This window comes from Burkholderia sp. BCC0097 (genome assembly GCF_902832985.1).
GTDB lineage: Bacteria > Pseudomonadota > Gammaproteobacteria > Burkholderiales > Burkholderiaceae > Burkholderia > Burkholderia orbicola.
The window spans coordinates 340,935-452,573 of the sequence record NZ_CADFDM010000006.1; the positions used below are offsets into that span (position 1 = coordinate 340,935).

Annotated in this window: 107 protein-coding genes (2 of these 107 running past the window's edge); 44 read left to right on the forward strand and 63 right to left on the reverse strand. The window is 68.1% G+C overall.

Annotation, left to right across the window (positions count from 1 at the left end; genetic code table 11):
• Window positions 1-210, forward strand: the 3' portion of a protein-coding gene (locus HWX07_RS22025) for an FAD-dependent oxidoreductase (protein WP_175877671.1). 1,095 nt of this gene lie to the left of the window's left edge; only the last 210 of its 1,305 coding nucleotides appear in the window; its start codon lies off the left edge, out of view; the stop codon is at window positions 208-210.
• A 25-nt stretch (window positions 211-235) separates the two neighbouring features.
• On the forward strand, window positions 236-1,537 hold the full coding sequence (locus HWX07_RS22030; protein WP_175877672.1) for an FAD-binding oxidoreductase: 1,302 nt from the start codon (window positions 236-238) through the stop codon (window positions 1,535-1,537).
• Window positions 1,538-1,663: 126 nt separating this feature from the next.
• On the opposite strand, the gene HWX07_RS22035 is transcribed toward HWX07_RS22030, so the two are convergent.
• The 9 genes from HWX07_RS22035 to HWX07_RS22075 all read right to left on the reverse strand — a co-directional run bounded on the left by HWX07_RS22035 (window position 1,664) and on the right by HWX07_RS22075 (window position 9,719).
• Complete coding sequence (locus HWX07_RS22035) at window positions 1,664-2,329, reverse strand: DUF799 domain-containing protein (protein ID WP_054928135.1); 666 nt, start codon at window positions 2,327-2,329, stop codon at window positions 1,664-1,666.
• A gap of 14 nt (window positions 2,330-2,343) precedes the next feature.
• The gene (locus tag HWX07_RS22040; protein ID WP_175877673.1) at window positions 2,344-2,787 is read right to left on the reverse strand and encodes a DUF4810 domain-containing protein; all 444 of its coding nucleotides are present in this window, start codon (window positions 2,785-2,787) and stop codon (window positions 2,344-2,346) included.
• A gap of 94 nt (window positions 2,788-2,881) precedes the next feature.
• Window positions 2,882-3,553 carry a CsgG/HfaB family protein gene (locus HWX07_RS22045; protein WP_204101142.1) on the reverse strand — a complete coding sequence of 224 codons (672 nt, stop codon included), beginning with the start codon at window positions 3,551-3,553 and terminating at the stop codon, window positions 2,882-2,884.
• Window positions 3,554-4,016: 463 nt separating this feature from the next.
• Window positions 4,017-5,372, reverse strand: coding sequence for a glutathione-disulfide reductase (gene gor, locus HWX07_RS22050; RefSeq protein ID WP_175877674.1), 1,356 nt, complete (start codon window positions 5,370-5,372; stop codon window positions 4,017-4,019).
• 240 nt (window positions 5,373-5,612) lie between these two features.
• A complete protein-coding gene (locus HWX07_RS22055; RefSeq protein WP_011546403.1) occupies window positions 5,613-5,837 on the reverse strand; it encodes a hypothetical protein in 225 nt (74 codons plus the stop codon).
• Between the two features lie 374 nt (window positions 5,838-6,211).
• Window positions 6,212-7,333: a porin gene (locus HWX07_RS22060; protein ID WP_011546404.1), complete on the reverse strand. Its 1,122-nt coding sequence runs from the start codon at window positions 7,331-7,333 to the stop codon at window positions 6,212-6,214.
• A gap of 376 nt (window positions 7,334-7,709) precedes the next feature.
• Window positions 7,710-8,456 (reverse strand): YoaK family protein, encoded by a 747-nt coding sequence (locus HWX07_RS22065; RefSeq protein WP_175877675.1) that lies wholly within the window; start codon window positions 8,454-8,456, stop codon window positions 7,710-7,712.
• Window positions 8,457-8,514: 58 nt separating this feature from the next.
• Window positions 8,515-9,042 carry a chromate transporter gene (locus HWX07_RS22070; RefSeq protein ID WP_175877676.1) on the reverse strand — a complete coding sequence of 176 codons (528 nt, stop codon included), beginning with the start codon at window positions 9,040-9,042 and terminating at the stop codon, window positions 8,515-8,517.
• Window positions 9,039-9,719 carry a chromate transporter gene (locus tag HWX07_RS22075; RefSeq protein ID WP_175877677.1) on the reverse strand — a complete coding sequence of 227 codons (681 nt, stop codon included), beginning with the start codon at window positions 9,717-9,719 and terminating at the stop codon, window positions 9,039-9,041. Before HWX07_RS22075 ends, HWX07_RS22070 begins: the two co-directional genes overlap by 4 nt.
• Window positions 9,720-9,815: 96 nt before the next feature.
• On the opposite strand from HWX07_RS22075, the gene HWX07_RS22080 reads away from it, so the two are divergent.
• Window positions 9,816-10,700: a transcriptional regulator GcvA gene (locus HWX07_RS22080; protein ID WP_175877678.1), complete on the forward strand. Its 885-nt coding sequence runs from the start codon at window positions 9,816-9,818 to the stop codon at window positions 10,698-10,700.
• 40 nt (window positions 10,701-10,740) lie between these two features.
• Here the strand turns inward: HWX07_RS22080 and HWX07_RS22085 are convergent, their stop codons facing one another.
• The 13 genes from HWX07_RS22085 to flgB form a co-directional block, all read right to left on the reverse strand.
• Window positions 10,741-12,048 (reverse strand): solute carrier family 23 protein, encoded by a 1,308-nt coding sequence (locus HWX07_RS22085; RefSeq protein ID WP_006477569.1) that lies wholly within the window; start codon window positions 12,046-12,048, stop codon window positions 10,741-10,743.
• A 267-nt stretch (window positions 12,049-12,315) separates the two neighbouring features.
• On the reverse strand, window positions 12,316-13,551 hold the full coding sequence (gene flgL / locus HWX07_RS22090; RefSeq protein ID WP_175766907.1) for a flagellar hook-associated protein FlgL: 1,236 nt from the start codon (window positions 13,549-13,551) through the stop codon (window positions 12,316-12,318).
• 14 nt (window positions 13,552-13,565) lie between these two features.
• On the reverse strand, window positions 13,566-15,497 hold the full coding sequence (gene flgK / locus HWX07_RS22095) for a flagellar hook-associated protein FlgK (RefSeq protein ID WP_053524193.1): 1,932 nt from the start codon (window positions 15,495-15,497) through the stop codon (window positions 13,566-13,568).
• Window positions 15,498-15,689: 192 nt separating this feature from the next.
• On the reverse strand, window positions 15,690-16,445 hold the full coding sequence (locus tag HWX07_RS22100) for a flagellar brake protein (RefSeq protein ID WP_175877679.1): 756 nt from the start codon (window positions 16,443-16,445) through the stop codon (window positions 15,690-15,692).
• Between the two features lie 220 nt (window positions 16,446-16,665).
• Window positions 16,666-17,649, reverse strand: a complete 984-nt coding sequence (flgJ, locus tag HWX07_RS22105; protein ID WP_069233266.1) for a flagellar assembly peptidoglycan hydrolase FlgJ — start codon at window positions 17,647-17,649, stop codon at window positions 16,666-16,668.
• Window positions 17,650-18,825, reverse strand: a complete 1,176-nt coding sequence (locus tag HWX07_RS22110; protein ID WP_175877680.1) for a flagellar basal body P-ring protein FlgI — start codon at window positions 18,823-18,825, stop codon at window positions 17,650-17,652.
• Window positions 18,826-18,830: 5 nt separating this feature from the next.
• A complete protein-coding gene (flgH, locus tag HWX07_RS22115) occupies window positions 18,831-19,520 on the reverse strand; it encodes a flagellar basal body L-ring protein FlgH (protein ID WP_011546413.1) in 690 nt (229 codons plus the stop codon).
• Window positions 19,521-19,541: 21 nt separating this feature from the next.
• Window positions 19,542-20,330 (reverse strand): flagellar basal-body rod protein FlgG, encoded by a 789-nt coding sequence (flgG, locus tag HWX07_RS22120; protein ID WP_006477564.1) that lies wholly within the window; start codon window positions 20,328-20,330, stop codon window positions 19,542-19,544.
• Between the two features lie 34 nt (window positions 20,331-20,364).
• Entirely contained in the window at window positions 20,365-21,123 is a 759-nt protein-coding gene (gene flgF, locus HWX07_RS22125) for a flagellar basal-body rod protein FlgF (protein WP_175877681.1), read from the reverse strand.
• A gap of 19 nt (window positions 21,124-21,142) precedes the next feature.
• Window positions 21,143-22,384, reverse strand: coding sequence for a flagellar hook protein FlgE (gene flgE, locus HWX07_RS22130; protein ID WP_175877682.1), 1,242 nt, complete (start codon window positions 22,382-22,384; stop codon window positions 21,143-21,145).
• A gap of 27 nt (window positions 22,385-22,411) precedes the next feature.
• Complete coding sequence (flgD, locus tag HWX07_RS22135) at window positions 22,412-23,158, reverse strand: flagellar hook assembly protein FlgD (RefSeq protein ID WP_175877683.1); 747 nt, start codon at window positions 23,156-23,158, stop codon at window positions 22,412-22,414.
• 59 nt (window positions 23,159-23,217) lie between these two features.
• On the reverse strand, window positions 23,218-23,643 hold the full coding sequence (gene flgC, locus HWX07_RS22140; RefSeq protein WP_006485701.1) for a flagellar basal body rod protein FlgC: 426 nt from the start codon (window positions 23,641-23,643) through the stop codon (window positions 23,218-23,220).
• Window positions 23,644-23,694: 51 nt separating this feature from the next.
• A complete protein-coding gene (flgB, locus tag HWX07_RS22145) occupies window positions 23,695-24,183 on the reverse strand; it encodes a flagellar basal body rod protein FlgB (protein WP_175877684.1) in 489 nt (162 codons plus the stop codon).
• A gap of 204 nt (window positions 24,184-24,387) precedes the next feature.
• Here flgB and flgA point away from each other — a divergent pair, with 204 nt between their 5' ends.
• The 3 genes from flgA to HWX07_RS22160 all read left to right on the forward strand — a co-directional run bounded on the left by flgA (window position 24,388) and on the right by HWX07_RS22160 (window position 26,598).
• Window positions 24,388-25,638, forward strand: a complete 1,251-nt coding sequence (flgA, locus tag HWX07_RS22150; protein WP_175877685.1) for a flagellar basal body P-ring formation chaperone FlgA — start codon at window positions 24,388-24,390, stop codon at window positions 25,636-25,638.
• 117 nt (window positions 25,639-25,755) lie between these two features.
• Window positions 25,756-26,082 carry a flagellar biosynthesis anti-sigma factor FlgM gene (gene flgM / locus HWX07_RS22155; RefSeq protein ID WP_006477558.1) on the forward strand — a complete coding sequence of 109 codons (327 nt, stop codon included), beginning with the start codon at window positions 25,756-25,758 and terminating at the stop codon, window positions 26,080-26,082.
• Window positions 26,083-26,157: 75 nt separating this feature from the next.
• Entirely contained in the window at window positions 26,158-26,598 is a 441-nt protein-coding gene (locus HWX07_RS22160; protein WP_006477557.1) for a flagellar protein FlgN, read from the forward strand.
• Between the two features lie 57 nt (window positions 26,599-26,655).
• Here HWX07_RS22160 and HWX07_RS22165 read toward each other — a convergent pair whose 3' ends face one another.
• Window positions 26,656-28,506, reverse strand: a complete 1,851-nt coding sequence (locus HWX07_RS22165) for a M24 family metallopeptidase (protein WP_175877686.1) — start codon at window positions 28,504-28,506, stop codon at window positions 26,656-26,658.
• Window positions 28,507-28,883: 377 nt separating this feature from the next.
• Between HWX07_RS22165 and HWX07_RS22170 the strand changes: the two genes are divergently transcribed.
• Window positions 28,884-29,663 (forward strand): XRE family transcriptional regulator, encoded by a 780-nt coding sequence (locus tag HWX07_RS22170; RefSeq protein ID WP_175877687.1) that lies wholly within the window; start codon window positions 28,884-28,886, stop codon window positions 29,661-29,663.
• 115 nt (window positions 29,664-29,778) lie between these two features.
• Here HWX07_RS22170 and HWX07_RS22175 read toward each other — a convergent pair whose 3' ends face one another.
• The 4 genes from HWX07_RS22175 to HWX07_RS22190 form a co-directional block, all read right to left on the reverse strand.
• Window positions 29,779-31,020, reverse strand: a complete 1,242-nt coding sequence (locus HWX07_RS22175; RefSeq protein WP_175877688.1) for a multifunctional CCA addition/repair protein — start codon at window positions 31,018-31,020, stop codon at window positions 29,779-29,781.
• A complete protein-coding gene (locus HWX07_RS22180) occupies window positions 31,017-31,664 on the reverse strand; it encodes a glutathione S-transferase family protein (RefSeq protein ID WP_175877689.1) in 648 nt (215 codons plus the stop codon). The genes HWX07_RS22175 and HWX07_RS22180 overlap by 4 nt, the downstream gene beginning before the upstream one ends.
• Before the next feature lie 64 nt (window positions 31,665-31,728).
• Window positions 31,729-32,688 (reverse strand): complex I NDUFA9 subunit family protein, encoded by a 960-nt coding sequence (locus tag HWX07_RS22185; protein ID WP_175877690.1) that lies wholly within the window; start codon window positions 32,686-32,688, stop codon window positions 31,729-31,731.
• Window positions 32,689-32,740: 52 nt separating this feature from the next.
• The gene (locus tag HWX07_RS22190) at window positions 32,741-34,693 is read right to left on the reverse strand and encodes a lytic transglycosylase domain-containing protein (RefSeq protein ID WP_175877691.1); all 1,953 of its coding nucleotides are present in this window, start codon (window positions 34,691-34,693) and stop codon (window positions 32,741-32,743) included.
• An 8-nt stretch (window positions 34,694-34,701) separates the two neighbouring features.
• On the opposite strand from HWX07_RS22190, the gene HWX07_RS22195 reads away from it, so the two are divergent.
• Window positions 34,702-35,310, forward strand: a complete 609-nt coding sequence (locus HWX07_RS22195; protein WP_175877692.1) for a 5-formyltetrahydrofolate cyclo-ligase — start codon at window positions 34,702-34,704, stop codon at window positions 35,308-35,310.
• 75 nt (window positions 35,311-35,385) lie between these two features.
• Here HWX07_RS22195 and HWX07_RS22200 read toward each other — a convergent pair whose 3' ends face one another.
• Window positions 35,386-35,898, reverse strand: a complete 513-nt coding sequence (locus HWX07_RS22200; protein ID WP_027788908.1) for a winged helix DNA-binding protein — start codon at window positions 35,896-35,898, stop codon at window positions 35,386-35,388.
• A 149-nt stretch (window positions 35,899-36,047) separates the two neighbouring features.
• On the opposite strand from HWX07_RS22200, the gene pxpB reads away from it, so the two are divergent.
• From pxpB to pxpA, 3 genes are read left to right on the forward strand one after another with little or no spacing between them, the layout of a single operon-like run.
• The gene (gene pxpB / locus HWX07_RS22205; RefSeq protein ID WP_006477548.1) at window positions 36,048-36,704 is read left to right on the forward strand and encodes a 5-oxoprolinase subunit PxpB; all 657 of its coding nucleotides are present in this window, start codon (window positions 36,048-36,050) and stop codon (window positions 36,702-36,704) included.
• Window positions 36,701-37,768 (forward strand): biotin-dependent carboxyltransferase family protein, encoded by a 1,068-nt coding sequence (locus tag HWX07_RS22210; RefSeq protein ID WP_175877694.1) that lies wholly within the window; start codon window positions 36,701-36,703, stop codon window positions 37,766-37,768. Before pxpB ends, HWX07_RS22210 begins: the two co-directional genes overlap by 4 nt.
• A gap of 55 nt (window positions 37,769-37,823) precedes the next feature.
• On the forward strand, window positions 37,824-38,588 hold the full coding sequence (gene pxpA / locus HWX07_RS22215; RefSeq protein WP_006483671.1) for a 5-oxoprolinase subunit PxpA: 765 nt from the start codon (window positions 37,824-37,826) through the stop codon (window positions 38,586-38,588).
• Between the two features lie 558 nt (window positions 38,589-39,146).
• On the opposite strand, the gene HWX07_RS22220 is transcribed toward pxpA, so the two are convergent.
• The 10 genes from HWX07_RS22220 to HWX07_RS22265 form a co-directional block, all read right to left on the reverse strand.
• Window positions 39,147-40,292, reverse strand: coding sequence for a TraB/GumN family protein (locus HWX07_RS22220; RefSeq protein ID WP_175877695.1), 1,146 nt, complete (start codon window positions 40,290-40,292; stop codon window positions 39,147-39,149).
• Complete coding sequence (locus tag HWX07_RS22225) at window positions 40,285-41,301, reverse strand: peptide ABC transporter ATP-binding protein (protein WP_175877696.1); 1,017 nt, start codon at window positions 41,299-41,301, stop codon at window positions 40,285-40,287. The genes HWX07_RS22220 and HWX07_RS22225 overlap by 8 nt, the downstream gene beginning before the upstream one ends.
• Window positions 41,298-42,296 carry an ABC transporter ATP-binding protein gene (locus HWX07_RS22230; RefSeq protein WP_006477543.1) on the reverse strand — a complete coding sequence of 333 codons (999 nt, stop codon included), beginning with the start codon at window positions 42,294-42,296 and terminating at the stop codon, window positions 41,298-41,300. The genes HWX07_RS22225 and HWX07_RS22230 overlap by 4 nt, the downstream gene beginning before the upstream one ends.
• A 1-nt stretch (window position 42,297) precedes the next feature.
• Window positions 42,298-43,215, reverse strand: a complete 918-nt coding sequence (locus tag HWX07_RS22235; RefSeq protein ID WP_175877697.1) for an ABC transporter permease subunit — start codon at window positions 43,213-43,215, stop codon at window positions 42,298-42,300.
• Between the two features lie 4 nt (window positions 43,216-43,219).
• Window positions 43,220-44,230, reverse strand: a complete 1,011-nt coding sequence (locus HWX07_RS22240) for an ABC transporter permease subunit (protein ID WP_124700591.1) — start codon at window positions 44,228-44,230, stop codon at window positions 43,220-43,222.
• A 118-nt stretch (window positions 44,231-44,348) separates the two neighbouring features.
• The gene (locus HWX07_RS22245; RefSeq protein WP_175877698.1) at window positions 44,349-45,977 is read right to left on the reverse strand and encodes an ABC transporter substrate-binding protein; all 1,629 of its coding nucleotides are present in this window, start codon (window positions 45,975-45,977) and stop codon (window positions 44,349-44,351) included.
• 320 nt (window positions 45,978-46,297) lie between these two features.
• Window positions 46,298-47,605 carry an MFS transporter gene (locus HWX07_RS22250; protein WP_011546431.1) on the reverse strand — a complete coding sequence of 436 codons (1,308 nt, stop codon included), beginning with the start codon at window positions 47,603-47,605 and terminating at the stop codon, window positions 46,298-46,300.
• 190 nt (window positions 47,606-47,795) lie between these two features.
• Complete coding sequence (locus HWX07_RS22255) at window positions 47,796-48,107, reverse strand: high-potential iron-sulfur protein (RefSeq protein ID WP_021163765.1); 312 nt, start codon at window positions 48,105-48,107, stop codon at window positions 47,796-47,798.
• Window positions 48,108-48,546: 439 nt separating this feature from the next.
• On the reverse strand, window positions 48,547-49,656 hold the full coding sequence (locus HWX07_RS22260) for an NAD(P)/FAD-dependent oxidoreductase (protein ID WP_175877699.1): 1,110 nt from the start codon (window positions 49,654-49,656) through the stop codon (window positions 48,547-48,549).
• Between the two features lie 180 nt (window positions 49,657-49,836).
• Entirely contained in the window at window positions 49,837-50,817 is a 981-nt protein-coding gene (locus HWX07_RS22265) for an AAA family ATPase (protein ID WP_012329401.1), read from the reverse strand.
• A 250-nt stretch (window positions 50,818-51,067) separates the two neighbouring features.
• Between HWX07_RS22265 and HWX07_RS22270 the strand changes: the two genes are divergently transcribed.
• The 8 genes from HWX07_RS22270 to HWX07_RS22305 all read left to right on the forward strand — a co-directional run bounded on the left by HWX07_RS22270 (window position 51,068) and on the right by HWX07_RS22305 (window position 59,137).
• On the forward strand, window positions 51,068-51,796 hold the full coding sequence (locus HWX07_RS22270) for a nitroreductase (protein ID WP_034174348.1): 729 nt from the start codon (window positions 51,068-51,070) through the stop codon (window positions 51,794-51,796).
• A 146-nt stretch (window positions 51,797-51,942) separates the two neighbouring features.
• On the forward strand, window positions 51,943-52,431 hold the full coding sequence (locus HWX07_RS22275) for a hypothetical protein (protein ID WP_175877700.1): 489 nt from the start codon (window positions 51,943-51,945) through the stop codon (window positions 52,429-52,431).
• A 5-nt stretch (window positions 52,432-52,436) separates the two neighbouring features.
• On the forward strand, window positions 52,437-53,252 hold the full coding sequence (locus HWX07_RS22280) for an endonuclease/exonuclease/phosphatase family protein (RefSeq protein ID WP_006477533.1): 816 nt from the start codon (window positions 52,437-52,439) through the stop codon (window positions 53,250-53,252).
• Between the two features lie 309 nt (window positions 53,253-53,561).
• Entirely contained in the window at window positions 53,562-54,332 is a 771-nt protein-coding gene (locus tag HWX07_RS22285; protein WP_006477532.1) for a ferredoxin--NADP reductase, read from the forward strand.
• Window positions 54,333-54,747: 415 nt separating this feature from the next.
• Window positions 54,748-55,563, forward strand: a complete 816-nt coding sequence (rqpS, locus tag HWX07_RS22290; protein WP_175877701.1) for a quorum system sensor histidine kinase RqpS — start codon at window positions 54,748-54,750, stop codon at window positions 55,561-55,563.
• A 7-nt stretch (window positions 55,564-55,570) separates the two neighbouring features.
• Window positions 55,571-56,227 (forward strand): response regulator transcription factor RqpR, encoded by a 657-nt coding sequence (gene rqpR, locus HWX07_RS22295; RefSeq protein ID WP_006477530.1) that lies wholly within the window; start codon window positions 55,571-55,573, stop codon window positions 56,225-56,227.
• 223 nt (window positions 56,228-56,450) lie between these two features.
• Entirely contained in the window at window positions 56,451-57,857 is a 1,407-nt protein-coding gene (locus HWX07_RS22300; protein WP_012329404.1) for an amino acid permease, read from the forward strand.
• 254 nt (window positions 57,858-58,111) lie between these two features.
• Window positions 58,112-59,137, forward strand: a complete 1,026-nt coding sequence (locus HWX07_RS22305; protein WP_175877702.1) for an XdhC family protein — start codon at window positions 58,112-58,114, stop codon at window positions 59,135-59,137.
• Between the two features lie 61 nt (window positions 59,138-59,198).
• On the opposite strand, the gene HWX07_RS22310 is transcribed toward HWX07_RS22305, so the two are convergent.
• The 6 genes from HWX07_RS22310 to fliE all read right to left on the reverse strand — a co-directional run bounded on the left by HWX07_RS22310 (window position 59,199) and on the right by fliE (window position 63,393).
• A complete protein-coding gene (locus HWX07_RS22310; protein WP_175877703.1) occupies window positions 59,199-59,933 on the reverse strand; it encodes a PepSY-associated TM helix domain-containing protein in 735 nt (244 codons plus the stop codon).
• A gap of 269 nt (window positions 59,934-60,202) precedes the next feature.
• Window positions 60,203-60,520 carry an EscU/YscU/HrcU family type III secretion system export apparatus switch protein gene (locus tag HWX07_RS22315; RefSeq protein ID WP_006477526.1) on the reverse strand — a complete coding sequence of 106 codons (318 nt, stop codon included), beginning with the start codon at window positions 60,518-60,520 and terminating at the stop codon, window positions 60,203-60,205.
• Window positions 60,517-61,884: a flagellar hook-length control protein FliK gene (locus HWX07_RS22320; protein WP_175877704.1), complete on the reverse strand. Its 1,368-nt coding sequence runs from the start codon at window positions 61,882-61,884 to the stop codon at window positions 60,517-60,519. The genes HWX07_RS22315 and HWX07_RS22320 overlap by 4 nt, the downstream gene beginning before the upstream one ends.
• Window positions 61,885-62,053: 169 nt before the next feature.
• Window positions 62,054-62,386: a flagellar protein FliT gene (locus HWX07_RS22325; RefSeq protein WP_006486993.1), complete on the reverse strand. Its 333-nt coding sequence runs from the start codon at window positions 62,384-62,386 to the stop codon at window positions 62,054-62,056.
• Window positions 62,383-62,817 carry a flagellar export chaperone FliS gene (gene fliS, locus HWX07_RS22330; RefSeq protein ID WP_089435754.1) on the reverse strand — a complete coding sequence of 145 codons (435 nt, stop codon included), beginning with the start codon at window positions 62,815-62,817 and terminating at the stop codon, window positions 62,383-62,385. Before fliS ends, HWX07_RS22325 begins: the two co-directional genes overlap by 4 nt.
• A gap of 231 nt (window positions 62,818-63,048) precedes the next feature.
• A complete protein-coding gene (gene fliE / locus HWX07_RS22335) occupies window positions 63,049-63,393 on the reverse strand; it encodes a flagellar hook-basal body complex protein FliE (protein WP_006486991.1) in 345 nt (114 codons plus the stop codon).
• Between the two features lie 248 nt (window positions 63,394-63,641).
• Between fliE and fliF the strand changes: the two genes are divergently transcribed.
• The 6 genes from fliF to HWX07_RS22365 are packed head-to-tail and all read left to right on the forward strand — an operon-like array spanning window position 63,642 to window position 70,458.
• Window positions 63,642-65,405, forward strand: coding sequence for a flagellar basal-body MS-ring/collar protein FliF (gene fliF / locus HWX07_RS22340; protein ID WP_175877705.1), 1,764 nt, complete (start codon window positions 63,642-63,644; stop codon window positions 65,403-65,405).
• Window positions 65,395-66,390: a flagellar motor switch protein FliG gene (fliG, locus tag HWX07_RS22345; protein ID WP_124700603.1), complete on the forward strand. Its 996-nt coding sequence runs from the start codon at window positions 65,395-65,397 to the stop codon at window positions 66,388-66,390. Before fliF ends, fliG begins: the two co-directional genes overlap by 11 nt.
• Entirely contained in the window at window positions 66,383-67,066 is a 684-nt protein-coding gene (gene fliH / locus HWX07_RS22350; RefSeq protein WP_124479596.1) for a flagellar assembly protein FliH, read from the forward strand. The genes fliG and fliH overlap by 8 nt, the downstream gene beginning before the upstream one ends.
• The gene (fliI, locus tag HWX07_RS22355; RefSeq protein WP_012329410.1) at window positions 67,060-68,604 is read left to right on the forward strand and encodes a flagellar protein export ATPase FliI; all 1,545 of its coding nucleotides are present in this window, start codon (window positions 67,060-67,062) and stop codon (window positions 68,602-68,604) included. Before fliH ends, fliI begins: the two co-directional genes overlap by 7 nt.
• Before the next feature lie 5 nt (window positions 68,605-68,609).
• Window positions 68,610-69,068, forward strand: a complete 459-nt coding sequence (fliJ, locus tag HWX07_RS22360) for a flagellar export protein FliJ (RefSeq protein WP_027806593.1) — start codon at window positions 68,610-68,612, stop codon at window positions 69,066-69,068.
• Window positions 69,069-69,099: 31 nt separating this feature from the next.
• Window positions 69,100-70,458, forward strand: coding sequence for a flagellar hook-length control protein FliK (locus tag HWX07_RS22365; RefSeq protein ID WP_175877706.1), 1,359 nt, complete (start codon window positions 69,100-69,102; stop codon window positions 70,456-70,458).
• Between the two features lie 27 nt (window positions 70,459-70,485).
• Here HWX07_RS22365 and HWX07_RS22370 read toward each other — a convergent pair whose 3' ends face one another.
• On the reverse strand, window positions 70,486-72,126 hold the full coding sequence (locus HWX07_RS22370; RefSeq protein WP_175877707.1) for a GMC family oxidoreductase N-terminal domain-containing protein: 1,641 nt from the start codon (window positions 72,124-72,126) through the stop codon (window positions 70,486-70,488).
• 725 nt (window positions 72,127-72,851) lie between these two features.
• Here HWX07_RS22370 and HWX07_RS22375 point away from each other — a divergent pair.
• Window positions 72,852-74,294, forward strand: a complete 1,443-nt coding sequence (locus tag HWX07_RS22375) for a coniferyl aldehyde dehydrogenase (RefSeq protein ID WP_175877708.1) — start codon at window positions 72,852-72,854, stop codon at window positions 74,292-74,294.
• 75 nt (window positions 74,295-74,369) lie between these two features.
• Here the strand turns inward: HWX07_RS22375 and HWX07_RS22380 are convergent, their stop codons facing one another.
• The 3 genes from HWX07_RS22380 to HWX07_RS37000 all read right to left on the reverse strand — a co-directional run bounded on the left by HWX07_RS22380 (window position 74,370) and on the right by HWX07_RS37000 (window position 76,261).
• Complete coding sequence (locus tag HWX07_RS22380; protein WP_175877709.1) at window positions 74,370-75,392, reverse strand: serine/threonine protein kinase; 1,023 nt, start codon at window positions 75,390-75,392, stop codon at window positions 74,370-74,372.
• A gap of 38 nt (window positions 75,393-75,430) precedes the next feature.
• Window positions 75,431-75,643: a hypothetical protein gene (locus tag HWX07_RS22385; protein WP_006477514.1), complete on the reverse strand. Its 213-nt coding sequence runs from the start codon at window positions 75,641-75,643 to the stop codon at window positions 75,431-75,433.
• A gap of 102 nt (window positions 75,644-75,745) precedes the next feature.
• The gene (locus tag HWX07_RS37000; RefSeq protein ID WP_244130017.1) at window positions 75,746-76,261 is read right to left on the reverse strand and encodes a hypothetical protein; all 516 of its coding nucleotides are present in this window, start codon (window positions 76,259-76,261) and stop codon (window positions 75,746-75,748) included.
• A 201-nt stretch (window positions 76,262-76,462) separates the two neighbouring features.
• Between HWX07_RS37000 and HWX07_RS22395 the strand changes: the two genes are divergently transcribed.
• Both HWX07_RS22395 and HWX07_RS22400 read left to right on the forward strand, forming a co-directional pair.
• Window positions 76,463-77,350 (forward strand): DMT family transporter, encoded by an 888-nt coding sequence (locus HWX07_RS22395; RefSeq protein WP_175877710.1) that lies wholly within the window; start codon window positions 76,463-76,465, stop codon window positions 77,348-77,350.
• A 351-nt stretch (window positions 77,351-77,701) separates the two neighbouring features.
• Entirely contained in the window at window positions 77,702-77,887 is a 186-nt protein-coding gene (locus tag HWX07_RS22400; RefSeq protein ID WP_006482800.1) for a hypothetical protein, read from the forward strand.
• Window positions 77,888-77,993: 106 nt separating this feature from the next.
• On the opposite strand, the gene mgrA is transcribed toward HWX07_RS22400, so the two are convergent.
• The gene (gene mgrA, locus HWX07_RS22405) at window positions 77,994-79,037 is read right to left on the reverse strand and encodes an L-glyceraldehyde 3-phosphate reductase (protein ID WP_175877711.1); all 1,044 of its coding nucleotides are present in this window, start codon (window positions 79,035-79,037) and stop codon (window positions 77,994-77,996) included.
• A gap of 193 nt (window positions 79,038-79,230) precedes the next feature.
• Here mgrA and HWX07_RS22410 point away from each other — a divergent pair, with 193 nt between their 5' ends.
• Entirely contained in the window at window positions 79,231-79,437 is a 207-nt protein-coding gene (locus HWX07_RS22410; RefSeq protein WP_122946499.1) for a DUF3185 family protein, read from the forward strand.
• A gap of 150 nt (window positions 79,438-79,587) precedes the next feature.
• Here the strand turns inward: HWX07_RS22410 and HWX07_RS22415 are convergent, their stop codons facing one another.
• Window positions 79,588-80,361 (reverse strand): phytanoyl-CoA dioxygenase family protein, encoded by a 774-nt coding sequence (locus HWX07_RS22415; RefSeq protein ID WP_175877712.1) that lies wholly within the window; start codon window positions 80,359-80,361, stop codon window positions 79,588-79,590.
• 352 nt (window positions 80,362-80,713) lie between these two features.
• On the opposite strand from HWX07_RS22415, the gene HWX07_RS22420 reads away from it, so the two are divergent.
• Window positions 80,714-81,055 carry a hypothetical protein gene (locus HWX07_RS22420; protein WP_175877713.1) on the forward strand — a complete coding sequence of 114 codons (342 nt, stop codon included), beginning with the start codon at window positions 80,714-80,716 and terminating at the stop codon, window positions 81,053-81,055.
• A 111-nt stretch (window positions 81,056-81,166) separates the two neighbouring features.
• On the opposite strand, the gene metK is transcribed toward HWX07_RS22420, so the two are convergent.
• Complete coding sequence (gene metK, locus HWX07_RS22425; protein WP_011546455.1) at window positions 81,167-82,354, reverse strand: methionine adenosyltransferase; 1,188 nt, start codon at window positions 82,352-82,354, stop codon at window positions 81,167-81,169.
• Between the two features lie 265 nt (window positions 82,355-82,619).
• Here metK and lpxL point away from each other — a divergent pair, with 265 nt between their 5' ends.
• Window positions 82,620-83,504, forward strand: coding sequence for a lauroyl acyltransferase LpxL (lpxL, locus tag HWX07_RS22430; protein WP_124622327.1), 885 nt, complete (start codon window positions 82,620-82,622; stop codon window positions 83,502-83,504).
• Between the two features lie 28 nt (window positions 83,505-83,532).
• On the opposite strand, the gene HWX07_RS22435 is transcribed toward lpxL, so the two are convergent.
• Window positions 83,533-83,835 carry a HigA family addiction module antitoxin gene (locus HWX07_RS22435; protein WP_077178126.1) on the reverse strand — a complete coding sequence of 101 codons (303 nt, stop codon included), beginning with the start codon at window positions 83,833-83,835 and terminating at the stop codon, window positions 83,533-83,535.
• Window positions 83,836-83,848: 13 nt separating this feature from the next.
• Window positions 83,849-84,127: a type II toxin-antitoxin system RelE/ParE family toxin gene (locus tag HWX07_RS22440; protein ID WP_175877714.1), complete on the reverse strand. Its 279-nt coding sequence runs from the start codon at window positions 84,125-84,127 to the stop codon at window positions 83,849-83,851.
• 351 nt (window positions 84,128-84,478) lie between these two features.
• Between HWX07_RS22440 and dapF the strand changes: the two genes are divergently transcribed.
• The 8 genes from dapF (at window position 84,479) to hslU (ending at window position 92,730) form a co-directional block, all read left to right on the forward strand.
• A complete protein-coding gene (gene dapF, locus HWX07_RS22445) occupies window positions 84,479-85,423 on the forward strand; it encodes a diaminopimelate epimerase (protein ID WP_175877715.1) in 945 nt (314 codons plus the stop codon).
• A 37-nt stretch (window positions 85,424-85,460) separates the two neighbouring features.
• Window positions 85,461-86,186 (forward strand): DUF484 family protein, encoded by a 726-nt coding sequence (locus HWX07_RS22450; RefSeq protein ID WP_175877716.1) that lies wholly within the window; start codon window positions 85,461-85,463, stop codon window positions 86,184-86,186.
• A gap of 13 nt (window positions 86,187-86,199) precedes the next feature.
• Entirely contained in the window at window positions 86,200-87,120 is a 921-nt protein-coding gene (xerC, locus tag HWX07_RS22455; protein WP_175877717.1) for a tyrosine recombinase XerC, read from the forward strand.
• A gap of 76 nt (window positions 87,121-87,196) precedes the next feature.
• Window positions 87,197-88,411 (forward strand): class I SAM-dependent rRNA methyltransferase, encoded by a 1,215-nt coding sequence (locus HWX07_RS22460; RefSeq protein WP_175877718.1) that lies wholly within the window; start codon window positions 87,197-87,199, stop codon window positions 88,409-88,411.
• A gap of 103 nt (window positions 88,412-88,514) precedes the next feature.
• Window positions 88,515-89,690 (forward strand): GTP-binding protein, encoded by a 1,176-nt coding sequence (locus HWX07_RS22465; protein ID WP_175877719.1) that lies wholly within the window; start codon window positions 88,515-88,517, stop codon window positions 89,688-89,690.
• Between the two features lie 495 nt (window positions 89,691-90,185).
• Window positions 90,186-90,602 carry an RNA polymerase-binding protein DksA gene (gene dksA / locus HWX07_RS22470; RefSeq protein WP_006477498.1) on the forward strand — a complete coding sequence of 139 codons (417 nt, stop codon included), beginning with the start codon at window positions 90,186-90,188 and terminating at the stop codon, window positions 90,600-90,602.
• 237 nt (window positions 90,603-90,839) lie between these two features.
• A complete protein-coding gene (gene hslV, locus HWX07_RS22475; RefSeq protein ID WP_006483683.1) occupies window positions 90,840-91,376 on the forward strand; it encodes an ATP-dependent protease subunit HslV in 537 nt (178 codons plus the stop codon).
• A 10-nt stretch (window positions 91,377-91,386) separates the two neighbouring features.
• Window positions 91,387-92,730: an ATP-dependent protease ATPase subunit HslU gene (hslU, locus tag HWX07_RS22480; RefSeq protein WP_175877720.1), complete on the forward strand. Its 1,344-nt coding sequence runs from the start codon at window positions 91,387-91,389 to the stop codon at window positions 92,728-92,730.
• A 67-nt stretch (window positions 92,731-92,797) separates the two neighbouring features.
• On the opposite strand, the gene HWX07_RS22485 is transcribed toward hslU, so the two are convergent.
• The 3 genes from HWX07_RS22485 to HWX07_RS22495 all read right to left on the reverse strand — a co-directional run bounded on the left by HWX07_RS22485 (window position 92,798) and on the right by HWX07_RS22495 (window position 95,089).
• Entirely contained in the window at window positions 92,798-93,340 is a 543-nt protein-coding gene (locus HWX07_RS22485) for a response regulator transcription factor (protein WP_011546464.1), read from the reverse strand.
• 13 nt (window positions 93,341-93,353) lie between these two features.
• On the reverse strand, window positions 93,354-94,784 hold the full coding sequence (locus HWX07_RS22490; protein ID WP_175877721.1) for an ATP-binding protein: 1,431 nt from the start codon (window positions 94,782-94,784) through the stop codon (window positions 93,354-93,356).
• An 80-nt stretch (window positions 94,785-94,864) separates the two neighbouring features.
• Window positions 94,865-95,089, reverse strand: a complete 225-nt coding sequence (locus HWX07_RS22495) for a cysteine-rich CWC family protein (RefSeq protein WP_175877722.1) — start codon at window positions 95,087-95,089, stop codon at window positions 94,865-94,867.
• Between the two features lie 293 nt (window positions 95,090-95,382).
• Here HWX07_RS22495 and argB point away from each other — a divergent pair, with 293 nt between their 5' ends.
• The 4 genes from argB (at window position 95,383) to HWX07_RS22515 (ending at window position 101,350) form a co-directional block, all read left to right on the forward strand.
• A complete protein-coding gene (gene argB, locus HWX07_RS22500) occupies window positions 95,383-96,282 on the forward strand; it encodes an acetylglutamate kinase (protein WP_006490510.1) in 900 nt (299 codons plus the stop codon).
• Window positions 96,279-97,070 (forward strand): pyrimidine 5'-nucleotidase, encoded by a 792-nt coding sequence (locus HWX07_RS22505; RefSeq protein WP_175877723.1) that lies wholly within the window; start codon window positions 96,279-96,281, stop codon window positions 97,068-97,070. The genes argB and HWX07_RS22505 overlap by 4 nt, the downstream gene beginning before the upstream one ends.
• Window positions 97,037-97,702 carry a nucleoid occlusion factor SlmA gene (gene slmA / locus HWX07_RS22510; RefSeq protein WP_175877724.1) on the forward strand — a complete coding sequence of 222 codons (666 nt, stop codon included), beginning with the start codon at window positions 97,037-97,039 and terminating at the stop codon, window positions 97,700-97,702. Before HWX07_RS22505 ends, slmA begins: the two co-directional genes overlap by 34 nt.
• A gap of 660 nt (window positions 97,703-98,362) precedes the next feature.
• A complete protein-coding gene (locus HWX07_RS22515; RefSeq protein WP_175877725.1) occupies window positions 98,363-101,350 on the forward strand; it encodes an autotransporter outer membrane beta-barrel domain-containing protein in 2,988 nt (995 codons plus the stop codon).
• 102 nt (window positions 101,351-101,452) lie between these two features.
• On the opposite strand, the gene HWX07_RS22520 is transcribed toward HWX07_RS22515, so the two are convergent.
• Both HWX07_RS22520 and HWX07_RS22525 read right to left on the reverse strand, forming a co-directional pair.
• Window positions 101,453-102,307, reverse strand: a complete 855-nt coding sequence (locus tag HWX07_RS22520; protein ID WP_175877726.1) for a hypothetical protein — start codon at window positions 102,305-102,307, stop codon at window positions 101,453-101,455.
• Between the two features lie 45 nt (window positions 102,308-102,352).
• A complete protein-coding gene (locus HWX07_RS22525) occupies window positions 102,353-103,543 on the reverse strand; it encodes a TolC family protein (RefSeq protein ID WP_244130018.1) in 1,191 nt (396 codons plus the stop codon).
• A gap of 94 nt (window positions 103,544-103,637) precedes the next feature.
• Here HWX07_RS22525 and HWX07_RS22530 point away from each other — a divergent pair, with 94 nt between their 5' ends.
• Window positions 103,638-103,970, forward strand: coding sequence for a hypothetical protein (locus HWX07_RS22530; protein ID WP_175877472.1), 333 nt, complete (start codon window positions 103,638-103,640; stop codon window positions 103,968-103,970).
• Here the strand turns inward: HWX07_RS22530 and HWX07_RS22535 are convergent.
• The 5 genes from HWX07_RS22535 to HWX07_RS22555 all read right to left on the reverse strand — a co-directional run.
• Window positions 103,957-105,207, reverse strand: a complete 1,251-nt coding sequence (locus tag HWX07_RS22535; protein WP_208457113.1) for an HlyD family type I secretion periplasmic adaptor subunit — start codon at window positions 105,205-105,207, stop codon at window positions 103,957-103,959. The two genes, HWX07_RS22530 and HWX07_RS22535, sit on opposite strands and share 14 nt — an antisense overlap.
• Window positions 105,204-107,546 carry a type I secretion system permease/ATPase gene (locus HWX07_RS22540; protein WP_175877728.1) on the reverse strand — a complete coding sequence of 781 codons (2,343 nt, stop codon included), beginning with the start codon at window positions 107,544-107,546 and terminating at the stop codon, window positions 105,204-105,206. Before HWX07_RS22540 ends, HWX07_RS22535 begins: the two co-directional genes overlap by 4 nt.
• Before the next feature lie 414 nt (window positions 107,547-107,960).
• Window positions 107,961-110,153 carry an Ig-like domain-containing protein gene (locus HWX07_RS22545; protein ID WP_175877729.1) on the reverse strand — a complete coding sequence of 731 codons (2,193 nt, stop codon included), beginning with the start codon at window positions 110,151-110,153 and terminating at the stop codon, window positions 107,961-107,963.
• Between the two features lie 110 nt (window positions 110,154-110,263).
• Window positions 110,264-110,995 carry an OmpA family protein gene (locus tag HWX07_RS22550; RefSeq protein ID WP_175877730.1) on the reverse strand — a complete coding sequence of 244 codons (732 nt, stop codon included), beginning with the start codon at window positions 110,993-110,995 and terminating at the stop codon, window positions 110,264-110,266.
• Between the two features lie 151 nt (window positions 110,996-111,146).
• A protein-coding gene (locus tag HWX07_RS22555; RefSeq protein ID WP_175877731.1) for a YadA-like family protein crosses the window boundary here: on the reverse strand, window positions 111,147-111,639 show its final stretch. The gene runs 11,570 nt beyond the window's last position; the window shows 493 of its 12,063 coding nt (coding positions 11,571-12,063); its start codon lies off the right edge, out of view; the stop codon is at window positions 111,147-111,149.

Consider the following 111,639-nt stretch of genomic DNA (forward strand, 5'->3'; position numbering starts at 1 on the left):
AACTTCTTCTACGTCCAGGGCTTCAGCGGCCACGGTGTCGCGCTCACCGGCATCGCCGGACGCGCGGTCGCCGGCGCGATCGCGGGCGACACGCGCACGTTCGACCTGTTCGCCCGCCTGCGTCACCGGCGCTTTCCCGGCGGCGATGCGTGGCGGCAACCCGCGCTCGAACTCGGGATGCTGTACCACCGCGTGCGCGAGCTGTTCTGAGCCCTTTCACTCCGCTTTCCTGATCATGCAGACATTCGCCAACCAGCCGCACGTCGCGTCGTACTACGCGGCGACCGCCAACGACACGACCCGCCACGCGCCGCTCGCCGGCACGACCGACGCCGACGTGTGCGTGATCGGCGCGGGCCTCACCGGCCTGTCCGCCGCGCTCAACCTCGCCGAGCGCGGCCATTCGGTGACCGTGCTCGAAGCGTCGCGGGTCGGATGGGCGGCGAGCGGCCGCAACGGCGGCCAGTTGATCGGCGGCTTCGCGTGCGACATCGACACGTTCGCGCAATTCATGCCCGAAGGCGACGTGAAGCGCATCTGGGACATGGGGCTCGAAACGCTGTCGCTCGTGAAATCTCGCATCGCGCAGCACGACATCGACTGCGCGCTGGTGCCCGGCTACCTGACCGCGGCCAACACCGAGCGCGACGCCGATGCGCTGAAACGCTGGCGCGACGAAGCCGCGAAGCGCTTCGGTTACGACCGCTTCCACTTCGTCGAAGCCGACGAACTCGGCGACTACGTGCAGTCGGCCCGCTATTGCGGCGGCCTGTACGACCCCGACAGCGGACACCTTCATCCGCTCAATTACACGCTCGGCCTCGCGCGGGCGGCGACCGACGCGGGTGTGCGCATTCACGAGGACAGCTGCGTGACGCGCGTGCGCGACGTGGCGGGCGGCCACGTCGTCGAGACGAGCGGCGGCAACGTGCGCGCGCGCTTCGTCGTGCTCGCCTGCAACACCTACGTCGGCACGCTCGCGCCCGCATTGTCGAAGAAGATCATGCCGGTCGGCACCTACGTGATCGCGACCGAGCCGCTCGGCGAAGCGCGCGCCGCCGCGCTGATGCCCGCCCGCGCGGCGATCTGCGACAGCCGCTTCGTGCTCGACTATTTCCGGCCGGCGCCCGACACGCGGCTCGTGTGGGGCGGCAAGGTCAGCTATTCGACGCGCGAGCCGCGTGATCTCGCCGCGGCGATGCGCGCCGACATGCTGAAGACGTTCCCGCAACTCGCGGACGTGAAGATCGACTATGCGTGGGGCGGCTTCGTCGACATCACGATGAACCGCGCGCCGCATTTCGGCCGCATCACGCCGACCACGTACTTCGCGCAGGGGTTCTCGGGGCACGGCGTGAACACGACCGCGCTCGCGGGCAAGCTGATCGCCGAGGCGATCGACGGGCAGGCGAGCCGCTTCGACCTGTTCGACCAGATCCGGCATCGCGACTTCCCGGGCGGCGAGGCGCTGCGCACGCCGGCGCTGGTGCTCGCGATGAGCTGGTATCGGCTGCTCGACGCGTTCGGCGTGCATTGAGCCCGTCGCCCGCCGCGATGCCGATGCACGAGAAAAAACGGCCGCGCTCGCGCGCAGCCGTTCGATCGGAACGCGGCTCGCCGACGCAACGGACACCAGCCGGTGCCCGTGCGCCGCATGCGCCGGTCAGTCCGTGCCGTACTTCGGCGAATGCGGCCCGTACAGCAAGCCGGCCGGCGGCCCGGCCGACAGCAGGCGGCCGCTCGTGAACGCGGCGACGTCGTGGCTCTGGTCCATCAACGTATTCGCGATCTGCTTGACCGCGGCCACCACCAGCATGCCGATCAGGCCGCCGCCGCCGTTGTTGCCGCCTTCGTCGCTGCTCGCGCTCGCGTGGCCTTGCCACAGCACGTCGCCGGTGCGCAGATCGACGAGCTTCGCCGATGCCGACACGACCGTCGCGCTCGCGAGAATCCGGTAGACGGTGCCGTACTGCGACACCTTCGAATACAGCGCGGCGTCCGCGCCGAAAATCTCGCGCAGCTTCGCGGGCGGCGTTTCCTGGATCTCGGCCGCATTGGTCAGGCCGTTCTGCTTGAAGGTCTCGTCCATCACGGCAACCGGCACGACGTAATAGCCCGACTCGGCGAGCGGCAGCGTCATCTGCGACAGCAGCCCGTAGGTCGCGCCGACGTCGGAGGTTTCGTTGACGGGCGGCAGCACGAGGATCGAGCGCGGCTGGCTCTTCTTGAACGCCGCGTAATCGGGCCGTTTCACCGGCTGCGCGCAGGCGCTCAGCAGCGCGACGAGCGACAGCACGGACAGCAGCTTGAATGAGAGGGTCTTGAACATGGCTGGCGCGTCGCTCACTGTTTGGCGGTGGTCGGATCGGCGTTCTTCTGGCCGGCGACCGTCTGGTCGACAGCCTTCTGGCCGGCTGCCTTCGGATCAGCCGCCTTCTGCGCGCCGCCTTTCTTTTTCAGCAGGAAATCCATGTAGGCCGCGGACTCCGGAAACAGCTGTTTCTCGGCCTGCAATTCCTGTTCGGCCTGCTGCTCGCTGCCGATGCTCGCGTACAGCATGCCGAGATGCGCATGGAAGCCCGGCGGCGGCGTATGCCCCTTGGCGCGAATGTCCTGCAGCGCTTTTTCGAGCGCGTCGATCTGCTCCTGCGGCGACTTCTGCCCCTTGAAGTATTCGTACACCTGCGGCTGATAGCCGGTCCACTGATAGAGCGGCGGCGGCGAGCTCGCGCAGCCGGCGAGCAGCAAGGCGGCGGCCGTCGCCGGCAGCCAGTTACCCCGTTTCATGGTCTTTTCTCTTTTGATGTCGTGGTGAATCGTGCGAGCGCGGCGCCGGCCCCGGCGCCCGCTGCGGCAGGTTGCGACGCTTACTGCGCGACGCTTACTGCGCGACCTTCAATGCGCCGGCGTCCACCTGCTCGGCCAGATGGTTCACGGCTTCCTGGATCGCGAGGTCCAGCACCTTGCCGTTGAGCGTCGAGTCGTAGCCGGCCGTACCGCCGAAGCCGATCACCTCGCGGTTCGACAGGCTGAACTCGCCCGCGCCCTGGCTCGATGCGACGACTTCCGACGTCGTCGTGTCGACGATGTTCAGGTTGACCTTCGCGTATGCGACCTGCGTCTTGCCGCGACCGAGAATGCCGAACAGTTGATGATCGCCGACGTCCTTGCGGCCGAACTCGGTCACGTCGCCGGTCACCACGTAGTTCGCGCCCTTCACGGCCTGCGCCTTCTTCATGAAGCCCGCTTCCTGCTTGATCTCTTCGAGGTTCTCGCGATCGAGCACGTTGAAGCGGCGGCTCTGCTGCAGGCGCGTGACGAGAATCGTCTTCGCCTGTCCGCCGAGGCGGTCGATGCCGTCGGAGAAGATGCCGCGCATGTAGCTCGAGCGGTTGTCGAACTTGCCGACGGCGATCGCGACGGGCTTGCCCGCGTACGGCTTCTGCGCGCTGCTGACGGCCGGCACGTCGAGCGTGCGCGACGATTCGGTCGCGCAGCCGGACAGCGCCGCGACGACCGCTGCCGCCACGAGGACGGTGCGTCGTGTCTGAATGTTCACTGCTGGTCTCCTTGCGTGGAAAGAATGCCCTGCACGGGCACGCCGGCTCGCGAACGATCCGGCGGTCGAAACGGCTACGGCGCGAACGGACACGCGCGCATCGGTGCGATGCGCACGCATGCGGTCAGCGCCGGGCCGGCGATAGCGGTATGTGAAGGATGGGTGTCCGCAACGGATGGGTCGCGGCACGAAGCGGATGGGCAATGCAATACGCGACAGGCTCGCGTGCGCCGGTTACCCCATTGTTCTGCTTGCTGCGCTGTTGATCGCGCATGATCGGCCCCGTATATGATTTTTCGCGATCATACCAAGTCCGGTTATCGAGGCGGGGTTTCTTGAAAAGAATTGACGAATTTCGGACGGGCATGAGACACGCCGTCGATTCGGCGCGCTCCGACATTCCGACCGCACGCGCGCATGCATCGGTGCAAACGCGCGTGCGGTTTCCCGGTTCCCGCTAGTCGCCCACCTTCTGCCGCATCGTCACGAATTCCTCGGCCGCGGTCGGATGAATGCCGATCGTGTCGTCGAACTGCGCCTTCGTCGCGCCCGCGCGAATCGCGATCGCGATGCCCTGGATGATCTCGCCCGCCTCGCGGCCGACCATGTGCGCGCCGACCACGCGCTGGCTGTCGCGCGCGACGACGAGCTTCATCAGCGTGCGCTCGTCGCGGCCCGACAGCGTGTGACGCAGCGCCTTGAACGACGTGCGGTAGATGTCGACGTCGCCAAGCGTACGACGCGCATCGGCCTCGGTCAGGCCGACCGTCGCGACTTCCGGCTGGCTGAACACGGCCGACGGCACGTATGCGTGATCGACCGCGACGCGCGAGCCGCCGAACAGCGTGCGCGCGAGCAAGCCGGCGTCGCGCGTCGCGACCGGCGTGAGCTGCGGCCGCGACGTGACGTCGCCGATCGCATGGATCGACGGCACCGACGTCGCCGAATACGCATCGACGGCAATCGCGCCGCGCGCATCGAGCAGGATGCCCGCCTGCTCGAGCCCGATCCCGTCGACGTTCGGCACGCGGCCGGTCGCATAGAGCACCTGGTCGTACGGCCCGTGCCGCGCGTCGCCGACATGCACGAACAGCGTGCCGTCGCTCGCGCGCTCGATCGATTCGATCACCGCGCGCGGATGAATCGTGACGCCCTGCTTCGTCATCTCGTCGGTCAGGAACTCACGCACGTCGTCGTCGAAGCCGCGCAGGATCTTTTCGCCGCGATAGAACAGGTCGACGAGGCTGCCGAAGCCGTTGAAGATACCCGCGAACTCGACCGCGATATAGCCGCCGCCGACCACCGCGATGCGTTTGGGCAGCGCCGCGAGCGACAGCGCCTCGCGCGACGTGATCGCATGCTCGATGCCGGGCCGCGGCGGCAGCGACGGCCGCGAGCCGGTCGCGATCGCGATGTGGCGCGCGCGGATCGTGCGCTCGCCGATCGCGACGGTATGCGCATCGACGAGCGTCGCGCGGCCGGCGTGCATGTCGACGCCCGATTGCCGCAGCAGGCTGATGTAGATGTCGCTGAGCCGGTTGATCTCGCGATCCTTCGCGACGATCAGCGCGGGCCAGTCGAGCGTGCCGGCGCCGAAGGTCCAGCCGAAGCCCTTCGCGTCGTCGACTTCGTGCGGGTAGTGCGAGGCGTAGACGAGCAGCTTCTTCGGGATGCAGCCGCGCAGCACGCAGGTGCCGCCGATCTGCTCCTCTTCCGCTATGCCGACGCGTGCGCCGTATGACGCGGACATGCGCGCGAGCCGCACGCCGCCCGAGCCGGCGCCGATGACGAACAGGTCGTAGTCGAAATCCATCGCATTCCCTCATCGCAGTTCGGATGGAGGGACGATAGCAAGATTCGGGGATTCGTGCGGCGCGTGGTGCGTGCCGCGCGCCCAATAAAAAACGGCGAGAGACGAGGCCTCTCGCCGGTCAAACCGGCTGGCGGTTGTGCCATGCGTCACCGATCGACCGCATGCCCGACCTGCCGATTGCGCGGCGCCGGCCGGCCCGGCGCGCGAAAGGCGCGCCCGCGGCCCGACCGGCCGCCATGCTCATGCCTGCGACGTGTCGCTGCCGTCCGTCGCCTGCGTATCGTCCGCCTGCTGCGGCTGCTCGTCCTTCTTCTCGAGCATGCCTTCGATCGCCTCGGCGCCCTTGAAACCGGCGACGGCCGCGGCCGCCTTGGTCAGGAGGCCCGCATCCGGATCCAGCTTCTCCGCGCCTTCGACGGCGGCGACCGCGCCGGCGATCTCACCCACGACATTCAGGATACCCATCGTCATCCCCTTTCAAGAAAATCGTGAGCGCATCGTCCCACGAAAGAAACCGGCGGACCGTGTTTGTCATCGCCGGATACACAAGTTACGCACCAGGCCGGCCGCGCTCACGGAGCGCCACCGGAACGACGCACGCGCACGCCGGACGGCATGCAACGCGCGATGCACGCAGCGTAGCGGAAAGCCTGCACGCGGACTGTAAAAGTATGTTGTGGATTGCCGACGGATCGCTTACGGCGCGGGACTTCCGCAATGGAGCGTTCGCCGAATAGTCGGGCGTGCGTATGAAGCTCGCACGACGAAAAAAAAGAGGCCCCTCGCGGAGCCTCTTCGATGCGTGCCGGACGAAGCCGGCGCGTGCGTTCCGACGTTCGTCAGAAGATATTGCGCAGGCCGATCGCGATGCCCGTCTGGTTGCTGCGGCCCGGCAACTCGACGTTCGCCGCGCCGTTCGTCTTGTTGAAGTCGACGGTGCCGTAGATTTCGGTGCGCTTGCTCAGCGCGTACTCGGCGATGCCGACGATCGCGTAGCGGTTGCCGCTCGCGAGCGTGCCGTTCGTGGTCATCGCATTGCGCATGTGGTCGTAGTAGAACGCGCCCGTCAGCGTCAGCGGCGCGCTGACCTGCCAGCTCACGCCCGCGAACGGACCGTCGTCGATGCGGCCCGTGCCCTTCGCGACCGGAATCGACTGCTGCGCGAGCAGGCTGTCGACGAAGCCCGTGTCGTCCTTCGAGCGCAGGTAGCCCGCGTAGATCTTCGCCTTGCTGAACGCGTACACGACGTTCGCGTGGTAGATCGTCTGCTTGCGCGCCGAGTTGTCGCTGTTCTGCTGCGCACCGGCCGCGATGCTGAGCGGGCCCATCACGTACGACAGCGACACGCCCCACGCATTGCCCTTGCCGAGCGAGCCCGGAATCTGGCCCGAGAAGCCGCCGGCGCCGGTCGATTCGTAGTTGGTGCCGGTCGAGTACATCGCCTTCGCCGTCAGGCCCTCGAACTTGCCCGTGTACTTGATCTGGTTGTCCGCATACAGGCCGCCGCCGAGTGCGACCGGCAGCCACGCGTTTTCGAGGTAGTTGCCGACCGTCAGAGGATCGTAGGTGTCCGACAGCAGGTCGAACAGCGGCGTCTTCTGGCGGCCGAGGGTCACCGTGCCGTACGGGCTCTGCAGGCCGACGTACGCCGCGCGGTTGAACAGGCGGCCGCTGTCGGCGAACGCGCCGTTCTGCAGGTTCACGCCGCTCTCGAGGTTGAACACGGCCTTCAGGCCGCCGCCGAGGTCTTCCGTGCCGTAGATGCCGAAGCGGCTGTTCGTGATCGCGCCGTTGGTCATCGACAGCAGGCCGTCGTTCTTGGCGTTGGCGTTGGTCAGGTAACGAATGCTGGCGTCGGCGACGCCCCACAGCGTGACCGAGCTTTGTGCTGCTGCGTACTGGCTGGCGAAGGCCAGCGCCGCGCCCCCTGCGATGACTGCGAGTCGGGTGGTCTGCTTCATGAGCTTTCCCTTTTGTAGGTGTCTCCATTCATGGCCGGCCGCGTGCGCAGCCGGGTGGCGATCGCGCACGTTCATGGCGTGCGCGATGTGGGCTGAATCATAAGACCAGTGCCAACGCTGAAAGAAATTGAAATACGCGGCAATCGCGCGATTGTCGTCCGGGAACAACGTTTCCCGCGCCGGGGCGGTCTCGCGCGAGGGCGGGAGGGTGCGCGACGGCGCCGGCAGGCACGTGCGGCGCTGTAAGGTTCGGCGATGGTGCGGTGCGATCGCGCGGGGCGCGGGGCGCGGGGCGCGGGGCGCGGGGCGCGGGGCGCGGTGAAATGGTCGTTGCGATCGGTGCGGTCGGCTTGCGGCTTGCCGCTTACCCGCCCCCTCAGGTCCTCTGCGCCGCCCCGTCGCTGCTGTCGCCCGCGTCGCCGTTACCGCCCGTGTCGCCCGCACCGCCGTTCCCCGCGCGACGCCACGCCCGCCGCACGATCTCCGCGAACGCGCCGACGAGCAGCAACACGGCGCCCCACAGCGCGATGTCCGGCACGAGCCGCGTCACGAGGCCGCCGACCACCGCGCCGGCCAGGAAACAGAAGCTGATCGTCGCGAGCAGCGCCGAGTCGTGCAGCGCGCCCGCGTCGTAGCGCGGAATCAGCCCGACGAACAGCTTCTGCGCGGCGCGCCGCAAGTTGCCGGTCGTCATCACCGACGTGTACGACAGTTCCTCGAGATGGGTGAACGACAGCGTCTGCAGCGTCGCGACGAACGAGATGCCCGGAATCAGCCATGCGCTCGACGCGCCGACGAGGCCGCTCGCGGCGACGCCGAGAAACGCGATTTCGACGATCAGGCTCACGAACGCCGTATGCCGCATCCAGCCGCGCCCCGCGACGAGACCGAGCAGGTGCGCGACGAACACCGCGAGCACGAAGCCGCCGAGCGGCGGCACGTGATGCAGCGCGGCGGCCCATTCGCCGGCCGACAGGTTGATGCCGAGCAGCGCGACGTTGCCGGTCATCGTGTTCGCGAACACGTGGCCGTGGCCGACGTACGTGTACGCGTCGAGATAGCCGCCGGACAGCGTCAGCAAGGCGGCGACAGTGAGATTGCGGCTGGCGCCGTCGAGATCCATCCATCCTCCCGTGAAAAGTCGCGACAGTATCGCGCACGGGAGGGCGGTTGTGCGCCGCTCACTGCCCGATGCCCGTGAGCCCGATCAGCGCGCCGCCCGCGAGCAGCCACAGCGGATGGATGCGCGTGCGCCACGCCAGCACCGCGCACGCGGCCGTGATGCCCCACTGGATCGCGGTGCGGTTCGACGCCTCTGAAATCAGCACCGCGCTTGCCGCGACGAGCCCGGCCGTCACCGGCATCATCCCCTGCTGCACATAGCGGCGCCACGGCCGGTCGCGAAAGCGCTCCCACGCATGCAGCGCGAGCACGGTGACGATCGACGACGGCCCGAACTTCGCGAGCGACGCGACAAGCAGCCCGGCCCAGCCGGCCACGTGCCAGCCGACCAGCGACACGATCATCATGTTCGGCCCGGGCGCCGCCTGGGCCAGCGCGAACAGCGCGGTGAACTCGTGCGCGCTCATCCAGTGATGCACGTCGACGACCTGCCGCTGCATCTCCGGCAGGATCGTGTTGCCGCCGCCGAACGCGAGCAGCGACAACTGACTGAAGATCGTCGCGATGTCGATCAGCGTATCGCTCATGGCCGGCCCTCCTGTTGCGAGCGGGGCGCGTCGGGCGCGCCCCGCGTGCCGGGCGCGGCATCCGGCGCCGGCCGCGGCGTGCCCGCATCGCGGCGGCGCGACGCGAGCCAGATGCTGACGGGCGTCAGCACGAGCATCGTGGTCAACAGCGGCATGCGCAGCACCGCGATCGCGACGAACGCGAGCGCCGCGATCGCCGCCGCCGTGCGCGGTGCTCGAAGCAGCGGCTTCGCGACCTTCACGGCCATCGCGACGAGCAGGCCGGCCGCCGCCGCCGCGAGCCCCGCGAACAGGTGCTGCACGCGCGGATCGTTCTGCGTCTTCGCGTACAGCACGCCGAGCGCGACGACGACGAGCGTCGGGCCGGCGATCAGCCCGAGAATGCCGGCGAACGCACCGGCGACGCCGCGAAAGCGCATGCCGACGGCAACCGACAGATTGATCACGTTGCCGCCCGGCAGGAACTGGCACAGGCCGAGCAGATCGGTGAATTCGTCGGCGGAGAGCCACTTGCGCTCGTCGACGATCGTGCGCCGCGCGAACGGCAACGCACCGCCGAACGACATCAGGCCGAGCGACAGGAAACCGGTGAACAGCTCGGCGAGGCCGACGCTGCGAGGAGACGCGCCAGGCGGCGGGGAGGCGGGCGGCGAGTCAGGCTGAAAAGCGGATTGCATGGGGCTCCTCATCAAACGGTGAAGCGAGGTTACCGCCGTTCAGGATTCCGGCAAAACGATTTTATCGGCGCGCCCTTGTGATCTAGAATCACAAGCATGGCACGCGATCTCCCACCCTTTTCCGCGCTTCGGGCCTTTGAAGCTGCGGCACGACATGAAAGCTTCAGCGCCGCCGGCGATGAGCTGCATGTGACTCACGGTGCCATCAGCCGGCAGATCGCCGGGTTCGAGGCGTGGCTCGGCAAGCCGGTGTTTCACCGCTACGGCAAGCGCGTGAAGCTCACCGACGAAGGGCGCCGCTACCTGGACACCGTGCGCGCGGCCTTCGACAGCATCGCGCTCGCGACCGAGCAATTGCGCAACACCGGCGCGGCGCGCGTGCTGCGCATCAACGCGCTGCCGACCTTCGCGATGAAATGGCTGCTGCCGCGCCTGTCGCGGTTCCAGCGCGACGTGCCGAACGTCGAGCTGAAGCTGTCGACGTCGAACGCGCCGCTCGACACGCTGAATGGCTTCGACGTCGCGATCCGCCGCGGCGCCGGCCACTGGCCGAACTGCACGAGCGGCCACTTCCTCGACGAAAGCGTGATTCCGGTGTGCAGCCCGGCGCTGCTCAAGCGCGCGCCGATCGCCCGCGCGGACGATCTCGCGCGGCACGTGCTGCTGCATTCGGATACGCGGCCGGAAGGCTGGCGCGACTGGTTCGCGGCGGCCGGCGTCGCGATGAAGGGGCGCAAGCGACAGTCGTTCGACCACTTCTACCTGGCGCTGCAGGCGGCCGTCGACGGGCTGGGCGTCGCGCTCGGCCCGCTGCCGCTGATCGACGACGAGCTCGCGAGCGGGCGCCTGGTGATGCCGCTCGACGGGCCGCGCATCGCGACGCGCAGCTACTGGTGGATCGCGCCGGGCGCGCCGGCCGACGATCCGCTCGTCGCGCAGTTCTGTGCGTGGTTGCAGGGGCAGTCGAATACGGGCGCATGAAGGTGCGCCCGCGGGCGGCATTGCACCGCCCGCGCCCGAATCAAACCACCGGCCCCGGTTCCTTTTCCTTGCGCAGGATCGCGTACAGGATGATCGCGCCGAACGTCGCGGTGCCGATCCCGCCGAGCCCGAAGCCGCCGATCTTCAGCGAGAAGTCGCCGGCGCCGAGCACGAGCGTGACGGCCGCGACGATCAGGTTGCGGTTGTCGGAAAAGTCGACCTTGTTGACGACCCAGATCCGCGCGCCCGTCACCGCGATCAGCCCGAACACCACGATCGACACGCCGCCGAGCACCGGGCCCGGAATCGTCTGGATCACCGCGCCGAACTTCGGCGAGAAGCCCAGCCCGATCGCGATCAGCGCGGCGATCGCGAACACCAGCGTCGAATAGATCCGCGTGACGGCCATCACGCCGATGTTCTCCGCGTAGGTGGTCACGCCCGTGCCGCCGACGCTGCCCGACACGATCGTCGCGAGCCCGTCGCCGATGAACGCCCGGCCGACGTAGCGGTCGAGGTTGCTGCCCGTCATCGCGCTGACGGCCTTGATGTGGCCGAGGTTCTCCGCAACGAGGATCACCGCGATCGGCGCGAGCATCAGCATCGCATGCGGATCGAACACCGGCGCGCGGAAGCTCGGCACGCCGAACCACGCGGCATGCGCGACGATCGCGAAATCGATCGGCTTGCCGAGGCCCATCCCGTTGGTCGTGATCGCGTAGATCACGTACGCGATCACGAGCCCGACGAGGATCAAGAGGCGCTGCATCATCCCGCGCGCGAACACCGCGACGCCGCCGACGCACAGCACCGTGACGAGCGCCATCACCGATTCGAAGGTCGAGCCCGACACGCCCTTGACCGCGATCGGCGCGAGGTTCAGCCCGATCACCGCGACCACCGCGCCGGTCACGACGGGCGGCATCAGCGTCTCGATCCAGCGCGTGCCGATCGCCTGCACCAGCGCGCCGAGCGCGACGTACACGACGCCGCACGCGACGATCCCGCCGAGCGCGACCGGAATGTTCGGGTTCGGGCCGCTGCCGCCGTAGCCCGTCACCGCGATCACGAGGCCGATGAACGCGAAGCTCGAGCCGAGATAGCTCGGCACGCGGCCGCCGACCAGCACGAAGAACAGCAGCGTGCCGATGCCCGACATGAAGATGCACAGGTTCGGGTCGAAGCCCATCAGCAGCGGCGCGAGCACGGTCGAACCGAACATCGCGACGACGTGCTGCACGCCCATCGCGACCATCTGCGGCCACGCGAGACGCTCGTCGGGGCCGACCACGCGCGAGGCCGCGCCGGTCGGCTGGACCCGCCAGCGCGGGAAATAGGAATCGGACATGGGGAAAGCGCTCCTGTCGGTCGTCGGTCGCCGGCTGCGAAGGATGCGCCGGTCTGGAATCTGGCGCGAGTTTACGGAGCGGAATGGGGGCTGGCAAGCGAGCCGGTATGCGCGGCCGGCCAAACGAGGACGCGGCAGCCCGCATGAGAGAACCGGTGCGCGAGCGCGCGGCCCGGTGAAGCGCCCGTCCGCGCACGATGCACGGGCGGCGGCGGGCGCCGACAGCGAAGTAAGCGCGCGCTCACCTCGCCGCCGGCGCGTCGTGCATCACGGATTGATGTACTGGAACAGCGACAGGTTCTGCAATTGCGCGTAGGCCTTCTGCGACCCCGTCAGCGCGTTCTGCATCTGCAGGAACTGGCTGATCGTCGCGACCATGTTGGTGCTCGTCAGGTCGGCCAGGTCGCTGCTGACCTGCAGCGTGTTGGTCTGATTCACGGCCTGCATCGCCTTGATTTCCTGCTCGCGGCCGCCGACCGACGCCTGCACCGTGAGGACGTTCGTCATCATGTTGTTCAGCTTGGTCGTGCCGGTGGTCATCGCGTTCGCGAGCGCGGTCGCGGCGCTCGTGTTGCTGCTGATGGGCACCTTCAGCGCGGCGATCATCGTGTCGAGCGCCGCGAACACGTCGGTGCCGGCCTGCGGCGCGGGCGTGACCGTGAACGTGTCGCCCGGGGCCGGCTTGCCCGACACGGGCACCGACAGGCCGTTGCCGAGCGCGATCCCTGCGCCGTCCGAATACGGTTGCGCGGTCGTCGTGGTCGGCGGCACGACGGTGTTGTCGGTCACCGTATAGGTCGGCGCGGCGGCCGTGCCGCCGAACGCGATCGTGAACTGGTGCGCGTTGGACGCGGCCGACGGGCTCGTGATCGTCACGCCGCCGATCGTGCCCGTGCCGGTGTTGGCCGCGCCGGCGAGCGGCACCGGCTGGCTGCCGAGCATCGGCACCGACAGGAACACGTTCGCGCCGTTGTCGCCCTGCGCGATCGAGCGCGTGTCGGCGATCTGCACCTGGCGCGAGCCGGTGTCGCCGCTGTAGGTCACGCCGCCGCCCGGCGCGTTCGAGAACGGCGCGGTGGCCGACTGGAAGCCCGCGAACAGGTAATTGCCCGAGCCGTCGGTCGAATTCGCGAGCGTCATCAGCTGGTCGCGATAACCCTGCAACTGCGTCGACAGTGCCGAACGATCGCTGTCCGACAACGAGCCGTCGCCGGCCTGGATCACGACCGTGTGAATGCTGTTGAGCAGGTTGTTGACGCTGATGAGCGTCTGGTCTTCCTTCTGCAGCGACGACAGCGCGGCGTTCTGGTTCGACGCGTACTGCGACAGCGTCGCCGACGTCATCGACAGCTGCACGGCCTGCGCCGCGCCGAGCGGGTTGTCGGCCGGCGTCGCGAGGCTCACGCCGCTCGAGATCTGCTGGTACAGCTGCGAGAGCTGCGCCTGCTGGTCGCTCATCTGGGCGACGTTCATCTGGTAGAACTGCGCAGTGGAAATCCGCATCGCTTACCCCGAAATCAGTTGAACAGGCCGAGCACGGTCTGGAACAGCGTCGACGCGGTCTGGATCACCTTCGCGTTCGCCTGGTAAAGCTGCTGGTACTGCATCAGGTTGGCCGCTTCCTCGTTCTGGTTCACGCCCGACACCGACTGCTGCGCCTGCGTGATCTGGCCGACCAGCGCGGTCTGCGCGGCGCTCGACGACTTCAGCTGGCTCGCCGTGTTGCCGATGCCGTTCACGTAGTTCGCGTACGCGCCCGTCAGCGTCGCCGAACCGTTGCCGAATGACTTCGAGTTGACGAGCTTCGACAGCGCGAGCGCGTTGCTGCCGTCGTTCGTGCCGCCCGTGTTCGGCGCGACCTTGAACGTGTCGCCCACCGCCGGCGTGCCCGACACCGTCACCGTGACGCCCGCCGTCAGCGTGATCGGCGAGCCGGACTGGTACGGCTGCGCGGCGCTGGTCGTCGGCGGCACGACCGTGTTGTCGGTGACCGTGTAGGTCGGCGCGGCCGTGGTGCCGCCCATCGTGATCGTGTAGTTGTGCGCGTTGGCCGCGGCCGTCGCGCTCGTGACCGACAGCCCGCCGATCGTGCCGTTGCCGGTGTTGGTCGTCGTGGCCGACGGCACGTACGGCGCGGCCGCCGCGATCGCGGAGCCGTTCGACGTCGCGAGGCCAAAGCCGTTCAGCGCGCCGCGCGTCGGCTGCACGGTGAACTTGTCGCCGGCGCTCATCGAGCCGGACGAGAACGAGAAGTTCAGCCCGCCGATCGAGGCCGGCATCGACGTCGACGTACCGACCACCGTGCCGGTCGCACGGTCGGTCAGCGTGTAGTTCGTGCCGTCGTACGCGAGCGTGTAGTCGCTGGTGGTCGGCTGCGCGGCGTTCGCGAACGACACGGAAAGCGCCGCGTTGCCGGTATTGCCCTGGTTCGCGTAGGTGATCGGCGCGCCGGTCGAAAACAGGTTTCCGCCGACCTTGCCCGACAGGTCGATGCCGAGCGCGTTCTGCGCATTGACCTGCGCGGCGAAGCTGGTCGCGATCGCGCCGAGCTGCGCTTCGGCCGGGTCGAGCGTCTGGCTGCGGAACGCGAGCAGGCCGCCCAGCGTGCCGCCCGACAGCGACGCGTCGGACAGGAACTGGTTCGGCCCCTGCGGGTTCGCGCCCGCGATGCCCTGCGACACGACGGTCAGCTCGCTCGGATCGGACGGCGACGTGACGGTCGCGAGCTGGTAGCTCTTGTCCGCGACGACGAGCGGCGTGCCGCCCGACATGAACACGCTGTAGCCGTCGCTGTTGCGCACCACCTGCACGCCCGCGAGATTCGACAGGTTCGACACCGCGAGGTCGCGCTGGTCCATCAGCTGGTTCGGCGGCTGGCCCTGGCTGCTCGCCGACGCGATCTGCTGGTTCAGTTGCGCGATCTGCGCGGTGTACGCGTTGATCTGCGTGACGGTGCTGGTGAGCTGCGTGTTCACGCTCTGGCGCAGTGCGTCGTACTGCTGGCCGGCCGCCGTGATCTGGTTCGCGAGCGTCTGCGCATTGCTCATCGCGGTCTGCCGCACCGACGAGTCGGACGCGCTGTTCGCGACGTTCTGCATCCCGGTGAAGTAGCTCGTGATCGCGGTCGAGATGCCGGCCGTCGGGCTGCCGATGTAGTTGTTCAGCTGCGTGACGAGCGAGTACCACGTCGACAGCGCGCCGCCCTGCGTCTGCGCGCCGTTCAACTGGTCGCTCAGGTACTGGCTGTACTGCCGCTGCACGGTGACGGTGTTCACGCCCTGGGGCATGTAGCCGCTGCTGGTGTACTGCCCGCTTGCCTCGGCATAGACGGGGCGTTCGACCGAATAGCCGGGCGTCGCCGCGTTGCTGATGTTCTGGCCGGTCGTCGTGAGGCCCCAGAGCGCGGCATTCAGGCCGCTGACACCGAGGTTCATGAGTGAGTTGGACATGCGCGATCCTGATGAGCCGGCCGCGCTGCGGCCGCCGGGTTGCGTGACTCCCGGTATAACGGCCGCGGATCGAAAAAATTGAGGAAAAAATGCACGCGCGACGCACGGGCGTGCGTCGCCGTTCGAAGCGGCCGGCGAAAGGTGCCGGCGGCGCTGCGCGGGCGGCCCGGACGGGCCGGCGCCGCGTACGCGTCAGGCCCGCGCGAGCGAGCGGCGCTTCATTTCGAGCTGGGTGATCAGCCGCTGCAGCGTGTTCTCCGCGCTGCCCGGCAGCGACATGTAACGGAAGCCGAGCTGGTAGCGGCGCGACCCGTTCGGCATCTGCGTCGAACGCTGCGACACCAGTTGCAGGTCGAGCGACAGCTTGCCGTGGCCGGTCAGCTCGAGCTCGACGTCCGGCAGCAGCGTGCCGACCTCGAGCGCCTCGACGCGCTCGTCGGCCGTGCGCAGCCCCACGCCGCCGAGCGACAGGTTGTGCACCTCGAACAGGAAGCCTTCGCCGTCCGGCAGCTTTCCGCGGCACAGGAACGGATCGACGATCGGCGCATCCACGCGGAAATATTCGCGGCGCTGGATGCACACCAGCACGTCCGGGAAATCGGCGACGAACGCGGGCAGCCCCTCGTAGCGCGTCTCGCGCGGCGTGCCCGTGGTGAATTCGACGCGCACGCCCTCCGGCGAAGCCGCGAACGTGCAGCGCGACGCGCCGAGGATGCCGGCGTTCTGCTCGGACAGCGCGCCCCAGTCGAACGTGAACGTCCGCGCGCCGACGTCGACCTCGAGCAGACGCGTGACGAGCTGGCCGCCCGGGTACTGCACGGTCAGGAAATCGCCGCGATTCACCAGGTTGCGCAGCTGCACGCCGATTTCCAGCGGATTGCGGCGGGCATAGTCGGGCCCGGAGTGGCCTGCATCCAGGCTGGGGTCCGTCGACGTTTCGATATTCATGGCTAGCCGGTCTTTCTTGTCATGGGCGCCCGGGGCAACCGGTGCGCAATAAAACCGGGCCAGAACGGGGGCCCGGTCGCAGGTCTCTCACACTTAGCGGCAGTGCTGACCGAAAGTTTAGATCGAAACGGCGATTTATTTCGCGCAAACGTTGAAACCGCGCGCGGCAAGGTGCCGGGCGCGGTCCGAAGGGGGGACGAACCGACGACGGGCGGGCCCGTCAGCCGATCTGCTGCATGATCGAGATCAGCTTCTTCGCGTAATTCGGGTCGGTTGCGTAACCGGCCTTCTGCATGCCGTGCGCGAAGCCCTCGACGCTGCGGCTCGCGCTCAGCACGCCCGCGTAGCGCGGGTTGTTCTTCAGCAGGTTCGCGTAATCGGTCATCGCGTGCTCGTACGAGTCGTACGCGCGGAACTTCGCGACCACGCGGCGCGGCGTGCCGTTCACGTATTCGGTGGTCAGCGCCGACACGGTGCGGCCGGTCCAGCTCTTGTTCGCCTTGATGCCGAACACGTTGTAGCTGGTCGAGCCGTCCGCCGCGCGGATCTCGCGCTTGCCCCAGCCCGATTCGAGCGCGGCCTGGCCGACGATGAAACGCGCCGGGATGCCGGTCGTCGCGCTGGCCGCCTGCGCGGGGGCCGCGAGCCGGTCGACGAATGCGTCCGCGTCCTGCACGCCGCTCGCGCCCTTGACCGGCGGCGTCAGCGCGCTGCCGGCCGAATAGCCGCGCGCACCGGCGAGCCCGCCGTTGTTCGCCGCGTTCGCATAGGCCTTCGCCATCGCGTTCATCGCGGCGAGGCTGCCTTCGTTGCCGGCCGTGCCAAGGCCGCCGGCGCCCATGCCGCCCGCGCCCACATCCGCTGCCGTATCGCTGCCCGCACCGGCGCCCGCATTGCGCAGCAACTGCTTCATCAGCGCGTCGGCGACGCCGATCCCGCGCGTCGACATCTGCTGCGCGAGCTGCTGGTCGAGCATCGACGTGTACATCTTCGACGTATGCGAATCGAACAGCCCGCCGTCGGGCGACGCATCGCGCATGCTCTTGAGCATCATCTGCGTGAACATCGCGTCGAACTGGCCGGCCACCGCCTTCGCGCCGGCCTGCGGCGACTGCTTCGCCTGCGCGCGCAGCGCGTCGAAACCCTGCACGTCGAGCGCGAAGCGCTGCGTGAGGTCGTTTGCGTTGGGGAGCGTGGCTGCCATTTAGATCACCTCCAGGTCGGCGCGCAGCGCGCCGGCCGCCTTCATCGCCTGCAGGATCGACATCAGGTCCGCGGGCGTCGCGCCGAGCGTGTTCAGCGCCTTCACGACGTCGGCGAGATTCGCGCCGGCCGTCACCATCTTCAGCGCGCCGTTGTCCTGCTTCAACTGGATCTGCGACTGCTGCGCGACCACCGTCTGCCCGTTCGAGAACGGCCCCGGCTGCGACACCACCGGCTGCGTGTTGACGACGACCGACAGGTTGCCGTGCGCGACCGCGCAGCTCTGCAGCGTGACCATCTGGTTCATCACGATCGAGCCGGTGCGCGCGTTCAGGATCACCTTCGCCGCGGCCTTGTCCGGGCTCACGTCGAGGTTCTGCAGCCGCGCCATGAACGCGACCTGCTGCGCCGAATCGGCCGGCGCGGCGAGCTGGATCGTGCGGCCGTCGAGCGCCGTCGCGGTGCCCGGGCCGAAGCTCGAATTGACCGCGGATACGATCCGCTGCGCGGTGCCGTAGTCCATGTCGTTCAGTTGCAGTTGCAGCACGCCGTTCATCTGTGCGATCGCGTTCGGCACCGCGCGCTCGACGATCGCGCCGCCGACGATCCGGCCGGCCGCGAGCTGGTTCACCTGCACGCGGCTGCCGTTCGCGCTGGCGCCGGCACCGCCGACCGCCATGTTGCCCTGCGCGAGCGCGTACACCTGCCCGTCCGCGCCCTTCAGCGGCGTGAGCAGCAGCGTGCCGCCGCGCAGGCTCTTCGCGTTGCCGAGCGACGACACGGTCACGTCGAGCGCCTCGCCGGGCCGCGCGAACGGCGGCAGCGTGGCCGTCACCATCACGGCCGCGACGTTCTTCAGCTGCATGTTGTTCAGCGACGACGGGCCGCCGTTGGCCGAACCGTTGTTGATCGAGATGCCGAGGTTCGCGAGCATGTTCGCGAGCGTCTGCGTCGTGAACGGCGTCTGCATCGTCTGGTCGCCCGTGCCGTCGAGGCCGACGACGAGGCCATAGCCGATCAGCGGGTTGTCGCGCACGCCCTGGATCTGCGCGAGATCCTTCAGGCGTTCGGCGTGCGCGGGCGCGGCGCCGAGCACGCAGGCGGCCAGCATGAAGGCGGCAAACCGCGCGGCGGCGAGCGCACGCGTTGACAGGCGGTGAAAAAGAGGCAGCTGCATCGTCATCACCACGGCGCGATATTGAGGAAGAAGCGCTGCAGCCAGCCCATCGTCTCGGCTTCGTTGATGTAGCCCTTCGACGAGTATTCGATCTTCGCGTCGGCGACCTGCGTCGAGTAGACCGAGTTCGCGCCCGAGATCGTGTTCGGGTTGACGACTCCCGAGAAACGCACGAATTCGTTGCCCTGGTTGATCAGCATCTGCTTCTCGCCGCTGACCACGAGGTTGCCGTTCGGCAGCACGTTGGTGACGGTCACCGTGATCGTGCCGTTGAACGTGTTCGCCGCGCTCGCGCCGCCGGTGGCCGCGAACTTGTTCGCGCCGGTCGCCGACAGGTTCGCCTTCGCGAACAGCCCGCCGAGGAAGCCGGCCGTCGGCACGTTGAAGTCGGTGTTGCCCTGCCGGTTCGTGTTCGCGCCGGACGACTTGGTCGCGTTGATGTTCTCCGCGATCATGATCGTCAGGATGTCGCCGATGTTGCGCGGGCGCTGATCCTCGAACAGCGGCCGCCCCGCGTAGCCCGGGTTGTAGATCGAGCCGGGCGCCTGCATCGACATCGGCATCGGCGGCTGCGCCGTCATCGGCTGCTGGATGATCGGATCGCGCGGGATCTGCGCGCAACCGGCGAGCGCCGCCACCGCGACCGCGCAGGCGGCGCGGACGGTGGCTGACGAGGGGAGGCGAACCTGCTTCATGGCTGCGACGGGACGTTCCGGTTAGCTCTTCATCTGCGTGACGGTCTGCAGCATCTGGTCGGACGTCGTCACGGCCTTGCTGTTGATCTCGTAGGCACGCTGCGTCTGGATCATGTTGACGAGTTCCTGCACGACGTTCACGTTCGACGCCTCGACGTAGCCCTGGTTGAGCACGCCCGCGCCGTTCAGCCCCGGCTGCGACACGTTCGGCGCGCCCGACGACGTCGTTTCCGCGAACAGGTTCTCGCCCTTCGCCTCGAGGCCGGTCGGGTTGATGAAGGTCGCGATCTGCAGCGAGCCGATCTGGACCGCGTTGCTCGAACCCGGCTGCGTGACCGACACGACGCCGTCCTTGCCGATCGTCAGCGACTGCGCGTTCTGCGGCACCGTGATCGCCGGCAGCACCTGGTAGCCGCTCGACGTGACGAGCTGGCCCTGCGCGTTGGTCTGGAACGAGCCGTCGCGGGTGTACGCGTTGGTGCCGTCCGGCATCAGCACCTGGAAGAAGCCCGCGCCGTTGATCGCGACGTCCTTCGAGTTGCCGGTCTGCGTGAGGCCGCCCTGCGTGTACAGGCGCTCGGTCGCGACCTGCTGCACGCCGGTGCCGAGCTGCAGGCCCGACGGCAGCTCGGTCTGCTGCGTCGAGTTCGCGCCGGGCTGGCGGATGGTCTGGTACAGCAGATCCTCGAACACCGCGCGCGACGCCTTGAAGCCGTTCGTGCTGGTGTTCGCGAGGTTGTTCGAAATCACGTCCATCTGCGCCTGCTGCGCATTCATGCCGGTGGCGGCGATGTAGAGCGAACGATTCACTTGTCAGGTCTCCTGCGTGGGCTGGCGCGGGCGCTCAGCTGAAGTTGAGCAGCTGGTTCGCCGTCTGCTCGTTCTGGTCGGCCGTCTGGATCAGCTTCGACTGCAGCTGGAACGCCCGTGCGTTGTCGATCATCGCGACCATCGCGGTCACCGGGTTCACGTTGCTGCCTTCGAGCGAATTCGGCGTGACGACCACGTTCGGGTCGACGTCGGCCGGATTGCCGTCGGCGGTGCGGAACAACCCGTCGTTGCCGCGCGTGAGCGTGGCCGGATCGGGATTGACGAGCTTCATCTGGTCGACGATCGCGACCGCGGTCGGCGGGTCGCCCGGCATCAGCGCGGACACCGTGCCGTCCTTGCCGATCGTCACTTCCGCGTTGGGCGGCACCGAGATCGGGCCGCCGTTGCCGATCACCGGCAGGTTGCTCGCGTTGACGAGCTGGCCGTTCTCGTCGACGTGCAGGTTGCCGGCGCGCGTGTACGCCTCGCTGCCGTCGGCCGTCTGCACCGACAGCCAGCCCGGGCCCTGCACGGCGACGTCGAGCGGATTGCCGGTGCGCGTGATCGGGCCCGGCGCGTAATCGGCGCCGGGCGTCGACGCGAGCACGTAGGTGCGCGTCGTCGTCGGGTCGATGTTGCTGCCGTCGCCGAAATTCATCGGCACCGCGCGATACGTCGCGAGCTGCGCGCGAAAGCCGGTCGTCGACGCATTCGCGAGGTTGTTCGCGACGATCGCCTGCTGGTCGAGCGACTGCGACGCGCCCGTCATCGCCGTATAGATCAGTCGGTCCATGGCTGCCGGTTATCCGCGCTTACAGGTTGATGAGCGTCTGGTCGACGGTCTGCTGCGTCTTGATCGTCTGCGCGTTCGCCTGGTAGTTGCGCTGCGCGGTGATCAGGTTGACAAGCTGCGAGGTCAGGTCGACGTTCGAGTTCTCGAGCGCGCTGCCCTGCAGCGTGCCGTGGTTCGTGCTGCCCGGCGCCGACACCTGCGGCACGCCCGACGCGGCCGATTCCGCATACTGGTTGCCGCCGAGGTTCACCAGCCCGTTCGGGTTGTTGAAGTTCGCGAGCGCGATCTGGCCGAGCACGGCGGTCTGGCCGTTCGAGTAGTTGCCGGTCAGCTTGCCGTCGGTGCCGATCGAATAGGTGGTGAGCGTGCCGCTCGCGTAGCCGTCCTGCGCGAGGTTGTTCACGCCGTCCTTGCCGCCGTACTGCGTCGTGCCGGTCAGGTCGAGCGTGAGATTCTGCGGCGTCGCCGAGCCGTCGGTGTTCGGCACGGTGAACTGGAACTGGCCGAGCGACGCGGTCGGCGTGGCCGGCGTGCCGGTCGTCGTGCTCTTGATCGCGCCCGACGTATCGAACGTGATCGTGCCGAGATCGTTCGTCGCGCCGCCCTGCACGCCCGCGTACGCTTCCCACGTGCCGGCCGCCGACTTCACGAAGTACATGTTGACCGCCTGCGAGCCGCCGAGCGAGTCGTACACCTGGATCGACGTCGAGTAGTTGTACGTCGTGGTGTCGGTCGCGTTGAACGGCGTCTTGGCCGGCACCGTGTCCTGCGAGTTCAGGTTGAACTGGCCGTTGATCTTGGTCGTCGCGGTCGGTGCGATGTTGGTGGTCGGCGCCTGCAGCGGCACGGTCTGCGCAGTGTTGAGCACGCCGTTCTTGTCGGCCATGTAACCCATCAGGTTCATGCCCTGCGCGTTGACGATGTAGCCGTTCTTGTCGCGCTGGAACGTGCCGTCGCGCGAGTACGTCGTCACGCCGTTGTTCGACATCTGGAAGAAGCCGTTGCCGTTGATCGCGACGTCGAGCGACGAGTTCGTCGTGTTGATCGTGCCCTGGCCGAACTGCTGCTGCACCGAGTTCAGCGCCGTGCCGATGCCGATCTGCGTGTTGACCGACGTCGCGACCGAGTTCGCGTACATGTCGGCGAACTGCGCGGTGCTCGACTTGAAGCCGACCGTGTTCGCGTTCGCGATGTTGTTGCCGATCACGTCGAGCGCGTTCGATGCGCCCGAGAGGCCGCTCAGACCTTGTTGATAACCCATTTCGTTCTCCGTTACGGGAAAGCTCGATCAGTTGGTGGTGGTGTCGCTGGACGTGGACGACTTCGTGTTCGGGAAGATCGACGCAACCTGGGTGAGCCCCACCGTCGTGCCGTTCGACAGCACGAGCCCCGCGGTGCCGTCCGCCTGCTTGACCACGCTCTGCACCTGCGCGGCCGCGAGCGTCGTGGCCGCCTGCGGCGTGCCAGCGCTGTTGGTGTACGACGCACTGACCGTATACGTGCCGTCCGGCAGCGCATTGCCGGCCGCGTCGGTCGGGGTCCAGTTGAACGGCACGGTGCCGGCCGACTGCGCGCCCGCGTTGATCGTGTTCACGACGGCGCCCGCCGAGTTCTTCACGGTGATCGTCAGGTTCGACACCGAACTCGCGAGCGACACGCCGAACGGCGACGCCGCGCCGCTCTTCACCGCGACCGAGTTGCCCGGCGCGAGCACGTTGGTGCCGATCAGCAGCGCGGCCTGCGTCTGCTGGCCGGCCGCGAGCTGCGTCGACAGCGACGTGAGCGACGTGTTCAGCTGCGCGATGCCGCTCACCGTGTTGATCTGCGCGAGCTGCGACGTCATCTGCGAGCTGTCGACCGGGCTGGTCGGGTCCTGGTTCTGCAGCTGCGTGACGAGCAGCTTCAGGAACGTCGCCTGCAGGTCGCTCGCCGACGTGCCGTTGGTCGACGACACGTTGTTGGTGTTCATCGTGTCGGTCGGCAGCGTCGACACGTTGGTGCCGTTGCTGCCGATCGTCGTGTTGGAGGAAGTCATCCTGTTGGCCTTCTGTCGGAACTGTCGGTGTCGGGTCGGTCAGGTCGGCGGCGCGCGGCTTACGAGCCGATCGTCAGCGTCTTGAGCATCAGCGTCTTCGCGGTGTTCAGCGTCTCGACGTTGGCCTGGTACGAGCGCGACGCCGAGATCATGTTCACCATCTCCTGCACCGGGTCGACGTTCGGCATCTGCACGTAGCCGTTGGCGTCGGCGGCCGGGTTCGCCGGGTCGTAGGTCGATTTCATCGGCGACGGGTCGTCCATCACCTTGGTCACGCGCACGCCGCCCACGCCCTGGCCGGACGCGGTACGCGCGCCGCCCATCGGGTCGGTCGCGAACACGACCTGCTTGGCCTTGTACGGCTTGCCGTCGGGGCCGGTCGCGCTGTCGGCGTTCGCGAGGTTCGACGCGGTGACGTTCAGGCGCTGCGATTGCGCGGACAGCGCCGAACCGGCGACGCCGAAGATGTTCATCAACGAAGGCATGGAGGCTCCTTGTGTTCGAGTCCGGATTCGGAAGCGGCGCTTACGAGTTCGTTACGAGTTCGTCGTGATCGCGGCGATCATCGCCTTGATCTGCTGGGTCATCACGGTCATCCCGGTTTCGTAGTGCAGCGCGTTGTTCGCGAACTGCACGCGCTCGACGTCGAGATCGACCGTGTTGCCGTCGAGCGACGGCTGCAGCGGCATCCGGTACTGCGCGCGGCCGTAGTCGTCCGCCGGGCCGCCGGTCGGGATCAGCTTCGCGGTGCCGGCCATGTGGCCCGGCGCCGTCGACACCATCGACATGCCGCTCGTCACGCCGGCCGGCTGCGTCATCGGCAGTTGCGCGGCGTTGCTCGGCGCCAGGCCGCCGCCCGCCTGCTTCAGCGAGCGCGCGAGCGTCGACGCGAAATCGACGTCGCGGGCCTGGTAGCCGGGCGTGTCGGCGTTCGCGATGTTCGACGACAGCAGTTCCTGCCGGTAGGCGCGCACGTCGAGCGCCTGTCGGCCGAACGCGAATTCCGCATCGAGTTTGTCCAGCATGTGTGCGTCTCTCCGTATGAAGCGCTGCACGCCCCTCGCGCCGGATGGCGACCCGAGAGGCTTTTTTCCATGACAGCGATGGTAGGCGCGGGACGCAACCGGCAATCGGACGAATAACGCGGCAAAGGCCCCCTCTATTCATCGTTTGCGCGACGCCCGGGCTCCCTAGAATGCGAAGCGGATCAACGGATCGAGGACACGGCGATGACGGGCGACGCACTTCGCGACAGCAACGGGCGGCTCACGCACGTCCGGCGTGCGTTCGCGCTCGCCGCGGCGCTGTGGATCGCCGCGCCAGCCGCCCATGCCGACGACGGGATGATCGTGATTCCGGGGCGCGGCGAGACGGCCGAAACCGCGCTCGCGCACGCCAATGCGGCGAGCGGCGGGCAGTTCGGCGGGAATGCGGGCGTCGCTTCGGCTTCGGGCGCGCAACGCGCGGCCGGCGCGGCGAGCGCCGCGACCGGCAGCGACTACGCGGCGCAACCGGCCAGCCAGATGGTCGTGACGAGCGTTCCGCCGCCGGCCGCTGCGCCGGCTCCCGCAACGGTCCCCGTCTACGCAGCCGCCCGCGCGAACGCCGGGTACGGCGCGACGCCGCGCGCGGCCGACCCGGCCGCCATCGCGACGGTCGTCGCCGGCACCGCCGAGCCTGCATCGAATCCCGCGCGGCCGGCGCCGCAACCGGCAGCCGCCGCCCGGCTGGCCGCGGCTCGTGCCGCATCAGCCGCAACGGCGCCGCGCACGGCGGCCGCTTCGGCCCGCCCGGCTCCGGCGACCGTCGCGGCCCAACCCACGACTCAACCCGCGGCCCAGCCCGCGACGCCGCCCGGCCAGCAAGACCCCGAAACGATCCGGCGCGCGGCCCTCGCGTTCCTGCAACAGCAGATCGCCGGCCTGCCCGGCAAGACCACCGCGACGGTCACGACCGCCTTTCCGCGCGGGCTCGCCGCGTGCACGACGCTCGAACCGTTCTTGCCGACCGGCGCGCGCCTGTGGGGCCGCACGACGGTCGGCGTGCGCTGCGCGGGCGAGCGGCCGTGGACCGTCTACCTGCAGGCGAAGGTCGCCGTGCAGGCCACCTATTACGTCGCCGCGCGCCAGATCGCGCCCGGCGAGCCGCTCTCGGCGGCCGACCTGCTCGCACGCGACGGCGACCTGACGGTCATGCCGCTCGCGGTGATCACCGATCCGGCGCAGGCGATCGGCGCGACCGCGCTCGCGCGCATCTCGGCCGGGCTGCCGCTGCGGCAGGACATGCTGAAGAGCGCGGCGTCGGTATCGGCCGGCCAGACGGTGCGGGTCGTCGCGGCCGGCCCCGGCTTCACGATCTCGGCCGAAGGCAGCGTGCTCGCGAATGCGGCGCCGGGCCAGTCGGTGCGGGTGCGGATGGCGGCCGGGCAGATCGTCACGGCGATCGTTAAAGACGCGGGCACCGTGGAAATTCCGCTGTAGGGACGGATCTGCCGCAAGAATGTAAAGAATTGTTTATTCGGAGCATTTCGGGCTCGCGATGCTAAAGTTCGGGCCGACCCGGCCGTTATCTGGGTCAAACCGTACAGGAAACCCATCGTGAAGATCGATTCCACTCCGAAACCGAGCCCCCTCGCGCCGACCGGCAACGGCGCGGCCCGTGCGCCGTCCGGCACGGCCCAGTCGTCCGCGCAGGCAGCCGATGCAGGATCGAGCGGCGGCGACACGACCGTGAACCTGTCGGGTCTGTCCGGCCAGTTGCGGTCCGTATCCGCGTCGGGCGACGCCGATATCGACACGGGCCTGGTCCAGTCGATCAAGGACGCGCTGAACAACGGCACGCTGACGATCGACGCGAACAAGATTGCCGACGGCGTATTGAACACCGCCCGCGAACTGCTCCAGCAGCAGCGCCCGGGCAGCTAATCCCGGCCTCGTGGCCGGTTCACCGGTTTGCCGGTGTGCGGCCATCCCGCGCACCGGCGTGACGAGCATGACGCGATGAGAGAAGAGCTGCTGGCCACGGTCAACGACGAACACGCGACGGTCGAAGCGTTCGCGTCCCTGCTCGTCTACGAGGAAAAGGCGCTGACGACGGCCGAGCCGCTCGAGATGCTGCCCGGGATCGTCGAGAAGAAGAGCGCATTGATCGACCGGCTCGCGCAGCTCGAACGCACGCGCGACACGCAGCTTTCCGCACTCGGCTTTCCCGCCGGCAAGAAAGGCATGGACCAGGCGGCCGAGCGCGACGCGCGCCTCGCGAGCCGCTGGCAACTGCTGCAACAGGCCGCCGAACGCGCGCGCCAGGCCAACGCGAACAACGGGATGCTGATCCGGATCCGGATGGACTACAACGAGCGCGCGCTCGCGGTGCTGCGCTCGGCGCCCGCGCCGGCCGGCGTGTACGGCCCCGACGGGCGCGTGTCGGCACTCACGCGCTGACCGGCTGACGTCGCGCCGCGCGGCCGCCCGGCGGCCGCGCTCCCGCCTCCCCCTTCGTTACAACAGCGGACACGCGGTGACCTGCGTGCCGCGTTCCACGCACAGCCGCTCGTAGTCGCGCAGGTACGCGCGCTCGGCGTCGTCCAGCAGATCCAGATCGATCAGGTCCCAGTCGTAGCCCACCGTCACGATGTTCTCGAACGTCACGGTGCCGGGCTGTGCGTCGTCCGGCCGCACGATCACGATGTTCTCGATCCGCACGCCGCCCTTGCCCGGCAGGTAGATGCCCGGCTCGACCGAAATCACCGCATTCGGCACCAGCCCGTACGTCGCGCCCGGCGCGAACCGCACGCCGCCCTCGTGCACGTGAATCCCGACGCCGTGCCCGGTGCCGTGGCCGAAATCGTGGCCATGGTCGCGACACACCTGCCGCACCAGCGCATCGACGTCGCCGCCCGTCGCGCTCGCCGGAAAGCGCGTGACGAGCCCCTTGATGCAGGCCTTCAGCGCCACCGTGTAGATCTCGCGCTGCCACGGCTGCGCGACCGTGTCCGGCCGCGTGCGGCGCAGCACGACGCGCGTGCAGTCCGTCGCGAAGCCGGCTTCGTAGTACGCGCCGCTGTCGAGCAGCACGAGTTCGCCTTCGGTCAGCTCGACGTCGGCGCTCGCCGCCGTGTAATGCGCGAACGCGCTGTTCGCGCCGTTCGCCGCGATCGACGGAAACGACAGCGCGACCGCGGAGCGTGCGCCGTACGCGTCGTTGATCCGGCGCGCGAGGTCGTACTCGGTGTGGCGCACGCCCGGCTCGCCGTTCTTCGCCCAGCGCATCGTCTCGGCGATCGCCGCGCAGCTGCGCGCGAACGCGTCGCGGAACCGGTCGAGCACCGCCGGCGTCTTGCTCGCCCGCATCGCCTCGACCGGGTTGAGATCGGCATGCCGCGCGTGCGGCCACACCCGCTTCACCGCGTCGACGAGCGCGCAGTTCACCGATTCGAAGCCGTAGCAAACGTGCTCGATGGCGAACTGCGCGAGGAAGCGCTCGAGCGCCGCGACGTCGCGCCGGATCACGTGCAGCGCCGGATACGCATCGAGCGCGACCTCGCAGCGGTCGCAGCCTTCCGGCAAAAACAGCACCACCTGAGCGCCGATCGCGAACAGGAAGCCGAGGTGCGACGACGCATTCGGGATGTGATAGCCGCGGCTGTTCAGCAGATACGCGAGATCGTCCGACGCGCAGGTGAAGAACGCCGTCTTGCCGTCGGCCGCGCCGGTATGCGCGGCGAGCCGGCGGTTCAGCGCGTCGAGGTTCTGCGCGACGCTCAGGCCGGTCATCGCTGCCGGGATCCCGAAGATCGGCCGCTCGACGTTCCAGCCCGGCAGCGCGATCGCCTGGTCGATCTCGCGCTCGGCGAGGCTCGTCCAGTCGAGCGACGCGGCCTGCGTCTGCTCGAACAGCCGGTTGCGCTGCGCGACGCTGATCCGCCGCGCGTCGTAGCCGACCCGCGCGAGCCGGCTCGCGTGCGCGAGCAGCCAGTCGGCCATCGCCTGCCAGATCGTCACGTTCATGCCGAGCTTCTCGACGCGCACGCGCGCCGGGTCGCACTGCTCGTCGGCCTGGAAGTGATAACGGCCATCGACGAACAGCACGAACGGCGGCAGGCCGAGCGCCTGCGCGGTCGCCGCGCTCAGGAAGATTCCGCAGCCGGCCGAGCCGTCGAAGCCGGACACCGCGTAGCGCGGGTTGTTGCCGCGCGGCAGGTACTCGGTCACGTATTCGTCCTGCGACGTGATCAGCACCGCGTCGAGTCGCGCGGCATCGAGCAGGCGCGACAGGCCGGCCTGCGTGTCGGCGACGGACGCGTCGTACGGGGGGAGGCCGGAGAAGCTGTATTTCAGTCGATCGATCATCGGATGCCCGTTATTCATTGTTGTCGGCGGCCGGCGGCGTGCCGCGGCATCGCGCGCCGGGCATGGCACGTCGTTGCGGCGCAGGTCACGCGCGGCACGGCGCGCGGCCGGGCCGCGCCGTCGGCCGAGAGGCAGGCCTTCGGTAAAATTTTTGTCTCACTTAACTTTGTTTGATGCGCGACAGAATCTAGAGCACGTCGAAATCGAGGTCAAGCCAAGATTTTCGTAGGACTAAAATCGGCGTGCCGCATGCCGAATCCGGCACAACGCCGATTCGCCCCGCGACGCTGCGCGGTACAATGCGCCGGCCTCGCCGCCCCGGGCGGCCGCACGGCCCCTTTGCCCGCGCCCCCGACTCGTTGCCACGAAAGAGATTCATGGATTCAGACCTCATGCGTATCGGCCAGCGCATTCGCCGCCTGCGCCGGGAAGCGAAGAAGACGCTGCTCGAAGTGGCGATCGAAGCGAACCTGTCGGTCGGGTTCCTGTCGCAGGTCGAGCGCCATCTGACGGGCATCTCGCTGTCGTCGCTCGTCAACGTCGCGAAGGCGCTGGGCGTGCCGCTCGGCACGCTGATCGAGCAGCCGCGCCAGGCACAGCCCGATTCGCACGAGGGCAGCCGCAAGCCGTACGCGCTCGACGCCGCGTCGCAGTGGTACGAGCGGCTGTCGACCACGTTCGACGGCAGCCAGATCAACGCGCTGAAGGTGCAGATGATGGAAGGCTACCGGTCGGAATGGGTCGCGCACGGCGGCGACGAATTCGTGTACGTGCTGGCGGGCCGCGTCTGCTACACGGTCGGCAAGAAGAATTACCCGCTGACGCCCGGCGACTCGCTGCACTTCGACGCGCGCAAGCGGCATCGCGTGGCCAATACCGGCGACGGGCCGGCCGAGCTGATCACCGTCAGCACGCTGCCGCTGTTCGACGACAGTGGTGCGGAATTCGTACCCACGACGACGGAAATCAGGCAGTCGAAGCCCGGCGAGCCGCGCGTGAGCCGGCGCGCGCCGGCGCCCAAACGTGATGATCGCGACGCCGCCGCGGCACGGCCGTCCAGGGCCGGCGCAGCCGAAAAGAAAGGGGCGGCGAAGCCGCGCGCCGCCGCCGGCAAACGCCCGGCGGCCGCGACTCCGGCGCGCAAGAAGAAACCGTAACGGCTGGCCGGCGCGCAGGCCGCGCGCTGTTCCGCGCTGTTCCGCGCTGTTCCGCGCCTGTTCCGCGCCTGTTCCGCGCCTGTTACTTGCCTGCTACCTGCCTGTTACTTGCCGCCTACTCGCCGATCGCGAGCGCCTGCGCGACGGCCTGGATCCGCGCGCGATGCACGGCTTCCTTGATCTTCTCCGTATCGTTGCCGATGCCGCGCGCGATCGCGCCGGCATCGACACTGCGCGCCGCCGCGAGCGCGACGCGCAGCCGCTCGGCCTGCGGATACGGCTGCGCATCGAGCCCGAGCCGGCCGCGCGCGTCCGATTCGCACGCCTGCAGCAGCTCGGCGAAGCGCGCCGGCTTGCGCAGCGCGTCGCTGCGCTCGAAGAGCCGCACCAGCGCGGCCGCGCCCATCTCCATCACGCGATGCAGGTTGCCATGCTCGCGCGCGACCACCAGCGCGAGATCGCGGCATTCGTTCGGCACCCGCAGCCGCTCGCACAACGGCTTGAGCAGCTCGACGCTGCGGCTTTCGTGGCCGACGTGGCGCGGCAGCACGTCCGCGGGCGTCGTCCCCTTGCCGAGATCGTGCGTGAGCGCCGCGAAGCGCACCGCCAGCGAATAGCCCTGCTTCGCCGCGTAGTCGACGACCATCATCACGTGCACGCCGGTATCGACTTCCGGGTGGTAATCGGCGCGCTGCGGCACGCCCCACAGCGCGTCGACCTCGGGCAGGATGCGCGCGAGCGCGCCGCACTCGCGCAGCACCGCGAACATCCGCGACGGCTTCGCCTCCATCAGCCCCCGCGCGATTTCCTGCCATACGCGTTCGGGCACGAGCGCGTCGACCTCGCCCGCATCGACCATCCGCCGCATCAGCGCGAGCGTTTCGTCCGCCACCGTGAAATCCGCGAACCGCGCGGCAAAGCGCGCGATGCGCAGGATCCGCACCGGATCCTCGACGAACGCGTCGCTCACGTGCCTGAACACGCGCGCGCGCAGGTCGGCCTGCCCGTCGAACGGATCGATCACCGGGCCGACCAGCGCGCCTTCCGGGCTCACCTCACGCGCCATCGCGTTGATCGTCAGGTCGCGCCGCGCGAGATCCTCGTCGAGTGTCACGTCCGGCGCGTAGTGGAACTGGAAGCCGTGATAGCCGGCCGCCGTCTTGCGCTCGGTGCGCGCCAGCGCGTACTCCTCCTGCGTCTGCGGATGCAGGAACACCGGGAAATCCTTGCCGACCGGCCGGAAACCCTGCGCGGTCATCTGCTCGGGCGTCGCGCCGACCACCACGTAGTCGCGGTCCTGCACCGGCACGCCGAGCAATTCGTCGCGGATCGCTCCGCCTACTGCGTAGATGTTCATGGCTGCGGCTCGTATTCGGCGATCACGTTGGTTTCGCGGCGCGCGGCATCGATCCACCGCTGCACGGCCGGCAGCGCCGTCACCCGCGCCGCATAGCCGGCCGCTTCCGGCGACAGCGCCGGCGCATACGTGTTGAAGCGCATCACGACGGGTGCGTACATCGCATCGGCGACGCCGAATTCGCAGAACAGGAACGGCCCGCCCGACGCCTCGATGCATTCGCTCCACAGCGCGTCGATGCGCGCGACGTCGGCGAGCGCCTCGGGCGTCGCGCCGCGCCCCGGCATCGACGCGCGGATGCTCATGCCCATCTGCGTGCGCAGCGCCGCGAAGCCCGAATGCATCTCGGCGGACACGCAGCGCGCATGCGCACGCGCCAGCGGGTCGGCCGGCCACATCGGGAATTGCGGATAGCGCTCGGCGAGCGTCTCGGCGATCGCGAGCGAATCCCAGATCGCCAAGCCGTGATCGTCGACGAGGCACGGCACCTTGCCGGTCGGCGAGTATTCGCGGATGCGCGCCGCCGTGTCGTCGCGACGCAGCTCGATCACGATTTCGTCGAACGGGATGCCGAAATGCGCGAGCAGCAGCCAGGGCCGCATCGACCACGACGAGTAGTTCTTGTCTCCAATGACGAGCTTCATGACGGGGTTCCGGAAAATGCGAAAAAGGAAAAGAAAGGCGTCGGCCGGCGGCGCCCCGCGGGTATTAGCGACGCGAGCGGAACCAGTCGAACCGCGAACGCCCGGTCGCTTCGCCGAGATACGCGGGCGCAATGCTTTCGAGACTCGCGGGCGAGAGCCCGAGTTCCGGCGCGAGCGGCCCCGACAGCACGTTCGGCACCGACATCGTCGCGAGATTGTCGCGCGTGAGCATCGGCTCGCCCGGCAGGCACTCGAACACGCGCGCCTGCAGCCGCGCAAGCGCGTCGGGCAGCCGCACGATGCGTGCCTGCCGGCCGACCAGCGTGCCGCAGTAGCGCACCAGTTGCTCGAGCGTGTAGACGGTCGGGCCACCGAGTTCGTAGGTCTTGCCGTGCGCGCCGACGAGATCGAGCGTGTTGACGAACGCGCGCACGACGTCGCCGACGAATACCGGCTGGAAGCGCGCGTCGGGCATCGCGAGCGGCAGCACGGGCACCGTGCGCTGCAGGTTCGCGAACGTGTTGAGGAATGCGTCGCCGGGGCCGAACACGACCGACGGACGGAAGATCGTCAGCGCGAGCGAATCGGTGGCCGCGACCGCATGCAGCGCGGCTTCGCCGTCGCCCTTCGAGCGCTGGTACATGCTCGCGCCGTGCGAATCGGCGCCGAGCGCGCTCATGTGCAGCAGGCGCCGCACGCCGACCTCGCTGCAGGCGGTCGCAAGCGCGGCCGGCAACGCGACGTGCGCGCGCTCGAAACCCGGCCCGTACGGCGTGCCACGGCCGCCGTGCAGCACGCCGATCAGGTTGATCGCCGCGTGCGCGCCGGCGACGAAGCGTGCGAGCGTGCGCGTGTCGAACGCGTCGAGTTCGACGACGTCGACCGGCAGCATCTGCAGGTGGCGGGCGTGGTCGCGCCGCCGCGTGCCGATCCGCACGTGCTTGCCGGCATCGATCAGCGCATTGACGAGCCGGCTGCCGATGAAGCCGGTGCCGCCCAGCAGCGCGACGGTCTGGCGATCCATTGTTCGAGTCCTAAAAAGAACACTGCCGCGTCTCGCGCGGCAGTTCGGTGTATCAGGGCGAGATCATGCCTAGACGTTTCTTCAACGACTGCGGTTTGCCCTCGAAGAGCGCCGCGTAGTAGACGGTGTTCGACAGCACGTTCTTCACGTAGTCGCGCGTCTCGTTGAACGGAATCGTCTCCGCGAAGATCGCGCCTTCGACCGGCTGCGTCAACACCTGGCGCCACTGGCGCGGCCGGCCCGGGCCCGCGTTGTAGCCGGCGGTGGCGAGCACCGGCGAGCTGTCGAAGTTGTTGTAGATGTCAGCCAGATACCAGGTGCCGAGCTGGATGTTGGTGTCGATGTCGTGCATCTGCGCACGCGAGATCGTACCCATGCCGAGCTTCTTCGCGACCATCTGGGCCGTCGCCGGCATCAGTTGCATCAGGCCGCCCGCGCCGACCGACGAACGCGCGCTGATGATGAAGCGCGATTCCTGGCGGATCAGCCCGTACGCCCACTCGACGTCGAGGCCCGTCGACTGCGCATAGCGCTCGACGGTCGTGCGGTACGGCGACGGATAGCGCAGCGTAAAGTCGTGCTCGGCCTTCGTGCGGTCGGCCGTGTTGACCGTGCGGTCGAGCAGCTCGACGCGCTTGCCGTATTCGGCGGCCGCGAGCAGCTGGCGATCGGTCATCCCGCGCAGCGGCCAGTTCCATTCGCGATTGCCTTCGAGGCGCAGGTTCAGCGCGTAGAAACGCTGCGCGAGCGCGAAGCCCGGGATCTTGCCCATCGCGTCGATCTCGGCGTCGCTCACCTTCGTGCGCGGCGGGATCGTCGTGCGCTGGCCGAGCTCTTCGCCGGCCAACTGCCCGTAGAAGTTGAACTGGCCGGCGACCTGCTCGAATTCCTGGTTCGCCTGCAGCGTGTCGCCGCTCTGCTTGAGCGCGCGCGCATGCCAGTAGATCCACGCCGGATCGTTGCGCAGCGACGGCGGCATCTGCTCGATCGACCAGCGCACCATCGGCCAGTTGCCGGCGAGCAGCGCGGCGCGCGTGCGCCATTCGTAGCCCGGGTTCGACAGCGGCGCGTTCGCCGATTTCGCGTACCAGACCGACGCCATCGGCGAGCGCTTGATCGCGCCCTGGTAGCCGATCGCGCCCCATGCGATCGCCTGTTCCTGCTTGGTCAGCGAAGACGCGAGCGTCGTCAGCATGCCGGCGGCCGCGTCCGGATCGTTGCGCGCCATGCGGCCGAGCGCGATCAGCGCGAGCTGATGCGACGCGGCGTCAGGCCCGACGCCGCGCGCGAGATACAGCGGCGGCGCGCTCGTCGCCTGGTCGAAACCGACCGGGCGCGGGCCGAGCGCGTCGACGATCTTGCCGCCGAGCGTCGTGTAGTTCTGCTCGTACGCGAGGCGCGCCTGCTGCCACACGTCGTCGCTCGTGAACTGCTGATTGACGGTGAGCGCGGTGATCAGGTCGACGCACGCATCGCCGTAGTTCTTCGGCTCGACGAGCAGCGCGCGCGCCGCATCGGCGACGTTCTCGTTGCGCGCCGCGCGCGATTCGAGCGCATAGCACTTGACCTGCGTATCGTCGTCGAGCACGAAGCGCTTGTACTGGTCGTCGAAATTGCGCCAGTCGTGGCGCGCGCCGAGCACGAGCAGGTAGTCGTTGCGCAGGCGATCGGCGATCGCCTGGCCATCGTAGCGCTGCAGGAACGACTGCACGGGCGCGTCCGGCGCATCGACGCGCGCGCGGCCCGTCGAATCGAACAACTGCGGCTTGATCTGGAAATACTCGACGTAGGACGGCACCGGATAGTTCGGGATCATCGACGCGAGCTGCGCGGCCTTCGCGGCGTCGTTGCGGCGTGCGGCTTCGCGAAGCTGCACGAAGATCTGGTCATCCCCGGCGAGCGTGTCGTCGTTCGGTGCGGCACATGCGGCCGTGCCCGCGACGAGCGCGGCGGCGGAAAGCGCCAGTGCGACCGCGCGATATACTCGGAAAAGGCTGTTCGACATCGTTTTGAATGGAGCACGAAGTGAGCGAAAGCATAGCACGCAACCCTGTGCCGAACCCGAAGGTTGCGCTGCGCAAAACGCTGTCCGGCGCCCGTCGCGACGCCGCGTCGCAACCTGCCGCGAACGCCGCGCTCGACGCGCGGCTGCGCACGTTGCTCGACCGTCTGGCGCCCCGCACGGTCGGGTTCTACTGGCCGCTGCCGGGCGAATTCGATGCGCGCGACGCGGTGCTCGCGTGGTGCGCGGCCGGTGCCGGCAGGCAGGCCGCACTACCCGTGATCGGTGAGCGGCACACGCCGCTCGAGTTCCATGCGTGGGACACGCACACGCCGATGCGCGAAGGTCATCACCGGATTCCCGAACCGGCGTCGGGAATCGCCGTCGTGCCCGATCTTTTGCTGATTCCCTGTGTAGGATTCGATGCGCAGCGCTACCGGCTCGGCTACGGCGGCGGCTACTACGACCGCACGCTCGCCGCGTGGCCGGGCGACACGCTGCCCGTGACGGTCGGCATCGCGTACGAAGCGTGCCGCGTCGATGCGCTGCCGGCCGAAGCGCACGATCTCGCGTTGCGCTGGATCGTCACCGACGGTGCGCTTTACCCGACCGCCGAATGATGCCGCGTGTGGCGGCGCAACCGTCGCCCGCCGTCGGCGCGTCGCCTCACCCCGACCGTTTCCGCCATCGTTTATTTACAGTGACGCCGCCGCCCGCGCGGCCGTGTCGTAGAGGCCCGATGCGTTGCGCAGCAACTGCGCCGCGTCGCCGATCTGCTCGTTGGTGAGGCCGCTGTCCTTCAGCGTCTCGATCAGGCAATGCTCTCGGACCTCGCGGTACTTCAGGCACAGGTCGCGGCCCGCGTCGGTCGCGAAGAAGAACACTTCCTTGCCGTTCTTCTCGCTCTTCACATAGCCGCGGGCGATCAGTTTTTTCAGCGCATAGGTCGCGACGTGCGTATCCTCGATATTGAGCACGAAGCAGATGTCGGCGAGTTTCTTCTTGCGTTCGCGATGGCTGACGTGATGCAGCAGCGAGACCTCGACCGCCGTCATGTCCTTCGCGCCCGCCGCCGACATGCAGCGCACCATCCAGCGGTTGAACGCGTTGCCGGCCATGATGAGCCCGTATTCGAGCTCCGACAGCTCCGCGCTCGAATCGGAAACGAGGTGTTCGGATGACACGATCTTGGTCGCAGGACGCTTCATGGAAAGGCGGCGCAAGCCGGATGACAGGATGTGCCCGAGTGTACGCCAGAAGCCCCGGCCTACGAGCTAGGCGAAAACGCTTATTGAGAAGTTGTCGATATTTTATTGACAATGTGCGCTAACATTGCCGTCCGAACCGTGCCAGTCCGATGACGCAACCCCGCATTTATCCGCTCGGCGATGCCGCCCTCGTCTGCGAGGTGCCGCCGCCCGCCACGCTCGATTGCCAGCGCCGCGTCTGGGCCGTGGCCGAGGCCGCGCGCGCGTGGCCCGACGTGATCGACGTCGTCCCCGGCATGAACAACCTGACCATCGTGTTCGACGCGCTCGCCGCGACGGCCGACTCGCTCACGCCCGCGCTGCGCGACGCATGGGAAACCGCCGACGTCGAGCACGCGGACGGCCGCGAGGTCGAGATCCCGGTCGAGTACGGCGGTGCCGCCGGCCCCGACCTGGCGGCCGTCGCCGCCCACACGGGCCTGTCGGCCGACGAGGTCGTCGCACGCCACGCGGCCGGCGCCTACGTCGTGTTCTTCGTCGGATTCCAGCCGGGCTTCGCGTATCTGGGCGGCCTCGACGCCGCGCTGCACATGCCGCGCCGCGCGGCGCCGCGCCTCGAGGTGCCGGCCGGCTCGGTCGGCATCGGCGGCGCGCAGACGGGCATCTACCCGGCCACGTCGCCCGGCGGCTGGCAACTGATCGGCCGCACGTCGCAGGTGCTGTTCGACCCGGCGCGGCCGCAGCCGACGCTGCTGCTGCCCGGCGACCGCGTGCGCTTCACCATTGCGGGAGTCGACGCACGATGACCCAGAGCAACGCACCGGGCACCATCGAGGTCGTGCGGGCCGGCCCGCTGTCGACCGTGCAGGATCTCGGCCGCCGCGGCGCGCGCCATCTCGGCGTCGCGCAGGGCGGCGCGCTCGACGGCCTCGCGCTCGAAGTCGGCAACCGGCTCGTCGGCAACCGCCCCGACGCGGCGGCCGTCGAAATCACGATCGGCCCCGCCACGTTCCGCTTCACGCGCGCCACGCGCATCGCGATCACCGGCACCGAGTTCGGCGCGACGCTCGACGGCCAGCCCGTGTATTCGTGGTGGAGCCTGCCGGTCGACGCCGGGCAGACGCTCGTGCTGCCGGCCGCGAAACGCGGCATGCGCGGCTACCTGTGCATCGCGGGCGGCATCGACGTGCTGCCGATGCTCGGCTCGCGCAGCACCGATCTCGCGTCGCGCTTCGGCGGCCTCGGCGGCCGCACGCTGCGCGACGGCGACCGGCTGCCGGTCGGCGTGCCGCCGGCCGGCGCGGGCTGCCTTTCGGCCGATGCGCCGGAATTCGGCGTGAAGGCGCCGGCGTGGTGCGCGTTCGTGCGCGTCGATGAGCCGCCGCGCCGTCATCGCCCCGTGCATGCGCCGTGGGCGATGCCCGTGCGCGTGCTGCCGGGCCCGGATTACGCGTCGTTCGCGGCCGATTCGCAGCAAGCGTTCTGGGATGAGGAATGGCTCGTCACCGCGAACAGCAACCGGATGGGCTACCGGCTCGCCGGCGCCGAGCTCGTGCGCGAGCGGCCGGTCGAGCTGCTGTCGCACGCGGTGCTGCCCGGCACGATCCAGGTGCCGCCGAACGGCCAGCCGATCGTGCTGATGCACGACGCGCAGACCACCGGCGGCTACCCGAAGATCGGCACGGTGATCCGCGCCGACCTATGGAAGCTCGCGCAGGCGCGGCTCAACCTGCCGATCCGCTTCGTGCGCACGACACTCGACGCCGCGCGCGCCGCCCTCGTCGCGGAACGGGCGTACCTGCGGCAGATCGACGTCGCGATCGAGATGCGCGAGGAAGCGCGCCGCCGCGCCCAATCGCGCGCGGCGTGACAATGGCGGAAGCAGTCGCGAAGGACGCGCCACGCAACCAGTGGACGAGGAACATATGGAAATCGATCTGAATGCCGATCTCGGCGAAGGATGCGGATCGGACGAGGCGCTGCTCGACCTCGTCACGTCGGCGAACATCGCATGCGGGTGGCATGCAGGCGGCGCGAACGCGATGCGCGACTGCGTGCGCTGGGCCGTGCAGAAAGGCGTGTCGATCGGCGCGCATCCGAGCTTCCACGATCCGGAGAATTTCGGCCGCAAGGAAATGCAGCTGCCGGCCGGCGACATCTATGCGGGGGTGCTGTACCAGCTCGGCGCGCTGTCGGCGATCGCGCAGGCCGAGGGCGGCCGCATCGCGCACGTGAAACCGCACGGCGCGCTGTACAACCAGGCCGCGCGCGACCCGCTGATCGCCGACGCGGTGGTGTCCGCGATCCACGATTTCGATCCGTCGCTCGCGGTGTTCGGGCTCGCGAACAGCGTGTTCATCGCGGCCGCGCGGCAGGCGGGGCTCGCGGCGGTGGAGGAAGTGTTCGCCGATCGCGGTTACCGCGCGGACGGCTCGCTGGTGCCACGCAGCCTGCCCGGCGCGTTGATCGACGATGAAGACGCGGTGCTCGCGCGCACGCTCGACATGGTGCGCAACCGGCAGGTGCGCGCGCTGAGCGGCGAATGGGTGCCGCTCAATGCGCAGACCGTCTGCCTGCATGGCGACGGGCCGCATGCGCTGGCGTTCGCGAAGCGGATCCGCGCGGCGCTCGAGGCCGCCGGCGTCGACGTCGTGGCGCCCGGCGCGCTGCAGGCCGACGAAGGCGCGTAACGCAGCATTCGGTGCAAGGCCCGCGCGCCGCACGTTTTCGTCGCACCAAAGAAAAAAGCGCCCTCGTGGCGCTTTTCCGTTGGTGCAATCGGTGCGGCTTCGCCGTCTGTCGATTCACCCCCCGAAACCGTCTTTCGACGGTGACCGGAAAAATATTCCGGATTAAAAAACGTCCGCCGCCGCCCGATCACTGCCTTCCCCGGTCAGACGACGGAACGTCGCTTATGTGCAAGTCGGCCCGCATGCATGTGTTGTTCGACGATGATTGGCCCCGCCGTGCATGCAGACTCTCCGCGGCCGGCACGTGCTTCACGTGCCGGCGACGCTCACCCCGCGCTTTATTTCTGCTACCCCGTAGAACTTATCTATTCTTTTCATTTTTTCAACTTGTGGGGTGAAGAATAGATATTGGCCGAACGGGATGTCAATCGTTTTAAACGCTATTTTCCGACGATTCAAGGGTTTTCCTTATCGACCGGCACCACCGCGCAGGCGCATCGCACGGTGCGCGCGACGTCGATCAAACAGGGGAAGATCAGTACGGGCGGCCGGGCGCGATCAGTTCGCGTCGACCCGGTATCCTTGCTGGCGCAACAATTCGAGCACGCCGCGCGGGCCACCCAGATGCAGCGCGCCGATCGCGACGAACAGCGGCCGGTTCGGCGCGGCGATTGCAGTCATCCGTGCAACGAAGCGCCGGTTGCGCTCGTACACGATCTTGTTGTCGAGCGACGCCGACAACGCCTTCGAACGGGCGAGCCGTTCGCTCTTCGCGACGGCCCACGCCGAGATCGCATCGGCGTCGCCAATTCGCCACAGTCGGTGCAGCGCCTTGATGTCGTCGGCGTTCTGCGCGGGCGTCTGCACCATGTCCTGCGCGAGCATCTCGCGCTGCTCGGCCAGCGTCAGCCCGGTGAACGCGCGCATCTGTTCGGCGAGCGTCTCGAGTCCGATCACGCGGCCGCCCTTCTTCTTCAGGAACACGTTCTGCAGTTGCGCCTCGGTGCCGTATTCGGTCTGCAGGCCGGCCGACAGCGAATCGTAGGTCTCGACGACGAGCGCCGCGAGCCACGGCCGCATCTTGCGGATCTCGGCGAGCGCGGCCGGGTTGCCGCGCAGGCGCGCCGCGAGCCGCTGCCACAGCGGCTCGGGCAGCAGGCGCTGCAGGCACGGGTAGCGGCACACGCCGTACTTCGACACGTCGTCCTGCGATTCGAGCAGATCGTCGGGCGACAGCTCGAGCGCGAGCGTCGGCGACGCGGCGAGCGCCGCGAGGATGCGCGGCCGGAATGGCTGCGCGCTCGGGTAATCGGACGGGTCGCCCGTATGCAGCGTGCCGAGCACGTAGAGCGTGACCTTGCCCTTGGTCGCGACGTAGAACGGCATGCGCGCCGGCTGCACGCGCACGGTGCCGCGCGACACGGTGCCGTCGGACACGGCCGGCGTATGGAAGCCCGGCAGGCTCATGCCGGGCGGGGGCACCTGAGACGGACGAATCGGCGAAGTCGCCGGCGCACGCCCCTCGGCGCGCACCGGTTCGACGGGGACCACGATGCTGGCCGCCGCGCACGCGCCGGCCAGCGCCGCGCCCGTGACGGTACGCACGCTCCAGCGCCGCGCGTAGCGGTACGCGCGCATCACGCGCGCGCCGCCCGCCCCCGCACGGCGCACGCCGGACACGCGCGCCGCCAACGCTTCAGGCATTCTCCTCCCCGACCTCCTCGGCGCGATGGCAGGCTACACGCCGGCCGTCCACTTCGCGCAATTGCGGCTCCTCGACGCGGCACCGCTCGACCGCGTACGGGCAGCGCTGGTGGAACGCGCAGCCGGACGGCGGATTGAGCGGCGACGGCAGTTCGCCCTGCAGCTTGATCTGCACGCGGCGGTCTTCCTCGAAGATCGCCGGCGTCGCCGACATCAGCGCGCGCGTGTACGGATGGCGCGGCCGTGCGTAGATCGTCGCCTTGTCGCCGAGCTCGGCGACGCTGCCGAAGTACATCACCATCACGTCGTCGGCAACGTGTTCGACCACCGACAGGTTGTGCGAGATGAACACGTAGCTCGTCTTGAACTGCTCCTGCAGATCCATGAAGAGATTCAGGATCTGCGCCTGGATCGACACGTCGAGCGCGGACACCGGCTCGTCCGCGACGACGATGCGCGGATCGAGGATCATCGCGCGCGCGATCGCGACCCGCTGGCGCTGGCCGCCCGAGAACATGTGCGGATAGCGCTTCGCGTGCTCGGGCCGCAGGCCGACCGTGCGCATGATCTGCGCGATGCGCGCGGCGCGCTCGGCGGCCGTCAGGTTCGCGTTGATCTCGAGCGGCTCGGCGAGCGTCTGCTCGACGGTCTTGCGCGGGTTCAGCGACGCGAACGGGTTCTGGAACACCATCTGCACGCGGCGGCGCAGGTCGGCGACCGTCTCGCGGTTCGCGCCGGCGACGTTCTTGCCGTCGATCACGAGGCTGCCGGCGGTGGGCGTCTCGATCATCGTGAGCTGGCGCGCGAGCGTCGATTTCCCGCAGCCCGACTCGCCGACGACGGCCAGCGTCTTGCCGCGTTTCAGCGAAAACGACACGCCGTTGAGCGCCTTCACCGTGCCCTGCCCGAACATCCCGCGCTTCACCGTGTAGTGCTTCGCGAGGCCGTCGGCCACCAGTACCGCTTCCTCGTCGTGCGATGCGCGAGGCGTTTCATTGACTGCATTCATCGTGCGCCTCCCGTCAGGTCGAGGTTGGAAACATTGAGCGGCTTGATGCAGCGCGCGCGCATCGCGTCGTTGGCCGGCACCAGCGTGTCGAGCGCCGGCCGCGCCTTGCGGCAATCGTCGACGACGTACTTGCAGCGCGGCGCGAACAGGCACCCGGACGGGCGATCATCGCGGCCCGGCACCATGCCCGGCAATGCGGCAAGGCGACGCGCCCCCTGATTGTGCTCGGGAATCGCCGCGAGCAGCGCTTCGGTATACGGATGATGCGGCGCACGGAAGATATCGGGCACGCGATTGGTCTCGATGATCTCGCCCGCGTACATCACCGCGACGCGATGCGCGACCTCCGACACCACGGCCAGATCGTGCGAGATCAGCACGAGCGCCATCCCGCGCTCCTTCTGCAGCTTCACGAGCAGATCCATGATCTGCGCCTGGATCGTCACGTCGAGCGCGGTGGTCGGCTCGTCGGCGATCAGCAGCTTCGGGTTGCACGCGACGGCCATCGCGATCATCACGCGCTGGTTCATCCCGCCCGACATCTGGTGCGGGAACGACGCGATGCGGTTCTTCGCATCGGGAATGCCGACCTGGTCGAGCAGTTCGAGCGCGCGCCGGTGCAGCGCGTCGCCGCGCAGCCCTTCGTGCAGCTTCAGCACTTCCTTGATCTGGTAGCCGACCGTGTAGCTCGGGTTCAGGCTCGTCAGCGCGTCCTGGAACACCATCGCGATGTCCTTGCCGACGATCTTGCGGCGCGCCTTCGGCGATGCCTTCAGCAGGTCGACGCCGTTGAACGTGACCTCGTCGGCCGTCACCTTGCCGGGCGCGTCGATCAGGCCCATCAGCGCCATCATCGTCACGCTCTTGCCCGAGCCCGATTCGCCGACGACGCCCACCACCTCGCCCGGCGCGACCGACAGGTTGATCCGGTCGACCGCGGGCAGGCCGTTGAAGTTCACCGCGAGATTGCGGATGGTCAGGAGATTGTTGCTCATGTCAGGCCATCCGTTTCAGTTTGGGATCCAACGCGTCACGCAGCCCGTCGCCGAGCAGGTTGATCGCGAGCACCGAAATCAGGATCGACAGGCCGGGCATCGTCACGATCCACCACGCGTTGTCGATGTAGTCGCGCGCCGAGGCCAGCATCGCGCCCCACTCGGCGGTCGGCGGTTGCACGCCGAGGCCGAGGAAGCCGAGCGCGGCCGCGTCCAGGATCGCCGACGAGAAGCCGAGCGTCGCCTGCACGATCAGCGGCGCCGTGCAGTTCGGCAGCACCTGCGAGAACATCAGGCGCAGCGTGCCGGCGCCGGCCACGCGCGACGCGGTCACGTATTCCTTCTGCAGCTCGCCGAGCGCCGACGCGCGCGTGAGACGCACGTAGGCCGGCAGCGCGACGATCGCGATCGCGAACATCGTGTTCGTCAGGCCCGGGCCGATGATCGCGACGACCGCGACCGCGAGCAGCAGCGACGGCAGCGCGAGCAGCACGTCCATGATGCGCATCACCGGCGTGTCGGCCCACTTCTGGAAAAACGCGGCGACGAGCCCGAGCACGATGCCGGGGATCAGCGCGAGCACGACCGACACGAAGCCGATCCAGAACGACATCCGCGCGCCGAACATCAGCCGTGAAAGAATGTCGCGGCCCGCTTCGTCGGTGCCCAGGATGAATTGCCAGTTGCCGCCGGCGAGCCACGCGGGCGGAATCTTCACGTAGTCGCGATATTGCTCGACCGGGCTGTGCGGCGCGATCAGCGGCGCGAGCAAGGCGACCGCGATCAGCACGACCACGACGATGCCCGCGCCCACGGCGCCGCGGTTGCGCGAGAAGTTGGCCCAGAACTCGCGCAGCGCGAGCGCACGGCCGCCGGCCGGCGCGGATTCGGTCGGCAGGGTATTTTGCAGATTGCTCATGGGATTACCTCGTGTGGCGGATGCGCGGATTCAGCACGCCGTACAGCAGGTCGACGACCAGGTTCACGACGATCACGAGCGTCGCGATCAGCAGGATGCCGCCCTGGACGACCGGATAGTCGCGGCGGCCGATCGCATCGATCAGCCACTTGCCGACGCCGGGCCACGAAAAGAGCGTCTCGGTCAGCACCGCGCCGGCAAGCAGCGTGCCGATCTGCAGGCCGATCACGGTGACGACCGGGATCAGCGCATTGCGCAGCGCATGCACGACGACCACGCGCACGGGCGATAGCCCTTTCGCGCGGGCGGTGCGGATATAGTCCTCGCGCAGCACTTCGAGCATCGACGAGCGCGTCATCCGCGCGATCACCGCGAGCGGGATCGTGCCGAGCACGATCGCGGGCAGGATCAGGTGGCTCACCGCCGACTTGAACGAACCTTCGTCCGGCGCGAGCAGCGCGTCGATCAGCATGAAGCCGGTCGGGTGCGGGAAATCGTATTCGACCGCGATGCGCCCCGACACGGGCGTCCAGCCGAGGTAAGACGAAAACACCATGATGAGGATCAGTCCCCACCAGAAGATCGGCATCGAGTAGCCGGTGAGCGCGGTGCCCATCACGCCGTGGTCGATCACCGAGCCGCGCCGCAGCGCGGCGATCACGCCCGCCGGCAGGCCGACGGCGAGCGCGAACACGAGCGCGCACAGCGACAGTTCGACGGTCGCCGGGAAGCGCGCGAAGAACTCGCCCGCGACGCTCGTGTTGGTGATGATCGACATGCCGAGGTCGCCATGCAGCGCCCGGCCGATGTAGTGGAGATACTGCAGCGGCAGCGGCTCGTCGAGCCCGAGGCGCTTCATCGCCTCAGCATGCATCGCGGGATCGACGCCGCGCTCGCCCATCATCACTTCGATGGGGTCGCCCGGTATCAGGTGAATCAGCGCAAACGCCAGGATGGTGATGCCGATGAAAGTCGGGATCACCATCCCCACGCGGCGCAACACGAATCTGAACATGATGCGTCTCGTATTTTTCTGGGGGAAATGTGCGACCGGCGACGAGAGGCTTTGGGCCCCTCGCCGCCGGATGATTTCAAGCCGGTTTTCTCAATGACGACAGCTTACGCCTGCCCGGTTACTTCACGCTGACACCGTCGAAACGTGCATAGCCGAGCGGTTCGATACGCATGTCGACCACGTTCTTGCGCACCGGCTGGTAGACGGTCGAGTTCGCGATCGGCGAGAACGGCAGCTGTTGCGCGAAGATCTGCTGCGCCTGCGTGTAGAGCTTCGTGCGCGCGTCCTGGCCCGTCGTCGTGCGGCCCTTCTGCACCAGCTCGTCGAACGGCTTGTAGCACCAGTGCGAGAAGTTGTTGCCCTTGATCGCCTCGCAGCCGAGCAGCGTGCCGAGCCAGTTGTCCGGATCGCCGTTGTCGCCCGTCCAGCCGATCAGCATCGTGTCCTGCTCGCCGGAGTGCGCGCGCTTGATGTACTCGCCCCACTCGTACGTGACGATCTTCGCCTTCACGCCGATCTTCGCCCAGTCGGCCTGAATCATCTCGGCCATCAGGCGGGCGTTCGGGTTGTACGCGCGCTGCACGGGCATCGCCCACAGCGTGATCTCGAAACCGTTCGGGAAGCCTGCCTTCGCGAGCAGCGCCTTCGCCTTCGCGGTATCGTAGGTCGCCATCTTCAGGTTCTTGTCGTACGACCATTGGGTCGGCGGCATCGGTGCGTTCGCGGCCTGGCCGGCGCCCTGATAGACGGACTCGAGGATCGCCTTCTTGTTGATCGCCATGTCGAGCGCCTGACGCACCTCGAGCTTGTCGACCGGCTTGTGCTCGACGTTGTACGCGAGGTAGCCGAGGTTGAAGCCGGCCTGCGACGGCATGTCGACGTTCGAATCGGCCTTCAGCGTCGCGATGTCGGCCGGGCGCGGATAGCTCATCACCTGGCATTCGTTGCGCTTGATCTTCTGCACGCGCACGCCCGGGTCCGGCGTGATCGAGAAGATCAGCTTCGAGAGCTTCACTTCGCCCTTCTTCCAGTAATCAGGATTGCCATCGAAGCGGATCGTCGCGTCCTTCGTGTAGCTGCGGAAGATGAACGGGCCCGTGCCGACCGGCTTCTGGTTGATGTCGGCGGCCTTGCCGGCCTTCATCAGCTGGTCGCCGTATTCGGCCGACAGGATCGACGCGAATTCCATCGCCATGTTCTGGATGAACGGCGCGTTCGGCTCGGCCAGCGTGAACTTCACGGTGTACGGATCGACCTTCTCGACCTTCGTGATCAGCTTGTCGAGGCCCATGTCGGTGAAGTACGGGAACGACACCGGGTACGCCTTGCGGAACGCATTGTTCGGGTCGAGCATGCGCTCGAACGAGAACACGACGTCGTCCGCGTTGAATTCGCGCGTCGGCTTGAAGAAGTCGGTCGTGTGGAACTTCACGCCGTGGCGCAGGTGGAACGTGTACACCTTGCCGTCGGACGACACGTCCCACTTCTCGGCGAGGCCAGGCTCGACCTTCGTGCCGCCGCGCTCGAATTCGACGAGGCGGTTGTAGACGGTGAACGTGGCGGCGGTGAAATCGACGCCGGTCGTAAATTGCGCGGAATCGAAACCCGCCGGGCTGCCTTCTGAGCAGTAGACGAGCGTTTTGTTCGGGATCTGTGCGAATGCAGAGCCCGCGACGCCGAGCGATGCCGCTGCCACGCCTGCCATGGCGGTAACACGCAGGGTGTGCAACAGACGGTTGTATTCCATGTTTCCTCCAGGTCTCCAGATCGGAACCGGCCCCGCCAGGGTCCGGCGTACGCGGATATTACTTGAGCTAGCGATCCTGCAACAAGCTGGAGAAAAAACTCTTCTATATGCCCGCCGGGTTTTTGCCGATTTTTAGTGTGGGTAAAAAATGCAACAACGCGCGCGAGCGACCATTCCGTTCATTTCGCGGCATGTTTCGTTCGACGACTAAACAATTCGGGTGCGAACACGAAGGGGCGACGCACCGTCTCCCCGCGTTGCGCAGCACATCATTGCGTTTTACGAAACGATCCGATGACCGTCTTCAAATCGCCATGTCGTCACGCCGGCGCATCGAGGTCGGCGTTGCGCGCGGGCACGAACGCGACCGCCACGATCGACAGCGCGATCCCCGCCATCACGTAGTAGGTCGGCGCGAGCGGCGTGCCGGTCACCTTGATCAGCCACGTGACGATGAACTGGCCGAAGCCGCCGAACAGCATCACCGCGACGTTGTACGCGATCGACAGCCCGGTCGAGCGCACGTTGGCCGGGAACAGTTCGGCGATCATCGCGCCGAACGGCCCGTAGTAGCCTGCCAGCGTCACCGACAGCACGGCCTGTACCGCGATCAGCCGCCCGATGCTCGGCGCGGCGTCGAGCCATGCGAACAGCGGATACATCAGCGCGAGCGTCAGCACCAGCGACCACAGCGACAGCCCCTTGCGGCCGATGCGGTCCGACCACGCGCCCGCGACCGGCGACAGCACCATCAGCAGCAGGTTGCCGACGATCACCGCGTAGAACGATTCCGCATACGGCAGCTTCAGCTGCTTCACCGCGAAGGTCGGCAGATAGCTGATCAGCACGTAGATCGTCACGGTGAGCGCGATCACCGAGCCGAGCCCGCACAGCACCTCGCGCGGGTGGCGCGTGAACACTTCGCCGAGCGTCGCGCGGCGCGCGCTCTGCTGCGCATGCAGGAACGCTTCGGAATCGGCGAGATGGCGGCGGATGTAGAAGCCGATCGGGCCGATCACGAGCCCGAGGATGAACGGCACGCGCCAGCCCCAGCTGCGCAGCGCGTCGTGCGACAGCCCGCGCGTGACGGCCGCGCCGACGAGTGCGCCGATCAGCAGCGCGGCCGCCTGGCTCGCCATCTGCCAGCTGCCGTAGAAACCGCGTTTCGAGAACGGCGCCGCTTCGATCAGCAGCGCGGTCGAGCTGCCGAATTCGCCGCCCGCGGAGAAGCCCTGCAGCAGGCGGCCGAGCACGATCAGGATCGGCCCGCCGATGCCGATCGCCGCATAGGGCGGCGCGATCGCCAGCAGGAAGATGCCGGCCGTCATCAGCAGGATCACGAGCGACAGCGCGGCCTTGCGGCCCGCGCGGTCCGCATACAGCCCGAACACGATGCCGCCGATCGGGCGCATGAAGAACGCGACGCCGAACGTCGCGGTGGTGAGCAGCAGCGACGAGTATTCGCTGGAGGTGGGGAAGAACAGCTCGGCGATCACGACCGTCATGAAGCCGAACACCGTGAAGTCGTACCACTCGAGCGCATTGCCGATCACGGCGGCCACGACGGCCCGCCGGTTCAGCGCACGCTCGGGCCGGGTCGTTTTCGTTGAACTCGCAATCGTCGCCATGCGTGCCTCGTCCTCGTGAATTCGCCGTGTCGGGCGGTGCGGCGCGCGGGGTGCCGCGGCGCGCTGGTGTGCAGCGAGTGTAGAAAGCGACGGAACCGTTTTCAAGCAATAAAAAACGCCCGCCATCGAACGACGGCGAGCGTGTTGCGGTTTTCGCCGCATTGCGGCATCGCACGATGCCGCACGGGCCTCAACCCATCTTCGAGAAAGCGCTGCACCAGCCCTTCGCCGACACCTGCTTGCCGGGGAACGCGCCGCACGGGCCCGAAGCCGAGCCCTTCTTGCCCTGGTACAGCATGCAGGCCGCGCAATCCTGGCCGGCCGCGTATTTCGGGTACTTCGTCTTGTCGACCTTCGTGGCATCGGCCTTGTAGCCGAGCGCCACCGCGGTCGGATCGGTTTCCGACAGCATCGGCGCATCGGCCAGCGCTTCGCGCGACAGCGCCAGCGCGGACACCGCACCAATGCTCGTGATCAGGAAACTCCGACGGGATGTTTTCATGGGGGACTCGCTCCAACGTTATCGGTTTGAAAGCCGTTCTAGGGTCTGTCTACCGATGGAACGCACATGCGAAGGCCCGAAATCGCTCGCAGGGCAAGGAGGGAGGAGCGCCGTTTGGCCGAGCCAAACAAGCGACGACCGACGCCGCCATGCGGGCGATTTCGGGCCTTCCCGTGAACACGCTACAAATTAGGGGTTGCCCCGAGAAGGGCCGCTCGCCACGTTGCGCACCTTGCGAATACGTCAGTATTCGCGGCGGCGCGCGCCTCGCGAGCGGCCCTTCTCGGGGCAACGCATGTGCGTTCCATCGGTAGACAGACCCTGGACGACCGTTCGACAGAATACCGCTCAAGCGAATAAATGTGCGCGCCGAAATGCCGGAGATAAGGGATTCCACACGGGTTTCGCGCGGCCGGCCCGCACGGCGGCGGGTCGTGCGTCAGGCGCGCGACACCATGTCGCCGACGCGCTGCGCGAGCGCGAGCGACGCGGTGAGCCCCGGCGACTCGATGCCGAACAGGTTCACGAGCCCGCGCACGCCGTGCTGCGCGGCGCCCTGCACGATGAAGTCGGCCGGCGGCTCGCCAGGCCCGGCGAGCTTTGGCCGGATGCCCGCATAGGCGGGCTGCAGCGCATCGTCGGGCAGGCCCGGCCAGAACGCGCGGATCGACGTGTAGAACGCACCCGCGCGCGCCGGATCGACTTCGTAGCGCAGCGCATCGCACCACTCGACGTCCGGGCCGAAACGCGCCTGCCCGCCGAGATCGAACGTCAGGTGCACGCCGAGCCCCGCGCGCTCGGGCATCGGGTAGATCAGGTGCGAGAACGGCGCACGGCCCGACAGGCTGAAATAATTGCCGCGCGCGAGATAAAGCGGCGGCACCCAGCGCGGATCGAGCCCACGGGTGCGGCGCGCAAGCGCCTGCGCGCCGAGCCCCGCGCTGTTGATCACGCACGCGGCGTCGATCTCGGTCGGCGCGGCGCCGCCGGTGCGCACGATGAAGCGCCCGCCGCCCAGCACGTCGATCGATTCGACCGGCGATTGCAGCGCGCACACGGCGCCGTCGCGTTCCGCGTCGCCGAGCAGCGCGAGCATCAGCTGGTGGCTGTCGACGATGCCGGTCGACGGCGAGAACAGCGCCTCCACGCATTCGAGCGCGGGCTCGAGCGTCTGCGCCTCGGCGCGCGTGAGCGGCAGCAGATCGAGCACGCCGTTCTCGGCGGCGCGCGCGGCGATCGCCTTCAACTGCTTCAACTGCGCGGTGCTCGTCGCGACCAGCAGCTTGCCCGTGCGCCGGTGCGGCACGTGGTGCGTATCGCAGAATTCGTACAGCAGGTCGCGCCCGTGCACGCACGACGTCGCCTTCAACGACCCGCGCGGATAGTAGAGCCCCGCGTGAATCACCTCGCTGTTGCGCGAACTCGTGCCCGTGCCGATCGCGTCGGCCGCCTCGAGCACGACCGTTTCACGCCCGCGCGCGGCCAGTTCGCGCGCAATCGCCAAACCGACGACACCCGCGCCGATCACGACACAATCCGTCTGCTCCATGGCTTTTCGCGCTGCTCGCGCGTCGATGGGGGAGAGAAGAATTGTACGTCCCGGTTCGCCCGCTTGCCGAACGCGTGCGCATCGCGTCGCGGCGGTACGGGCGGCGGCGCGGACAACGAGGCGGGCGCAAGCGCGACGAACGCCACGCGCGCACGCCGCGGCCGTGCGCGCGTGGCCGCGTCAGAAGCCGATCGGGCGGCGCTTCGCCGCGCCTTCGTCGGCGCGGATGTCGGCCGGCCCGATCGCGTCGCGGCCGTCGAGCCGCGCGGCGCCGAACGCATGCAGCAGCGCGCGGCGCATCGTGCGCGGCGGCGTCGCGGCCAGCACGTCGAGCGCATCGTCGCCGAGCGTCTCGGGGAAGCGCCGCCCCCACGCATGCGACGTGCGGATCTCGTCGTAGATCGTCTGCGCGATGCGGCGCGCGCCAGCCGCATCGGGCGCCGCGATCTCGTACACGTTCATCCGGTTGAGCAGCGGCTCCGGAATCGCGTGCGCGTCGTTCGCGGTCGCGATCCAGATCACGTTGCCCGCGTCGATCGGCACTTCCGCGAATTCGTCGACGAACGCGCGCGCGGTGTCGTGCTCGAGCAACGCATACAGCGCGCCGAGCGGATCGTATTGCGCATCGCTGCCGGCCTTGTCGATCTCGTCGACCGCGATCACCGGGTTCGCGTAGCTGCCGTTCACGAGCGCGTCGAACACCTTGCCGGGCTTCGCGTTCTTCCACTGCGACGACGCGCCGGACAGGATCCAGCCGGCCGTCAGCGAGCTCATCGGCACGTAGTGGTACGCGGTGCCGAGCAGTTGCGCGAGCGCCTTCGCGAAATGCGTCTTGCCGATCCCGGGCGGCCCGAGCAGCAGGATCGGCATCAGTTCGAGCCGGTCCTCCGTTTCGAGACACAGCGCGATCTGCTTGCGCACGTCGGCGAGCGGCTCGCCGAAATTCGGCAACGCTTCGCCGAGCGCGTCGAACGACGGCATCCGGGTCGGCTTCACGCAAAAGCGCAGATTCCCCGTCTTGAGCATCTTCTCGTAGGTCGAGCGCAGCGCATCGCTTGCGCTCTCGTTCAGGTCGCCCAGCGCCGTCTCGACCTGCTCGAGGTCGTACACCGTGCTGAAGGACGCCACCGCCAGTTCCTGCTTCACCATCGCCGTCGTCATACCCACCTCGCTCCACTTGCCGTCACACACTCATCAGACCCTTACGATTTCAGTGTAGCGATCCCGTATCGCCGTGCAAGCAAGCAGCCGGGCGGGTCTGCTGCTAACAGCGCGCGCACGCTGCACGGCCGCGCGCCGCGGCGTATGATCGAAAGTTCACGACGCTCGCGCGGGGCTTCCCGATCGCGCCCGCGCGCCGCGCACACGCCGCTGCCCCGCACTTCGCCTGACGCCTCCCGAAGGGTTGCCGATGTCCGTCCCCGCTGCTTCCCCGCGCGTCGACTCCGACGCGGTCCGTTCCGTCGATGCCGTCGACGCCGCGCTCAAGTCACGCCATTCAGTCCGGGCGTTCCTGCCGACGCCCGTGCCGCGCGCCACGATCGAGGCGATCCTCGAAGCCGCGAGCCGCGCCCCGTCGGGCACCAACATCCAGCCGTGGCGCGTGTACGTCGCCACGGGCGCCACGCGCGACGCACTCGCCGCCGCGCTCACCGCGGCCTACGACGATCCCGCGCGCGACGAGAAATACGTCGCCGAATACGACTACTACCCGCGCGAATGGGTGTCGCCGTATGTCGACCGGCGCCGCAAGGTCGGCTGGGACCTGTACGGCCTGCTGAACATCGGCCGCGACGAGAAGGCGCGCATGCATGCGCAGCACGCGCGCAATTTCCGTTTCTTCGATGCGCCGGTCGCGTTGTTCTTCACGCTCGACCGCGTGATGACGTTAGGGGCCTGGCTCGACTGCGGGATGTTCCTGCAAGGCGTGATGACGGCCGCGCGCGCCCGCGGCCTCGACACCTGCCCGCAGGCCGCGTTCGTGCCGTTTCACCGGATCGTCGCCGAACACCTCGACATTCCGGCCAACGAGCAGCTCGTCTGCGGCATGTCGCTCGGCCATGCGGACCCCGACGCGATCGAGAACCGCCTCGTCACCGAGCGCGCGAGCGTCGCCGAGTTCACGCGCTTTTTCGCTTGAAAACGCATGACGCGGCCTTACCTGTCGAGCAGGACCCCATCGTGCTGCGAACCTGTCGCGGCACGCCCTGTCACATCACGAGCGAAATCGATCGGGCGTAAGATGTGCGTCCGTTCCCCGCTATCCCGCGTTTCCGGAGACGTTTCATGCTGAAACACGGCCTGGCCGTCCTGCTTGCGAGCGTCGTGCTCGCCGCCCATGCGCAGAGCCCCGCGCCGGCCGTCATCGCATGGGAAATCCAGGTGGTACGCGACGGTCAGACGATCGACACGTTCCAGCAAAACACCACCGTGGGTCAGTCCCGTACCGATACCCATCGCTATCCGTCATCCGTGCCGGTGGGCTGCGGCAATGCCGCGCGCGTCGTGCCGACCGAGCGCTCGCGCTCGGTGACGGTCGCCCCGCTCGCCGTCGACGCCAACGCGAACACCGTGTCGCTCGGGCTCGACGTGCAGGAAACGCTCGACGACGAAAACGCGACGCGCAGCGATCCGTGCGTGCCCGCGTCGCCGCGGCAGATCGTCGCGAGCCACCCCGGCCTGGCGGTCGGCGGCGACGCCTGGACCGACTGGACGCTCGTCGAGCAGCATCCGCATCTCGTGTACCGCGTGCGCGCGCACGTCGCGAAGGATTGAGCGTCATGTCCGCCGACGCCCTGTCCCTGCCGTTCGCCGAGCCGCACGCCGCGCCCGACGAAATCACCGCCGTCAGCTGGAACCTGCACAAGGGCCGCTCGCCGCTCGGCTTCACCGCCTGGAACGCGATGCGCGACTGGATGCAGTCGACCCACGCGGACGTGTATTTCCTGCAGGAAGCGATGGCGCGCCGCATGCCGCGCCCGATGCTCGCCCCGGGCTTCGGCGCGCCGATGGACGATACGGTCGACGACGTATGGCATTGCCAGGCCACCGAGATCGCGCAGGCGCTCGACTGGCAGATCGCGCTCGGGCCGAACGTGTTCAAGCCGTCGTGGCGGCACGGCAATGCGATCCTGTCGCCGCATCCGCTCGACCTCGGCGGCCGCTGGGACATCTCCGCGCACCGCTTCGAGCGGCGCGGGCTGCTGGTCGCGCGCGCCACGCTCGCGGGCGCACGCCCGGTCACGCTGCTGTGCGCGCACCTCGCGCTCACGCGCGCAGCTCGCCTGCGCCAGATGCACTGGATCGCGCACTGGATCGTCCGCAATGCGGGCGACGGCCCGCTGATGCTCGCCGGCGACTTCAACGACTGGCGCAACGACTCGGTCGCGCTGTTCGGCGAGATCGGGCTGTCCGAGGTCGCGACGCTGCTCGGCGAGTCGGGCCGCACGTTCCCTGCGTTCTCGCCAGCGCTCGCGCTCGACAAGATGTTCGTGCGCGGGCTGACGCCGCTCGAATGGCGCGCGCCGTCCGGCGAAGCCGCCTGGCTGTCGGACCACCTGCCGTACATCGCGCGCCTGCGCCTCGATCCGCAGTAACGCCTCGGGCCGGCACCGTCTCCGGTCACGGCGCCGCCGAAGCGCGTCGGCGTCGGCGCGACAACACGCGGCCGATTACCGAAAGCTCGCTGAAAGAATACGTTGCGCCAAATCCGCGCAGCCGCCCGGGTCAAGCCCGCATCTGCCCCAAGCAGGGTAAAATAACGAGTTACTCAAACGTCTGTCATCGAGAGGGCGCGTGTCCGACGCGCCGGCCGGCCGATCCGCGATCGGGCCGTCGCACTCGGTTTTTTTGCCCGTTTTTGGGCCCGTTACACGCGTCCGCTACGCGCGTCCGTTTTCAAAGCCATGAGCAAATACGACACCGCCACCGTCCAATCCGTCCATCACTGGACCGACACGCTTTTCAGCTTCACCTGCACTCGTGAGGCGAGCCTGCGCTTCAACAACGGCGAATTCACGATGGTCGGCCTCGAAGTCGACGGCAAGCCGCTCGCGCGCGCCTATTCGATCGTCAGCCCGAACTACGAAGAGCATCTCGAATTCTTCAGCATCAAGGTGCAGGACGGCCCGCTGACGTCGCGCCTGCAGCACCTGAAGGTGGGCGACACGGTGCTGATCGGCAAGAAGCCGACGGGCACGCTGATCGCCGACAACCTGCTGCCGGGCAAGACGCTGTGGATGCTGTCGACGGGCACGGGCCTCGCGCCGTTCATGTCGATCATCCGCGATCCGGACATCTACGACCGCTTCGACAAGGTGATCCTGACCCACACGTGCCGCCTGAAGGGCGAGCTCGCGTACATGGACTACATCAAGCACGACCTGCCGGGCCACGAGTACCTGGGCGACATCATCAAGGAAAAGCTCGTCTACTACCCGACGGTCACGCGCGAAGCGTTCGACAACGAAGGCCGGATCACCGACCTGATCGCGACGGGCAAGCTGTTCACGGATCTCGGCGTGCCGGCGTTCTCGCCGGAAAACGACCGCGTGATGCTGTGCGGCAGCACCGCGATGCTGAAGGACACGACCGAACTGCTGAAGCAGGCCGGCCTCGTCGAAGGCAAGAACAGCGCGCCGGGCCACTACGTGATCGAGCGCGCGTTCGTGGACTGATCCGCCCCCGAATTTGTGCCGCATCAAGAACCGGAGCGAAAGCTCCGGTTTTTTTTCGTCCGGACTTGGCGAATTCGTAACAAACTGGGACCATTCCATCTCAAATAGTTACATTTGGATACGTCGCCGTCCGGCGCTCGGGTGTCAGTGTTTTTCCTACAACACCTTCATTCCGATTATTCACATTTACCCTTAAATGTCCGTCCGACATGATCTTTTCGGAAATTTTGAGATATTATTCGGCCCGCGTGGTTGCCGTTCGGATGACAGTGGAAGGGTCGGATGAAAGTGTTACAAGACGTAACTTTTGTTACCTCGGCATGGAGCGATTCTCTGGCGGCGACCGTCATCGAAACGGCAGCCGGTCCACGCAGCCAGCCGGTGTCTGAACCGCCTTCTGACAGCAGGGAGAGTCATGGATACGTCGCTTAACGCGCCCTTGGGCGCCCACGCCCCGTTCCCGTCGCGGCAGCGCATGCCTGGCTGCGCTGCTACTCCGCCCATGGCCGACGCCGCGTCGAAACGCGACGCGTCCGCCGCGCGGATCGCGGCACTTTCCGCCCAGCTTCTCGCCGCCGACGAAGCAGCCCGCCGCCATCTGGCCGGCGAGCTGCACGACGGGCTCGGCGCCGAACTGACCGCTGCCCGATTCGCGCTCGCAAACGTTCAAACGTGGCTGCCGGCCGATGCGCCGGAAGGTTGCCTGCGCGCGCTGGCGCTGGCGCAGCAGGCGCTCGACGCCGCGACCGACGCGAATCGCCGGCTCATCGACGAGCGCGACACGCCGGCGCTCGACGCGGGCGTGGTCGGCGCGCTGTCGTCGTGGATCGACACGCATGCGGCCCGCACCGGCCTGCGCACGAGCTTCGTGTGCGCGGCCGACGCCCGCCTGACGCAGCTCGCCGGCGCCAGTGCGCTCGCGGTGTTCCGCGTGGCGCAGGAAGCGCTGTCGAACGTCGCGAAGCACGCCCGCGCGACGTCGGTCGATGTGCGGATCGTCACCGACGGCACGCACCTGTCGCTGAGCGTCACCGACGATGGGACCGGTTTCGCGCGCAATCGCCGCAGCGGCTACGGCCTCGCCGGCATGCGCGCGCGCTGCGAGGCGTTCGGCGGCAGCTTCGAGACGGCCACGCCGGCAACCGGCCGCGGCACGCGCGTCACCGCGCGCTTCGCGTGGGCTTCGCTGCTGGCGGCGCCGGTCTCGGCACGCCGCACGTCGCTTTCGTGAGGTCGCGATGAGCCTGAACATCCTGCTCGTGGACGATCACGCGATCGTCCGGCAAGGGATCCGCCAGTTGCTGATCGACCGCGGCGTCGCCCGCGACGTGACCGAGGCCGAGAACGGCGGCGATGCGATGGCCGCCGTCGACAAGCAGGAATTCGACGTGATCCTGCTCGACATCTCGCTGCCCGACACGAACGGCATCGAGGTGCTCAAGCGCCTCAAGCGCAAGCTGACGCGCACGCCGGTGCTGATGTTCTCGATGTATCGCGAGGATCAGTACGCGGTGCGTGCGCTGAAGGCCGGCGCGGCCGGCTACCTGTCGAAGACGGTCAACGCCGCGCAGATGATCGGCGCGATCCAGCAGGTCGCGGCCGGGCGCAAGTACGTGAGCCCCGCGATGGCCGAGGCGCTCGCCGAATACGTGTCGTTCGAGAACGAACCGCTGCCGCACGAGAAGCTGTCCGATCGCGAATACCAGACGCTCTGCATGCTCGCGTCGGGCAAGCGGCTCACCGATATCGCGAACACGCTGTCGCTGTCGGTAAAGACGGTGAGCGTGTACCGCTCGCGGCTGCTGGAGAAGATGCGGCTGTCGAACAACGCGGAACTGACGTTCTACGTGATGAGCAACCGACTCGTCGACATGGCGCCCACGGCCGGCGCCTGATCTCCGGGTACCTCGAACTCGTCCGATACCGGGCGCGGCGGCCGCCTCGCCGTGCCCGGCCGTGCCCGGTTTGCTCCCGTTTCGCGTGCAAGCGCTTGTTTTATCGGCCGATTTCGCCGCACGTCGCTGCGCCACCGCGGGACTTGCACGCCAAATCAGCTAAAATTATCGGTTTTCACTCAGTCGGCGCGCCGTGCCCGCGCGTGCCGGCGATCCATCCGCAATGTCTCTCTTCCGCAAGAAAAACGTCGATCGCATGATCGCCGGCGCGCAAGCCGCCGGGCTCAAGAAAGCGCTCGGCGCGATCGACCTCACCTTCCTCGGCATCGGCGCGATCATCGGCACCGGCATCTTCGTGCTGACCGGCACCGGCGCCGTCCAGGCCGGCCCCGCGCTGATGCTGTCGTTCGTGATCGCCGCGATCGCGTGCGGCCTGGCCGCCTTGTCGTACGCGGAGTTCGCGTCGTCGATCCCCGTCGCCGGCTCGATCTACACGTATTCGTACGCGACGCTCGGCGAGCTGGTCGCGTGGATCATCGGCTGGGACCTGATGCTCGAGTACGGCCTCGCATCGTCGGCCGTGTCGGTCGGCTGGTCGGGCTACCTGCAGTCGCTGCTGCAGGGCTTCGGGCTCACGCTGCCGACCGTGCTGACGGCCGCGCCCGGCGCCGTGCCGGGCGTCACCACGTGGTTCAACCTGCCCGCGTTCCTCGTGATGATCGTGATCACGACGCTGCTGTCGATCGGTATCCGCGAATCGACCCGCATCAACAACATCATGGTGTTCATCAAGGTGTCGGTCGTGCTGCTGGTGATCGCGGTCGGCCTGTTCCACGTGACGCCCGCGAACTGGAAGCCGTTCATGCCGCACGGCTGGAACGGCGTGTTCGGCGCGGCCGCCGTGATGTTCTTCGCGTTCATCGGCTTCGATGCGGTGTCGTCGGCCGCGGAGGAAGTGAAGAATCCGAAGCGCGATCTGCCGATCGGCATCATCGCGTCGCTCGCGGTATGCGCGGTGCTGTACGTGACGGTCGCCGCGGTCGCGACCGGTATCGTGCCGTCGGCGCAGTACGCGAACATCTCGCACCCGATCTCGTACGCGCTGCAGGTCGCCGGCGAGAAGTGGGTCGCGGGCTTCATCGATCTCGGCGCGGTGCTCGGCATGCTGACCGTGATCCTCGTGATGAGCTACGGCCAGACGCGCGTGATCTTCGCGATGTCGCGCGACGGGCTGCTGCCGGCCGCGCTGTCGCGCGTGCATCCGCGTTATGCGACGCCGTTCCTGACCACCTGGCTGGTCGGCCTGTTCTTCGGGCTGATCGCCGCGCTCGTGCCGCTCAACGTGCTCGCCGAACTGATCAACATCGGCACGCTCGCGGCGTTCTCGATGGTGTCGATCGCCGTGCTCGTGCTGCGCCGCACGCACCCCGAGCTGCCGCGCGCGTTCCGCTGCCCGGGCGTGCCCGTGGTGCCGATCCTCGCGGTCGCGGCGTGCCTGTTCCTGATGCTGAACCTGCAGCCCGTCACGTGGGCCGCGTTCGGCATCTGGCTCGTGATCGGCCTCGTGATCTACTTCCTGTACTCGCGGCACCACTCGAAGCTCGCGCACGGCCACCCCGACACGCACTGAGCGCCGTCATGGCGCGCCTTCGCGGCGCGCCATGACGAACCCGCGCGGGGCCGGCACCGGCTCCGCACGTTTCCTCCCTCCCGCCCCCTCCGCCGACGCGCGATCACTGTCCGATCGTCGCGATGTCTTGCCCGATCCTCCGGATTTGCGCGCACCCGCCGGCGCGCCCCCTGCACGCGCGCGCCGGGCGGTTCATAATCCCGCCATCGAACGACGGCGCCGCGCGGCGGGCCGTCCGGCAACAGGAAAAGATGATGGAAAGCGTCGATCTCGATGTACTGAAATCCAGTGCGCGCTGGCTCGAAGAAGGGCGCCGCGTGCTGCTCGTCACGGTCGTGAAGACGTGGGGCTCGTCGCCGCGCCCCGAAGGCGCGATGCTCGCGGTGCGCGAGGACGGCCTGGTGGTCGGCTCCGTGTCCGGCGGATGCATCGAGGACGACCTGATCGCCCGCGTGCACGCGAGCGGCATCGCGGCCGATGCGCGCCCGGAAGCGCTCAAGTACGGCGTGACGGCCGAGGAAGCGCACCGCTTCGGGCTGCCGTGCGGCGGCACGATCCAGCTGGTGCTCGAACCGCTCACGCGCGACAGCGGCATCGCCGCGCTGTGCGCGCAAGTCGAGGCCGGCCGCCTCGTCACGCGCACGATGACGCTCGCGACCGGCCGCGCATCGCTGTCGCCCGCGCAGGCGACCGACGGGCTCGCGTTCGACGGCGAACGGCTCGTGACGATCCACGGGCCGCGCTACCGGATGCTCGTGATCGGCGCCGGCCAGTTGTCGCGCTATCTGTGCCAGATCGCGGTCGGGCTCGACTATCAGGTGACGGTATGCGATCCGCGCGAGGAATACACGGATGCGTGGGACGTGCCGGGCACGCGCGTCGTCCGCACGATGCCCGACGATACGGTGCTCGACATGAAGCTCGATGCACGTTCGGCCGTGATCGCGCTCACCCACGATCCGAAGCTCGACGATCTCGCGCTGATGGAGGCGCTGAAGACGCCCGCGTTCTACGTGGGCGCGCTCGGCTCGCGGCGCAACAACGCCGCGCGGCGCGAGCGGCTGCGCGAATTCGATCTGAACGAAGTGGAACTGGCCCGGCTGCACGGGCCGGCCGGCATCTACATCGGCAGCCGGACGCCGCCGGAAATCGCGATCTCGATCCTCGCCGAGATCACCGCCGCGAAGAACAACGTGTCGCTGCCGACGATCCTGCAGGTCGAAGGCGCGAAGGCCGCGCGCGAAATCGCGGCGAACAGCGGCGCGGCCTGCGGGCTCTGACCCGCGGCGGCGGGCGGCTACGCTCGCCGGCCGCCGGACGCTCCCCCGGCGCGAACGTCGGTCAGGTCAGGCCGGCAGCGAGCGCCGCGGCGACCGAACCGACCACCAGCACGACGCCGATCGTGCGGCGCTTGTTCAGCTCGCTCCACAGCAGCACGCCCGTCAGCGACAGCAGGATCAGCGAGCCGGCGATCGTATCCATCAGCAGCACCCAGCCGAGATTCATCCCGACGCCGCGATGCAGGTTGTTCAGCGTCGTCAGGAACGTGTTGCCGGTGCGCTTCACCGACACGTAGCCGTTGCCGACCCAATACTCGGCCTGCAGGTTCTGGTGCGGCCCGAACACGCCGAATTGCCAGTGCTCGGGCTGCATCACGCGCTTGTCGCCCCACGCGACGGCCTGCGCGGGCTCCTTGCGCATGCGGCCCGGCTTGCCGTCGAAATGCAGCTCCTGCTGCAGCCACTTCGTCATCGCGGCAGGCGTTTTCGGCACCGGGTCCGGCAGCGCGATCTGCAGCTCCTCGACCTGCGGCTCGCCGGTCGAAATCTTCAGCGGCGGCGCGCGGTGGTTCAGCAGCACGCCGGTCACGCCGAACAGCAGCCCGAGCACCGCGCCCCACAGCCCCACCCAGCCGTGCACCTTGCGCAGCCACTTGATGAAGGTTGCGCGGCGCGAGCGCTGGCGCCGCGCGGCCAGTTCGTCGTCGCTCAGCGGGCGGCCCGCCGGGTGCAGCACGGTGACGCCGGCGCGCGGCATGCCCGTCTTGGGCGGGTCGATGGTTTCGGGCGCGTTCACGCGAAAGTATCCATTCGTTCAAAACGACGGGCGGCGCGCAGGGAATGCGCGCCGCCCGGGTAGCATGAAAATGAGAATGGATATCATTACACAAATCGAAAGCCGGCTCAATCCGTACGCGTACGGTGCGGCAGGTTCGACGGGGGCGTGAACGCGGAAAAAAGGCACGCGTTGCAATGCGATAGCGGTCGACAGGCCGAACATGCCGGCAGAACGATCGCGCACGCGGCGGATAGCTAGTCGTAAGAAGCCGGCCGACGGCTGGCCGTTCAGCGCAACGGCGGCAACGGAAAACGCGGCGCGGCGTCGTCCGGCGCGGGCTCGGTGCGATCGAGCGCGTACAGCCACGCGAGCAGGTCCGCGACCGCCTGATAGAGCTGCGGCGGAATCCGGTCGTCTAGATCGACCTGCATCAGCAGCGACACCATCTCCGGCGCCGTGTGTACATACAGTCCGGCATCGTGCGCGCGCGCGACGATCATCTCGGCGAGCACGCCGTAGCCCTTCGCCACCACGCGCGGCGCCGCATCGCCGCCTTTCGGGTCGTAGACGAGCGCGGCCGCGCGCTTGCGGGACGTCATGCTCATGACAGCGCCTCGTCATCGTCGCCCGGCACCCGCGCCTCGGGGCCGCCTGCCGCGCCGCGCGCATACGCGGCCGCGGCGGCCTGGGCCGCGAACAGGTCGAAGCCGTCCGGCCCGTCGTCGACCGCGCGGATCGACAGCCCGCCCACCTTGAGCCCCGAGCCTTCGAGCCGCTGCCGCAGCGCGGCCTCGTGGCGCGTCAGACGGTCGGCGCCCGTCTGGTTCGCGCGCAGCCGCGCGACGAGCTGCGCGCCGTTCAGCACCAGCTCGGCATCGACCGTGCCGAGCGACGGCAGCGTCAGCGTCAGGCGCGTGCGCCATGCGATGCCGTCGCCCGCGTCGTCGCCACCGCCGCCGCCGCGCGGCGCACGGTGGCCCGGCTCGTCGGGTTCGATCGTCCAGTCGAGCCGCGCGCCGGGCCATGCCTCGCCGGTCCAGCGAAACTGGTCCGTCGCGAGCGCATCGAGCTGCTGCCGCACGAGCGGTACCGCGGCCGGGTGGACGGTCGCGAGCGGTTGCGGCTGCGGATCGGACGATGCGGCGGCCAGTTCGGCACGCGCGGGTGTCCAGCGCGTATCGGCGGGCGTAGCCAGCGGATCGGAGGCGTCGGGCGGCAACGACGCGCCCGGCCGGGCCGCGGCCGGAGCGGCCTGCGCAGGGTCGCGCGCAGGCGCGCCGCCCTGTGCGGGCGGTTGCGCGGTGCCCCGCGCGGCGGCCGGCAGCGACGGACGCTGCGCGAGCAGTTCGTCGAGCAAGTCGGTCGATTCGTGCGGGACGGCGTCCGGGTCGGCCGGCGCGAGCGCGGTCGCGAGGCGCGCTTGCGGCTCGCGCAGCAGCGCCGCGAGCGGACGCTGGCCGGCCAGCCACTGCGCGAGATGGGATTCGTAGAAGAGGCCGCTTTCGCTCACGGCCTGCGCGAGCGCCGCACGCAGCGCCGCGACGGGCGGGGCGACCGACGGCGCAGCCGCGGCCCGCGTCGCCGCGGCGGACGACGCTTGATCGGAAACCGGCGTGGCAGACTCAGCGGGACCGGAGGCAGCCGGCGCACGCGCCGGCAGGGGCGTATCGGTGAGCAGCACGGCCGGATCGGCCAGCAGCGGCTGCCGACCGACGATCGCCGGCGTCGCATCGCCGCCCGAGCGCGAGATCGCGTCGAGCACGCGCCCGACCTCGGACAGCGCGGTCTGCGTGGAAGCCGGCGGCGCGGCGGGCGGGCTGCCGGCCGGCGGCGCGGACGACGCGCCGGCGCCCGGTGTGCCGACCTGCGCGGTCGCGCCGCCGCCGGCGGGCGCCGACACGGTGCCGGTCAGCAGGCTGTCGAGGCGGCTCGCCAGCAGCGCGGCCGCAACGGAGTCGATACCGGTCATGATCGGAGCCTGCTCACCTTGGGGCATTCGCATGCGCGTTGCATATGCAAACAGACCCTACACATCGTTGCGAATCCGGGCGGGCACGCCGGTGCCGCCCGCGGGAACAGCGCGCGCCGCGTGCGGCCCCGGGCCCGGGCGCCGCGCGCCCGTCTCCCGGAACACGGCCCTACCCGCGCGCGCGGTAGAGGTCGGTCAATACCTGGGTCGAGCGCCGCGCCTCGAACAGCGCGGACAGCCGCGCGACGTCCGGGCTCGCGAGATCGCGGATCGCGGCGTCGTCGGCCAGGATGCGGCGGATCAGGTCGAGCTTGCGACCGAGATCCGATTCGTCGAGCGCGACGCCCGGATCGGCCTCCTTCAACCCGTCGACGAGCTGCATGAATTCGGCCTGCAACCCCGGCAACGCGCTCCAGTCGGCGCCGCGTGCGGCGCACAGCATCCGGCCCGACACGGCGGCGAGCGCCTCGTAGCGCGCGAAGTATTCGGCCTTGTGATTCATCGTGATGCTTCCGCTACCTGTTGCGCGGCCATCCGCGCGACTTCCGGGGCGATGCCCGTCCATGCTTCCTCGAGCGTCGCGAGCAAGCCGTCGACCTCGACCAGCATCGCGTCGCTCGCCTGCGCGTTCGCTTCCAGCAGGCGCCGGCCGATATACGCATACAGCGCATTGAGGCGCTCGGCGATCTCGCCGCCCGCGTCGCGGTTCAGCGACGCCTGCAGGCCGCTCTCGACGATCCGGATCGCCTTGCCGATCGCTTCGCCGCGCCCGGCCACGTTGTCCTGCTGCAAATGCATGCGCGCCAGCGCGATCGCCTGCCGGGCGCCCTGGTACAGCATCGCGATCAGCCGGTGCGGGGAGGCGCCCATCACCCCGGTCTCGACGCCGACACGCGCGTACGCACTGGCTCCAGCGTGTCCTGGGGAAAACATGCGCTTCTCCTTGTTATTTGCCTTGGCTATGCGGGAGCCGCCGCCGTGCGTCGCACGGCGCGGCCTTCACCGGAGTTATCGGAAGGGATTTGGAAAGCTTTAGGTGAGCAGGCGTTGCCGCCGGGCGGCCGATGCCGGCGCGCCGGTCTCGTTCTGCAAGCCGCGAGCCGTGCCCGGATGCTCGCCCCCGGATGCCCGTCGCCGGATGCCCGTCGCCGGATGCCCGTCGCCTCAAACCGACATCTGCATGATGTCGTTGTAAGCGCTCACTAACTTGTTGCGAACCTGGAGCCCGAACTGGAAGCCGATATTGGCTTTCTGCATGTCGACCATCACGTCGTTCAGCGAGATGTTCGGCGCGCCGACCTCGAACGCCTTCGCCTCGCCGAGCGCGTGCTGCTGGTCGCCGCTGATCTTGTCGAGCGATGCCTTCATCGCGCTCGCGAACGTGCCGGCCGTCGCCGCACCCGAGCCGGCCAGCGCCGCCGTCGGGCTCGCGACGCCGCCGGACGCCTGCGCGGCCATCGACTGCATCTGTTGCAACACCGAACCGATTCCGCTGACGTTCGCAGTCATGCTGTCCCCAGACATAGAGAAAAGACCCGGACGCACCGGGCGATCCGCCGGCGCCGCACCACGCGCACCATGCCGGATCGCGAAAAAGGATAGCAGCGCGGCGCGCGTCAAAGCCGCGAAAGTACGGGGGAAACCCCGCTCTTTTCGGTCGATCGGAGTGCGCCGCCGGTCACGATAATCGCATCGTGTCATTGTCCGCCCGCTCGTCCGAGCGAGCTCAGTCGTCCCGCTCCGGAGAAACTCGACGCATGGATTCGCAGGCCAACTCGCTGATCAACCCAGACGCCCGCGCGGGCCTCAGCCCGGCGCCCGGCGCCGCCGCGGCCGCCGCGTTGCCGGGCACGGGCGGCGCAGGCGCGGACTTCGGGCTGGGCGGCTTCGCCGAACGCATTCCCGGCATCTCGCGGATGAAGGGCAACCCGAAGCTGCCGTTCGTGATCGCCGTCGCGTTCGCGATCGCCGCGATCACCGCGCTCGTGCTGTGGAGTCGGGCGCCCGACTACCGCGTGCTGTACAGCAACCTGTCGGACCGCGACGGCGGCGCGATCATCGCCGCGCTCCAGCAGGCAAACGTTCCCTACAAGTTCGCCGATGCCGGCGGCGCGATCCTGGTGCCGTCGGGCCAGGTGCACGAAACGCGCCTGAAGCTCGCCGCGATGGGGCTGCCGAAGGGCGGCTCGGTCGGCTTCGAGCTGATGGACAACCAGAAATTCGGCATCAGCCAGTTCGCCGAGCAGATCAACTACCAGCGCGCGCTCGAAGGCGAGCTGCAGCGCACCATCGAATCGATCAACGCCGTGCGCGGCGCGCGCGTGCATCTCGCGATCCCGAAGCCGTCGGTGTTCGTGCGCGACAAGGAAGCGCCGAGCGCATCGGTGTTCGTCGACCTCTACCCGGGCCGCGTGCTCGACGAGGGCCAGGTGCAGGCGATCACGCGGATGGTGTCGTCCGGCGTGCCCGACATGCCGGCCAAGAACGTGACGATCGTCGACCAGGACGGCAACCTGCTGACCCAGACCGCGTCCGCCTCCGGCCTCGACGCGAGCCAGCTCAAGTACGTGCAGCAGGTCGAGCACAACACCCAGAAGCGCATCGACGCGATCCTCGCGCCGATCTTCGGCGCCGGCAACGCGCGCTCGCAGGTCAGCGCGGATCTCGATTTCTCGAAGATCGAGCAGACGTCGGAAAGCTACGGCCCGAACGGCACGCCGCAGCAGGCCGCGATCCGCAGCCAGCAGACCAGCAGCGCGACCGAACTCGCGCAGGGCGGCGCGTCGGGCGTGCCGGGCGCTCTGTCGAACACGCCGCCGCAGCCTGCCTCCGCGCCGATCGTCGCCGGCAACGGCCAGAACGCGCCGCAGACCACGCCGGTCAGCGACCGCAAGGACCAGACGACCAACTACGAGCTCGACAAGACGATCCGCCATACCGAACAGCCGATGGGCAGCGTGAAGCGGCTGTCGGTCGCGGTCGTCGTCAACTACCAGCCGGTCGCCGACGCGAAGGGCCACGTGACGATGCAGCCGCTGCCGCCCGCGAAGCTCGCGCAGGTCGAACAGCTCGTGAAGGACGCGATGGGCTACGACGAGAAGCGCGGCGACTCGGTAAACGTCGTGAACAGCGCGTTCTCGACCGTGAGCGACCCGTACGCCGACCTGCCGTGGTGGCGCCAGCCCGACATGATCGCGATGGCGAAGGAAGCCGCGAAGTGGCTCGGCATCGCGGCGGCCGCGGCGGCGCTCTACTTCATGTTCGTGCGCCCGGCGATGCGCCGAGCGTTCCCGCCGCCCGAGCCGGCCGCGCCGGCGCTCGCGGCGCCGGAAGACACGGTCGCGCTCGACGGCCTGCCCGCGCCGGAAAAGGCCGCGGAAGAAACCGATCCGCTGCTGCTCGGCTTCGAGAACGAGAAGAACCGCTACGAACGCAACCTCGACTACGCGCGCACGATCGCCCGCCAGGATCCGAAGATCGTCGCCACCGTCGTGAAGAACTGGGTGTCCGATGAACGCTGAAGGCTTGACCAAGAGCGCGCTGCTGCTGATGTCGATCGGCGAGGAAGAGGCCGCGCAGGTATTCAAGTTCCTCGCGCCGCGCGAGGTCCAGAAGATCGGCGTGGCGATGGCCGCGCTGAAGAACGTCACGCGCGAGCAGGTCGAGGAGGTGCTGCAGGACTTCGTGAAGGAAGCCGAGCAGCACACCGCGCTGTCGCTCGATTCGAACGAGTACATCCGCTCGGTGCTGACGAAGGCGCTCGGCGAGGACAAGGCCGGCGTGCTGATCGACCGCATCCTGCAGGGCAGCGACACGAGCGGCATCGAGGGCCTCAAGTGGATGGATTCGGCCGCGGTGGCCGAACTGATCAAGAACGAGCATCCGCAGATCATCGCGACGATCCTCGTGCATCTCGACCGCGACCAGGCGTCCGAAATCGCGTCGTGCTTCACCGAGCGGCTGCGTAACGACGTGCTGCTGCGGATCGCGACGCTCGACGGCATCCAGCCGGCCGCGCTGCGCGAGCTCGACGACGTGCTCACGGGCCTGCTGTCCGGCAGCGACAACCTGAAGCGCAGCCCGATGGGCGGCATCCGCACCGCGGCCGAGATCCTGAACTTCATGACGAGCGTGCACGAGGAAGGCGTGCTCGAAAGCGTGCGCCAGTACGACGCCGACCTCGCGCAGAAGATCATCGACCAGATGTTCGTGTTCGAGAACCTGCTCGACCTCGAGGATCGCGCGATCCAGATGGTGCTCAAGGAAGTCGAGTCGGAAACGCTGATCGTCGCGCTCAAGGGCGCGCCGCCCGCGCTGCGCCAGAAGTTCCTCGCGAACATGTCGCAGCGCGCGGCCGAACTGCTCGCCGAGGATCTCGACGCGCGCGGCCCGGTGCGCGTGTCCGAAGTCGAGACGCAGCAGCGCCGCATCCTGCAGATCGTGCGCAACCTCGCCGAGAGCGGCGCGATCGCGATCGGCGGCAAGGCGGAAGACGCGTATGTCTGATTCGGCGAGCGATCGCGTGGGCACCCTCACCGCGTACCAGCGGTGGGAGATGGCGTCGTTCGACCCGCCGCCGCCCCCGCCGCCGCCCGACGACGCGGCGGCCGCTGCCGCCGCGCTCGCCGAGGAATTGCAGCGCGTGCGCGACGCCGCGCACGCCGAAGGCCATGCGGCCGGCCACGTCGAAGGCCAGGCGCTCGGCTACCAGGCCGGTTTCGAGCAGGGCCGCGAACAGGGTTTCGAGGCCGGCCAGGCCGAAGCACGCGAACAGGCCGCGCAGCTCGCGGCGCTCGCCGCGTCGTTCCGCGAAGCCGTCTCGAGCGTCGAACACGATCTCGCCGCCGACCTCGCGCAGCTCGCGCTCGACATCGCGCAGCAGGTCGTGCGCCAGCACGTGAAGCATGACCCGGCCGCGCTGGTCGCCGCCGTGCGCGACGTGCTCGCGGCCGAGCCCGCACTGTCCGGCGCGCCGCATCTCGCGGTGAATCCGGCCGACCTGCCCGTCGTCGAGGCCTATTTGCAGGACGACCTCGACACGCTCGGCTGGAACGTGCGCACCGACGCGTCGATCGAGCGCGGCGGCTGCCGCGCGCACGCCGCGACCGGCGAGGTCGACGCGACGCTGCCCACCCGCTGGCAGCGCGTCGCCGCGGCGATCGGCAAGGTGAGCACGTGGTGACGCGCTCGCCCGACGCGCTCGCGCACGACGGCATGACGCCGCTCGAACGCGAGCTCGCGCTCGCGTCGTTCGGGCCGGCGGCCGCGCACGATGCCGCGGACGACGCCACGCCGCACGCAGCATCCGAAGCCGCCGACGCCGCCCCGCGCGCGCCGCACAATCCGCATCTCGCGCACTGGCGCACGCACCTGAACGGGCTCGCCGCGCGCAGCCACCGCGCGCTGCCGCTGCGGCCGTGCGGACGCCTCACGCGCGCGGCCGGCCTCGTGCTCGAGGCGATCGGGCTGCGCCTGTCGGTCGGCGCCGAATGCACGATCGAGCTGCCGCCGGGCAGCACGCTGCCGCACGCGGAAGCCGAAGTCGTCGGCTTCGCCGGCGACCGCCTGTTCCTGATGCCGACCACCGATGTCGCAGGCGTGTTGCCCGGCGCACGCGTGTGGCCGCGCGAGAGCGCCCCCGTCACCGATCCGCTCGCCGGCGCGAAGCGGCTGCCGGTCGGCTGGGAAATGCTCGGGCGCGTCGTCGACGCATCGGGTCGCCCGCTCGACGGCCTCGGCCCGCTCGCGTCGAAAGTCGATGCGCCGCTGTCGGCGCCGTCGATCAACCCGCTCGATCGCGAGCCGATCCACCACGTGCTCGACGTCGGCGTGCGCGCGATCAACGCGCTGCTCACCGTCGGCCGCGGCCAGCGGATGGGCCTGTTCGCCGGCTCCGGCGTCGGCAAGTCGGTGCTGCTCGGCACGATGGCGCGCTACACGAGCGCGGAAGTGATCGTGATCGGCCTGATCGGCGAACGCGGCCGCGAAGTGAAGGAATTCATCGAACAGATCCTCGGCGAGGACGGGCTCGCGCGCTCGGTCGTCGTGGCGGCGCCGGCCGACGTGTCGCCGCTGTTGCGGATGCAGGGCGCCGCGTACGCGACGTCGCTCGCCGAGTATTTCCGCGACCAGGGCAAGCACGTGCTGCTGCTGATGGATTCGCTGACGCGCTATGCGATGGCGCAGCGCGAGATCGCGCTGGCGATCGGCGAGCCGCCCGCGACGAAAGGCTATCCGCCGTCGGTGTTCGCGAAGCTCCCCGCGCTCGTCGAGCGCACCGGCAACGGGCCCGAAGGCGGCGGCTCGATCACTGCGTTCTACACCGTGCTGACCGAAGGCGACGACCAGCAGGACCCGATCGCCGATTCGGCGCGCGCGATCCTCGACGGCCACATCGTGCTGTCGCGCGCGCTCGCCGAGGCCGGCCACTATCCCGCGATCGACATCGAGGCGTCGATCAGCCGCGCGATGACCGCGCTGATCGACGAAACGCATCTCGACCACGTGCGGCAGTTCAAGCAGATGCTGTCGCGCTACCAGCGCAACCGCGACCTGATCGCGGTCGGCGCCTACGCACCCGGCCGCGACGCGCAGCTCGACCGCGCGATCGCGCTCTACCCGCGCATCGAGGCGTTCCTGCAGCAGGGCTTTCGCGAATGCGCGCCGTTCGCATCGAGCCTCACCGCGCTCGATGCGCTGTTCGACGCTTACGGAGGCTGATCACGATGGCCCACGGCTTTCCCCTTCAGCTGCTGCTCGACCGCGCGCAGGAAGACCTCGATTCGGCCGCGAAGCAGCTCGGCACCGCGCAGCGCGACCGCACCGCGGCGGCCGAACAGCTCGACGCGCTGCTGCGCTATCGCGACGAATATCACGCGCGCTTCGCGCAATCCGCGCAGAGCGGCATGCCGGCCGGCAACTGGCGCAATTTCCAGGCGTTCATCGACACGCTCGATGCCGCGATCGCACAGCAGCGCAGCGTGCTCGCCGCGGCCGAAGTCCGCATCGACGAGGCGCGCCCGAACTGGCAGCAGAAGAAACGTACCGTCGGCTCGTATGAAATCCTGCAGGCGCGCGGCGTCGCGCAGGAAGCGCAGCGCGACGCCCGGCGCGAACAGCGCGACGCCGACGAACACGCCGCGAAGATCCTGCGCATGCGGGCCGACGCGGCCCGTTCGTCGTAACCGACCACCGCCTTCGAACGAGAGAACCGTCATGCCTCCCCTGCCCCTGCTCGGCGCGCTGCTCGACACCGCCGGCGCCGCACTCAAGCCCGCCCGCGGCTCGGGTGCATCCGCCGCCGCCAACGACGCGTCGGCCGCCACGAGCGCCGTGCCGTTCGCGCAGACGCTCAAGCAAAGCGTCGCCACGCGCGGCGATACGGCCAATGCCGGTACGCCGGACGTGTCCAGACAGGCTGCGTCGAAGCCGGCCGCCGGCGCGAAGCCGTCCGGCACCGACGACGACAAGGCGACCGACGACACGACCGCGAACGCCGCCACCAACCCCGATGCCGCCGCCCTCGCGGCCGCCGCGGCCGTGCAGGCGCAACTGCAGGCGCGCCCGGACACCGCGACGCCGGCCGACGCGGCGACCGCTGCCGCCGCCGTTGCCACGCAGAAGACGGCCGTGTCCGGCCAGCCGGACGCCACGGCGACGCTCGCCGATCATGCCGCCAAGGACACGGCCGCCCAGCCGACCGACCCGGCATCGAGCCGCGACGCGCTGCAAGCGGCGCTCGCCAAGCTGACGGGTGGTGCGGGCGCGATCGCGATGCCGGCGACCGGCACGACCGCCGCCGCGCCGACCGCGCCGGCAGCCACCGCGTCGAACACCGCCGCGCCGCTGACGCCGAAAGTGCCGACGTTCGACCGCACCCTCGCCGACGCGAGAGGCGCGCTCGCCACGCAACAAACGCCGGCACAGATCACCGCGCAGACGCTGCAGGCCGACGCGAACGCGCAGTCCGGCGCCCAGCACGCGCTCGCGGCGGCCGGCAACGCGACGGACCCGGCCGCCAGCGCGACGCTCGCGGCAGGCGCAACGGCCGCCGCCGCGGCGCAGGCGAACCTGCAACTGTCGCCGGCCGCCGGCGCGATCGCCGCCGCCAACGCGCACGTACTCGCGCCGCACGTCGGCACGGCCGACTGGACGGATGCGCTGAGCCAGAAAGTGGTGTTCCTGTCGAATGCGCACCAGCAGAGCGCCGAGCTGACGCTCAACCCGCCCGATCTCGGGCCGCTGCAGGTCGTGCTGCGCGTCGCGGACAACCATGCGCATGCGCTGTTCGTGTCGCAGCACGCGCAGGTGCGCGACGCGGTCGAAGCCGCGCTGCCGAAGCTGCGCGAGGCGATGGAAGCGGGCGGGCTCGGGCTCGGCAGCGCGACCGTCAGCGACGGCGGCCTCGCTTCGCAGCAACAGCAGCCCAACCCGCAGCAGACCTTCGCCCACGGCCAGTCGTCGCGACGCGGGAACGGCGGACCGTCAGCCGTCGATGCACCTGTCGACGCCGCGCAATCCGCACCGGTCGCCGCGCGCGCGAGCCGCGCCGGCCTCGTCGATACGTTTGCCTGAGCATGGGCGCTGCCGTGTGCGCCGCGCTCAGCGGCCGTGCACCGCGGCAGCCGCCTCGCCGCGCGGCACCCCGCCCTTACGCGCGGCGACGATGAAGTCCGCCGCGCGCTCGCCGATCATCACCGACGGCGCATTCGTGTTCCCGCCGACCAGTGTCGGCATCACCGACGCATCCACCACCCGCAGCCCGTCGACGCCGCGCACGCGCAGTTGCGGATCGACGACCGCGCGCGCATCCGAGCCCATCCGGCAGGTGCCGACCGGGTGATAGATCGTGTCCGCATGCGCGACGATCGTCGCGCGCAGCTCCGCTTCGCTCTGGTCCGGCCGCGTGTAGAGCTCGCGCCCGCCCTGCGATGCAAGCGGCGCCTGCGACAGGATGCGGCGCATCGCCTGCGTGCCGCGCACCAGCAGGTCGAGGTCGCGTGAATCGCTGAAGAAGCGCGGATCGATCAGCGGCGCGTCGCGCGCATCGCCGCTCGCGAGCGCGACCGTGCCGCGGCTGAACGGCCGCAGCGCGCACACGTGCAGCGAATAACCGAAGCCCCAGTGCATCTTGCGGTTGTGGTCGTCGACGAGCGCCGTGCAGAAATGCAGCTGCAGGTCGGGACGCTCGAGCGACGGATCGCTCTTGATGAAGCCGCCGGCCTCCGCGACGTTGCTCGTCATCATCCCGGTGCGGCTCGAGAAATAGCGCGCGAGCGCCGGCGTCATCTTCGCGATGCCGCGCAGGCACACGCCGACCAGCTCCGACGAATTCACGCGCGTGTTGATGATGAAGTCGATGTGGTCGATCAGGTTCGTGCCGACGTCCGGCGCATCCTGCACGACCGCGATCCCGTGCCGGCGCAGTTGCTCGGCCGGGCCGATCCCCGAACACATCAGCAGTTGCGGCGAATTGAATGCGCCGGCCGACAGGATCACTTCCGCGCGCGCGCCGAACGTCTCGACCCGCCCGTTGCGCGACACCACGACGCCGACCGCGCGCTTGCCGTCGAACCCGACGCGCAGCACCGTCGCATCGGGGACCACGTGCAGGTTCGGCCGGTTGCGACCGTAGATATACGCGCGCGCCACGCTGCAGCGCGAACCGTCGCGATGCGTGACCTGATAGAAGCCGACGCCTTCCTGCGTCGCGCCGTTGAAGTCGTCGTTCAGCGGATAGCCGGCCGCATGCGCGGCCTGGATGAATCGTTCGGAGAACGGATTGCGAAAGCGCAGATCGGAAACGGTCAACGGTCCGTCCGCACCGTGCCACGCGTTGGCGCCGCGTTCGTTGCCTTCCGCGCGGCGGAAATACGGCAGCACGTCCTGCCAGCCCCAGCCCGTCGCGCCGAGTTGCGCCCACTCGTCGTAATCGCCCGGGTGGCCGCGCGTGTAGATCATCGCGTTGATCGCGCTCGAGCCGCCCATCCCGCGCCCGCGCGGCTGGTAACCGCGCCGCCCGCCGAGACCCGGCTGCGGCACCGTCTCGTAGCCGTAGTTGGTGCCGAGCTTGTACGGCACCAGCGCCGCGATGCCGACCGGCATGTTGACGAGCAGGTTGCGCTCCGTGTGCGAGCCGGCCTCGATCAGCGCGATCGTCGCATCGGGGCAGGCATCGGCGAGACGGCCGGCCAGGCTCGAGCCGCCCGAACCGCCGCCGACGATGATGTAGTCGTATTGCATGTCACGTCTCCGTCGTGTCATGGAAGGCGCCCGGCACCGCCGCGCGACCGTGTCTCCTCTTGTGTTCGGGCATTGTAGGAATGGCCGTCCCGCACGCGGCGCGCGGATTCAAGAGCGATTCCTCTAAACGCCCGCGTGAACTAAATTTAAGATGTATCGATGCGCTTCGCGCGATGCACCGGCCACGAGAAGCCGATTCGTCGCGAAACGGGAGGAACGACGATGCAGCGCCGGATTCTGCAGGCCACGTGCCGACCGGGTGATCCGGAAGTCACGCGCGCGGCCCGCATTTCATTTCAAACGGCGGCCCGCGCGACGATCCACGACGCGATGCGCGCAGTCGGTCGAAATCGAACGGCACGTGTCATCGCCGACCGTTTGGATGGTGTGTCGGCGCCGAGGCACGATGCGCGGCGACCCGCCGTCGCGGCTATGTCGCGCTGCGCTGCCGCGGTGCGCCGGCAGGCGTGCGCAAGACGGCGTCGCGTGCCTGCTCGTCACCGTATCGAATCGTGCGCGCCTGCCGTGCGGCATGACTTTCTGACACGGACACCGTCGCGCGGATACGACGCCTGCCGCGCGCGGCAACCGGTTTTCGAACACCCGTCGCATCCGGCCCCGTGCCGGGCGACATGCATCACCCGATCCGCGTCGCCGCGCTCGCCGAGCGTGCGCGTGCGGCGTGACGGCCGGCCGACCAGCCAGGCCCAACTGGAGGAGACGACATGAAGAACGACCTGCCCGAACTGGCCCCGCAAGCACTACCGTCGGTCGATGCGCTGACGTCGCTGCTGCACGACCAGCGCGCGGCGTACCTGCGCGCACCGTACCCGACATGGGACACGCGTGCGCAGCACCTGCGCGCGCTGCGCACGATGCTGATCGATCACGCGGATGCGCTCGCCGACGCGATCAGCGCCGATTTCGGCCATCGCGCGAAGCAGGAAGTGCTGCTGTCGGAAATCTGGATGGCCAAGGAAGAGATCGACGACGCGCTGAAGCACGGCAAGCGCTGGATGAAGCCGATCCGCAAGCCGATGAACAAGTGGCTGCGCCCGGCGCGCGCGAAGGTGATTCCGCAACCGCTCGGTGTGGTCGGCATCGTCGTGCCTTGGAACTACCCGGTGCTGCTCGCGGCCGGCCCGCTGATCTGCGCGCTCGCCGCCGGCAATCGCGCGATCATCAAGATGTCCGAACTGACGCCCCGCACGTCGGCGCTGTTCGAGCAGCTCATCGGCAAGACCTTCACGCGCGACCACGTCGCGGTCGTGAACGGCGATGCGGAAGTCGGCGCCGCGTTCAGCGCGCTGCCGTTCGACCATCTGCTGTTCACCGGCTCGACGCAGGTCGGCCGCCACGTGATGCGCGCGGCCGCCGACAACCTCACGCCGGTCACGCTCGAACTCGGCGGCAAGTCGCCGGCGATCGTGGGCCCGAATGCGCGCTTCGACGCGGCCGTCGACGCGATCATTGCCGGCAAGACGCTGAACGCCGGCCAGACCTGCATCGCGCCCGACTACGTGCTGCTGCCGCGCGGGATGGAAGGCGCGTTCATCGAACGCGCGCGAACCCGCTTCGCGAAGCTGTATCCGGACCTGTCGGCCAACGGCGACTACACGACGATCGTGTCGCCGCGCCACTACGCGCGCCTGCAGCAACTCGCGAGCGACGCGCAGGCGGCCGGCGCGCAACTGCATCCGCTGTCGGATGCGCAATCCGATCCCGCGTCGCGCCGCTTCGTGCCGTGCGCGCTCACGCAGGTGCCGGCCGCGTCGCAGCTGATGCAGGAGGAAATCTTCGGGCCGCTGCTGCCGCTCGTGCCGTACGAACGGCTCGACGAAGCGATCGCGTACGTCAATGCGCGCCCGCGTCCGCTCGCGCTGTACCTGTTCGACGAGGACGGCGGCACGATCGACCGCGTGATGCGCGAAACGGTCTCGGGCGGCGTATCGGTCAACGAGACGCTGATGCACATCGCGTGCGGCAGCTTGCCGTTCGGCGGCGTCGGTGCGAGCGGCATGGGCGCGTATCACGGCTACGACGGCTTCGTGACGTTCTCGAAGATGAAGCCCGTGCTCACGCAGGCGCGGCTGAACGCGCGCAACCTGCTCGCACCCCCGTACGGCAAGCGCTTCGCCGCGCTGATCAAGCTGATGCTGAAGTTCTGAGCCGAACGGGCCGCGCGCGCCGCGGCCTTGAGCCGGCGGGTTGTCGCGCGGCACGGGATGCCGCGCACCCGCTCGTCACACGGGCCAGAGCGGCCCTTCCTGCATCGCGCCGATCTGCTCGCGCAGTTCGAGCACGCGCGCTTCCCAGTAACGATGCGTGTTGAACCACGGGAACGCGGCCGGAAACGCCGGATCGTCCCAGCGCCGCGCGAGCCACGCCGCGTAGTGGATCAGCCGCAACGTGCGCAGCGCTTCGACCAGATGCAGCTCGCGCGGCTCGAATTCGCAGAAATCCTCGTAGCCCGCGAGCAGGTCGGCCAGCGCGCGCGACGCGCCTTCGCGATCGCCCGGCAGCAGCAGCCACAGATCCTGCACGGCCGGCGCCATCCGGCTGTCGTCGAAGTCGACGAAATGCGGGCCGGCATCGGTCCACAGCACGTTGCTCGGATGACAGTCGCCGTGCGTGCGCAGCAGGCGAATCTCGCCCGCGCGCTCGAACGCGGCCTCGACGCCTTCGAGCGCGAGCGCGACCGCGGTCGCGTACGCCGGTCTTACGTCAACCGGAATGAAATCGTGCGCGAGCAGATAGTCGCGCGGCTCGTAGCCGAACGTATTGATGTCGAGCACGGGACGCGCGACATACGGCTGCGTCGCGCCGACCGCATGAATGCGGCCGATGAAGCGGCCGAGCCATTCGAGCGTGTCGCTGCGGTCGAGATCGGGGGCGCGGCCGCCGCGTCGCTCGAAGATCGAGAAGCGGAAACCGTCGAACGCGTGCAGCGTGCGGCCGTCGAAGGCTCGCGCGGGCACCGCCGGAATCTCGCGCGCGGCGAGTTCGGCGACGAACGCATGCTCTTCGAGAATCGCGTCGTCCGACCAGCGCGCCGGGCGATAGAACTTCGCGACGACCGGCGGGCCGTCTTCGATACCGACCTGGTAGACGCGGTTTTCGTAGCTGTTGAGGGCGAGCAGGCGCCCGTCGGTGCGCAGGCCGGCCGGCATCAGCACGCTGTCGAGCGCGTCGAGCACGCACTCGGGCGTGAGGCCGGCGAACGGCGGGCTGGCGGGAGAAGCGGGAGCGGAAGTGGCGTCTGTCATGCCCCGCATTGTGCCGCCTGCCGGACCGAAAGACGAGCTTAGTGAAGCGCCGCGCCGGCCGGCAGAACGGATTCGCCGGTGTCGATCAGGTCCTCGAGAAAGAAAGGCTCGGTGTTGAGTTCTTTCGACTCACCCGGCACGCCCGCGTACCAGGTCACCATGGCCATGTCGCCCAGGATGCGCTGGACGATGCCGCGCGCGCCTTTCGGCACCGCGATATGGGTAGTGCAGACGATCGACCCGATATGCATGATGGTTCCCCACTCTTGAATCTTGAAACCCGGCCCGCTGGCGAGCCGGCAAATGCGCGATCCGCGCCGCTCTCGGCGGAGCGTTGCGCGTGATCCCATTGTTCACGGTTTATCGAAGCGCGAAAAGAAGAAGAAGCAGGCGAAGTGCCGCGAATTCGTCGAATGTCTCCAATCAACCACTGCGCCGGGCATGTACTTGCCCACCCGGTTACCCCCATCATACCCTGTCGAATGTGACCGCCCGCCGAAATCGCCCGGCGCGCCGCGCGCACGGGATTGACGCAATACACGTACCGCCTCGCTTCGCCGGCACGGGATCAGCGGAACACACGCCGCGACCACGCTGACATCGCATCGCGCGCGTCGCATGCCGATCGCTTTCCACCGTCCGTCGAATGCTTGCGTGCGCAGCGACCGGCGCATCGGCGTCGGCCTGCATCGACGCAACCTATCGCCCGCGATGCGCAGCCGCCGACAGTGGTTGCGTTCGATGCTTGCCTTGCGGTACCTTAGGCTTTCATTCGCGTTCAACCGCATTCCGACACGATGCACCCGCTCACGTCCGCACTCGCAAAAAACCGGCCGCAGTTCGACGCGCGGCCGCAGGCGTGCGCGCATCCGTCGGTCCTTCCTCCTCCTGTCGCACCGCCGCTCGTCTGCGCCGCGCCGCCCCCGCCGGCGGCACGCGTCGGCTGACTCGCCGGCTTTTCGTTTTCGTCTTCCATTCGCCCCGTTGGCTGTCGTGCGTGCGTCGTGACGCACCGCGTGTTGCCGCATGCGCGAATGGAACGTTTCGATCCGTTCGACAGGTGGATTCACATGGTTTCGTTCAAACGCGCGCTCGCCGCGCATGGCGCGACGTCGCTCTTCGTGCTGCTGTGGAGCAGCGGCGCGATCTTCGCTGAACTCGGTCTGCGTCACGCGTCCGCGTTCGCCTTTCTCACTGCCCGTTTCGCGCTCGCATCGCTCGTGCTGCTCGCGCTGGCCCGCATGCGCGGACGGTGGCTGCCGCCGCGCGGCGAGCGGCGCATGGCCGCGCTGACCGGCTTGCTGATGATGGGCGGCTATTCGATCTTCTACTTGCTCGCACTCGAGCGCGGTATCGCGCCCGGCGTGCTCGCGACGATACTCGGCGTGCAGCCGATCCTCACGCTCGCGATCGTCGAGCGTCATTGGCAACCGGTGCGCATCGCCGGGCTCGCGCTGTCGCTCATCGGCCTCGCGCTCGTCGTGGGCCGTGGCGTGAGCGGCGGGACGGGCGACCTGTCAGCGGCCGGCATCGCGTGCGCGTTGACGGCGCTCGTCGCGCTGACCGTCGGCTCGCTGCTGCAAAAGCGCGTACGCGCGGCGCCCGCCGACGTGCTGCCGCTGCAGAACGCGATCGGCCTCGCGCTGTGCGTCGCGATCGTGCCGTTCCGGCCGGTGTCGTTCGACATGAGTTGGGCGTTCGTCGTCCCGCTGCTGTGGCTCGGCATCGTGATTTCGGTGATCGCGCAACTGCTGTTCTACCGGTTGATGCAGCACGGCGATCTCGTCAACGTGACGAGCCTGTTCTATCTCGTCCCCGTCGTCACCACGTTGATGGATGCCGTGTGGCTCGGCAACCGGCCCGAGCCGCTCGCGCTCGCCGGCATGGGCGCGATCATCGCGGGGCTCGCGCTGGTGTTCCGCGCGTCGGCCGCCCGCCCGCAACCCGACCGCGCGTGAGTAGACGGGCCGCCGCGCCCGCGGGTGCGGCGGCCCGCATCGGACACATACGACGATTCCGCGCAAATCGAAAGGAACGGGAAAGATGTGTGCAAGGCGTTCGTCTTGTTTGCCCGAAAAACGCGTGATTCTCGGGGCTTTCCGCTGATTTTTAATGGTTCGGATAGCGAAAAGCGCCGCCGGTTGCCTATACTCGAATTGACCGGCCCGCTCGTAACGGGCCGGACCAACTAGAAACACCCGGCATGGGGCCGGGGTGAGCGCACGCACGTCGATTTCGGCCGATATCCCGTACGGATGGAGCCCTGGCAAGCGTCGAAGCGCCCACTTCGGTCGACACTGGAGACACGCATGACGACCTACTTCACGATCGGCGACTTCATCCTGTTGATTCCGATGGCGCTGGCCGGAGCGCTATTTCTCGGCGCGGTGCCGTGCGCCACTCAATTCCGTCACAACCTGCTGCGCGTACTCGGCGTCATTCTCGGCGTCGGCGTCGCGGTATTGCTCGTTGAAGGCCTGCCTGCGCTGATCTAGCGCCGCCGGCCGTGCGCGACACGCATCGCTGCACCGCAGCGATGCGCCGCACCGCCTGCGCGTCGGACACGGCACGCGATGTTTCGCATGCCGTATCGACTTCCGGTCAGATCGCCTGATCGGTGGACGGCTTTTCCCACAGATTGATGCCGCCTTCCGTCGCGTAACGATCGATCTCCGCGAGTTCCTCCGCGGAGAATTCGAGGTTGCTCAACGCACCGACGTTCTCGCGCACCTGCTCCGCGCGGCTCGCGCCGATCAGCGCGGACGTCACGCGGCCGTTACGCAGCACCCACGCCAGCGCCATCTGCGCCAGGCTCTGCCCGCGCCGTTCGGCGATCGCGTTGAGCTTGCGCACATGCTCGAGGTTGTCCGCGCTCAGGTGATCCTGCTTCAGCGAGCCACCGCCCGGCTTGTTCACGCGCGCATCGGCCGGCACGCCGTTCAGGTACTTCGACGTGAGCAGGCCCTGCGCGAGCGGCGTGAACGCGATGCTGCCCGCGCCGACGTCGTCGAGCGTGCCGAGCAGATCCTCCTCGATCCAGCGGTTCAGCATGTTGTACGACGGCTGGTGAATCAGCAGCGGCACCTTGTATTGCGCGAGCAGCGCGGCCATCTCGCGCGTCTTCGCGGCCGAATACGACGAAATGCCGATGTAGAGCGCCTTGCCCTGCTGCACGGCCGACGCCAGCGCACCCGCCGTTTCCTCGAGCGGCGTATGCGCGTCGAAACGGTGCGAATAGAAGATGTCGACATAGTCGAGCCCCATCCGTTGCAGGCTCTGGTCGAGACTCGCGAGCACGTACTTGCGCGACCCGCCGCCGCTGCCGTACGGCCCCGGCCACATGTCCCAGCCGGCCTTCGTCGAGATCAGCAGCTCGTCGCGATACGGGCGGAAATCCTCCTTCAGCAGCCGGCCGAAGTTGGTCTCGGCGCTGCCGTACGGCGGCCCGTAGTTGTTCGCGAGGTCGAAGTGGTTGATGCCGAGGTCGAACGCGGTGCGCAGGATCTCGCGCTGCGTCGAGATCGGCGTCGTGTCGCCGAAGTTGTGCCACAGGCCAAGCGACAGGGCGGGCAGTTTGAGCCCGGATTTGCCGCAGGTGCGGTATTGCATGCCGGCATAACGTTCGGAAGCTGCTTCGTAGGCCATGAGTCTGTTCCGTCAGGACATCGGGGAAAGGGACACGCGCCGGCCGCGCCGATGACGCGACGGCGGCGAAGGAGTCATACGACGACTATGGTAGCGAAAGCGGCCGGATCACGCACGGCGGCGCGGCGATGGACGCGACCGCGGCGCTCGCCTACACTGCGGCGTCTCGAATCACCGTTTCAGCGAGGTTGGTATGTCCCGGGTCATCTCGGTTGCGCTGCTCGTCGGCGGCGTCGTGCTGCTGTATTTCGGCGGCCAGTCGTTCCATTCGATCAACGACAACGTGTCGCGCTTCTTCACCGGTTCGCCCGCGACGAAGACGATCCTGCTGATCGTCGGCGGCGCCGTCGCGTCGTTCGTCGGCCTGATCGGCCTCGCGATGCCGGGCAGCAAGCGCTGATCGCATCGCAACGCGACGCGTGCACGGCTCGCGTCCCGCGCGTGGGCCGTATCAAACGAAACGGGCGGCCAAGCCGCCCGTTGCTTCATTCGTCCGCGATGCATTGCATCGGCCGAGCATCGCGGCGCCCCCGCGCCGCTCCACCCACGCCTAGAGCGCCACTTCCGGCTTCGATGCCGAGCGCGTGCCGGGCACCGGCCGGTTGCTTGCGCCGTGGTACGTGTACACGAGCGAGAACTTCACCTGGTCGGAACGGTTCTGCCCGGCCGAATGCAGCGTGTTGCTGTGGAAGAACACGACGTCGCCCGTTTGCAGCGACGGGCACGTCGCCGCGTCGATCATCCTGCGGTTCTCCGGCAGATCACTGCGGAAGAATTTCGCGTCATCGAACGCTTCCGGTCCGAATTCGGCCGTATGCGAACCCGGCACGAGCCACAGCGCACCGTTCTCGTTGGTTTCCGGCCCGAGCGCGAGCCACACCGACACCATGTCCGGCCGCTCGAACGCCCAGTAGCGGAAATCGCGATGCCAGCCGGTCAGGCTGCCGTACGCCGGGTGCTTCGTCATCATGCAGTTGTGATGCGCGCGCGACAGCACGGGCTCCTCGCCGAAATACTCGCGCATCCACGCGCCGATTTCGGGCGCGATCGCGCGCTCGGCAAACGCCGGATCGCGCGAATACGCATCGAGCAGCCGTCGCACCGTATGCCCGCCCGGCGCATGCTTCGATTCGGGCGCGCCCGGGTAGCGCAGGTCGGCCTCGAACTCGATCGGCTCGGCGGCCTCCCGCAACTGGCGCTCCGCGATCTGCCGGAGCGCCGCGCATTGCGCTTCGCCGACGAGGCCACGCGCGACGACGAAGCCGCGCTCGCGCAATTCCGCGACTTGCGCGCGGATCGATTCCGACTGCAATGGAGACGACATGGGATGCCAGACGTTTATTGTGTGAATGTGACGATTGTAAATCGGCACCGGATACCGCGAACAGCACCATTGTCGTGCGCAGGGGCATGCCAATCGCGGATTTGACCCAGCTCAAGGGAACTGTACGGCGCGGCACCTGCCTGAGCGACAGGCGGTATGCGGCACACGCCTTGCGGCACAAGGGTTTATCGCGACTTTTGCCCGTCATGAATCCCCTGTAGCCTGACGCGGCCTGTCAATTCTGGCGGGCGCGGCGCGCGACGGGTTTAGGTAAGATCCGTTGTGCCATCCGAGGCCGTTCATACCAGTGCGCTCTCCAGGGCGCCACCCATACAAGCGAAGCATCGTTCACATGCCATTCCGTCTGACTTCCCGTTTCAACCGCGCTGCGAAGCGCGTCGTGCCGTCCGCTCCTGCCCGCTCGCTGCGCCATCATCGCGCACGCACGCAGGCGCTGGCCGAACGTACGCACACGCACAGCCGGCTGGACGGCATCCGCGCGTGGTTCCACGCGTTTTTCTCGATGATGAGCGCACAGGCGTTCGTCCGCCGCGCCGGCCTGCGCTCGCTGCTGCAGAAGCCGTCGTCGCTGCGCGCGCTCGCGCTGCGCCGCAAGCTCGGCCCGCAGCGCCGCGTCAACCGCCCGCGCCGCCTCGCGGCGAGCAACGGCTGGTTCGGGTTCGGGGCACGCTGAACGCGTGCCCGGCGGGCGCGGCCCGCACCGATCGCCGCCGTTACCGCGGCGATCGACACCCATAAAAAAACCCCGGCTCGGCCGGGGTTTTTCATTTCAGGCGGACGACGCTTACGCGACGCGGGCCGTCGGCTCCACGCCGGCCGCTTCGGCCAGCGCGAGCGCCTTGTCGGTCGCTTCCCACGAGAATTCCGGCTCTTCGCGGCCGAAGTGGCCATAAGCCGCGGTCTTCTCGTAGATCGGGCGCAGCAGGTCGAGCATCTTGATGATGCCCTTCGGACGCAGGTCGAAATGCTCGCGCACGAGCTTCGTGATCACCGCATCCGACACGCGGCCCGTGCCGAACGTGTTGACCATCACCGAGGTCGGCTCGGCCACGCCGATCGCGTATGACACCTGGATCAGCGCGCGCGATGCGAGGCCGGCGGCGACGATGTTCTTCGCGACGTAACGGCCGGCATACGCAGCCGAACGGTCGACCTTCGACGGATCCTTGCCCGAGAACGCGCCGCCGCCGTGCGGCGCGGCACCGCCGTAGGTATCGACGATGATCTTGCGGCCGGTCAGGCCGCAATCGCCCTGCGGGCCGCCGATCACGAACCGGCCGGTCGGATTCACGAGGAACTTGATGTCGCCCTTGATCAGCTCGGCCGGCAGCGTCGGCTTGATGATTTCCTCGATCACGGCTTCGCGCAGCGCGGGCAGCTCGATGTCCGGTGCGTGCTGCGTCGACAGCACGACGGTGTCGATCGAATCGGGCTTGCCGTCGACGTAGCGCACGGTGACCTGCGACTTCGCGTCCGGACGCAGCCATTGCAGGCGGCCGTCGCGGCGCAGGCTGGCCTGGCGCTCGACGAGGCGGTGCGACAGGTAGATCGGCAGCGGCATCAGTTCCGGCGTTTCGTCGCACGCATAGCCGAACATCAGGCCCTGGTCGCCCGCGCCTTGATCGAGGTTGTCGTCGTGTGCGCGATCGACGCCCTGCGCGATGTCCGGCGACTGCTTGTCGTACGCGACGAGCACCGCGCAACCCTTGTAGTCGATGCCGTAGTCGGTGTTGTCGTAGCCGATGCGCTTGATCGTATCGCGCGCGATCTGGATGTAATCGATGTTGGCCGTCGTGGTGATTTCACCGGCCAGCACGACGAGACCCGTATTGCACAGCGTTTCAGCCGCAACGCGGGAGTATTTGTCCTGCTCGAGGATGGCGTCGAGAATCGCGTCCGAGATTTGGTCCGCGACTTTGTCCGGATGGCCTTCGGAGACGGATTCGGACGTGAAGAGATAATCGTTTGCCACTTTTTCAGGCTCCTGTGTGGTTACGGTTGGTTTCACGTAGCCAGCTTCGTTGGGCCTGAAGCGGCGACGCTTTAGCGGATTACCAGGACCGGGCAGCGTGTGTCGCGCCAGCCGGCTTCGCCCCGCAAGTTGTCAGTTAACTCGGCGAAGCCCGTATTATAGCGGCTTTCCTGAATTGTCACAGAGCGCCGCCCGTGCTGCATCTTCCGCTGTCTTACCACCCTGTTCGCAACGTGCCGGCCAGCCGGCCCTACGGAGATTCCGCATGCTAGGCCGCCTCGGCACGCACCTCGCCATCGGCTTGCTGAAGCTGCTCGCCCTGCTGCCGTACGGTCTGACCGCACGGTTCGGCGATGGCCTCGGCTGGCTGCTGTATCAGATCCCCAGCCGGCGAAAGCGCATCGTACATACGAATCTGAAACTCTGCTTCCCCGACTGGAGCGACGAGCGCCGCGAGGAAGTGGCGGGCCGGCATTTCCGTCATGCGATCCGCAGCTACGTCGAGCGCAGCGTGCAGTGGTTCGGTTCGGAGAAGAAGCTCGCGAAGCTGATCCAGGTCGACAGCGCGGTCGATCTCACCGATCCCGACCTGCCGCCGACGCTGTTCCTCGGCCTGCACTTCGTCGGCATCGAGGCCGGTTCGATCTGGCTGAACCGTTCGCTGCACCGCCGCTGCGGATCGCTGTACCAGCCGTTCTCGAACGCGGTGCTCGAGGAAGAGGCGAAGAAGGCGCGCGGGCGCTTCGATGCCGAGATGGTCGGCCGCGCGGACAGCGCGCGCGTCGTGCTGCGCTGGCTGCGCGACCGCAAGCCGGTGATGCTCGGCGCGGACATGGATTACGGGCTGCGCAACTCGACGTTCGTCCCGTTCTTCGGCGTGCCGGCCTGCACGCTGACGGCCGTCGGCCGGCTCGCGAAGACGGGTCGCGCGCAGGTCGTGCCGTTCATCGGCGAGGTGCTGCCGAACTACAAGGGCTACCGTCTGAAGGTATTCAAGCCGTGGGATCACTACCCGACCGGCGATGACGATCTCGACGCGCGGCGGATGAACGAATTCCTCGAGGAGCAGATTCCGCTGATGCCCGAGCAGTACTACTGGGTGCACAAGCGCTTCAAGACGCGCCCGCCCGGCGAGCCGAGCCTGTACTGACCCTGCCGCGACATTCGCGGGTGCGCCGTCATGCGCGCGCCCGCGCCCTCGCCACCTTCGGCGCACCCTTCGCGCGCGCCTGCCCGAGATCGTAGGCCGACTGCTGCGCGAGCCACAGATCGGCCTTTCCCCCGTTTTCCTCGCCGAGCCACGCTTCGAGCCGCAACGCCATTTCCGGCGAGATGCCGGCATGGCCGTGCAGGATTCGCGACAGCGCGGCACGTGTCACGCCGAGCTGCGACGCGGCCTCGGTGACGGTCAGGCCGAGCGCCGGCAGCACGTCGTCGCGCAGCGTTTCGCCCGGATGGGGCGGATTGAAGATGCGGGTCATCGCTTGAATCACCTTAGTGGTAGTCCTGGTAATCGACCAGAACGACGTCGGGGCCCTCGAACCGGGATGTCAGCCGCCAGTTGCCATTGACGCCGACTGCGTAATATCCGTCCCGCCCGCCGACGAGGCCGTGAAAACGCCAGCCGGGCACATTCATGTCGTGCGGTTTGCCCGCGACATCGAGACGCGCCAGCATGCGCCGCAGCCCGGGCGCATGATCGGGCCGAATGCCCGCCTTGCTCCCGGTGACGAAAAACGCTTCCAGTCCCTTGTGTACCCATGACTTGATCATGGACCTCCCACACTCGAGCGCGACGTCGACAGCATGGCCCGACTGTGTATAGCCAAACTATACGAATCACTTGATTTCCTCGTCAATCTGACCCGTACGAAAACGTTCGTCCGGGTCACCTCATACCTTCGTCGTGTGTTCGGGCACGCATCGCCGGTCCCACATCCGTTGCGCGCGCTACACCACGCCAATTTGTCTGCTCGCCACGTGCCCGACCAGTCGACCCATCGACATATGCCGCACACCCGGCCCACAGCCGGGACCCGAAGCACCGTCCCCGCGCAGGACGCCCCTGTCGGCTGCATGTATCATTTGCGGTTGAGATCAGCACGACGAACGAGGCCGCCCGGCATGGCCGCCGGCCGTTCGCCTCGTGCCGACCGCCTTGTTCGCCATGGAATTCCGGACCCAGTGAAACTCTCGTTCACCAAGATGCACGGCGCGGGCAACGACTTCGTCGTGCTCGACGGCTACTCGCGCGCGCTGCCGCCGCTCACCGAAGCGCAGGTGCGCGCACTCGCCAACCGCCACTTCGGCATCGGCGCCGACCAGTTGCTGCTGGTCGAGAAACCGACCGTCGACGGCGCGGATTTCAAGTACCGGATCTTCAATTGCGACGGCGGCGAGGTCGAGCACTGCGGCAACGGCGCGCGCTGCTTCGTGAAGTTCGTCAGCGACCGCGGCCTGACCGACCAGCGCAGCGTGCGCGTACAGGTCATGAAGGGCCTGATCACGCTGACGCTGCAGGACAACGGCGAAGTCGTCGTCGACATGGGCGCGCCCGTGTTCGCGCCGGCGCAGGTGCCGTTTGATACGGCCGGTCCAGGCGCGACGAGCCTCGACGGCCGCAAGGAAGGCAACGACACGCTGTGGCCGCTCGACGTCGGCGGCGCGACGCGCTGGATCTCGACGGTGTCGATGGGCAACCCGCACGCGGTGCAGGTCGTCGACGACGTCGAAGCGTATCCGGTGCTGGAAGAAGGCCCGCTGATCGAGCGCCATGCGCGCTTCCCGCAGCGCGTGAACGCCGGCTTCATGCAGATCGTGTCGCGCAATGAAGTGAAGCTGCGCGTATACGAACGCGGCGCGGGCGAGACGCTCGCGTGCGGCACCGGCGCGTGCGCGGCGGTCGCGGCCGGCATCCGGCGTGGCCTGCTCGATTCGCCCGTGACCGTGCACACCCACGGCGGCACGCTGACGATCGGCTGGGACGGCGCGCGCGACGAAGCCGCCGCGCTGATGATGGCCGGCCCCGCCACGACCGTGTTCGAAGGCGAGATCGACCTGAACGCCTGACCCTGCAACGTCCTTGATAACTGAACGCTCCAGCCACATGAACGATCGCGAAGTCGCCGACTACCTGCTCGCCAATCCCGAATTCTTCGCACAGCACGCCGAGCTGCTCGCGACGATCCGTCTCGCGAATCCGCACGGCAAGGCCGCGATCTCGCTGCAGGAACGGCAGATGGAGATGCTGCGCGACAAGAACAAGCATCTCGAACGCCGGCTCGCCGAACTCGTGCGCTACGGCCACGAGAACGACAGCCTGTCCGCGAAGTTCAGCCGCTGGACCGCGCGCGTGATCGCGGAGCGCGATCCGTACGCGCTGCCGCGCACGATCGCCGACGGCATCGCCGACGTGTTCGACGTGCCGCAGACGGCGCTGCGCGTGTGGGACGTCGCCGACACCTACGCGCAAGCCGACTTCGCGCGCCAGGTCGGCGAGGAGGTGCGCCTGTTCACGAACGGCCTGTCGACGCCGTATTGCGGCGCGAACACGGGCTTCGAGGCCGCCCAGTGGCTCGCGCCCGCGCTCGCCGCCCCCGCCGCGAGCGCGGGCGAAGGCGCCGAAGCCGCGCCGGCCGGCGACGGTGCGGCCGCGTCGGTCGCGCTGCTCGCGCTGCGCGCACCGCTCGCCGGCAACGACGCGCCCGCGTTCGGCCTGCTCGTGCTCGGTTCGCCCGATCCGCGCCGCTTCCACGACGGGATGGCCACCGACTTCCTCGCGCAGATCGCGACGCTCGCGAGCGCCGCGCTCACGCGCCTGCTGCCGCACTGATCCGCCGCACGCGATGACCGACGATCCGATCGCCGCCTACCTGTCGAACCTGAAGCACGTCAGGCAGCTGTCGGAACACACGCTGCGCGCGTACACGCACGAACTCGACGAACTGAAGAAGCTCGCGGCCGGCCGGCCGCTCGAAGCATTGACCGCCGCCGACATGCGCGGCGCGGTCGTGCGCGGGCACGCGGCCGGGCTGTCCGCGCGCTCGATCTCGCACCGGCTTTCCGCATGGCGTGCGTTCTATCGCTGGTTCGCGCAACGCGTCGAGATGCCCGCGAATCCCGTCGCCGGGGTCCGCGCGCCCAAACGCGAGAAATCGCTGCCCAAGGCGCTGTCGGTCGACGATGCGGTCGCACTCATGGACGCGCCGCTCGCCGACACGACCGAAGGCATCCGCGATCACGCGATCCTCGAGCTGTTCTATTCGTCGGGGCTGCGCCTCGCCGAACTGGTCGGGCTCGACGTCCGGTACACGCAGGCCGACGGCTACCGCTCGGCCGGCTGGCTCGATCTCGCCGAAGCCGAAGTCACCGTGCGCGGCAAGGGCAACAAGGAGCGCAAGGTGCCGGTCGGCAGCAAGGCGATCGACGCACTGAACGCGTGGCTCGCGGTGCGCGGCGAATTCGTGAAGCACGATCCGCATCCGCTGTTCGTGTCGGTGCGCGGCAACCGGATGTCACCGGGCGTCGTGCGCGAGCGCGTGAAGCGTGCGGCCCTTGCCGCCGGCATCCCCGCCAACGTCCACCCGCACGTGCTGCGCCACTCGTTCGCGACGCACGTGCTGCAGTCGAGCGGCGACCTGCGCGCGGTGCAGGAACTGCTCGGCCATGCGAGCGTCGCCGCGACGCAGATCTATACGTCGCTCGACTTCCAGCATCTCGCGAAGATTTACGACAGCGCGCATCCGCGCGCGAAGAAGCGCGACTGACGCGCGTCCCGTGTTACTCGCCACGCGCGGCGGCCGGCACCGGCCGGCGTCGCGCGCGGCCCATTTCGATCTCATCATGCAAACCGTCACCCTCAAGCCGTCCAAGGAAAAATCGCTGCTGCGCCGCCATCCGTGGATCTACGCCAATGCGATCGACCGCGTCGACGGCAAGCCCGCGCCCGGCGCGACCGTGCTCGTGCGCGCGCACGACGGCCGCTTCCTCGCGCGCGGCGCGTACAGCCCGCAGTCGCAGATCCGCGTGCGCGTGTGGAGCTTCGACGAGCACGAGCCGATCGATCACGCGTTCTTCAAGCGCCGCGTGCAGCGCGCGGTCGCGCATCGCACGACGATGGTGTCGGGCACCGGCGCGGTGCGGCTCGTGTTCGGCGAAGCCGACGGGCTGCCGGGGCTGATCGTCGACTACTACGTCGCGGACACCGCCGAAGCCGGCGCGACGCCGCGCGGCCAGTTGGTCTGCCAGTTCATGGCCGCTGGCGTCGAAGCGTGGAAGGACGCGATCGTCGCGGCGCTCACCGGCGCGACCGGCTGCCCGAACGTGTACGAGCGCTCGGACGTGTCGATCCGCGACAAGGAAGGGCTCGAACAGACGACCGGCGTGCTGGCCGGCGACGCGCCGCCCGCGACGCTGATCGCGAACGAAAACGGCGTGCGCTATCACGTCGACGTGCCGAACGGCCACAAGACGGGCTTCTACGTCGACCAGCGCGACAACCGCGCGCTCGTCGCGCAGTACGCGGCCGACCGCGACGTGCTGAACTGCTTCTGCTATACGGGCGGCTTCTCGCTCGCGGCGCTCAAGGGCGGTGCGAAACGCGTCGTGTCGATCGATTCGTCGGGCGATGCGCTCGCGCTCGCGCAGCAGAACGTCGTGGCCAACGGCTTCGACGCCGAACGCGCGACCTGGCTCGACGCCGATGCGTTCAAGACGCTGCGCCGCCTCGTCGACGAAGGCGAGCGTTTCGACCTGATCGTGCTCGATCCGCCGAAGTTCGCGCCGACCCGCGACAGCGTCGATCGCGCGGCGCGCGCGTACAAGGACATCAACCTGAGTGGCTTCAAGCTGCTGCGTCCGGGCGGCCTGCTGTTCACGTACTCGTGCTCGGGCGCGATCGACATGGACCTGTTCCAGAAGATCGTCGCGGGCGCCGCGGCCGACGCGAAGGTCGACGCACGCATCCTGAAGCGGCTCGGCGCGGGCGTCGATCATCCGCTGCTCGCCGCGTTCCCGGAAGGCGAATATCTGAAGGGCCTGCTGTTGCAAATCGTCTGATCGCCCCGATCTTGGCGCGTAACCGTCCGTCGGCCGCGGCCTCGCGCCCGACGGATCAGCGCCCCCGCCTGTCGTTCGGACGACGGGCGGGGGCTTGACAGGTATGTTTCAATGGATGGTTGTGCGCCCCGGCTCGCAGCGCGAGGGCGCGACGCACATCCTGGTTTTGACCCCGATTCACGAACCACAGGCGACCGACATGGCCACTCCCGTCACCATCCTCACCGGCTTCCTCGGCAGCGGCAAGACGACGCTGCTCAAGCGCATCCTGAACGAACAGCACGGCATGAAGATCGCCGTGATCGAGAACGAATTCGGCGAAGAGAACATCGACAACGAAATCCTCGTGCAGGATTCGAACGAGCAGATCATCCAGATGAGCAACGGCTGCATCTGCTGCACGATCCGCGGCGACCTCGCCCGCGCGCTCGGCGATCTGGCCGCGAAGAAGCGCGAAGGCAAGCTCGACTTCGACCGCATCGTGATCGAGACGACCGGCCTCGCGAATCCGGGCCCCGTCGCGCAAACTTTCTTCATCGACAGCGAAATCGCCGACGATTTCCTGCTCGACGCGGTCATCACGCTGGTCGACGCGAAGCACGCGAACGCGCAGCTCGACGAACATGAAGTGGTGCAGCGCCAGGTGGGCTTCGCCGATCGTCTATTCATCACGAAGTCGGACCTGGTCGACGACCAGACCGTCGCGGGCCTCAAGCACCGCCTGATGCACATGAACCCGAAGGCCGCGATCAAGGTCGTGAATTTCGGCGAAGCGGACATCAAGGAAATCTTCGACCTGCGCGGCTTCAACCTGAACGCAAAGCTCGAGATCGATCCCGATTTCCTCGCCGAGGACGATCACGCGCACGACCATCACGATCACGGCCATGACCATGATCACGCGAATTGCGACCACGATCATGGCCAATGCGCGCACGATCACGACCACGGCCACCATCACCACCACCACGCGCACCACGACGACAAGATCAAGTCGTTCGTGTACCGCAACGACCGCCCGTTCGACCCGAACAAGCTGGAAGACTTCCTCGGCGGCATCCTGCAGATCTACGGCGAACGGATGCTGCGCTACAAGGGCGTGCTGTACATGAAGGGCGTCGACCGCAAGGTCGTGTTCCAGGGCGTGCACCAGATGATGGGCAGCGACCTCGCGGCGAAGTGGCTGCCGGTCGAGAAGAAGACCAACAAGATGGTGTTCATCGGCGTCGACCTGCCGCAGGACCTGATCACCGACGGCCTCGACGCCTGCCTCGCCTGATCCGCGCGGGCGCCCGCCGCGCCCCGCTGCCCGGCCGCCAGCCCGAGCGGCCGCGGCCGCCGCGCGGCGCCTTTTTCGGGCAGGGTTTCGCCGTCATCGCTTTTTCGCGATTTGCGCGTTATATTTTCTAGATATTGGCGCAGCCGACGGGGATCGACCCGATACGGCGCCCGCTTGCGATTCAGTTACAATACGTGCCCGCTGGAGTACGGCAACAAACAGGCCCGGTTCTTGCTGAACCAGTTTTCCGGGCATCGCAACCGCGCCGGATCGCCAATCCGCCTCCCGGCCGCGGCCGATGCGATGTGCCGCGCAGCACACCGGTTCGCAGCGCGCGCAACTCCGCGCCAGGCCTATCCTGGTATTTGAGAACCGGTTTTCCAGAGGCTTTCGGCCCCGCGGCGGCAAATCGCAAATGATTGCAAGGGCGGTTGCGGGTAATCCCAAAGTGCAGGCAATATCTTTCGATTTGCCGCACATTGAAGAAGCAAGCAGATGACGAAGAAACTCTTGACCGAAGCCGAAATCCTGAAGATGAGCGACAAGGATTACATGAATGAGGATCAGCTCGCCTTCTTCAAAAATCGGCTCGAACAGTTGCAGGCGGACATCCTCAAGAATGCAGGCCAGACGACCGAGAACCTGCGCGAGACGGTGATCGTCCCCGATCCCGCCGACCGCGCGACGATCGAGGAAGAGCACGCGCTCGAGCTGCGTACGCGCGATCGCGAACGCAAGCTCCTCAAGAAGGTTCAGCAGTCGCTCGCCCGCATCGATTCCGGCGATTACGGCTGGTGCGAGGAAACCGGCGAGCCGATCGGCATTCCGCGCCTGCTCGCGCGCCCGACCGCCACGCTGTCGCTCGAAGCGCAGGAGCGCCGCGAGCTGCGCCAGAAGCTGTTCGGCGACTGATCGAGCGGCGTTCCGCTCAAGCACGCTGCTTCCCGAAAGCGCGCGGCCTGCCGCGCGCTTTTTGTTTTCCCGGCACCGGTTCCCGGCCGCCGGCCGATTTGCCTTCCCCTCTTGATATCCCGGCGCCCGCCCTAAAATGAAACGGACGCGCGCCGGGCCGCTCCCCGGCGCACTGCGGATTCACGCGGCGGCGCGTCGCGCCGCCCGACTCTTCCCCGTTTTTCTCAAGGAACGCAGATGGAGCAATTTCACGGCACGACCATCGTTTCGGTCCGGCGCGGCGACAAGGTCGCGCTCGGCGGCGACGGCCAGGTAACCCTCGGCAACATCGTCATGAAGGGTGGCGCGCGGAAAGTGCGGCGAATCTACAACAACCAGGTTCTGGTCGGATTCGCGGGCGGCACCGCCGATGCGTTCTCGCTGCTCGACCGCTTCGAGGCGAAGCTCGAGAAGCACCAGGGCAACCTGACCCGCGCGGCCGTCGAGCTCGCGAAGGACTGGCGCACCGACCGGATGCTGCGCCGCCTCGAGGCGATGCTGATCACGGCCGATGCGACCACCACGCTCGTGATCACCGGCAACGGCGACGTGCTCGACCCCGAGGGCGGCATCTGCGCGATCGGCTCGGGCGGTGCGTACGCGCAGGCCGCGGCCCGCGCGCTCGTCGAGAACACCGACCTGTCCCCGCGCGAGATCGTCGAGAAGTCGCTCGGGATCGCCGGCGACATGTGCATCTACACGAACCACAACCGCATCATCGAAACGATCGAGTAAGGACCGCCCCATGAGCACCATGACCCCTGCCGAGATCGTCTCGGAACTCGACAAACACATCATCGGCCAGGCGAAGGCGAAGAAGGCCGTCGCGGTCGCGCTGCGCAACCGCTGGCGCCGCCAGCAGGTCGCGGAACCACTGCGCCAGGAAATCACCCCGAAGAACATCCTGATGATCGGGCCGACGGGCGTCGGCAAGACCGAAATCGCGCGCCGCCTCGCGAAGCTCGCCGACGCGCCGTTCATCAAGATCGAAGCGACCAAGTTCACCGAAGTCGGCTACGTCGGCCGCGACGTCGACAGCATCGTGCGCGACCTGATCGAGATCTCGGTCAAGCAGACGCGCGAATCCGAAATGCGCAAGGTGCGCAGCAAGGCGACCGACCAGGCCGAAGACCGCATCCTCGACATCCTGCTGCCGCAGCCGCGCGCGGTGGGCTTCGGCGGCAATGCCGAGCACGCGAACGACGACAACAATGCGACCCGCCAGACGTTTCGCAAGCGTCTGCGCGAAGGCCAGCTCGACGACAAGGAAGTCGAGCTCGACCTCGAGCAGCCGTCGGTCGGCATGGACATCATGGCGCCGCCGGGGATGGAAGAGATGACCGAGCAGATCCGCTCGATGTTCTCGAATCTCGGCAGCGGCAAGAAGCAGCGCCGCAAGGTGAAGATCAAGGAGGCGCTGAAGCTGCTGACCGACGAGGAAGCGGCGAAAATGCTGAACGAAGAGGAAGTGAAGACGAAGGCCGTGCAGAACGTCGAGCAGAACGGCATCGTGTTCCTCGACGAGATCGACAAGATCACGTCGCGCAACAACGAAGGCAGCGGCGGCGAAGTGTCGCGCCAGGGCGTGCAGCGCGACCTGCTGCCGCTCGTCGAAGGCACGACGGTCAACACGAAGTACGGGATGGTGAAGACCGATCACATCCTGTTCATCGCGAGCGGCGCGTTCCACCTCGCGAAGCCGAGCGACCTGATTCCCGAACTGCAAGGCCGCTTCCCGATCCGCGTCGAACTCGATTCGCTGTCGGTCGAAGACTTCGAGGCGATCCTCGATGCCACCGACGCGAGCCTCGTCAAGCAGTACCAGGCGCTGCTCGCGACCGAGGACGTTCAGCTCGAATTCGCCGACGACGGCATCCGGCGCCTCGCCGAGATCGCATTCGCGGTCAACGAGAAAACCGAGAACATCGGCGCGCGCCGCCTGTACACGGTGATCGAGAAGCTGCTCGAGGAAGTGTCGTTCTCGGCCGGCAACCACGCCGGCGAGTGCGTGACGATCGACGCGAAGTATGTCGACCGCGCGCTCGGCGAAGTGTCGCAGGACGAGGACCTGTCGCGCTACGTGCTGTAACGCGCGCGGCGCTCGATGCGAGACGGGCGGCCCCTTCGGGGGCCGCCCGTTTTCGTTGGTGCGCCGCTTACTGCCGAACCGGCTTCTTCGCGAGCTTGCGCTGCAGCGTGCGGCGGTGCATGTTCAGCGCGCGCGCGGTCGCCGAAATATTGTTGTTGTTCTCCGCCAGCACGCGCTGGATGTGCTCCCATTCGAGCCGGTCCACCGACAGCACGACCGGATTCTCGAGCGCCTCGTCGGCCTGCACTTCGGTCGCGTTGGTCTGCAGCGCGGCCAGGATCGACTCGACGTTCGCCGGCTTCGCGAGGTAGTTGTCGGCGCCTTCCTTCACGGCCTGCACGGCGGTCGCGATGCTCGCATAGCCGGTCAGCACGAGAATGCGCGCATCGGGCTGCAGGTCGCACAGCGGCGCGATCAGGCTCAGCCCGGAATCCTCGCCGAGATGCAGGTCGACGGTGATGAACTGGAACTTGCCGCCCGCGGCGAGCCGCAGCGCCGTCTCCTTGTCGTGCGCCTGCTGGACCGCGTAACCGCGGCGCTCGAGGCCGCGCGCGAGCGTGCCCGCGAACACCTCGTTGTCGTCGATCACCAGGAAATTGTTCTCGCTCATGTGGTTTCTCCGTCTACGTGTTGGTTGAGGCCGCCGGCATCGCGACGCGCACGACCGGCAGGCGCAGCACGGCCCGCGTGCCGCGGCCAGTCGGCGCGCCGGCCGCGCGGCTGTCCGGCGTGCCGGCTGGCCGTTCGGCTGCATGCGCGCCCGTGCGCGAGCCCGCGCGTTGTCCCGATGCCGCCGCCGCGTGGCCATTCGTCGCACCGCCGGCCCGCCCGTTGCCGCCCGCCGCGCGCGGCGTCACATCGGACAGTTCGATCTCGCCGCCGAGCCGCGCGGCCGCGCTGAACGCGAGATACAGGCCGACGCCGTGCCCGCCCTGCGTGCTGTCGACCGGCATCGCGCCGAGCGATTCGCGCAGCGCGGCCGGAATGCCGGGCCCGTCGTCGCATACCTCGAATTCGATTTCGTCGGCCGTGCCGCCATGCGCGACCTTCGCGGCGAGCGTCACGCGCTGCGGGCTCGCACGCGCGGCGTTGTCGAGCAGGATCGTCAGAATCTGGCCGGCCGCGACCGTATCGTCGAGCGCGACGCCGGCCGGGCGCGCGCCGAGCAGCTCGAACTGCACGTGCGGATGCCGCAGGCGCCAGTGCTCGACGAACGTGTCGAGCCAGTCGTCCACCGGCTGGCGGCTCGCCGACGTGCTCGCGCGGCTGCGCAGGCGCGCGAGCGCCGACGTGCACAGCGACATCTGTTCCTCGAGCACCTTCAGGTCGGCGTCGTAGCGCGCGAGCCCCGGATCGGCGCGCGCCGCGTCGCGCAATTCCTCGGCGAGCATCGCGATCGTCGACAGCGGCGTGCCCATTTCATGCGCGACGGTGGCGGCCTGCACGCCGAGCGCGACGGCCCGCTCGTCGCGCAGCAGATGCTGCTGTGCCTCGCCGAGCGCCGCGTCACGCTGGCGCAGCGCGTTCGACATGCGCGCGACGAACCATGCGATCAATCCGACGCTGACCATGAAGTTCGCCCACATGCCGGTACGGTAGTAATCGAACAGGTTCGCCGGGTTGTCCATGTTGAGCGGCACCGAATCGAAGCCGAGCGCCGCGTAGCAGGCGACCGCGAACGCCGCGAGCCAGATCATCAGGTGCCACGGCAGCACGGCCGCCGCGATCGCGAGCGACGGCAGGTACAGCGACACGAACGGGTTGGTCGTCCCGCCCGACAGGAACAGCAGCGCGGACAGCGCACCGAGGTCGACCCACAGCTGGCCGAGCAGCTCGAAATTGGTCTCGGGCCGCGCGCGCAGCACGCGCACCCAGGTCAGCGCGTTGAAAACGATTTCAAGCGCGATGACCATCAGCATCGCCGGCAACGGCAGATGCACGCCGAAATAGGTCTGCACGACGCCGATCGTCACGAGCTGGCCGATGATCGCGAGATTGCGGAGCCAGAACAGATGACTGAGGTTGACGCGCCCGGTGGTGGTGATTCGTTGCATCCGGGCAGTTTACCCGTTTAGCGGGCGGCGCCTCTAGCGGGGCCGGATCGATGCGCGCGAACGGGCGCGGCGAGGCGCCGTCAATCGGCCGCGCCGGCCATGCGCTGCGCGATCTCGTCGGCCAGGCACTCGGGGCATCGGCACCGCGCGCCGGCCGCGGGCGGCGTGCCGCCGGGCGGCACCGGCATCGACGCGCACCAGCAGTCGAACGGCTGCGTGTGCGCGCCGCAGTCGAAGCCGCGCCCGCAGTGCGGGCAGCGCGCACGGCGCGGGGCAGAACGGGCGTCGGCGGCGGAATCGGTCATGGCGCAATCGCGGAAGCGGGCGGGACATCGCCCCACGCGACAAGCATAGCGCGGCGGCTGGATTTTGCACGCCGCCCGCCCGGCCGAGGTCCGTCGCAAACGCGCGCCCGCCCGCCCGCCGGCGGCACCCGCGCAGCGACGCCCGAATCGCGCCGCGCCATAGCCGGCGGGCCGCCGCGCGCGATGCCGCGTCGCGCCGACCGTGTTCCGGCCGGCCCAAAAACCCGATGCTGCGCTGCGCCACTCCTGTACAATTCGCCCTGTTTCAACCGTTCCCAGCCAGAGCCGCCGCCATGTCCGAGCCCATCGACCTCTCGCAGATCGCCCCTACGCTGAAAGCAGAAATCCTCGCGGAGGCGCTGCCGTACATCCGCCGTTACCACGGCAAGACCGTGGTGATCAAATACGGCGGCAACGCGATGACGGAAGAGCGGCTCAAGCAGGGCTTCGCACGCGACGTGATCCTGCTGAAACTGGTCGGCATCAATCCGGTGATCGTCCACGGCGGCGGTCCGCAGATCGATCATGCGCTGAAGAAAATCGGCAAGGCCGGCACCTTCATCCAGGGCATGCGCGTCACCGACGAAGAGACGATGGAAGTCGTCGAATGGGTGCTGGGCGGCGAAGTGCAGCAGGACATCGTGATGCTGATCAACCACTTTGGCGGCCACGCGGTCGGCCTGACGGGCAAGGACGGCGGCCTGATCCACGCACGCAAGCTGCTGATGCCGGACCGCGACAACCCGGGCCAGTACATCGACATCGGCCAGGTCGGCGAAGTCGAGGCGATCAACCCGGCGGTCGTGAAGGCGCTGCAGGACGACGCGTTCATCCCGGTGATCTCGCCGATCGGTTTCGGTGAAGACGGCCTGTCGTACAACATCAACGCGGACCTCGTCGCGGGCAAGCTCGCCACGGTGCTGAATGCCGAGAAGCTGCTGATGATGACCAACATCCCGGGCGTGATGGACAAGGACGGCAACCTGCTGACCGATCTGTCCGCCCGCGAGATCGACGCGCTGTTCGAGGACGGCACGATCTCCGGCGGCATGCTGCCGAAGATCTCGTCGGCGCTCGACGCCGCGAAGAGCGGCGTGAAGTCGGTGCACATCGTCGACGGCCGGATCGAGCATTCGGTGCTGCTGGAAATCCTGACCGAGCAGCCGTTCGGCACGATGATCCGCTCGCATTGAGCGCACGCCGCCCGCCCTCCCGCACCGACCTGCCGGCGTCATTGCGACGCCGGCGCATCTCCCGCAGCCGGCCGCGTGCCGGCGCGCCCGTCTGGCTGTTCGATCTCGACAATACGCTTCACCACGCATCGCACGCGATCTTTCCCGAGATCAATCGTGCGATGACGCAATACATCGTCGACGCGCTGCAGGTCGGGCAAGCCGAAGCCGACCGCCTGCGCAACGGCTACACCGAGCGCTACGGCGCCGCGCTGCTCGGCCTCACGCGCCATCACCCGATCGACCCGCACGATTTCCTGCGCGTGGTCCACACGTTTTCCGACCTGCCGGCGATGGTGCGCGCCGAGCGCGGCCTCGCGCGCATCGTCGCCGCGCTACCGGGTCGCAAGTTCGTGCTGACCAATGCGCCGGAAAACTATGCGCGCGCGGTGCTGCACGAGCTGGGCATCGAGCGGCTGTTCGAGCGCGTGATCGCGATCGAGCACATGCGCGACCGCCGCGCGTGGCGCGCGAAGCCCGACCATGCGATGCTGCGCCGGACGCTGCGCGCCGCGCATGCGCGGTTCGCCGACGCGATCCTCGTCGAGGATACGCGTAGCCACCTGAAGCGCTACAAGCGTCTGGGCATCGGCACGGTATGGATCACCGGCCACCTGCCCGGTCATCTGCCGGCAACCGGACGCCCTCATTATGTCGACCAGCGCATTCGTTCGTTAAAATCGCTGCGACTGGGCACACGATCGGGGCGACAAAAATGCAGCCGACTTACCCGCAGGACCAAGCCGTAACGGAAGGCCAGGCCACACCCGCCCGCCCTCGCCCGAAGCCGGGCGAGCGGCGCGTGATGATCCTGCAGACGCTCGCGGCGATGCTCGAGGCCCCGAAGCCGGAAAAAATCACGACCGCCGCGCTCGCGGCCCGGCTCGACGTGTCGGAAGCCGCGCTGTACCGGCACTTCGCCAGCAAGGCGAAGATGTACGAAGGGCTGATCGAGTTCATCGAGCAGGCGCTGTTCGGGCTCGTCAACCAGATCGTCGCGAAAGAGCCGAACGGCGTGCTGCAGGCCCGCACGATCGCGCTGACGATGCTCAATTTCTCCGCGAAGAACCCGGGGATGACGCGCGTGCTGACCGGCGAGGCACTGGTCGGCGAGGACGAGCGGCTCACCGAGCGCGTGAACCAGCTGCTCGACCGGATCGAGGCGACCGTCAAGCAATGCCTGCGGGTTGCGCGTACCGAGGCGAATGCGCCGCAGGACGGCGCGACGCCGTTCGTGCTACCGGCCGATTACGATCCGGCCGCGCGGGCGAGCCTGCTCGTCAGCTACGTGATCGGCCGGTGGCACCGGTTTGCCAAAGGCGGGTTTCAGAAGCCGCCCGGCGAGCAGGCCGATGCGCATTTGCGGTTGATCCTGCAGTGATGCGCGCCGCCGGCGCGTCGACAAGCGGTAACGCGAAGAACGTCGAAGTCGGCCTGCTCAACGGCGATACGACCAACATCGCGTCGGCAAGGCCGACGAAAACTCGAAGGCGGTCGCGCTGAAGAACGGCGCCGCGGACCTGCCGTACTACGCCCAATATGTCGCAACGGGCGGCGGGGCGAGCCAGGGGACGGTGAACACGTCGGTGATGTACTCGATCATGTATCAGTAAGGAAATGCGATCCGGCGCACGTGATGCGTGTGCCGGATCGTTGCCGGGGTACACGGCACGCTGTGTACCCCGGTTTTCGCGATGGCGGTCCCTGCGCGCATCGTCGCTCGGCGAGCGTCTATCCGTGCGCGGCTGGATTTGAGTCTCGTGCGGTCTGCACGGCATGCCGTCCGTTTTACCGCTCCCCCGTCGATTCGCTGAAAACATGCACGCGCCATCACGTACGCGTGCCCCGTGCGGGATGCACTCGTATCCAACGCAGCGCGGGTAATACCGGGCCGTCGAACCCCGCGCGATTCAAACCATCTTTGCGTTCCGCATGGGCGTCGCGCCAATCGCAACGACTTCCAAAAATTCGAACTCGTCCAATACCCAAATCACCTGCACAAGCTCATCTTCTCGCATTCAGGATAAACAGAGGTGATCAGGTGAACCGCAGTTATTTCCCTTTTTCTCAGGTGCGCGGTGGCCGGCGCGTCCTGCATTCCGCGCTGCTCGCCGGCGCGGCGATTCCATGGGCATCGACGGCACAAGTCGTCGGCGGCGGTCCGCAGCTCGCCGACGGCATCGCGCTCGAGGTCGCACCAGGCGACTATTCGACCAACGCAATCGGGAAGGCCGTGCTTTCCGCCGTCAACGGCGGCGTGCTGACGACGCTCGGCAGGACCCGCGTCTTCACGACCGGCAACGTGTCGGCAGGCGCTGCCGCGCGGGGCGCCGGGTCGCGCGTCGTGCTGCGCGACACGGAAATCCGGACGCGCGGCGACTTGAGCGCCGGTATCGAGCTCCGCCAGGGCGGCAGCGTGTCCGCAGAACGAATCTCGATCGACACGGATGGCGACTACGGGCACGGCGTATCCATCGACGGCGCCAACAGCCGGCTGTCGATCTCCGACAGCGTGATCGTGACGCGCGGCAAGGAGGCGTCCGGGATCATGACGATCCTGGTTCCCGGCGGCACCATCGACGTGACCGACACGCTGGTCCGCACCAGCGGCCTGTTCGGAACGGGCCTGTCGATCAGCTACGGCGGTATCCTGGCTACGCTCAAGCGCACCGATATCCGCACCGACGGCGACTATGCGTCGGTGCTATACATGCCTGGCGCATCCACCGTCACCTTCAGCGACTCGCATCTCGAAACCAGCGGATACAAGGCGCTCGGCATCGATACGCGCGAGGGCAACGTCACGCTCGAACGCACGAGCGTCGTCACGCACGGCGCCAGCGCGCACGGCCTTTACGCATCGAAGGAGTACACCGACACCCCCGTCGTCGACGCCACCGATACGCAAGTGACGACCACCGGCAGGGGTGCGATCGGCGTGGTCGCCCGGCTCGGCGGCAAGGTCGCCGTGACACGCGGCGGCATCGTGACGAGCGGCGAACTCGGGCGCGGCGTGCTGGCGGCCGGCGCAGACTCCGTCGCGTCGCTCACCGACACGAGCGTCGAGACGCACGGCGACGAAGCCACCGCGCTGTATGCGAGTGCCGGCGGCACGGTCGACCTGCTGCGCAGCGACGCCCGCGCGACCGGCACTGGCGCCTACGCGGCAGGCGTGTATGGCGGCACCCTGTCGATCGACGACGGCACGCTCGTCAGCGAACGCCATGGTGCGATCGATGCATCGAACGCGACGATCACGCTGCAAAACGGCACGCGTGCCATCGGCGGCAACGGCACGCTGCTGTCAGTCCACGCCGAGTCGGGCACGCCGGTACGCCTGGCGCTCGACACGCGCTCCCATGCCGAAGGCGACATCGTCAATCACCCGACCGACGACGGCAGCCCGACCCATGCGGTGACGGACGTCACACTCGCGAATGCGTCCTCGTGGACCGGCGCGACCGACGCGGTGCGCACGCTGTCGCTGGACACGAACAGCCTCTGGACCGTCACCGGCGACTCGTTGGTCGGTTCCGTCGCGCTGAACGATTCGACGATCGCGTTCGACGCACCGGCGGCCGGCGTGTCGCCCACGCCGCGCACGCTCGTCGTGAACGGCGACTATGCGGCCCGCAACGGTAAGCTGATTCTCCATACCACGCTGCAGGACGACGCATCGCCCACCGACCGGCTCGTGATCGACGGCGGCCACGCATCGGGCGACACCGGCATCGTCGTCAAACGCACGGGCGGCGACGGCGCGCCGACGACCGTCGGCATCCCGCTCGTTGAAACCCGCAATGGCGGCACGACCGATGCGGCGGCTTTCACGCTCGATGCGGCATCGGACGGCTACCGGAACGGCTTCGGCACGTTGTCGGCCGGCGGCTACGACTACATGCTCAAGCGAGGCGGCGATGGCGGACAGGCGGAAGACTGGTATCTCGTTTCCGCCGCGAAACCCCAGCCGCCGGTTCCACCCGGCCCCGTCGATCCCGTCAAGCCCGACCCGCCGGTCGGACCGGAGGAAATCAAGCCCCCGCCGCGCGCCGCCGCACCGGAACCCGACGCGTATCTGGCAAACGCGGATGCCGCATCGATGATGGCCATCCATACGCTGCATCAGCGTGAAGACGCATCGCTGCGCACCAGCACCAGCACCAGCACCAACGTAACCGGCCCGCTCGACGGCGCCGTGTGGCTGCGTGCCGAAGGCCAGATGACGTCGATGTCGGGCGGCAACCGCAGCGTGTCGGGCAACGGTCGTCTGATTCATGCGGGCGCCGACCTGTTCCGCTTCGACGACGGCCGCGGCGGCAGCGTACGCGTCGGCGCGATGGGCATGTACGGCAGCCAGACGAACTGGTCGACACGTCCGCTGTGGAATCCGCTCGAAGGCCGCGTGACGGACGCCACCGCGCGCGGCAGCGTGGCTGGCTACAACGTCGGCGTGTACGGCACCTGGTACGGCAACCGCGACATCCTGACCGGCCCCTATGTCGATGCCTGGTTCATGTACGGTGCGTACGCGAACAGCGTCGGCGGCAGTCTTGCGGCTGATTCGTACCGGTCGCGCACCGTGACCGGCTCGGTCGAGACCGGCTATTCGCTCCGGTTCTACGAGCAGGGCGACACGCGGTTCTTCCTCGAGCCGGAAGCGCAGCTCGTGGTGTCCGACTATCGCGCGGACGCGCACGGCACCGCCGGCGGCCGTCTCGACGGCCAGGGCTCGACCGACGTGCTCACCCGCCTGGGCGTGCGCGTGCATGGCGTGACCGCGATGCCGCACGGCCGCGAACTCCGGCCGTTCATGGAGGCGAACTGGTGGCACGGCCCGGGTTCGCGCTCGCTGACGCTCGACCGCAACGCGTTCTCGTTCAACGTGCCGCGCGACCGCATTGCGGTCAGGATCGGCGCGACCGGACAGTTGGGCCGACAATTCTCGATATCGGCCAGCTTTGGGGCGGAAGGGAATCTATCCGACTACTCGGTGATTACGGGTCAGTTGGCGGCAAAATACCGCTGGTGACACTACCAGCGGCCCGCGGGGTGCGAATTCCGCCCCCCGCGGAATCCAATGCTGCTGAAGAAGCCCCACCCGCACGCCTTTCGATTCTGCACGTCACCAGGATCACCACTCTGCGACACGCCGGTGGTCGTTCAGACGAGCCGACATCTCCGGGGCATTACCCTCTCCGGACGCCGGTAGCGACTTGCGCGCGTCCCAACGTTTCAACTCGGCCTGCAATGATTGCAGTTCGTTGCCGCATGGCCAGTCGGTACGGCAGTTGTCGGAAGCGTCTGATACGTTCGAATCCCCCGGCTTTACCGCCCAATGCGTTGCCGGCTCGCGAGGCGACGCCGGGCGCACGGCTCCGGGTCTTGCGGCTGGCGCTTCCCGGCCGCGCGACCGCGCCGTGTCGGAAGGGTGAAGCGGCGTCCGTTGCTGCGGCGGCACTGCATGCGCATCCGTTCCGCGTGCCGGAGAGGACGACGCGCTCGACCGGCTCGCGGCCGGTGTGGGGAGCGACGTGGACACCGCTGGTGGTGCTGGTGTCTGAGCCGCCATTGGATTCGGCACTGGAACCGCCGCCGAGGCGACAGCAGCAACCGATGCAGATGGCGCGGTCCGGGCGAGCAAGCGTCCCGGCACCGCGCGGCCGAATGCCGCCCCGCGATCAGCCAACATCGTGCCGAGCACCGCTGTCAGCGCCGCGCCGAGCAAAACACCGCCGATCGCGACCGATACGGCACGACCAAGGCCGCTCTTCGGCGGCTTGCGACTCCACGCAAGATTGTCGTGCCCGAAATCGGCCGCGCGCACTTCGGCGGCAACGACCGACCCGGTCGGCAGATAGACTGCACCCGCCAACAGGCGCTTGAAGCGATCCGGGACGCCGCGCCGAACGCCATACGGCATCGGCAGATAGGAAGCCGCCCGCGGCGGCGGCAATGCAAACCAGTTATCGATCGATCCAGGATTCATGATTTCCCTCGTTCCCCGGCGCGACGCCAGGCACCGCGCAATGCGTCATCCTTCACGCAGCCATTGCACGAGCATGCCGGCCGATGCGTAGCCGCGCAGCGTCGCGGCATAGCCGTCGAATCGGTACGCCACCTCGTTGACGCGATTGTTGTAGTCGTCGTTTTCCGCAATCAACACGTCGAGCAGCGAGCGGCGCCCGAGGTGATACCACTGATCGAAAAATGCGCTGCGCACCCGCGCCGACTCCACCGACAGGTCGCGATACTGGTCCGCGCGCTCGCCGAATGCATGGGCATCCTCCTCGGCGCTGCGCACCTGGTACTCCAGATCCAGGCGCATCTGCTCGACCCCGCGCCAGCTTGCCGACGCACGATACGTCGCCGCATCGGTCGCCGCGGTTGCGGCACCGCCCGTGAACGCGTTCCACGTCAGCGTAAGCATCGTCTGCCAGGGCATCCGGCGTCCGATCGAGTCGTGTCCGGTATTCGTGCTGACGACCCAGTTCAGTTGCGGCTTCGACGCCGCCCGCACCGCATCGCGGTTCAGTTCTGCCGCGCTGGCTTCGGCACGTGCCTGCCGCAGGCGCGGATTCTCGTCGAGCGCGGACATCAGCCGGTCGAGGTTGCCCGGATGCAGCGGCCAGCTCGATTCCGCCGGAATCGGCACCGGCCGCTCCCCCACCAGCTTGCGGAGATTCAGCTCGGCCGTTCGGCATTTCGCCAGTGCCGCGTCGCGGCTCGCTTCGGCCTGCAGCAAGCGGGCCTTCGCCTGCGTCAGCTCGCTGCCGCGGCCGCGGTCGACCGCGACGATTTCGTCGAGCATCCGCACGAGGCGCGACATCCGGTCGACGAAGCGCTGGCTCAGCGCGGCGATGTTGCGTTGCTTCGAAAGCTCGACGAGCGTGGCCGCGACCTGGTAGGCGGAATCCTCCATCTGTGCGACGTAGCGTTCCTGGCCGGCGCTCGCCAGATCCTGCCGGCTGCCGATCGTTTTCGCGGTGCGCCCCCAGTCGAACAGCGTCGTCGTCAGGTTCACGCTCAGTGCGTTGCCCGGATCATATGCACTGCCGGCGTTCGAGCCGAACTGCGCGGAACGGGTCTGACCGTGCAACTGCAATTGCGGCCAGCGCGCACCCTTCGCCTGATCGACGTCCGACTGCGCGGCCTGGTACTCCGCGTACAGGCGTCGCACCTGCGGGCTGACGTCGACTGCCGCTTCAGCCGCCGTATACAGCATTCGCCGCAATTCGCGCTCGGTCATCGCGGAGGCGGGGGGCGAACCCGATGCGATATCGTCGGGCGCTGATACGAGAACGCCTGCGCGCCCGTCCGTGGCGCCGGATGCGCGTGATACGGCACGCGAATCGCTCACCGTCGACCGCGATGCAGCCCCGACTGACTCACTCTCCATCGAAGTCGACGCCGGAGCCGACGTCAAAGGCGCCGATGCCGATGCAGGAGACACCCATGTCGATACCGGAACCGATGTCGATGCCACCATATGCGGCTCCCTGACACTGGCGGCATGCGCCACCCCAACCACCTGCCACACCGACAGCGCGAGCAGCACCGCCGATACGGCACCCCTGAGCACCAAACCCCGTTCGCGCACGCCGCCGCGTGCGCGGACAATTCGAAACCCGCTCATGATCACCGCTCCCTGAAGGCCTCGCGGGCCTTGAAAATCGGCTTGAGCAGGTAATCGAGCACCGTCTTCTCGCCGGTGCGGATATCGACCGTCGCCTGCATGCCCGGCAAAACTGGCAGATGCTTGCCGGCCGCGACCAGCGCGTCCGCATCCGTCTCGACCATGAGCCGGTAGTAATTCGCGTCGGGACGCCCCATCGCCGCCTTCTGATCGTCCTTCAACGTGTCCGGACCGAGGCTGACGACGCGCCCGGACAGCCCGCCGTAGATCCCGAAGTCGTACGCGCTCAGCTTCACGAGCACCGGCAACCCGGGCCGCAGGAACGCGACGTCGGACGGCTTGATCCGCGCCTCGACAAGCACGCGGCCGTCGAGCGGCGCGATCTCCATGATGTGCTCGCCCGACTGCACGACGCCGCCTGCCGTGTGGATGCGGATGTTCTTCACCACGCCGCGCATCGGCGCGACGATGTCGGTGCGCGCCAGCACGTCCGCACGCCCGGCCAGCACCTCGTTGGTTTGCGCGAGCTCCTGCTCGAGCCGCGACAGCTCGGTACTGGCATCCGCGGCAAACCGGCTCCGGCGTTCCGCGATCTGTGCATCGATGTCCGTCGCCTGACGACGCATGCGCAGCATCTCGACTTCGGAAACCAGCCCCTTCGCCGCGAGCGGCTCCGACATCGCAATCTCGCGCCGCACCAGCGCCTGGCTCTGCCGCAACGCGGCGACCTGCCCGTCGAGCGCCTGGCGGCGCGCACGGTAGGTCGCGGTTGCCTGCGCGACGAGACCGGGTTCACGCTTCACGTCTTCCGCAAAGGTCAGCGGCGCCCCATACGCCTCGGCGCGCGCACGCGACACGTTCGCCTGCAGCTCCAGCGCCTTGGTCGCTACTTCGCGATAGCTCGCCTGCGCGCGCGCCGGATCGATCTTCGCGAGCAGTTGCCCCTTCTCGACCACCTCACCCTCGTGCACCGCCACCGACTGGACGATGCCGCCCTCGAGGCTCTGAATCCATTGCTCGCGGCTCGGCGACACCACCGTCGCATCGCTGCGCGTGACCTCCTCGACGCGAGCGAAGTGCGCCCAGACGAGCCCCGCGACCAGCACCACGGCAACCATGTAGAGCGTCAACTGCGCGCCGGCGGACGAGCGCACCAGCAGCGCCTCGCGGATGTCGCTCATGTACGCGACATCGCCCGCTCTGAGGCGCGGCGCTCGCTTGCGGCCCAGCATCGATCGAATCCGATTCATCACGATGCCTCCGCTGTCATGGCCGCCGGTGCCGACGCCGCTGTTTGATCCGCGGCCACCGCTCCCGCTCCGCGCTCGACCACGCGCACCTTCGGCGCCCGGCTTCGCTGCGGCTCGTCGGGCGACGCGTGATGCTCGGTCGGCCCAACCGGCTCGGGCTGCCCCGACAACGCCGCCAGCACGCGCGCCTTGTCCCCATCCATCACGACCTTGCCCTGATCGACGATCACGATCCGGTCGACCAGCGTCAGCAGCGACGTGCGGTGCGTCACCACGACCAGCGTCTGGCCGGCGCTCGCCTGCTTCAGATGCGCGATGAAGAGCGATTCCGTCTGGGTGTCCATCGCGCTCGTCGGCTCGTCGAGCAGCAACGTGCGCGGACGCGCGATCAGGCTGCGCGCCAGCGCGACGAGCTGACGCTGGCCCCCCGACAGGTCGCGCCCGTTCTCGCCGACTTGCAGGTTCACGCCCATCGGATGCCGGGCGACCAGCGCATCGAGCCCCGTCAGTTGCAGCACGCGCAGCAATTCCGTGGCCGGCACGTCGGGACGACCGATCGTGATGTTCTCGCGCAGCGACCCGTAAAACAGCCGGCTGTCCTGGCCGACATAGCCGAACGCACGGCGCCAGTCGGCCGGCGCGATCTGTGCAGCGTCGAGCCCGTCGGCGAGCAGCTTGCCCTCTGTCGGTTGATAAAGCCGCGCGATCAGGCGCAGCAGCGTCGATTTCCCGCTGCCGACCCGTCCGAGTATCGCGACGCGCTCACCAGGCCGAATCTCCACCGAGACCTTGTCCAGCGCGGGTGCGTTTTCCTGCAGCCCGGCCGACGGATACACGAACGACACGCCGTCGAGCTTCACGTGGCCGCTGAGCGGCGGCTTCGCCAGATAGTCCTGCCCCGGCTCGTGCTCGACCGGCATCGCCATCAGTTCGTTGAGCGAATGCAGGGCCGTCTTCGCCTGCTGGAAACGCAGCGCGAGCCCCATCACCTGGCTGAGCGGCGCCGTCACGCGGCCCGCGAGCATCACCGAGCCGATCAGCGCGCCCTGTGTCAGCTTGCCTTCGCCGATCAGGTATACGCCAGCGATCACGATCACCACGGTCTGCATCTGCTGCAGGAACGCGACGCAACTGGTCGCCATGCTGGACAACTGGCGCGACTGCATCGACGAGGCCGCCGTTTTCGCGCTGAACGCGTCCCAGCGGTGGCGCATCGCGCCTTCTCCACCGACCGCCTTGAGCGTCTCTAGCCCGTCGATCGACTCGATCAACACGCCTTGCTTGAGCGACGCCTCGCGCAGGTTCTCGCGCATCGCTCGGGCGAGCGGCCACTGCACGATCGCACCGAGGCCGACGATCAGCGGAATCATCAGCAGCGGAATCCAGCCGAGCGGACCGCCGACTGCGAACACCACCGCGACGAACAGGAACACGAACGGCAGATCGGAGATCGCCGACAGTGTCGCCGACGTCGCGAAGTCCCGAACGGACTCGAACTCGCGCAGCCGGTGCGCGAACGACCCGGCCGACGCCGGCCGGCGCTCCATCCGGATCGCCAGCGCCTGTCGGAACAGCAGGCTGCCGAGCACCAGATCGGCCTTCTTGCCGGCGGTGTCGAGCACGTGCGCGCGCACATGCCGCGATACCGCTTCCATCAGCATCGCGAGCGCGACCCCGATCGCGAGCGACCAAAGGGTCACGTATGCCTGATTCGGGACGACGCGGTCGTACACGTTCATCGTGAAGAACACGCTGGCGAGGCCCAGCACGTTGATCAGAAACGCACCGAGGGCCGCGCTCGCGTAGTAGCTGCGATAGCGCCACAGCGTGCGCAGCAGCCAGTGGCCGGCGGGTTCGATCGGCAAGTCTTCCGGACGCGCGTCGACCTTCGCCGCGGGCTTCACGAGCAGCGCGTGACCGGAATAGGCGTCGCTCAGCTCTGCTTCCGTGCATTCGACCGGCGCGTCGCCGAGTTCAGGCATCACGACGCGAAACAGGACCTGCGGTTCGCGCTCCGGCGCATCGTCGATGCGCCAGCCGAGCAGCACGCACGCGCTGCCGTTGCGGCGCAACAGCACGACCGGCAACAGATGCTCGGGCAATTGCGCGAGCGGACGCGCCACCAGCTTCGCGGCTAGCCCAGCATGCGTGAGCGCCTCGATCGCGAGCGACGGCGTCAGCGCACCGTACTTGGCGAGACCGGCAGTCAGGACTGCGTGACTTCTACCGAAACCGTAATGTGCGCAAAGCCAAGCGATCGAGTCGAGCAGGCTGTCGCAGGTGAGGAAATCAGGCAGGACCGGTTCGCTATCGCTACCGGCATCGGAAGGTTGAGCATTCATATCGAAACGGACGACGCGGCCACTGCGTGGCCGAGAGAATTGACGGAAGACTGAGGCGGAGTACCGAGATTCAGGGGCGGCGCCCACTCGGCGAGACGCGAGACGATGGTGCCAAAACACGTCTGCTCCACCAGCTTGACCATGGCGGCTTCGGCCGACGGAACATGCGATGGCCATCGGCAGGATCACACTCGAGAGGAAACAACTTTACGGAATGTTTCTGCCGCCTCAAATGGGACACGACCGAAAGAAAATACCGGCCGAATAGGACAAGTTTGAATTCCGAATTCTCCGGGCGGAGGCGACACCGGACGCCCCGCGGGAAGAAAGCCAGAGCGACACGGCGACACCACGGCAACACCAACAGCAGTAAAACCCCGAAATGCACCGACGCGCATCTCAGGACCCTACACATCAACCCAATTGAGTCGTGACGGCAGCCTGCACCAGCAGTTCGACGTTCATCGCGGCGTTCTCGTAAAGCATGAAAGCCAGTCCATCGACCGCGACCAGCCCGTGCTTCGTCCATTGCCCGGCATCCAGCCCTTTCATACCGGACAATTCGACCCGGTCGCCTGCATCGCCCTTCACCATCAATTGCGTATGGCCGTCGCTCCGGAACACGTTTTCATGGCCGAGTTCCAGCACGTCGCGCATCGAAAGCTTCAGCACGTTGTTGCCGGTGCCGGTAATGTCGACAATCTCGATGGAGGAGATCTTGCTGTGGCCGCCCACGTCCATCAGCGGTGCAAGATCTAGTATCTGGCCGCTTCCAGTCAGCTTCAACGTATCGACTCCAGCGCCACCGTGGGCACCGCTTGAGTTTCGCGTGAAGTACGAAACGTCGCCGACGGTGAATACGGTATCGCCACTCCCGCCGTAGTAAGCCCCATCGCCGGCAAGCTCGAGGAGCGCAGGAGGATCAATCAATTGATCAGGAACAGGCCTCGAGAACTGGAAGTTGTCGACCCATGTCAGCGCTCCGTTCGGCACGGTTCGCCATTGTTGATCGAATTCGATCGAGGTGAATGCCAGTCCTTTTGGCATATCGATCTCGACGTGCTGAAGGATGCCCTCCCCCGTCGTAATCGGCTTACTCGTATAAATCACTTTGCCAGTGCTATCACGAAAGGTCAGGACCAGGTATTCACCTCCCGTGACGTCCCCCACGTCGAAAGCGAAGTGCGTCGCGCTGGCGCCATCCTTCAGATCGAGCCTGACTTTGCCGGTAATGCCGAGCGCCATCGTCGACGGAGGCGACGAAAGGCCGTAGGTCGGATCGATCCTGAAGCCGTTTCCGCTATAAATTCCCTGACTCCAGTATGTATGTCCGAGGTCTTCGATACCAGTCAGCGTGAAATGTGCAAAAGAAATGGATTCCCCTTTGAACAAAGATGCCGACCTCGCCGCGTTGAAGTTCTCGCCAAACTCGATCGTCGCAGGTTGCCGATACTGAGAGATGTTGCCTGCCGTGTCGACGATAGCCGCGGCCGGCATGCCCGACGCGTCGTTCGGCAAAACGAACTTCGCTGTGCCGGTCGCGATTTCTGCCGCAGTCAGCGTATGCATGAAAAACCGATCGCCAACCATCACGGACAGCCTTGAGCCTGCCTCGAGCTGCGCCCCCACGAACTTCACCATGACGGCGCCGTCGACAAACTCGACGAACGTCGGCGGATACACGAACATCTTCAGCGCAACATCCGTCGACTCAATCTCACCGGCGTTTCCGGCCGCATTGACCACCCGCGTCTGGATCGTCCAGTTGCCGGTGTGCGTGTTCGGATCGATCGCGATCCACGTGCCGTCCGACTTCATCAACGCGTCAATCCACGTCCGGCCGCCGTCCGTCGACACCTGTACCTTCTCGCCCGCCGCAAGCACACCTGCCAGATGGCCTGTCAGCAGACGACCTGCCGTGCCGTCGTTCGTCAATCGATCGAAGTTGAAGTTGCCGCTGTCGCGCCCCATGTCGTCCAGCAGTGCCTTCGCCAGCGGGGTCGGCGGCGCAACCGGCCCGATGGTCACGTCGAAGCCGTCCGACCGGACACTGGTATTGCCCGCCGGATCCTGTGCCGTCACCGTCAACGCGTGGCTGCCGTTCGACAGGCCGGACGGCAACTGGAACGTCCACGTGCCGTCGATGCCCGTCTTCACCGTGCCCAGCACCGTCGCGCCGTCGTAGATCGTCACCGTCGAATACGCTTCGGCCTGCCCCGACAGCATCGGTTGCGTGCCTTCCGTCGCCGCGTCGATCTTCGGCTGCGACGGCGGCGTCGTGTCGAGCTGGATGCCGTACGACGCCGACGGCACGCTCATGCCGATCTCGTTGCTCGCGCGTGCCGTCAGGCGATACTCGCCGTCGCTCAGCGGCCGCGTGAGCGCGAAGTTCCAGGTGCCGTTCGCGCCGACTACCGCGGTGCCGACCTGCACGCCGTCCACCAGAATATGAATCGTCGCACCGGGGTCGCCGCGGCCGTTCACCGTCGGGCGCGGATCATTGGTCAGGCCGCCTTTTTCGATCACGCCGGTGTGCGGCGGTACGTTGTCGGTCACTGTATCGATCGTCGGACGCGATGGACGCGTCGTTGCTCTTTGCTCTGCCATGGTTACTTTCTCGTGTCAGCCCTGGATGTCCCGGAGCCATCTGGACAGTTCAATCATTCATCTCCGCGGCAACCACCTCCGGTTACCGCGGAGCCATTGTTCGCCGCTCGTTACCCTGCCTCGAGTTCGATCTCGACGCGCCGGTTCTGCGCACGTCCTTCCGCCGTCGAATTGGTCGCAACTGGCTCTGCCGCCCCCTTGCCGACGGTCATGACGTGTTCGGCGCGCAATCCGCCTGTACGCAGGTACGTGGCAACCGCGCGAGCCCGCGCCTCGGACAGTCGGACGTTATGGGCGTGCGCGCCCTGCGAATCCGTATAGCCCGTGACCGTCACACGGCGAAACCGGGCGTCGCGATTCACGTCCAGGAAGCGATTGAGCTCTTGGCGGGCATTCGGCATCAGCACCGCGCTGTCGAACGCGAAGTTCGCACTGCCTTGCAGCAGCACCTGGCGCTGCGCAATCGGCGCGGCAACCGGCTGCGGCTGCTCGACCGGTTGCGGTTGCGCGGCGACCGGCGGCTGGACGGGTGCTTGAGACGGCACGCCGCACATGAACGTCAGTTCGCGCGGATCGCCCATCGCGGCGCCGCGACGCACGCGATCGACCGCTTGCAGCGGTGTGACCGGCTTGCCGGCGCAGAACTTCTGTGCAGCCGCCTCGCACGATTTCGTGCTGGAGACGAGCCCCTCGCAGGTCACGCGAAAGACCGGCGCCTGCTGATCGGGCGCCTTGATCGCCCGGACGGTGTAGGTCGGGCCCGATTGCGTCGTGCATGCGCTCAGCAGGACGACGAATGCGCCGAGCAGGCCCCGACGGACGAAGTGTTGTGGTTTGTTCATGATGATTCGGTCCGCTCGAGGCGGACTCCTGGAAATTGACGGATGGAAATGAAGCCGGTCGTGTGGCGTGATGCGTGGCGTGGCGGACGACAAGCGCCCGCTCGGCCACGCACGGGGTGACGACGCGGGCCGAACGGCCCGCGTTGCCGCCTTACCACTGATACGACGCACCTGCACCGAAGGTGTTGCCGCCGCTGCTGAGGCTGACGCCGGCACGCATCTTCAGGTTTTCCGTGATGCGCGCTTCACCGCCCATCGCAACCGCCTGATAGCCCTTGTACGACGCACCGGCCACACCGAACGACAAGGTCTTGCCCGGATCGACACCCGGAATCATCGTCAACGCCGTGGCTGCCGCAATACCCGAATAGGCATTGCGCGCCATGTCATTGATCTGACCTTGCATCCCGCCGATCGCGCGGTCGAGCTGCCCCTTGTTGACGGCATCCGTTTTCTTGATGCCGTCCGCGACGTTGACGAGCCGGCGCTCGTGGCCGTCCGAGCCGATCGATACGGTGTTGGCTTCGGTTGCCTTCGACCCGCTACCCAGTGCAACCGAGTTGGTCGCGCTGGACGACACGGTCGCACCGTGGCCGAGCGCCGTGCCGTCGTCCGCTTGCACCTTCGAGCCGGCGCCGATTGCC

What these genes read in the sequence shown, in the direction of transcription:
- HWX07_RS22030 (WP_175877672.1), top strand. Translation starts at nt 236, where the DNA reads ATGCAGACATTCGCCAACCAGCCGCACGTCGCGTCGTACTACGCGGCG.
- HWX07_RS22035 (WP_054928135.1), bottom strand. Translation starts at nt 2,329, where the DNA reads ATGTTCAAGACCCTCTCATTCAAGCTGCTGTCCGTGCTGTCGCTCGTC.
- HWX07_RS22040 (WP_175877673.1), bottom strand. Translation starts at nt 2,787, where the DNA reads ATGAAACGGGGTAACTGGCTGCCGGCGACGGCCGCCGCCTTGCTGCTC.
- gor (WP_175877674.1), bottom strand. Translation starts at nt 5,372, where the DNA reads ATGGATTTCGACTACGACCTGTTCGTCATCGGCGCCGGCTCGGGCGGC.
- HWX07_RS22055 (WP_011546403.1), bottom strand. Translation starts at nt 5,837, where the DNA reads ATGGGTATCCTGAATGTCGTGGGTGAGATCGCCGGCGCGGTCGCCGCC.
- HWX07_RS22060 (WP_011546404.1), bottom strand. Translation starts at nt 7,333, where the DNA reads ATGAAGCAGACCACCCGACTCGCAGTCATCGCAGGGGGCGCGGCGCTG.
- HWX07_RS22065 (WP_175877675.1), bottom strand. Translation starts at nt 8,456, where the DNA reads ATGGATCTCGACGGCGCCAGCCGCAATCTCACTGTCGCCGCCTTGCTG.
- HWX07_RS22070 (WP_175877676.1), bottom strand. Translation starts at nt 9,042, where the DNA reads ATGAGCGATACGCTGATCGACATCGCGACGATCTTCAGTCAGTTGTCG.
- HWX07_RS22075 (WP_175877677.1), bottom strand. Translation starts at nt 9,719, where the DNA reads ATGCAATCCGCTTTTCAGCCTGACTCGCCGCCCGCCTCCCCGCCGCCT.
- HWX07_RS22080 (WP_175877678.1), top strand. Translation starts at nt 9,816, where the DNA reads ATGGCACGCGATCTCCCACCCTTTTCCGCGCTTCGGGCCTTTGAAGCT.
- HWX07_RS22085 (WP_006477569.1), bottom strand. Translation starts at nt 12,048, where the DNA reads ATGTCCGATTCCTATTTCCCGCGCTGGCGGGTCCAGCCGACCGGCGCG.
- flgL (WP_175766907.1), bottom strand. Translation starts at nt 13,551, where the DNA reads ATGCGGATTTCCACTGCGCAGTTCTACCAGATGAACGTCGCCCAGATG.
- flgK (WP_053524193.1), bottom strand. Translation starts at nt 15,497, where the DNA reads ATGTCCAACTCACTCATGAACCTCGGTGTCAGCGGCCTGAATGCCGCG.
- HWX07_RS22100 (WP_175877679.1), bottom strand. Translation starts at nt 16,445, where the DNA reads ATGAATATCGAAACGTCGACGGACCCCAGCCTGGATGCAGGCCACTCC.
- flgJ (WP_069233266.1), bottom strand. Translation starts at nt 17,649, where the DNA reads ATGGCAGCCACGCTCCCCAACGCAAACGACCTCACGCAGCGCTTCGCG.
- HWX07_RS22110 (WP_175877680.1), bottom strand. Translation starts at nt 18,825, where the DNA reads ATGCAGCTGCCTCTTTTTCACCGCCTGTCAACGCGTGCGCTCGCCGCC.
- flgH (WP_011546413.1), bottom strand. Translation starts at nt 19,520, where the DNA reads ATGAAGCAGGTTCGCCTCCCCTCGTCAGCCACCGTCCGCGCCGCCTGC.
- flgF (WP_175877681.1), bottom strand. Translation starts at nt 21,123, where the DNA reads ATGGACCGACTGATCTATACGGCGATGACGGGCGCGTCGCAGTCGCTC.
- flgE (WP_175877682.1), bottom strand. Translation starts at nt 22,384, where the DNA reads ATGGGTTATCAACAAGGTCTGAGCGGCCTCTCGGGCGCATCGAACGCG.
- flgD (WP_175877683.1), bottom strand. Translation starts at nt 23,158, where the DNA reads ATGACTTCCTCCAACACGACGATCGGCAGCAACGGCACCAACGTGTCG.
- flgC (WP_006485701.1), bottom strand. Translation starts at nt 23,643, where the DNA reads ATGCCTTCGTTGATGAACATCTTCGGCGTCGCCGGTTCGGCGCTGTCC.
- flgB (WP_175877684.1), bottom strand. Translation starts at nt 24,183, where the DNA reads ATGCTGGACAAACTCGATGCGGAATTCGCGTTCGGCCGACAGGCGCTC.
- flgA (WP_175877685.1), top strand. Translation starts at nt 24,388, where the DNA reads ATGACGGGCGACGCACTTCGCGACAGCAACGGGCGGCTCACGCACGTC.
- HWX07_RS22160 (WP_006477557.1), top strand. Translation starts at nt 26,158, where the DNA reads ATGAGAGAAGAGCTGCTGGCCACGGTCAACGACGAACACGCGACGGTC.
- HWX07_RS22165 (WP_175877686.1), bottom strand. Translation starts at nt 28,506, where the DNA reads ATGATCGATCGACTGAAATACAGCTTCTCCGGCCTCCCCCCGTACGAC.
- HWX07_RS22170 (WP_175877687.1), top strand. Translation starts at nt 28,884, where the DNA reads ATGGATTCAGACCTCATGCGTATCGGCCAGCGCATTCGCCGCCTGCGC.
- HWX07_RS22175 (WP_175877688.1), bottom strand. Translation starts at nt 31,020, where the DNA reads ATGAACATCTACGCAGTAGGCGGAGCGATCCGCGACGAATTGCTCGGC.
- HWX07_RS22180 (WP_175877689.1), bottom strand. Translation starts at nt 31,664, where the DNA reads ATGAAGCTCGTCATTGGAGACAAGAACTACTCGTCGTGGTCGATGCGG.
- HWX07_RS22185 (WP_175877690.1), bottom strand. Translation starts at nt 32,688, where the DNA reads ATGGATCGCCAGACCGTCGCGCTGCTGGGCGGCACCGGCTTCATCGGC.
- HWX07_RS22190 (WP_175877691.1), bottom strand. Translation starts at nt 34,693, where the DNA reads ATGTCGAACAGCCTTTTCCGAGTATATCGCGCGGTCGCACTGGCGCTT.
- HWX07_RS22195 (WP_175877692.1), top strand. Translation starts at nt 34,702, where the DNA reads ATGGAGCACGAAGTGAGCGAAAGCATAGCACGCAACCCTGTGCCGAAC.
- HWX07_RS22200 (WP_027788908.1), bottom strand. Translation starts at nt 35,898, where the DNA reads ATGAAGCGTCCTGCGACCAAGATCGTGTCATCCGAACACCTCGTTTCC.
- pxpB (WP_006477548.1), top strand. Translation starts at nt 36,048, where the DNA reads ATGACGCAACCCCGCATTTATCCGCTCGGCGATGCCGCCCTCGTCTGC.
- HWX07_RS22210 (WP_175877694.1), top strand. Translation starts at nt 36,701, where the DNA reads ATGACCCAGAGCAACGCACCGGGCACCATCGAGGTCGTGCGGGCCGGC.
- pxpA (WP_006483671.1), top strand. Translation starts at nt 37,824, where the DNA reads ATGGAAATCGATCTGAATGCCGATCTCGGCGAAGGATGCGGATCGGAC.
- HWX07_RS22220 (WP_175877695.1), bottom strand. Translation starts at nt 40,292, where the DNA reads ATGCCTGAAGCGTTGGCGGCGCGCGTGTCCGGCGTGCGCCGTGCGGGG.
- HWX07_RS22225 (WP_175877696.1), bottom strand. Translation starts at nt 41,301, where the DNA reads ATGAATGCAGTCAATGAAACGCCTCGCGCATCGCACGACGAGGAAGCG.
- HWX07_RS22230 (WP_006477543.1), bottom strand. Translation starts at nt 42,296, where the DNA reads ATGAGCAACAATCTCCTGACCATCCGCAATCTCGCGGTGAACTTCAAC.
- HWX07_RS22235 (WP_175877697.1), bottom strand. Translation starts at nt 43,215, where the DNA reads ATGAGCAATCTGCAAAATACCCTGCCGACCGAATCCGCGCCGGCCGGC.
- HWX07_RS22240 (WP_124700591.1), bottom strand. Translation starts at nt 44,230, where the DNA reads ATGTTCAGATTCGTGTTGCGCCGCGTGGGGATGGTGATCCCGACTTTC.
- HWX07_RS22245 (WP_175877698.1), bottom strand. Translation starts at nt 45,977, where the DNA reads ATGGAATACAACCGTCTGTTGCACACCCTGCGTGTTACCGCCATGGCA.
- HWX07_RS22250 (WP_011546431.1), bottom strand. Translation starts at nt 47,605, where the DNA reads ATGGCGACGATTGCGAGTTCAACGAAAACGACCCGGCCCGAGCGTGCG.
- HWX07_RS22255 (WP_021163765.1), bottom strand. Translation starts at nt 48,107, where the DNA reads ATGAAAACATCCCGTCGGAGTTTCCTGATCACGAGCATTGGTGCGGTG.
- HWX07_RS22260 (WP_175877699.1), bottom strand. Translation starts at nt 49,656, where the DNA reads ATGGAGCAGACGGATTGTGTCGTGATCGGCGCGGGTGTCGTCGGTTTG.
- HWX07_RS22265 (WP_012329401.1), bottom strand. Translation starts at nt 50,817, where the DNA reads ATGACGACGGCGATGGTGAAGCAGGAACTGGCGGTGGCGTCCTTCAGC.
- HWX07_RS22270 (WP_034174348.1), top strand. Translation starts at nt 51,068, where the DNA reads ATGTCCGTCCCCGCTGCTTCCCCGCGCGTCGACTCCGACGCGGTCCGT.
- HWX07_RS22275 (WP_175877700.1), top strand. Translation starts at nt 51,943, where the DNA reads ATGCTGAAACACGGCCTGGCCGTCCTGCTTGCGAGCGTCGTGCTCGCC.
- HWX07_RS22280 (WP_006477533.1), top strand. Translation starts at nt 52,437, where the DNA reads ATGTCCGCCGACGCCCTGTCCCTGCCGTTCGCCGAGCCGCACGCCGCG.
- HWX07_RS22285 (WP_006477532.1), top strand. Translation starts at nt 53,562, where the DNA reads ATGAGCAAATACGACACCGCCACCGTCCAATCCGTCCATCACTGGACC.
- rqpS (WP_175877701.1), top strand. Translation starts at nt 54,748, where the DNA reads ATGGATACGTCGCTTAACGCGCCCTTGGGCGCCCACGCCCCGTTCCCG.
- rqpR (WP_006477530.1), top strand. Translation starts at nt 55,571, where the DNA reads ATGAGCCTGAACATCCTGCTCGTGGACGATCACGCGATCGTCCGGCAA.
- HWX07_RS22300 (WP_012329404.1), top strand. Translation starts at nt 56,451, where the DNA reads ATGTCTCTCTTCCGCAAGAAAAACGTCGATCGCATGATCGCCGGCGCG.
- HWX07_RS22305 (WP_175877702.1), top strand. Translation starts at nt 58,112, where the DNA reads ATGGAAAGCGTCGATCTCGATGTACTGAAATCCAGTGCGCGCTGGCTC.
- HWX07_RS22315 (WP_006477526.1), bottom strand. Translation starts at nt 60,520, where the DNA reads ATGAGCATGACGTCCCGCAAGCGCGCGGCCGCGCTCGTCTACGACCCG.
- HWX07_RS22320 (WP_175877704.1), bottom strand. Translation starts at nt 61,884, where the DNA reads ATGACCGGTATCGACTCCGTTGCGGCCGCGCTGCTGGCGAGCCGCCTC.
- HWX07_RS22325 (WP_006486993.1), bottom strand. Translation starts at nt 62,386, where the DNA reads ATGAATCACAAGGCCGAATACTTCGCGCGCTACGAGGCGCTCGCCGCC.
- fliS (WP_089435754.1), bottom strand. Translation starts at nt 62,817, where the DNA reads ATGTTTTCCCCAGGACACGCTGGAGCCAGTGCGTACGCGCGTGTCGGC.
- fliE (WP_006486991.1), bottom strand. Translation starts at nt 63,393, where the DNA reads ATGACTGCGAACGTCAGCGGAATCGGTTCGGTGTTGCAACAGATGCAG.
- fliF (WP_175877705.1), top strand. Translation starts at nt 63,642, where the DNA reads ATGGATTCGCAGGCCAACTCGCTGATCAACCCAGACGCCCGCGCGGGC.
- fliG (WP_124700603.1), top strand. Translation starts at nt 65,395, where the DNA reads ATGAACGCTGAAGGCTTGACCAAGAGCGCGCTGCTGCTGATGTCGATC.
- fliH (WP_124479596.1), top strand. Translation starts at nt 66,383, where the DNA reads ATGTCTGATTCGGCGAGCGATCGCGTGGGCACCCTCACCGCGTACCAG.
- fliJ (WP_027806593.1), top strand. Translation starts at nt 68,610, where the DNA reads ATGGCCCACGGCTTTCCCCTTCAGCTGCTGCTCGACCGCGCGCAGGAA.
- HWX07_RS22365 (WP_175877706.1), top strand. Translation starts at nt 69,100, where the DNA reads ATGCCTCCCCTGCCCCTGCTCGGCGCGCTGCTCGACACCGCCGGCGCC.
- HWX07_RS22370 (WP_175877707.1), bottom strand. Translation starts at nt 72,126, where the DNA reads ATGCAATACGACTACATCATCGTCGGCGGCGGTTCGGGCGGCTCGAGC.
- HWX07_RS22375 (WP_175877708.1), top strand. Translation starts at nt 72,852, where the DNA reads ATGAAGAACGACCTGCCCGAACTGGCCCCGCAAGCACTACCGTCGGTC.
- HWX07_RS22380 (WP_175877709.1), bottom strand. Translation starts at nt 75,392, where the DNA reads ATGACAGACGCCACTTCCGCTCCCGCTTCTCCCGCCAGCCCGCCGTTC.
- HWX07_RS22385 (WP_006477514.1), bottom strand. Translation starts at nt 75,643, where the DNA reads ATGCATATCGGGTCGATCGTCTGCACTACCCATATCGCGGTGCCGAAA.
- HWX07_RS37000 (WP_244130017.1), bottom strand. Translation starts at nt 76,261, where the DNA reads ATGCGCGCACGCCTGCGGCCGCGCGTCGAACTGCGGCCGGTTTTTTGC.
- HWX07_RS22395 (WP_175877710.1), top strand. Translation starts at nt 76,463, where the DNA reads ATGGTTTCGTTCAAACGCGCGCTCGCCGCGCATGGCGCGACGTCGCTC.
- HWX07_RS22400 (WP_006482800.1), top strand. Translation starts at nt 77,702, where the DNA reads ATGACGACCTACTTCACGATCGGCGACTTCATCCTGTTGATTCCGATG.
- mgrA (WP_175877711.1), bottom strand. Translation starts at nt 79,037, where the DNA reads ATGGCCTACGAAGCAGCTTCCGAACGTTATGCCGGCATGCAATACCGC.
- HWX07_RS22410 (WP_122946499.1), top strand. Translation starts at nt 79,231, where the DNA reads ATGTCCCGGGTCATCTCGGTTGCGCTGCTCGTCGGCGGCGTCGTGCTG.
- HWX07_RS22415 (WP_175877712.1), bottom strand. Translation starts at nt 80,361, where the DNA reads ATGTCGTCTCCATTGCAGTCGGAATCGATCCGCGCGCAAGTCGCGGAA.
- HWX07_RS22420 (WP_175877713.1), top strand. Translation starts at nt 80,714, where the DNA reads ATGCCATTCCGTCTGACTTCCCGTTTCAACCGCGCTGCGAAGCGCGTC.
- lpxL (WP_124622327.1), top strand. Translation starts at nt 82,620, where the DNA reads ATGCTAGGCCGCCTCGGCACGCACCTCGCCATCGGCTTGCTGAAGCTG.
- HWX07_RS22435 (WP_077178126.1), bottom strand. Translation starts at nt 83,835, where the DNA reads ATGACCCGCATCTTCAATCCGCCCCATCCGGGCGAAACGCTGCGCGAC.
- HWX07_RS22440 (WP_175877714.1), bottom strand. Translation starts at nt 84,127, where the DNA reads ATGATCAAGTCATGGGTACACAAGGGACTGGAAGCGTTTTTCGTCACC.
- dapF (WP_175877715.1), top strand. Translation starts at nt 84,479, where the DNA reads ATGGCCGCCGGCCGTTCGCCTCGTGCCGACCGCCTTGTTCGCCATGGA.
- HWX07_RS22450 (WP_175877716.1), top strand. Translation starts at nt 85,461, where the DNA reads ATGAACGATCGCGAAGTCGCCGACTACCTGCTCGCCAATCCCGAATTC.
- xerC (WP_175877717.1), top strand. Translation starts at nt 86,200, where the DNA reads ATGACCGACGATCCGATCGCCGCCTACCTGTCGAACCTGAAGCACGTC.
- HWX07_RS22460 (WP_175877718.1), top strand. Translation starts at nt 87,197, where the DNA reads ATGCAAACCGTCACCCTCAAGCCGTCCAAGGAAAAATCGCTGCTGCGC.
- HWX07_RS22465 (WP_175877719.1), top strand. Translation starts at nt 88,515, where the DNA reads ATGTTTCAATGGATGGTTGTGCGCCCCGGCTCGCAGCGCGAGGGCGCG.
- dksA (WP_006477498.1), top strand. Translation starts at nt 90,186, where the DNA reads ATGACGAAGAAACTCTTGACCGAAGCCGAAATCCTGAAGATGAGCGAC.
- hslV (WP_006483683.1), top strand. Translation starts at nt 90,840, where the DNA reads ATGGAGCAATTTCACGGCACGACCATCGTTTCGGTCCGGCGCGGCGAC.
- hslU (WP_175877720.1), top strand. Translation starts at nt 91,387, where the DNA reads ATGAGCACCATGACCCCTGCCGAGATCGTCTCGGAACTCGACAAACAC.
- HWX07_RS22485 (WP_011546464.1), bottom strand. Translation starts at nt 93,340, where the DNA reads ATGAGCGAGAACAATTTCCTGGTGATCGACGACAACGAGGTGTTCGCG.
- HWX07_RS22490 (WP_175877721.1), bottom strand. Translation starts at nt 94,784, where the DNA reads ATGCAACGAATCACCACCACCGGGCGCGTCAACCTCAGTCATCTGTTC.
- HWX07_RS22495 (WP_175877722.1), bottom strand. Translation starts at nt 95,089, where the DNA reads ATGACCGATTCCGCCGCCGACGCCCGTTCTGCCCCGCGCCGTGCGCGC.
- argB (WP_006490510.1), top strand. Translation starts at nt 95,383, where the DNA reads ATGTCCGAGCCCATCGACCTCTCGCAGATCGCCCCTACGCTGAAAGCA.
- slmA (WP_175877724.1), top strand. Translation starts at nt 97,037, where the DNA reads ATGCAGCCGACTTACCCGCAGGACCAAGCCGTAACGGAAGGCCAGGCC.
- HWX07_RS22520 (WP_175877726.1), bottom strand. Translation starts at nt 102,307, where the DNA reads ATGAATCCTGGATCGATCGATAACTGGTTTGCATTGCCGCCGCCGCGG.
- HWX07_RS22525 (WP_244130018.1), bottom strand. Translation starts at nt 103,543, where the DNA reads ATGCTGTATACGGCGGCTGAAGCGGCAGTCGACGTCAGCCCGCAGGTG.
- HWX07_RS22540 (WP_175877728.1), bottom strand. Translation starts at nt 107,546, where the DNA reads ATGAATGCTCAACCTTCCGATGCCGGTAGCGATAGCGAACCGGTCCTG.
- HWX07_RS22545 (WP_175877729.1), bottom strand. Translation starts at nt 110,153, where the DNA reads ATGGCAGAGCAAAGAGCAACGACGCGTCCATCGCGTCCGACGATCGAT.
- HWX07_RS22550 (WP_175877730.1), bottom strand. Translation starts at nt 110,995, where the DNA reads ATGAACAAACCACAACACTTCGTCCGTCGGGGCCTGCTCGGCGCATTC.